We start from the raw sequence: 114,631 nt of genomic DNA on the forward strand, positions 1-114,631 counted from the left end.
GAAGTCGCGCGCGAGCAAATGGCCGCGGCCTGCCTTCTTGACCATGCCGCTTCATCGAGTCGTCGCCACGGATTAGAATCGCATCGGCTGGGCTCTTGTGGGCCTGCGTGCCTTCTGCGGGCGGTGCTCACAGCGCGGGAACTTCACAGCGGGATAGCGCATGCCGCGTCAGCTTCGACGCAGACTATGGTGGTTGGCGACGGGCGCGGCCGGCGCACTCGCCGCGCTCCTGTTGATTACGTCGTTCGCGCCGCTCTCGTTCGATTGGGGCGGCGAGCGCCTCATACTCCGCGACGGCGGCGCCGGACTAACCTATTGGGGCATCGGCTGCGAATGGGCCGATCTGGCCCATTGGCCGCGTGTCGAAATGCGGTTCAAGAGCCCATGGGACGGGGCCGATGGTCCGCTGCATTGGTACTGGCGGCCAGTCAAGGGCGGCTTCACATTCAGCTCCAACCAGCGAATCGCGTATTTTCCGCTGTACATGCTGCTGCCGCCGCTGGTCCTGGCGGCCTGGTTTCTGCGCGTCCCCAAGTATGCATTCTCTGCCTGCCAGCGCTGCGGCTATAACCTCACCGGCAACGTCAGCGGGCGGTGCCCGGAGTGCGGCAAACGGGTAACGTGTAAATGTGAGCGCGGAGTAGTAGAATGACGCAGTCGCGGCGATTGCGGCCTGTGGCGAAGTGGGGCGCAACCACCGGGTTCGCGCTCAGCGTCGTCATGACCGTGTTCAACGCGCTGACGTCGGTCAGCTGGGGGAGTCCCGAGGGCCATGTCTGCGTGTACCTCCAGAACGGCGATTTTCACTGTTGTTGGACCTGGCCCCAATACGTGCGGGCGGGGGAGCCCGGGTGGTCATGGGGCAGTCATGATTTGTTCTTTCCGCTTGCGCCACCCGGCAGAATATCACGGGTGCTCGGAACGTCTGCCAATTTTGTAGGGTTGACCGGCCGCGATTGCTCAGCGGCGGAATACCGCGTAGGACGGGCGGGGTACATGCTGTCCCTTCCTCTCTGGTTGCTCGTAGGCGTGACGTTCGCTGCATCTCTCGCTCTTTGGCGGCTCGACATTTCTCGGCGTATCTCGACAAGCCGCTGCCAAAGCTGCGGCTACGACCTCACCGGCAACGTCAGCGGCCGGTGCCCGGAATGTGGGCACGCGATGGATGGAGGTGGCGGGCATGCAATCAGCAATTAGGTCCGCATTAGCGAATTCGCCTGCGATAGCGCTCATGCTGCTGGTCGGTAACGCCGCGTGCTGGGCAACCGGACCGCTGTACCAGACGGATTACCAGATCTCTCAGCACCCCATCGTCGTCGTTGCCACCTGGGACCGGGCCGCCGTCAGGGAACACCACCTGATAGCCGGCAACGTCTGCAAAGAGCCGGAGGCATTCACGGAGTTGAACGTGCTCCGCGTCCTGTGCGGCGACCTGCAACCTGGAAAGCACCAGCTCATGTTCGGCTGGGGGGTCGCGTGGAACGCGGACGGCAGCGGGCTGGCAACCTGGACGTCAACGGATATCCCCGGGGATGTGGATGACATCACCCAGCCCAGCCTCTGGTTCCTCGACCGCAAGCGCAGTTGGGACGCCGCCGACCCGCTGGAATACTTGCACATCCCGTACTATCGCGCAGTCCAGCCCCTCGCGCTCGAGCCGTACTTTCAGGCGCTGCTGACGCCGGATCGTGACCGCGCCGTGATCGCGCTGCTGCAGGCGGGCGACCCGCTGATCGTCCGCCGAGCGCTCCGCTACGCGTGCGGCGAGATCTGGCCCTGGCCGTTCGGGCCGCGCGAAGGCGACGAACTGGCATACGATCGCCCGCACGAGCGCGAGCGTCTGCTCGCCGAGGCCGCCCCCGCCGTCGGCCGCATCATCGACAGCACACTCGAGGAGCTGCGCCCACTGGCGGTCGCGGTCTACGCCGAACTGGTGAAAACCGAGCGCCAGCCGCGCCTGCGGGCGTTGCTGGCGGATCGCAACCCGACCGTGCGCGGCGTCGCCATCGGCCTGCTCACGCGGGACAAGGACGCGGCCAGCCTGACCGCCATGGCGACAGCAGTCGCGGGCGTGGACGATGCCTCGGTCGCCTGCAGGATCATTGACGCCGTCACCGCCTGGGATGAGCCGCGGGCAGTGCCGCTCCTGATTCCCTTTCTGGAGAACGATCGCAGCGCATACCGCTACGGCGATGACTGGGGAATTCCGGCGCTCAAGGCCCGCGCGGCGTTGCACGCGCTGACCGGGTGCTGGTTTCCGTATCGCGTGTCCGCAGCGGCAGACGCGTGGTCCCAGGTCGCAGACCTCGCGGACCGCCCACAACAGAAGCGCCGCCTCGCGGAGCTGCTGCCCGACCCGGAGTTCCCAGTGACGGCGGAGCTGGTCGGCACGGCGCGCCCGGCTTCGAGCCAGCCCGCGCCGACGACCGAGCCGACGCGCGTGCAGTCAGCCCTGCGCGCGGGGATGTATTTACCGGCGGACGACGCGCTCGTCACCGTGCGGTTGCGGAATGTCATCGGCCACCCGATCACGATCCGGCGCTTCCCGTCGGCCGTGAACCTGCAGTGGCCCGGCGGCCTGCACGACTATGCTGCCGGCCCGCAGCCCAGTGAAGAGACGAACGCCGACTTTACGGACCTGACGCCCGGCGAGGTGATCGAGTTCGAGATCGCGCTCTACAGTAGCTTCCTGCGCGCGGAGCCGGACCGCCGCATGTTGCGGCTCGAGTACGCGCGGTTTCCACCCACGTGCGAAGAGCACTGTTGGATCGGCATGCTCTCCGTTGAGTTTGGGGCGCTCTGGAAGGAGGAACGGAAGTTCGCGTGGGTCGAGGAGTGCTGGCCCAACGGAAACCTGCGGGCGAGAGGCCAGACCCTTAACGGAGACCGGTTCGGCGAGTGGCATTTCTTCAACGAGGCTGGCGACCGAATCAGGATTGTCGATTACTCCGGCGGCCACGCCGAGACGGTGTGCAACCCGGCGCACTCGGACAACAAGAGAGCTGGACGGCGACCGGCGACTGCCACGCAGACGACGGGACCGTAGCCGAGTGCACGCTGCTTCAACGACGCTCCGCGCCCGCCGGCTGAGCGCGAACGCGGGTGCGACAATAGCCAAGGTCCGATAGCCTCCCGCCGCGTCCACCCGAGCAGGCCACGCCGGCGGAGTGCTTTCCGCCAATTCGCCCTCAGGGTCCCGTCGCCGCAGGTGTACAATGGCCGCGGGGAGAAAGGCGGTGCGCGGATGCGGTTGGCAGGTCAACCGGGGGCTCAGGCGGTCGCTCGACGGCGGGGTTGGCGCGGGGTCATCGCGGTCGTCGTCTGTGCCGCCGTCGTCATTGATGCGGGTGCCCAGACGCCGGAGTTCCGCGCCATGTGGGCCTCGCGGTTCGACTGGCCCGCCCCCAACGAGGCCGCCTGCAAGGCGAACCTTGACGCGCTCATGCAGGACCTGGACGACGCGAACTTCAATGCCGTTTTTCTGCAGGTTCGCGGCCAGGCGGACGTGCTGTATCCCTCGCCGTACGAGGTCTGGTCACCCCTCCTCGGGGGTGGCGACCCGGGCTGGGACCCGCTGGCCTACGCGCTCGCGGCGGCCCACGCCCGCGGCATCGAGCTGCACGCCTACATCAACATCCACACGTGCTGGCAGAGCTCGGCCCACACGCCGCCGGCCGAGCCCAACCACCTGTTCTACGCGCACTGCAACGCGTCCGATCCGGCCCACCGCGACTGGCTGCACCACGACAACCCCACCAACCCCGTGCAGTTCAGCGAGAGCGACTACGTGTGGATCGCGCCGGGCGTACCGGCGTTCCAGGCGTACATCCGGCAGCAGGTCCTGTACGTCGTCCAGACCTACGACGTCGACGGCGTACACTACGACCGCATCCGCACGCCGTGGTCCAACCAGCCCTCGTACGATCCGATCAGCCTGGCGCGGTTCAACGACCCGCAGAGCAACCCGGACGACCTGGATTTCACCGCGTGGACGGCCGACCAGATCACGCGCACCGTCCGCGACATCTACGCCGCCATCATGGCTGTGCGGCCCGAGGTCGCGGTCAGTGCCGCGGTTTACTCCAACCCGAGCACCGCGCCGGCCGCGCAGCACCAGGACGCGCCCGCGTGGGCCCAGACCGGCGGCCTCGACATCCTGGTGCCGATGATGTACTTCACCGGCGGGGCCGGCTCGACCTGGGACCTGCGGCTTCAGCAATGGCTTGCGCTCGACGGCGGGCGCCACGTCGTCGCCGGGCAGATCACGTCACAGGGCGTCACTTCACTCCTGGGACAGATCATCCTGACGCGTCAGCGCGGCGCACAGGGCAACAGCGTGTTCTCGTGGGGCTCGTTCACCTTCGGCGACGACTACCTCGCCAACGTGTACCAGACACCGGTCGCGACCCCGACCATGGACTGGAAAACCGCGCCCACCACCGGGATCATCGTCGGCACGGTGACCGGCAACGGCGTACCCGTCGTCGATGCGCAGCTTCACCGCGACGGCTCCACGTACACCGCCCTCGCCAGCGGCGACGGGTTCTACTCGTTCCTGCTCGTTCCGCCGGGAACGTACACGCTGACGGCCGCGCATCCGGCGTATTCCACAACGGTGGCCACCGGCGTGACGGTGGCCGCGGGGCAAGTCGTGCAGCGTGATATCGACCTGGGTCTGCCGTTGCCGCCGATCATCGCTGAAGTGACGCCCGATCCCGATGTCGTGGAGGCAGGCACGGCGTACACGCGTCAGTTGGCGCTGACACAGGGCATCGCGGATTCGTGGACGCTAATTGATGGGCCGTCGGGCGCCAGTGTGGGCGCGCAAGGCTTCGTGAGCGGCTGGACACCCGGCGAAAGCGAGATCGGCCAGATGTTCCTCTTCACGGTGCGGGCCACGAACGCCAGCGGCTCCGACGATGAGAGCTGGTACGTCGCCGTCGCGGGTCCGCCGCCCTGCCAAGTTCACCTGTTCACGGATTTCGACGCGTACGCGGCGGGTGAGCGGGTGTTGTTCAACCGGCCGCGCTACAGCGGCTCGACCTCGACCGACCTGCTGGCGGCGCCGGACGTGGCCGAGGTTACGACCGCGGTCACGCCATTCAGCCCGCCGAACTGCTACCTCGTGCAGTGGCAGTTCGTCGACACGGACCCGCAGCGCTGGCTGCGGCTGACCACGCACAACGCCCCGTATGTACCGAACCCGACGGTTGAGCTCGATCGCCCGATTCGGGTCCGGCTGCGACTGGATAGCGGCCGGCTACGGCTGGCGGTGGGCATACGCGAGACGGGCACGACTGCCGCGGTTGGCGAGGACGGCGGCACGACGGGCACGATTGAATGGGTCGGCGCTGCGACGGACCTCAATGGCGCGCCGCAGGGCGTGCTGGTCGAGCCGCAGCCGGGAGTCTGGCAGACTTTCGTCTTCGATCCGCTGACCGACCCGATTCTCGGGCTGAACGGCGACGGCGTGCTGTGGACCGGCACGAACAAGGGCACGTTCGAGCACCTGGCGTTCTCGATTGTCGATGGCGCCGGGCCGTTCACGGTTTACATCGACGACATCGATCTGCGATGTGGGCTGCCCGCGTGGGGCGATTTCGATGGCGACGCGGACGCGGACAGCGATGACTTCGCGCTGCTGGCCAACTGCCTGCAGGGGCCGGACAACGACCGGCCGCCGATGTGCGCCGCCGCCGACTTCGAGGGCGACCAGGACGTGGACCTGGGCGACTTCATGGTGTTTCAACAGGAGTTCACGGGGGAGTGACAGTACACGGCGGCGTCGCAGGGATGCCGACAACCGCGGCTGGGCTGCGCCAAATCGTGCCACCCGTTGCGCGCCAAGCCGCCGTGGCGCGTGTGACGTTCGCTCGCTCCCGTTGCCGGTTCGGACTGGGTCGCGTCGCGGGCGCGCTCACTCGTGGCGCAGGGCTTCGATCGGGTCAAGGTTCGCGGCGTGCCGGGCGGGATAGAGCCCGAAGATCAGACCGACTGTCACGCTGATGCCCACCGCCAGGGCCAGGCTGTACCCTGTCACGACCGTCGGCATGCCAACGATCCGCGTGATCAGCCACGGAATCGCCAAACCGATCGCCACGCCGAAGAACCCGCCGGTCGTCGACAGCACCATCGTCTCGATCAGGAATTGCACGATGATCTGGGCCCGCTTGGCGCCGATCGCCCGGCGAATACCGATCTCGCGCGTGCGCTCGGTCACCGAGGCGAGCATGATGTTCATGATGCCGATGCCGCCGACCAGCAGGCTGATACCCGCGATCGACCCCAGCACGACATTGAACGTGCGCTTGGTGGCTTCGGCCTGCCGCAGCAGCGCCAGCGGCACGCTGAAACGGTAGTCCACTTTGGGGTGAAACTGCTTCAACATGCGTTCCAGACCGGCGGCGGTGGCCTCGACGTTCTGGATCGCGTCCACCTCCACGATGAGCTGGTGCAGTTCCACCATCTCGCGCAGCATCGAGCCCGACGTGATGATCACCGTCATGTCGCCGTAACGCTCGCGCGCGACTTCGATCGGGATGTACGCGTCGATTTCCTGGTCCGGCGTCTGGATGGCGCCGCCCTGTCCGGACTCGCTGCGCACGATGCCAATGACCTCGTAGTACTCGCCGCCGATCCGCAGTGTCTCACCCAGCGAGCGCGCGGTCGCCAGCAGCCGGCGGGCACCGTACTCCGTCAGTACGACCACGCCCGCGTGCCGCTGGGCGTCGCGCGGGGAGATCACGCGGCCCGCGATCACGTCGCGTTGCACGAGGTCAAACCAGTCGGGCGTCGTGCCGACGATTCGCATGTCGAGCTTGCGCTCGCCGAGGCGCCCCTCCTTGCGCACCAGCTTCACCGGGACGGTGCGCTTGATGGAGCGCAGCGCCTGCGCGGCGCGCTGCTCGTCCGCGTACAGGAGGCCGTAGACGCTCATGCTGAAGGGCGAGACGGTACCGCGGGACTCCTCCTCGACCGGCTTCATCGACGTGATGATGATGTTCGTGGAGCCGAGCTTGCGGATCTGATCGAGCGCTTCGCGGCTGGCCCCCTCGCCCACGGCCAGCATGGCCACCACGCTCGCCACGCCGAAGACCACGCCCAGCATGGTGAGGAACGAGCGCAGTTTGTGCAACGTCAGCGTCTTGATGCCGAGGCGAATGTTGCGATAGAGCTTCATCGCTCTCATTCGGGATCCTCGTCAATCCGGTCGACCAGCCCGTCGCGCATGTGCAGGCGGTACCGTGCGTAATTCGCCAGGTTGGGCTCGTGCGTGACCATGATGATCGTCTTGCCCTGCTGGTTCAGCTCCTTGAGCAGTTGCATGATCTGTTCGCCGGTGGCGCTATCGAGGTTACCAGTCGGCTCGTCGGCCAGCAGGATCGCGGGGTTGGCCGCCAGCGCGCGGGCAAACGCGACGCGCTGCTGCTGGCCGCCCGAGAGCTCCGACGGGCGGTGGTTCAGCCGGTCCGCCAGGCCGACGCGCTCGGCCATCTCCTCCGCGCGCTGCGCGCTCGCGCCCGCCTCCCAGTCCAGGTAATACAGCGGCAACTCGATGTTCTCGCGGACCGTCAGTTGCGGGATCAGGTTGAAGCTCTGGAAGATGAACCCGAGGTGCCGCAGGCGCAATTCGCTCAGGGCGTTGTCGTCCAACTCGGCCACGTCGTGGCCCTCGAGCACGTAGCGCCCGGACGTCGGCCGGTCGAGACAGCCCAGCAGGTTCAGCAGGGTACTCTTGCCGGAGCCGCTCGGGCCCATGATGGCCCAGAAGCTCCCGGCCTCGAACGCGAGCGTGACGCCGGCCAGGGCGCGCACCTCCGTCGTGCCGACCTGGTAGATCTTGGTCACGTTCTCCACTCGGACCAGCCCCGTCTCGGCGCCCGTGCCCGTGGTCATCCCTGCGCTGCGCGCGGTCATGAGCGTTGCTCGGAACCACCGGGCGGCTCACCCGGTGGACCACCCGGCCGGCCGGCCGGTTGGTCACCAGCGGGCTCGCTCGGCGGAGCACCACCTTCCTCGCCGGTTTGCCGGCCGGAGCGCCGTTCGCGCATCCGCTGCATGAACTCTTCCCGCTCCTCGGGCGTCATGTTCTCCATGCGGCGCCGCAGCTCGGCCGACCGCTCCCCCGACGGCTGATCGCCGCCGCGGCGCCCGCGCCCGCGGGGCTGGCCCTCGGCGGCAGGCACCTCTCCCGACGGGTCCGCTGTCGGCGCGAAGCCGGGCTGCGAGCCGGGCACGCCCGTCAGCGCTCCAGATTGTCCGTTCGCGCCGTTGGCCGGCGGCAACGCGGCCGCTGGCAGCGCGGCCGCAAACGGCGCAGCGCTCGCGCCCAGAGGCGGCGCCAGGCTCACCACCTCACCCGCAGTGAGCCCGGACGCGATGTGGATCATGCTGCTGTTGTCCAGGCCGGCGTCGACTTCGCGGGGGACAAATTGGTTGCCGCTGCGCACATAGACCGTCGGCTTTCCCGCCTCGCGGATGACCGCCTGCACCGGGATGTAGAAAGCGTCTTCGAATGTCTGGACGATGATCTCCGCCCGACAACTCATGCCCGTGCGCAGCTCGGGGTTCGCCCCCAGCAGGTCCACCCGCGTGGCGTAGACCTTGCGGTCGGCGTTCATGAACATGCTCTGAGCATCCGGCAGCGGCGCGATGGAACGGACGCGCCCGGCGAAGCTCTTGCCGGCCAGCGCGTCGACGGTCACCTGCACCGGCTGGCCGGGCTGGACCTTGCCGAGGCTCGATTCGTGGATCATCAGCTCGGCCATCATGGCGTCGGTGGAGGGCAGGTAGATCAGCTCCTGCCGCTCGCGCACCGTCTGGCCCTCTTCCAGCGGCTGGGTCATGCCCGGGCGCGACTGCCGCGACGACGTCGCGTACACCACCAGCCCCGCGCGTGGCGCGATGATCTTGCTCTTCTCGATCAACTCGTCGATCTTGGCCAGCTTGACCTGCTGCTGCCGGAACTCGGCTTCCTTCGCCTTGAGCTGGGCCTCCGCCTGCACGATATCCGCGTTGCCCTTCAGCCGCGTGCGATCGAGCGCCAATTTGGTCTGTTCCACATCGCTTTCGAGCTGCCGCCGCTGGCGCTCGTGCGTGTACTGCTCCAGCAGGTCCTTGGCGGCCAGCGCGAGCTCGTAGTCCAGCCTGGCGCGCTCGTAGGTCAGCCGGTCGGCTTCGTACTCCGTCCCGGAGAGATATTTCTCGTCGCAGAGGCGCTTCGACCAATCCATCTTGTCCTTGGCGCGGTTCAGTTCCTCGTTCGCGATCGTGATTTTCGAGGTCGCCTCGCGATGCTGCTGCTGGTACTCGCCCTCCATGTACTTCTTCAGGTCCTGCACGGCGAATTCGGCCGCCAGTTCCGCCTTGGAGATATCCCCGGCGGTCTGGTTTTTCACGATCGACAGGTTTTCGCTCGCCTGAATGTACGCCGCCTGGGCGTTGTCAACCTGAATCTGCCGCTCGACCCGGTCATCGCGGAGCTTGCTGGCGTCAAGCTCGGCCAGCAACTCACCCTCCTGCACGCGCGTCCCCTCGGGGATCAGGAAAATCAGCGTGGTCTGACCCTCGACCTCGCTCTTCAGCACCACCTGGTCCTGCGACTTGATCGTGCCCGACTCGACGACGCTGATGGTCAGCGGCCCGCGCTGCACCGTGAAGGTCGGCACCGTCGTGGCCGTGCCCGCCAGGCTGGCCGCCCGTGACAGCACCATCGTGCCGGCGACCGCCAGCACGGCGACGCCGCCGAGAATCACCGGCAGCCATCGCCGCCAGCGTGTACCGTTAGTTTTCGGGAGACTCATCTTCCTTGGCCTCATTCTGCGGCAGGTATTCCTGCCAGAGCCCCCGCTCGTTCACCGCGAGCACGCCCAGATCGCGCTGCAGCGCGAGCTCACCGAGGCGGTAGCTGACCAGCGCAGCGGTCAGGGCGTTCTGGGCCGAGATCAGCGCGTCCTGCGCCTCCAGCACGTCGCGAATCTCGGCGCGCCCGGCCTCCAGGAACAGGTTCGTGCTCTCGACGCGCCGGCGGGCCACGGCCACCGCGTCCGTCTGGATGCGCAGTGACTCGCGCGCCTCCAGCAACTGGCTCAGACGGTTGCGGACGTCGAGCTTAACCTGGTCCTCGAACTGCTGCGCCGCGCGCACCGCCTGCTCCAATCCGATCAGGCTCGCACGGTACGTGTTCCGCTCGGCCGTGCGCTCCAGCGGCAGATCCACCGTCAGCAGCGCCGAGTAGGTGCCCTCGTCGGGCCGCAGGATCGCGTCATCCGAGCTCACGCTCGCCAGGGTGCGGCTCGCTCCGGCCGACCCGCGCCCCAGCAGCGTCACGTCGGCCCGCAACTGGTCCGCGGCCACGGCCACGGTGCGCTGCGCATCGTCGATCTGCCCCAGGGCCACGCGCAGGTCGAGCCGGTGGGCGAGCGCGATGGCGACGGCCTCGGCCGGATCGAACTCGTACGGCCCCGCCGCGCCGGTCCCGGGCGGTGTCAACTCGATCGGCGCATCGGCCGCCGGTGCGGTCGCCGCCCCGGCAACCCCCGCTTCGGGCGGGAACGCCTGCTCGGCGCGGGCTGCCAGGCGTTCCAGTTCGCCGTAATCGAGGGTCACATCCGCGTCGGCCGGCAGGCCCAGCGTCACCTTGAACGCATCCAGGCGCCGCTGGTACTGCTCGGTCGCCGCGACCCAGCGCTGCCGGGCACGCAGCTCGTCCTGCCGCGACTGGTCCACCTGGATTTCGGGCAGCCGCCCCGCGTCGGCCAGGCGCCGCGCCCGGCGGGTCGAGGCAATCAGGCTGCGGTAGTTGTCCTCGGCATTGCGCACCTGGTCCCACTGCTGCAGCACGTCGAAATAGTCGGTGGCGACGTCGACGGCGAACGTGTGCTTGAACCGCTCGAACGTGTAGATCGCGTAGACGACATTGCGCTCGGCCTGCGTCAGCGGCTCGGTCACGACGAATTCGCCCGCGCCGCGCAGCAGCGGCAGCGAGATGCTGACATCCGCATAAAGCCCGCGCGAGTACAGCCGGTCCTGGGTCATCAGCGAGACCAGGTCCACGCCGAGTGCCCCGGTAAAACTCAAGCCGTTTTTCAACCGTTGCGAGAACTCCAGCACGCCGTCGTTCTCGAACCCCGACACCGTCTGCAGGTCGGTGTGCCCCTTGTCATCGAGGGCCACCGTCCGTTCCAGGTTGGACTGGAACAGGCTCGTCAGGACGCCCGACCACGTCTGGCGAAATGCGTCGCGCTCCAGGTCGAGCTGCAGTGCCGTGCGGAACACGGTTTCCTTCTGGCTCTGGTACTCGCGGCTCTCATGGGCGGCGATCTGCAGGACGTCGGTCAGCTTCAGTTTCAGCGGCGCGTTTGACGGCAGCGACGCGATGAACTCGTCCGTGGTGCCCTGCGGCTGCAGGTAGGCCTTGTCCGGCCACTGCGGAATCGGCGCGATGTCCTGCGCGCCAAGTGAGGCGGTTGTGGCACGCGGCAGTTGCTGATCGAGCAGCAGCCGGCGTCGCAGCGCCTCGACCGGGCGCTCGACCGTGAAAGGCTCGGTGCGTCCCAGCGCCTGGGCCTGCGTCTGCGCGATGGCCCGGTACGCGACCCGATCCGCGTCGCGGCGATGGAACTCGGCCGTGCAGCCGCAGGCCCACAACGCGGCGCTGCCGAGGCAGATCAGCCGCGCCAGGCGGGTGCCGGGCGGTCGCGCGGCGACGGTGGAACAGCGCGGGCTTGCAGGGTGTAGTCGTTTCATCACGCTTGTAGGCAACCAGGGGTGGGGCGCGCTTCGGGCGGTGATCATCAGTTCCCGGCCAGGTACTGCGCCAGGGCCTCCACCAGCGAGTCGACCGCGGCCTGCAGCGCGGCCCGCGTCGTCTCGGTCACGACGAGATCTTGGTCGATCGGGCACCCCCCGCTCGCCAACCACAAGGTCCCGGCCAGCATCCAAACGGCCCAGCGCCGGCACGACCGTCCAGCCATCCGAAAGTTCACATTCAGACTCCCACATGCTTGCCGCCGTACTGTGCGGCCGGCGCGCGGACTTGCGCTCCACTGTGGCTGTCCACCGACACGCTGGCGGCACCCCTATTGTGGCCGCATGGACGGCAAGCGCTCAAGAGCGCCGGCGGGAGCGTTGCCACTTCGGAGCCCAGATTTACACATTCTTACGCGCAGCACACCACGCTGCTTCGCGTGCTGGTAACGGGCTGTCTGTACCGGGCGCGCCGCCGTCGCCGCGACCAGATCGGTTCGCAGACTGTCGTGCACTCCGGTCGTGTCCCGTTGTCCCCCTCCGAAAAGCATGCGGGCACGGCGAACCGTGCCCGCGCGTTCACGCCAGTTCTATCGGCGGTCTTTCAGTCGGCGGCACGCACGCGAATCAGCGCATGCCCGCGTAACGGCGGCTCACCCGCCGCTTCAAGCCGCACCAGCCGAGGATGGACAGCGGGAGCCAGCCCAGGGTCCCTGCGCCACAGGCGCCGGCACCACAGCCGCACGCGCTCGGGATGAAATCATCGCCGCCGTCGTTGGGGTCATTGGGGTCATCGATGTCGTTGGGGTCTTCGATGTCGTTCGGATCTCCGATGTCATTCGGATCTCCGATGTCATTCGGGTCTTCAATGTCGTTGGGGTCTTCGACGTCGTTCGGGTCTTCGATGTTATTCGGATCCTCGATGTCATTCGGATCTTCAATGTCGTTGGGATCCTCGACATCGTTGGGGTCCGATGGCTCCAGCGCCGCCAGGAAATTCCGCGGGCCGATGTTCTCCGTAACGGCTTCGAAAGTCGTGCTTGCGGGCGTGAACGTGTAGCCGGACTTGCTGGGCGTCACGGTCCCGGACCAGTCGCGCAGCACGTAAGTCTGGTAGTAGCCGTCCGCATCCGTGCTGATGTCCAGCGGAAAACCGCTCAATTCCACATCGGCAATGCCCACGCCGTCCGCGTCGCGGACGAAACCGAAGACCGAGAACACGGCCTGCAGCGCCTCATAGTTCTGATTGGTTTGATCCACGAACAACAGGGCGTATTCACGACTCTCCGGCTCGAACACGAAGTTGACATCGGTCGGGGTCACTGTGCCGGTGAACCCCGCCGGCACCGTGACTGAGTAGTACCCTTGGTTGTTCGTCAGCGTGTTGTCCGGCAAGCCCGTCACCTTCATCAGGATGGCGGCGGCGGGTGTCCCGTCTTCCAACAGCACCCGGCCTGAGATGACTACGGCCAAGGCCGGGGACGCCGTGACGGCGAGTAGCACTACGGACAAGATTCCACACATCAGTTGCGTTTGCGTTCTCTGATTCATTCCGGGACTCGCTTGGACCGTGATCGGGGGTTCAGCCCTCTCCGGCCCTCATGTTGGATTTCCAGTCACCCTTGCCCGACCCGACCGTCGGGCCGTACGAACTCGCCAACTTTGCCTACAGCCCCGTGCAGACCCCTTCGCCGGGGTTGGTCCCCGACGTTGGGCGCCGGTCCGGGCTGCGGATCCTCGAATCGCCTCAAATGCGTCCGCCCATTCTACCCCGGGAGGTCAACCAGTCCAAGTGGCCCCGAACCGGCCCGCAGCACTGACTCGTCCGCCGCGTCGCGCGCTATCCGTCACCGCTTCCGTACCGCGGACCGCGGCACACCCCGCGAGCCTGAACGCGGCCCCGCCCCGCACCCGAAAGCTCACCGCGTGACGAAAAAAAAGGCGCGGCGAACGCCTTACGGCGCCCGCCGCACCCAAAACTCATGTTGCAGTCGCGTGCCGGTCTACGCCGGGAACTACGCCTCGCGACGACGCAGGCTGATCAGCAGCCCGCCGGCAACCAGGAGCACCATCGACGCGGGCTCAGGGATGGCCGACGAGGTGAACGACGCGGTCCACGTGGCCAGATCGCCCACTTGGGCGTCGTTGGCGAAGCTGAACGCGAAGCGATCCTGGCCGAACGGCTGCGTCGGCTGCGCGGGATCGTAGAAAACCACGTTCTGCAGGGCCAGATCACTCGCCCCGAACCCGATGTCCGGCGCCAGCGAGGCCGACTGGAACGTGATCCGGAAGACCAGGACGCTGGACGCGTCGAAGAACTCAATCGTCCCGCCGCTCAGCGAGTAGTAACCAGGCACGATCTGCGTCGCCGAGAGCGTGGTCATCGTAAAAGTGGCATCCGGGATGTCGCCCGTCAGCGGCAGGCCCGGCGTCAGCAAGTCCAGATTAAGGCCGGTCCAGCCACCCTGGAACTGGGCGCCGTCGAAGGTGAACAGCGGCGTCGAGGCGTCATCCGCGGGATCGGCGAACGTCACCATCGTCAACGTCTGGGCCATGGCGGCCGGCAGAATAAGCGCGATGAGACCCACGAGTACAGCGCGGCGTGTCGACTGCATGAGTGTGTGCTCCTTTCGTTATGAGCCATACCCGGAGGTGAAGTTGCACCCCAGGGCGCGGACTCTCCACTGCTCCAAGCCCCGGTGTTTCGACACCCGACTTGGCGCGTCTTGCCCTGCTCCCTCAATGTCTGCAATGGAACAGTGCTCTACCCTACGTTTAGGCCCCCCACTTTCAGGAGGTCAAGTTACGGCGCCTGCGAGGGCCGGATTTGCACTAAACGTCCGAAAATAACATGTTCTTGGCGCTCCAAGTTGAACTCATGCGCCGTGCGCGCCTCATTTTCTCAACGGTGGCAACCAGCGGGCGCTGCCGCGCATAGCCATCCGGGTGCGCTTCCATCCGCCACTGCGGGCAGCCGTGAATCCCCCGCGCCGGACCAGAAGGAAGTAACCCGGGCCGCCTCCAGTCAAACCTGAACCCCCGCCTTCCGATCATCGCTTGCCGCGGCACGGAAGCGGGACCGGTCAACCCCCACCCCCCATCAGCCGATGGCCCAGACCCGCAGCGCGTCCAGCAACGGTCGACGCTTCGCACGCTCAAAGTCGAAGCCGTACGCGCGCATCTCTTCCAGCGCCTGCTCCAGCGCCCAGCCGCACGCGCGGATCCGATAAGCGGCGCACAGAATCCCCGTGCGATGAAAACCCTGCTCGCAATGCACCAGCACCGGCCGCCGGGTCGGCTCCGCCACCAGCGTCAGAAACCGCTCGAACACATCCGCCGGCGGCGTCGCCGCGTCCGAGAACGGCATGTGCTCCAAGTGAATCCCCGCGGCCGCACAGTATACCTGCTCCTTGCGAAACCAGCGCCCGCGCAGCGGATGTCGCGTCCCGCCCCGCGCACACACCACGGTTCGCAGGCCATGCTCAACGCGGATCTGCTCCAGCTCGCGCACCCGCGGCTGCCCACAGCGCATCAGCACCCCCGGCTCCACCACCGCGAAATGGCACAACCCGTCGTACCGGCTGCCGATCAGCCCGGCCAGCCATAGACGCCACTGGTGCGGGTCAGACAGCCCGGAGCGCGTGCGCGGCGGCGGGCCGGCCATCAGTCTGCATCCATCCGCGTGCCCAGTGGCTCGCCGAGCACGACCCGCCGCAGCGTCCCATGCTTGTACAGATTGAACACGACGACGGGCAGGTTGTACTGCTGGCACATCTCGGTTGCACTGATGTCCATGACCCGCAACCGACCGTCGATGACCTGGTCGTATGAAACGTGCGTATACAGCGTTGCGTTCGGGTTGCGGGCCGGATCATCGTCGTACACGCCATCCACTTTCGTCGCCTTCAGCAGCACGTCGGCTTTCAGCTCGATCGCCCGCATGGCCGCGCATGAATCCGTTGTCACGTGCGGGTTGCCGGTGCCCGCCGCGAGAATCACGATCCGCCCGTCCTCGAAATGCCGCAGGCAGTGGTGCCGGTCGTACGGCTCACCGACGCGGCTGATCGTCAGAGCGCTCTGGATGCGGGCCGAGAAGCCCAGCCGCTCGAACGCGTCGTGCAGCGCCAGGGCGTTCAACACCGTGCCCAGCATGCCCATGTAGTCGGCGGTCGCCCGGTCGATGCCAAGCTCGTCGGCAAAGCGCGAGCCGCGCAGAAAGTTGCCGCCCCCGCAGACCACCCCAACCTGCACCCCCAGCGCCGCGACCTCGCCGATCTCTGCCGCGATCCGGTCCAGCGGGGCCCGGTGCACACCAAACCCGCCCGGCGGGCAAAAGCCCTCGCCGCTGATCTTCAGAATCACACGCCGGTAGCAGGGGTTTTGCGCGGTCATGGCTGGCAACATCCTCCGTCCGGGATCGCTGTGCGGGCGATGATACGGCGGCGGCGCGCGTTCGGCCAGTCGCCGTAGGCAGGGCCGGGCCGCTGACAAGCCGGCCGATTTCGGGTAAGACGGGCACCGTGAAACCCAGCACCGCCGACCCCGCGCCGCACCTGACCTATGCCGCCGCCGGTGTCGATCTCGACGCCGCCGACCGCATGGAAGACCTCATCGGCCCGCTCGTCCGCCGGACGTACGGCCCGCGCGTGCTGCCCAGCCACGGCGCCTTTGGCGGCCTGTTCCGGCTGGACTACGACGAGCGCCTGTTCGCGCGCAAGTTTCGCGACCCGGTGCTGGTCGGCTGCACCGACGGCGTGGGCAGCAAGCTGCTCGTGGCCATCCAGGCCCGCCGGTATAACACGGTCGGCATCGATCTGGTCGCGATGAACGTCAACGACCTGCTGTGCTGCGGGGCGGAGCCGCTCTTCTTCCTCGATTACGTCGCCGTCCACAAGCTCAAGCCCGAGTTCGTGGCGGAGATCGTCGCCGGCGTGGTCGCCGGCTGCGAGCTGGCGGGCTGCGCGCTGCTCGGCGGCGAGACCGCCGAGATGCCCGACCTGTACCGCAAGCGCCATTTCGACCTCGCCGGTTTCGCGGTCGGCGTCGTCGAGCGCAGCCGCATGTTGGTGCGCGAAAACGTCCGGCCGGGCGACCATCTCGTCGGCCTGCTTTCGAGTGGCCTGCATTCCAATGGCTACGCCCTGGCGCGCAAGCTGCTCTTGCACGATGCGCGGCTGCCGCTCATGCAGCCGGCCCGCGCCCTCGGCGAGCCCCTGGTCGACGCCCTGCTGCGGCCGACGCGCATCTACGTCCGTCCCGTGCTCGACGCCTTGCGGCACTATCAGCAGCGCCCGCTCATCACCGGCATGGCCCACATCACCGGCGGCGGGCTCCCCGGCAACGTGCCGCGCATGCTGTCCGACGACTGCGACGCCATCATCCGCCGCGGATCGTGGCCCGTCCCACCGGTCTTCGGTCTGCTCGAACACCTCGGCGTGGCCGAGGAGGAAATGTACCGCGTCTTCAACATGGGGATCGGCTACGTGCTGGCGGTCCGGCCCAAGTCGGTGGAGGCCGTCGTCCGGCGGCTTACCAAGTCGGGCGAGCAGGCTGCCGTGATCGGTCGCGTGCGAAAGGGCACGGGCCGGGTGGAGATCGTCTGAATGCGGCGCAGCGGGCTTCTCATCAGCAGCATCGTCCTCGCACTGAGCGGATGCGTCGCGACCAAGCCGCGCCCGCCCGTCGAATTTCAGAGCGAGCCGTGGACGTTCGCGCAAGTCCCGGGCTTCAAGCTGACCTCGGCGCACTATGTTGTTCACACGACGCTGCGCGATCCGGTGCTGCGAGAGGCGCTGCCCGGTTTCGTCGAGGCGGCCTACGAGAACTACACGCGCCTCGTGCCGCCGGCCCGCACGCCGCCGGAGCGCATGCAGGTCTTCCTGTTCGCCGGCCGCCACCAGTGGGAGGCATTCACGCGCCGCTTCACCGGCCCGCGTGCCAGCACGTTCCTCCAGGTCCGCAACGGCGGCTACTCCGAGCGCGGCGTATCCGTCATCCAGTACGTGTCGCACGAGGTGACGTTCCCGCTGTTCGCGCACGAGGGCTTTCATCAATATCTATACAAATGTGTGCCGACGCCGGTGCCGCCCTGGGTACACGAGGGCCTGGCCGTCTGCTGTGAAGGGCAGCGCTGGGATGATCACGGCATCCGGGAATTCGATCCCTGGTACAACCCGTCGCGCCGCAACGAACTGGCCGCGGCCCTGATCGGCGACTACCTGCACCCGCTGCGCCGCCTGTTGGAGACCGACGCCGGGCACATCATCTCCGGCAGCAACCGGTCCGTGGGCGCCTACTACGGGCAGGTCTGGGCGCTGGTGCTGTTTCTGCGCGAGGGTGAGGGCGGCAAGTATGCCGCCGGGTTCCAGCGCCTGTTGGCCAGCCTGTCCGCAGCCGACACGGAACAAAGCGCCCGTGCGGCGCACATCTGGTCGGACCAGCGCGATTTCAACTACGGGCGCGATCTGTTCTGCAACTTCATCAGCGCCGACCTGGAGACGGTCGAGCGCGAGTACGTCGCCTTCATGCGCGCGCGCTTTCTCGGCCCGGGTTGACGGGCCGGCTCAGGAGAGCTTCCGATGTCCGAGACTCCCGCCATCATTCAGTTCGACGACTTCCTCAAGCTGGACCTGCGCGTTGCCACGGTGCTCCAGGCGGAGCCCCATCCGGCGGCCGACAAGCTGCTGGTCCTCCAGGTGGACTTGGGTACCGAGCAGCGCCAGATCATCGCTGGCATCCGCGGCTATTACGAGCCCGCCGCGCTGGTTGGCAAGCAGATCATCGTCGTGGCGAACCTGGCGCCGCGCAAGATGCGCGGCCTGGACAGCAACGGCATGCTGCTCGCCGCGACCAGCCCCGACCACACGCAGGTCATCCTGCTGACCACCGAACGGCCAATCGCCGCCGGCGCGCGCGTGTCCTGACCAATGCGGCTCAGTTGCTCTGCGGCTCGACCGTGTAGCTGGTCTCCAGCGAGCTGCCGGCCGGGTTGAACGTGAACCGCACGATGTCGCCGCAGCGCACGTTCAGGTCCTCCTGCAGCACGATCTGCTGGCCCTCGCCCAGCGGCGCGTTCAGGTCATCCCCATACAGCCCGCCGGCCGTCGCGATGTAGACTCCCGCGCCGCAGTTCACGCTCAGTGTGGCCTCTTTGCCGGCCTCGACCAGCCCCAGCCCGGCGAACCCGAAGTCGGTCCGCTTGTTAGCCGACGTGAAGAGCTGGCCGAGCCCGCCACTGATCGCGCCGACATAGATCTCCGGGTCCAGCGGCTTGGTCGTCCCGTTGTAGAGCTTGATCGTGATCGTCGACGGCTGCGGCGGGGGATTATCGTCGGGCCCGAACTGAATGGTGCAGCCGGCCGCGGCCAGCGCCAGCACCACCCCCACCAACCGAACAGCACCCATGGTCTGTCTGACGCACATCCGGGGCTCCTTTGCTCGATTTCAACCCACGCGGCATGGTAGCATGTGTCGTCGGGCCACGAAAGGAACGCGAGCATGAGCGCGGAACGCCGCGAGTCCACATCGTTACTGATCACCCGCATCGGCACCCTGGCCGTTGTGCCGCCGGGACCGCTGCCCGGCCCGCGCATGGGCCAGATCACCATGATCCCCAACGCCGCCCTCCTGGTGCGCGATGGACGCATCGCCTGGTTCGGACCCGCCCGCGACGCCCCGCTCGACGAAGGCGCCATGCAGCTTTCCGCCGGCGGCGGCTGCGTCATCCCCGGCCTGATCGATCCCCACACGCACATCCCGTTCGTCGGTGACCGCAGCGGCGAGTTCGTCCGGCGCTTGGCCGGCGAATCCTACCTGTCCATCATGGAGTCCGGCGGCGGCATCCGCAGCACGTGCCGCGCCGTCCGCAACGCCAGCCTGGATGAGCTCGTCTCCGCCAATCTGCCGCGCCTGCACCGCATGCTCGAGAACGGCGTGACGCGCATCGAATGTAAGAGCGGCTACGGCCTGTCGCCTGAGCACGAGCTGAAGCAGCTCGAAGCCATCCGGGAGCTTGGCCGCCAGCAGCCAATCGAGCTCGAAGCCACCTACCTCGGGGCCCACGCGCTCCCGGATGACTTCGACGGTCGGCCCGATGAGTTCATCGAGACCATCGCCAGCCCGCAACTGTTCGCCGAGATCGCGCGCCGCGGCCTCGCGCGCTTCTGCGACGTCTTCTGCGATCGCGGGGCCTTCGACGCGGCGCAGGCCCGCCGGGTGCTGGAGCGCGCCGCGGCGGCCGGTCTGCGGCCGAAGCTGCATGCCGACGAGCTGGCCCAGATCGGCGCCACGCGCCTGGCCGGCGAGCTGCGTGCGGTCTCGGCTGACCATCTGGAGCACATCGATGACGCCGGCATCGCGGCGCTGTTGGCCACGGGGGCCGTCGCGGTCGTCCTGCCCGGCACGTCGTTCTACCTCGGTATCCCGCATTGCGACGCCCGCCGGCTGATCGCGGCCGGGTTACCCGTCGCGCTGGCGACCGACTTCAATCCCGGCTCCTGCATGATCGAGTCGTTGCCCTGGATCATGAACATCGCCTGCTGCCAGTTGCGGATGACGCCCAACGAAGTGCTGACCGCCTGCACGGCGAACGCGGCCACGGCACTCGACGTCCACCGCCATGCGGGCGCTATTGAAATCGGCTTCGTGGCTGACCTGACGATCCTGGACGTTCCCTCGCTGGAAGCGTGGTTCTACACGCCCGGCCGCCCGCGCGTGCGTGGCGTGGTCAAGTCCGGGCACATCGTCTATCGCCGCCCTGAGCACTACCTGTAATCACGGTCCGCCGGGCGTGGGAGTTCCACGGAAGTCGCGCCCACCAGTGCCAGCCAATTCATCCGCCGCACCAGCCAGTTCTCGCCGCTGCCCGGCACCGGCCGGAGCAGGCGCCGGCGCAGCGCGCCGTGCAGGCAATGCAGGATGCGCGGCTCCGGATGAAACCGGCACCGCGCCGTGACGCAGTGCGACTCGAAGACCAGCTCGAACACGGACGCCATCGTCACCTCGAAGCGGTCCCCGCTGGAGACTTCCAGAACGTCCGGCTGCCCGCTGCGGTGCCAGCCCACGTGCGGCAGGTACAACGCGGAGCGCAGAATGGCCAGCAGCGGCGAGGCGTGGCTCACGACGACTGCCGCGATCTCCGGGCCACGTAGCCATCGCACCAGCCAGCGCGTCAGGCGGCTGGCAACATCGTACAGGCGCTCCGTGCGATGCCACTCCCGCAGGTCGCCGGCCAGTCGCACTGGCACATGCAGCGTCCCGCCGATGCACTCGGCCGTCTGCCGCGTGCGGGCCAGCGGCGACGCGTAGATCGCCTCGGCCGCGGAATCCGCGAGCACGGCGGCGGCCTGCGCGGCCTGCTCCCACCCGGTTGGCGACAACGGCGGTCCGGGCAGCTCGTCGCCCGGCTGCCGGCAGCGATAGTCCGGCAGTCCATGCCGGACCAGCCACAACCGTCGCACAGTGCTCACGGGCCGGATCCCTCCGCGCCGGGGGCTGAGCCGGGCGCGCGGGCCCTGGACAGCAGCCCGACACCGCGGCGCAATCGTGCCTTCACTTTTTCCATGAGCACGAGCGGATTGCTCCGAATCTCATCGGCCGATGGCCGGCCGCCTTCGAGTTCCTTGAGCACCAGCCCCAGCCCCTGGGCCAGATCGCGAAACGCGGCCGGGAGTTGCGCGGAGTAGCCGGGGCCGGGGTCCAGCCGCCAGGTGCCGTCCACCCGCACCAGCCGTGCCCGCCGCGCCGGCAACCGCCCTTCCAGCATGTAGGCGACGTCAGCGACATCGCCGTCCACGGCTTCATCCAGCAGCTCGACACGCCGACTGAACACCCCCAGCCCATCGCCGACATAGAGCGCGAGATCATCCGCGACGTACGCCTGGTCAACCGTCTGCGCTACGCCCAAGCCAACGCGCTCACGCAGCCAATGACACAGCTGCTCGTTGGTGCCCAGGAAATCGTCCACCGCCAGCAGCAGCTCGACCACGTCCGCCCCGTGCGGCGGCGCGATCTGCGCCACCAGCGCGCGATATTGCCGGTCCGCGCGCCGCTTCATCAGGTCCTGTAGCGTCTCGCGCGGCCCGGCGGTGCTCACCGGCACCGCTGCGGCCTCGCGGGTCGGCGGACGCGCGCACCCGTCGCCAAACGGCGCCGCGCACGCCAGCGCAATCCACACGCCGCACCTGCACATGTTTCGGCGCGGATGAGCTCGCATGACACCTGCTGCTAGTGCGGCTTCGCCAGCGGAGCCAGGCGCTCCGGGTGCGAGGCCCGTGCCCGGATCAGATACGCCTCCAGCCAGCCGCGCGTCTTGTCCGGGTGCATCTGGGCGTACAGGATCGCCTCGTGGTCCATTTCGTTGATCCGGTCGTTGGCCGCCCGCAGGGCATCCATGCTGATCTGCAGCGCCGTTTCGACCGGCATGCGCTCCGGGTTGATGTCGATCCCGAAGTACCCCTGGTACCCGTACATCTTCAATGTATAGAGGAACGCCTCCAACTGCTCCGGGCCGATCACGCCCACGTTCAGGTCCTGATCGTAGTTGCCCAGCGGCTGGCTATTGCAGTGCGTGTGCGCCAGGCGCCCTTCCGACAGCGGCCAACTGTACGAGTACGCGAGGTCCTCGTAACCCATGAGCACGTGCCCGATCTCCGGGTTCAGGCAGCACAGCGCATGCCCCTGCTCCAGCAGCTTGCGATTCTCCGCGTGCTTCAGACGCGCCTCGACCATGTGGCCGAGCATGAGCCCCTCCGGCGTCGTGCCGAACAGAATGTGGCCCCGCGGCTCGTACGGCTTCGGCTCGAATGCGATCCGCACGCCCGGCACCGTGTCCAGCGCCTCGGCCAGACCATCCGCAAAACGCGCCCGCATGCTCACGAAATCGACGCCGAACGGATTCTCGTAGCCATCAATGCCCGGCCAGACGATGGCGAAATCGGTGTCCAACCGTTTGTTGAGCGCAAAGGCCCGCTTCGTCCGTTCGATCGCCATCTTGCGCGGCTTCTCCAGCGGGCTCGACAGCGAGCCCCACTCGAAATGATCATCCCAGAACAGCAACGGGATCACGGTAAGCAGCCGGATCCGCGAATCGGCGCAGAACTTCTGCCAAAGGTCGACGTTCTCCTCGTTGATCTCGTTCGGGTAGTGCGCCTCCAGCCCCTGCAACCCGTGGGACGCCAGCGACGCCGCACGCTCGAGACGTTGCTCGATCGACTGCTCATCGCCGTACTTGTCGTGAAAGCGGCTGTTCGGCGGTGAGAAGAACCAGATGCCCGCTGAGAACTTCATCTCAAGTTGAAACGACTGCAGATGCTTGAGCAGTTCCTCGGGGTTTCGGCGAGTGGCTTGCGGACGCAGATCGGCGAGTGCCATCACGGGCCTCCTCAGGGCTGGCAGGATCGCGAGGCCGCGCAGCGCCTCAAGCGCCGCGCGCCGCACGACCTCACACGGGGATTCGCCGTAGCTTCACCCCCACTGCCATTGTGTGTCAAGGAAAAGCCTGCGGCACACCCTGGCTGCGGACGCCGCGGGGTCAACGAACGATCGGCTGGATATTGGCCGATGCGCGAATCCACGCACGGCAGACGGCATCCGAGCCACCGCAGGGGCGGCGCCAAAATCAACACAAATGTTTATAAAGAAATGACTTACGATCAATTCGGCGACCGGCGCGGAGTCCGCTCGGGAACAGGGTCCGAAAAAAATGCGATAGACCGATAAAAAGCGGTTGACACCGGCATACCCGGAAATATACTTCCGGCGCTTCTTTCCCCTCCGGAGAGCACCGGGCCTGCCGCATGGCACTCGGTGCCCTCTTTTTATGCGGACAGAGAATCGGCCTTCCTGACGCCACGAGGGCGTTTCGGCAGTCTGCGAGACTGTATAATTCCTAACTCGATGAGCTCCTGCGGATCCCTTGCGATGTTTATCTGACGCATCATTCGAGCCAATGGGGACTGGATCGATGGCCACACCGATTCCTGAACTCCGCTGTGCCCTCTGCGGGGAACCGATCGACGCCTTGGGCGCATTCTTCCGAACTTCGGGCGACTTTCTGCCGCCCAAGGATCCCCTGGTGCCTTTCTGCAACGCGCCGCTGCACTGGAATTGCTACGCCGACTGGTCCGAACGGCCGCGTTTCGCGCGCCTGTACGTCGAGGCCTGGGCCGCCGCCAATCGCAAGAACCCGTTCTGGTGGCGGATCTTGCACGACGCGGGGGTCTACGTCTCCGCCAACCCGGAGCGCCCGGTCGAGGAGGCGTCGGTGCGCTGCTGGGCCGTCGGCAGTGAGATCCGCGTGCCGCTGCCCAAGTGGACCGCCTGGCTCGCGAATCCGGACGCCGTCACGCCCGGCCTGCAACCGCTCGAGCGCGAAACGCTGGCAGCCGTGCTGCCCACGCTCCGCGCGCGCTTCCCCGATGACCACGCCGTGGTGGACGCGATCGACCCCGCCGAAAAGCGCGGCGGTTCGTCCCAGGCTCGTTCGGCACCCAAGCCTTGAGGCGTCCCATCAGGAAGTCCGGATCACAACGGGTGTCGAACGCTCGCCACCGTGGCGACGTCCAGCCATAAAATAGCTGGGTCGAAAACCGAGCGGCGAGCTCGGCCGCGCCAAGGAGCTAATGATGCTGCGAACTCAGAACGCGGTTGTGCTGTGTTCCCTGATCATCCTGCACCAGGTAGCCGTGACGCGCGCTCAGAGTCCGCCGACGCCGACGGCCAGTGCCCCCGCGCCAGTCAGCACCGAGCGACCCGCACCGCCCGCGTCGCCGCACCCCGGTTGGGAAAAACTCAAACAACTGGCCGGTGAGTGGATCGCCGCCGTCGATGCCGCCGCTGAGAAGGATACATCGGCCGATGCGGTGCTGCCCCTGTGCATCTACCGCGTGACGTCTGCAGGCTCAGTCGTACAGGAGACGCTTTTCCCCGGCACACCCCACGAGATGGTCACGATGTACCACCTCGACGGTCCGGACCTCGTTCTCACACATTACTGCGCACTCGGCAATCAGCCGCGCATGAGGGCTGAGCCGCCGGGCGCGCCGAACAAGCTCGTCTTCAAGTTCGCCGGGGGGACGAACATCGATCCGGCGAAGGATGGGCACATGCACGATCTGACGCTGACGTTCATCGACGCCGACCACGTGCGGGCGGAGTGGGCTTCCTATGCCAAGGGCAGACAGAGTGGCGTGAAGACGTTTGAGATGAAGCGCAAGAAGTAGCCGCGCCGCGCGGGGCCCGCATGTCGGCTGACCCGATGCATCCCGACGACGACGATGACCGGCCGCTCGAGGCCCGGTTGCCGCCGCCGGTGGTCGCGACGCCCAGCGACCTGCGGGGAGAGCCCGCCCAGCCGCTCGTGTGGTGGACGCCAGGTTGGCAGGATCTCGTGCGGCACGTGGGCTATCGGTGGGTCTACCTGCTGCCGGCGGCGGGGCTGCTTTTGCTGCTGGGCGGTGCGGTCATCTTTCCGCCCCTGGCCGGGGTGATGGCGTTACTCGGTGTGAAGCTGCTGATTGTGGTCGGCGCACTGGCCATCACGTTGACAGGGTACGTGATCCGGCGGGCGGTGCGGGCGCGGCGCGAGCCATTCTGCATTCACTGCGGGTACAACCTGTCGGGCTTGCCGGACAACTATCGCTGCCCCGAATGCGGCCGGCCGTATACATGGCGGCTCATCGCGGAATACCGCCGCGACCCGCGCTGGTTCATCGAGCGCTACAAGGCCCGCCAGAAGCTGCCGCCGGCCGGCCCGACGTTACCGGCCGGTCCCAGCGCGAAGCCTCGCCGCCGCGACGGCACGTGACGTGACCCTTACGCAGTCTCCGGCTCAATCACGACCGCTGTGCCGTAGCAGAGCACCTCGGTCGCGCTCGCGCGGCTGGCGATCTCGGACGCATCGTAGCGCAGACCGACAACGGCGTTTGCGCCGAGTGCGACGGCGTGATCGATCAGCAGGTCGTAGGCCTGCTGCCGCGCCTGCTCGCACATCTCCGTGTAAGCCCCGATGCGACCGCCGACAATGGACTTGAGCCCGCCCAGGATGCCCTGCGGGATCGTCGGGGCCCGGACGATGATGCCGCGCACGACGCCCAGGTAGCTCTTGATGCGGTAGCCTTCGATGACGAAGGTCGTCGTAACGGGAATCGACATTGCACGTCCTCCGCGCCACGCCACCCGCGGCTCGTGTGCCAAGCGCAACTATAGCGACGCGTGACCGTGCGTGCGAGTGCCACCGTGCGCAGCGCTGCGCTCGGCCGGCACGAAGCGAAACACGCAATCGAACAGCTTGCCGCCAACGCGCGCCGCCACAGCCTCGTCCTTGAGCACCGCCGACCACAGCGTGTCACACGTGAAGCGGGCGTGGAAGTTGCTCTCGATCGCCCGGCCCATGCCGTGCAGAATGAGCAGGTCGGCATCCGCGCTGGCCGCCACGAACTCCTCCGACAGCGCCGCCAGGTCGATCAACGGCACCGCACTGCCCGTCGCGACCACGCCCAGCCGGCCGCCGGTCAGGGCCGCCTGCAGCGCGCCGTCCAGTGCCGCGCAGCGTTCCAGCAGCGGCACCAGCTCCGCGGCGGTGACGTCGTTCAGCGCCGGCGCGCTGTTCGCCGCCAGCGTCACCCGTGCTCCGGCCTGCACCAGCCACCGCGCCAGCGGCACACAGCCCAGCACGATGTCACTGCCGGCGTTGTCCACGAAGAACACGACGTGCCTGTACGCCGGCGCAGCGCTCCAGCGCCGCCACCACGCCGCCACGTCATCGATTAGCCACGGCCGCGCGGGCTGCGACGCGCGCGCGTGTCCAAACGCCGTCGTGCCAGCACGGTGCCGCTGAATCGTCGCGGCGGATCCCAGGTCAAAGATGTTTCCCGCCATCAGGCCCTGCACCAGCAGTTCCTGGCGCTGGGCCGGCGCGGCCCCGTCCAACTCGGCCAGCACATCCGGCAGCAGCCGCAGCGCCGTGTCATTCTCCCGCTGCTTGACGCCCGCGAACGGATCGTCGAAGCCATAACGACACAGCGCGGCCCGGCGCAGTTCCGTGAAGACCACGATGTCGAGCGGCCCGCCGGGTTGCGTGGTCCCATCCAGCGCCGCATACGCCGCCAGGTAGTCGCGCCGCACGGCCGCCAGGCGCTCCGCCGGCGGCGCATACTCCTCCTGAATCAGTGGAATCAGCACGTCGTCCAGGTGCCAGCGGAAGAGCGCCTGCCATCGCGCGCGGCCCGCCGCATCCGTCGCCAGGTCCCAGTCACAGCGGCGATACCCCGCCGGGTCCGCCAGTTGTCGCAGGTCGGCCATTCGTCCTCCGGGCGGCTGTCATCGCCGTGTCGGGCGCATACAATCTGCCGCATCATGATCGCTCCGGAAGCATATCACAACGTGCGCACCTGGCTGGCAGGCTGCCGGCAGCCATTGCTCTTGACGCATCGGCGGCCCGACGGCGACGCGCTCGGTGCCATGGCGGCCATGACCTATGCGCTGCGCGCCCTCGACCTCAACCCGCGGCCGGCGCTGTACGAGCCGCTCCCGTCACGCTATGCGCTGCTCGCCCGAGACATCTGCTGGCAACTCTGGGCGTCCGAGCGGGCGCGCCTGGTCGCTGAGTGTGACGCCGTGGTGGTCCTCGACACCTGCGCCTGGTCGCAGCTCGAGCCGGTCGCGGACTATCTCCGGACGGCGCCGCGGACGCTGGTAATCGATCACCATCCCACCCGCGACGTGCTCGGGCAGCGCGCCGGCGACCTGCTGTTGTGCGACGAATCCGCCGGCGCCGTGTGCCTCCTGGTCGCTGAGTGGATGGAGACGGTCGGCCTGCCGATCGAACCGCCGACGGCCCGCGCGCTGCTGACGGGGCTGGCGACCGATTGCGGCTGGTTCCGTTTCGCCAATACCGATGCACGCCTGTTGAACATGGCGGCCCGACTCGCCGTCGCCGTTCCTTCGATTAACGACATCTATCGCGCCATCTACGAGCAAGACTCCCCCGGCAAGCTGCGCCTGATCGGGCGGATGCTGCTGTCGCTCGAGCTACTGGCAAACGACAAGCTCGCCGTGCTCAAGCTCCGTCAGGCCGATTTCGCCGCCGCCGGCGCCGACGGCACCATGACGGAGGACATCGTGAACGAAGCCGGGCGCCTGAACGGCATCGAGGCCACCGTGCTGTTCACCGAGGAGCCCGACGGCAGCGTGCGCGTCAACTTCCGCAGCAAGCAGACGCTGGACGTTGCCGCGCTTGCCGCCCAGTTCGGCGGCGGCGGTCACCAGCGCGCCGCGGGCGCCCGCCCGCACGGGTCCTGGGACGAGGTTGTCGCGCGCGTCACCGCCGCGACCGCGGCCGCGCTCCGCACCTAGCCGCCCGGACGGCGCGCGGGCTACAGGTTCTCCAGGATAAAGTTGAGCTGCAGCGTGTCCCAGTGCGCCCCGCCCACGCCGTGCCCGTCGGAGGGGTAGATCATCAGGTCAAACTGCCGGTTCGGCCCCCGCGCCGCCTCGATGAACTGCCAGACGTTCGTCAGGTGCACGTTGTCGTCCACCGCGCCGTGCACCAGCAGCAGCCGCCCGTGCAGCGTCCCCGCCGCCGTCACCGCCGACGACGCCAGATAGCCCTCGATGTTGTGCTCGGGCATGCGCATGAGCCGCTCGGCGTAGACCGAATCGTAGTTGCGCCAATCCAGCAGGGCCGAGCCCGCGATCCCCATCTTGAACATCTGGCTGTGCGTCAGCGCGAACGCCGCCATGAAGCCGCCGTAGCTGTGCCCGACGATCCCGACGCGCGTCAGGTCCGCGCATTCATGCGCGGCCAGCCAGCGCAGGCTCTCTTCCAGGTCGGCCAGCTCCACCACGCCCAGCTTCTGCCACGCGTGCCACGCGCTCACCGCGCCTTCGCCGCCCGCTGAATGGGGATCCACCGCCCAGATGATGTAGCCCTGCTGCGCCAGCCACTGATGAAATGCGTAGTCCCCCGCCTCCCAGCGATTCTCGACCATCGGCATGTGCGGCCCGCCGTACACCAGCGTCAGCACCGGATACTTGCGGCTGCGATTGAAATCCGGCGGCCGCAGGATACACGCGTGCAGATTGTGGCCCGCCGGCGTCGGCACCGTGACCATCTCCGGCGTGCTCAGGCGATACTCGCGCAAGGCCGGCACCTCATTGGCGCTGATGACCCGCTCCAGCTCGCCGTTGGCACGCCGTAGGTGCACCTGCGTCGGCGCCGTGATGCTGCTGAACGTATCGAAGAAGTACCGGAATTGCGGGTCGAAGTTTACGCCATGGCTGAAGCCCGGCGTGGTTAGCCGTTCCAGCCCACTGCCGTTTAGCCGGACACGATACGCGTGCGACTCGACGTGGCTATCGCGCGTGCCGGAAAAATAGACCCAGCCGTTTACTTCATCGACGCCATGCAGCGCGCGGACCTCCCACGCGCCGGACGTCACGCGTCCGAGGAGCGTTCCATCCGCTGCGTAGTGATAGAGATGCGCCCACCCGTCCTGCGTGTTGCGCCAGACAAACGTGCCGTCCTTCAGCCAATGCGGCGGTCCGTAGTACTCCACCCACGCGGGCGAGTTCTCGACCACGAGGGTCTGCGTCGTCCCGGGCTCCACGCCGGCGGCATCCAGGTGCAACCAGCGCTGCTCCCGGTCCTGCACCGCGAACACCACCCGCCCGTCCGGCGACCACGACACGCCGGAGATGAGGATGTCGGTGCCTTCGTACGCCGCGAGATCGACCCAGGTCGTCGCGCCGCCGGTGGTGGGCACGATTCCCAGGCGCACGCGCGGATTCGGGTCCCCCGCCTTCGGATAGCGCAGCTCCTGGACTTTCGGCCGGATGGGCACATAGTCCACCAGCGGGTAGACCGGCACCTCGCTCTCATCGAGCTGCAGGTACGCCAGGTGGCCGCCGTCCTCGGACCACCAGTACGCCCGCCAGTTGCCGCGGCCATACAGCTCTTCCTGGTACACCCAGTCCAGTACGCCGTTGAGCAGCGTGGGGCTGCCATCCTGCGTGAGCTGCTTCTGCTCCGCGGTCGTCGTGTCGATCGTGTACAGGTTGTTGTCACGGACGAAGGCCACGTGCATGTTGTCGGGACTGATCGTCAGCTCGGGGCACTCGCCGGGCTGCTCGGTCAGACGGACCAGCTGGCCGTGGGCGAAGTGATAGGCATACCAGCGCTGGGCGTGCTCCAGCAGCGCCAGGCCGCGGTCAGCGCTGAACTGCGCCGGGTGCCGCGCGCCGCGCGCCGCCGCCCCCGCGTCGAAATCGCCCTGCGCCAGCAATGCCCTCTCCAGCGCGCCAGAGTCGTACGCCGGCTGCGCGGCGTCGCTGACCGCGTCCACCTGCTGCAGCACGTCGTCGCGCCACTCGAGGTAATGCCGCCCGTCGTCGAGCCACGTCAGCCCCCACGCGTGACTCACGTTGAAATCGACCGGGTTCGGCCCGTAGACCGATTCCAGCGTCAGGCGCTTCAGACCGCCGCGCGGCGCTACGCAACCGCTCAGACCGGCGCTCGCCGCCAGGGCCAATACCGCAACGCAGCGCCCCCAGGCTGCCCGTCGAACCGCACTGCTGGCCACGCGCATCTCCTCACACGCCCGCCACCACCCGCCCGGGCGTGCGACGTATCCTACCCGGCGTGCACGCGAACGAAAGCCCGCCCTGCCTGCCGTTGCGTTCCGGCGCCGCTTTTGCTTTCATGCTGGCGCCGCGCGTGGAGCCCTGGATGGACTTCGCCAACACGACTGACCTGGACAGCGCCCGACTCGAGCGGCTCTACACCCGCCACACTTGGCCCTATCGGCACGACCGGCTCACCGTCCGGGTGCGCTGCAGCCGCGGGGCGGCCTTCTCCGGCACGTGCTACTACACCGACGGGCGCATCTTCGTAAACCTCGGCCGGCGAAACACCTATCCGTACGTGCTGAGTACGCAGATCGCCCGCTCGCAGTCGAACCGGACGCACTGGTGGCGCGAGACGTATCGCCTGGTGCTGCCGGACGCGTACCAGCTCGCCCTCTTCGTCTACCTCCACGAGCTGTACCACTTCCTGGTCAAGGCCGCCGGCCACAATCCGCGCCGCAAGGAGGCGATGTGCGACCGCTTCGCCGCGCGGGCGCTCGTGGACGCGTGTGGGGCGCGCGTGCACGACGCGCGCGGCCGGCCGGTCGCCAGGTCCAGTTGGGACTTCCAGGATCTGCACGGCTTCGTGGCGGCGGCGCCCAAGGTGCCCGTGCAGGGCACACTCTTCGGCGGCATCGAGCCGCGCATCATCCCGGTGACCATCTACGGCGTCCGCACCGGCACGCGCCGGCCCGAGCGGCGCCCCTAGCCGCGCTGCCCGCCGCGTTGCGCGCTGTACATCCCGCCGATCGAGGGCCAGAATGCCCAGGTTTGTAAGGCCGGGTGCGCCGCGGAGACGGCGCCGCATGTTCGCTCAAGTGGAGGATCCTGAGATGCTTCGCACGTCATTCGCACTTGTCGTCGGCGCTGCTCTGTGCCTGTCGCTCGCCGGCTGTCAGCAGCCGCGTCTGGATGAGATGATGGTGCAGCCGCCGCGGCCGACTGAGCTCGACCGCCTCAACGCTTTCGTCGGCACGTGGGAAGGCACGTCGGAGATGAAGCTGCTGGGCAGCGGCGAGACCCTGCAGAGCACGGGCACAAGCACTGTCACCTGGGAGGCCAACCAGTGGCTGCTCGTCGAACGTTTCGAAGACACCATGGGGACCGCAGAGACGAAGTACGCCGGCCTCTGCATCTGGTCCTGGGACGCGAGCACCGGCAAGTACCGCCTGGACTTTTTCGACAATTTCGGCGGCGGCGGGTCCGGCACGGCGACGTACGACGAGGCGCAGCAGACCTGGCACATGACCGTCAAGACCAACTATGGCGGCCAGACCGGCTGGAGCGTGGGCACGGCGACGTTCACCGACCCCGACACGATGGAGTGGGAGCACACGCAGTGGGACAGCCTGAAGCTCACGAAGTGCGCGGAGATGAAGGGCACGAGCCGCCGCAAGTAAGCGCGCCGGGGCGCCGCCGCAATCCAGCCGCGCCCGGGACACGCGCGCGGGTCGTGCGGATGTGTGCTATTCCTTCCCGACGTAGGTGCGGGTGCGCGTGTCGACGCGGATCGTGTCGCCCATCTTGATGAACAGCGGCACGCGCACCACCAGGTGGTTCTCGAGCGTCGCTTCCTTCAGGACGCTGCCGGCATTGCCGACCGAATGCGACGGCGCCGCGGTTTCGGCCACGGCCAGGCGGATGATCTCGGGCATTTCCAGCGCGAGCGGGCGGTCGTCGACGAACATGACGCGATACTCTTCGCCCTCCTTCAGGAACGGTTCACAGCCGTGCAACTGCACGCCGCTCAGCGCGTGCTCCTCGAACGTCGCGCTGTCCATGAAGACGTAGGCCCCGCCCTTCGCGTAGAGGTATTGCATCGCGCGCATGGCGTGCGAGACCTCTTCGATCGGCTCCAGGTCCGCCAGCGTGCGGTCCACCGGGTGGCCGTCGCGCACGTCGCGCAGCGACACGTGCACCGTAGGCCGCTGCTTGCCCGTGTGCCGCTCCTGGAAATCGGTCACCGAGTAGACATGGTTCTGATGACGGATCAACATGCCACGCTTGAGAGGGATGTTCATGACGTGCTCTCCGACATGCGAGTGGCTGCGCCTATTATACCGTATCCCGGGGTCGGAGGGACCCCCCAGCCGCGAACGCGGGGCGGCCGGATCGACCCCACCGGCAGCCCGCTGCCGGGTTGCCACGCGGCCCCTGCACGGGCCGATGCGGGGAGGTTTGACGCCCGCGGTCCCGGCCCCTAGTTTGAGCCACACAGCGCCCCAGCAGAGGTAACGTGCGATGATCGATCGTGGAGTCTATGCCAAGGTGCCGGCCGGGACGCACTTGCCGTCCGCGGTGAATGTCATCGTGGAAATTCCCAAAGGCCGGCGGAGCAAGTTCGAGGTCGATCAGGCGACGGGGCTGATCCGGCTGGACCGCTACCTGTACTCGTCGAGCCACTACCCCGGCGACTACGGGTTCATCCCGCAGACGCTGGCCGAGGACGGCGACAACCTGGACGTGCTGGTGATGGTGAACGAGCCAACGTTCAGCGGCTGCCTGATCCAGGCCCGCGTCGTGGGACTGTTCCGGATGATCGACCGCGGGCAGCACGACTACAAGGTGCTCGCGGTGCCGAGCTCCGATCCGCTGTTCGCGGAGATCAGGGATCTCCCCGACGTGCCGAAGCACTACCTGCGCGAAGTCGAGCACTTCTTTGCCAGCTACAAGCTGCTCGAGGGCGTGACGATCATCACCGAGGGCTGGGACAACGCCACCGCGGCCAGCACGGAGGTGCACGCGTCGGTGGACCGGTTCATGGCGGAGCTGGCCCGCCGGGCGAAGAGCCAGTTGGGCTGACGAGGAGTTGACATGGTCACCGTGCTGCTCACGTGCGGGCTGATCGTGCTGGCGCGCATCGCCGACGTCTCGATCGGGACGATCCGGACGATCAACGTCGTGCAGGGCCGCCGATCACTGGCGCTGGTGCTCGGGTTCTTCGAGGTGCTGATCTGGGTGTTCGTCGTCTCGCGCGTGATCAGCGAAATCCGCCAGCCGGCCTATGCCCTGGCCTACGCGCTGGGCTTCGCGCTGGGGAACTGGGTGGGGATGACGATCGAGGCGCGCCTGGCGATGGGTCGGCAGGTGGTGCGGATTTTCAGCCGACAGGGACCGGAGCTCGCGGTGGCGCTGCGCGAAGCGGGGCTGCGCGTGACGCAGTTCGACGGTTACGGGCGTGACGGTCCGGTGCAGCAGCTGTTCATCGAGGTGGAACGCCGGTCGGCCAGCAACGTGATCACGCAGGCGCGGGGGCTGGACCCGGCGTGCTACTACATGGTGGACGACGTGCGGTTCGCGTCGTCGCAGATGGTGCAGGCGAGCCAGCCCACCGGCTGGCGGGCGGTGTTCAAGAAGAAGTAACTGGCGGACACGGCGGCAGCAGCGGCGCGCGGGCCGTCACTGCACGTGCTCCGGCGCGGGTGGCACGGTTTGGCGCAACCAAGCCGTGGCCGCGTGCCGGACCTACCGGCGTCGAGTCCGCTTCTGCACATGCTCCGCGGTGATGACCGAGCGCAGGCCGCCGCGGGGGTTCCAGTCCGTCTCGATGCGCATCCAGCGCGGGTGCAAGACGGCGACCAGCTCGTCGAGAATCCGGTTCGTGACCGCCTCGTAGAAGATGCCCTCCTCGCGGAAGCCCTGCAGGTAAAGCTTCAGGCTCTTGAGTTCCACGCACAACCGGTCGGGAACATACTCGATCACGACCGTGCCGAAATCCGGCTGCCCCGTGACGGGGCAGCGGCTCGTGAACTCCGGCGCCACATGCCGGATCGTGTAATCGCGCCGGGGACTGGGGTTGGCAAACGTCTCCAGACCGTAGTTCTTGCGCTGCGCCATGGCCTCACTCCGCATCCGCTGGGGCACCGGTCACCGGCCACCGCCGCCTGTCTGATAAGCCGGATCGCCGCCGGTCGCAAGCGGGTCACGGCCGAAACCGCCGGTGGCCTGGAAATCTGCATCGCGTCCGCCCGAATTCTCCATGCGGCGCAGTTGGCCCGCGGCGTGTGGCCCGGGCGCGTTCCGGAAACGGTGCGTTTTTCTAATTCCACTACCCGTTGTATGGATTACACTTACACCTGATGGAAACGATCGGCGGCGGTGGCGGCGGCCTGCTCGGGCGGCTGGGCGAAAGGGTGCTCGGGTACATTGCACTCGGGCTCATCGTCCTCGCCGGCGTGGCCTTGTGGCGCATGGGACCGGAGGGCCGCGGCGCGATCTGGAGCGGCATCTGGCGCACGGCGGTGTGGATCATCATCGCCGTCGGCCTGCCGTGGGGCGCGCGGCTGTTCATCAAGCGGATCCTGGAGGTCGGCTCGAATTGGGCCGGCGTGATCCTGCTGGTCGCGTTGGGCGTGGTGGACCTGGTGGCCGGGCTGATCCTGATGGGCGGCTGGCCCACGGGCGGCTGGGGCTGGGCGGCGGCGCTCGCAGCGCTGGCGCTGGCCGTGTCGTATAATTACCTGGTGACGGAGTATCTGTCGGAGCAAGCCGGCGGATGAGGGGTTGGCGAAGGGACCGATGAACACGAAGTACCAACCGGGCGCGCGAGTCAGCGAGTACGTACTCGAGGAGTGCGTGGGAGCCGGTGCGTTCGGCGAGGTCTGGCGCGCCCGGCACCACATCTGGGAGAACGAGCGCGTCGCGGTGAAGGTGCCGACCGAGCCGGAGTACGTCCGCTACCTGCAGCGCGAGGGCGTTGTCGTCCACGGCCTGCGGCACCCGAACATTGTGCGCGTACTGGGCCTGGATCCCTACGCTGAAATCCCCTACCTGGTCATGGAACTGGTCAGCGGCCCGTCGCTGCGCGACGTGCTGAACGAGCATCCGCAGGGCCTGCCGCTGCCGACGGTCAGCGTCATTCTCCGCGGTGTGCTGCGCGCCATGACGGCGGCCCACGAGGCCCACATCATTCACCGCGACCTGAAGCCGGGTAATGTGCTGCTGGATCTCGACGAACGGCCGCTGGCGGCGTTGGGCGTCGACGACGTGAAGGTCGGCGATTTCGGACTCGGCTTCGGCAATGCCGACGCGCTGCGCTCCATGGTCGTGCAGTCCGCGTCGATCGCGCGCACCGACGAGAGCGCCGTACTGGCCGGCACGCTGGCGTACATGGCACCGGAAGTTCGCGACGAGGGCCGCACGCCCGACCCGCGGGCCGACCTGTTCGCGATCGGCGTAATCCTGTTCGAGCTGCTGACGGGCAAACGGCCGGCGGGCGCGGAAGTGCCGAGCACACTGCGGGGCGACACGCCGGCGGCGCTGGACGAAGTGTTTCGCCGGCTCTACGCGCGTTATGACAACCGCTACGAGAGTGCGAATGCCGTGCTGCGCGACCTGGACGCACGGCTGGAGCCCGGTCGCACCGCGCGGACGCCGGGCGTGCCGCCACCACCGCCGCCGCCGACCGCGGGAGGCACGTATCTGCTCTGCCCGGCGTGCAATCGGCCGGTGGAGCGTGAGGACCAGTTCTGCACGCACTGTGGATTGCAACTGTCGAAATCGGTGCGGCGCTGCCTGAGCTGCGGCGGCTACCCGGGGCCGCATGACAATTACTGCATCTTCTGTGGGACGGCACTGGCGTCGTCCCGGGAGTAACGCGCCATGTGCCTGGCCGACGCGGGAATCACGTTCGTCTGGGTCGGCGGGATCCTGCTCGTCGGGTTCGTCGGCTTCTTCGTGATGATCGCGGCCGCGGTCGGCCGCGTGCTGCGGTTCATTGTCCGGTCGGTACTGGGACGCGGCGCGCGGTCGGCGCTTCCGACGCTGGCCGGGACGGCGGAGCGGGTCTGCGGGCACCCGCGCTGCGGGCACCTGAACCCGCGCGATGCCCGCTATTGTGCCCGGTGCGGCAGCGCGCTCGGGGCAACTGGGAATGTAGACGACTATGGATGAGCGCAGCCGGCATCGCCAGTTCGAAGACCAGTTCCTCCGGCAGTTGCGCGCCCGGGCGCAGGCCCTGCTGCGCCGCACGCTGCCGGCGGACCAGTTTCAACTCGAGACATTGCCGGATGGCATCGACACCGTGCGGGCGACGCTGACGCGACTGGAGCGTTTCGACCGCGCCCTCATCGAGCAATTGCCGGGGACACGGGCGGTGCAGATGCGCTTTCAGCAGCGCGTCTTCGGGCCGTTTTACTCGACGGTGGCGCGGCTGCGCGCGCAGACACTCGCCCCGCTGGAGGCCCTGGTCGCCAACGAGCCGGCCGGTCCGGTCGGACGCGAGCAGGTGCTGGACGCGCTCGCGCGCTACGAGCTGCTGCCACGCCGCGAGCGGCCCAAGCTGGCGGCGTTCGCGAGCGCGACCGGGTTCACGCCGGAGGCAAAGGCCCTCGTGCATTCCGGCAATACGCCGACGCTGGTCCTGCTGGGCGGGCGGCCCGACGGCGGCTGGGATGTCGAGCTGCCGGCTGCGCTGCGGCGCGGGGCGTGGGGCAAGTTGTTCGAGCTGGAGTCGCAGGACGAGCGGCTGAAGCGGCTGCTGTCGCACCTGGAGAAGAGCCGCGGGCAGCTCGAATCACGCGGCATCTCGGTGCCGGAGCTGGCGGAGCAGCTCGGGTTGGAGCGGGAGGCGACGGAAGCGCTGGTGCGGCAGGCGTGCCGGCATGATTCGCGCTTGCTAACCGTCGTGCATGAAGGCACGATTCACGTGTGTCGCAGCCCCCTGGGAGAAGAGAGCAACACGATGAGCCTGCGAAGCTGGATCCGGAAATTGCTGCGGCTGAAGCCGACGGTGGGCGAGCAGGTGCGGGCCCTCACGGCGCAGCGCGTGCAGCTCGAACAGCAGCGGCATGAGGTCGACCAGCGCATGACCGGGCTGGAGACCGAGGAACGCGAGTGCGTCGAGAAGGGCGCCGCCGCCAAGACCGACGTCGAACGCAAGCAGCTCGCGGGCAAGCTGATGCGCGTCCGGCGTGACCTTCGGCGGGTGCGGGCGCAGGCCAACGTCTATACGCAGCAGATCGACATCCTGGGCACGCATATCCACCATCTCACGCTCGCCGAGCAGGGCAAGCGGATTGAGCTGCCGAAGGCCGAGGAGCTGACGCGCGAGGCCGCCGAGGCCGAAGGCATGATGGCCGAACTGGCGGCGAACGCGGACCTGGCGAACAGCATCGAGGTCGGCGCGCAAACGCCGCTGATGGCGGAAGAAGAAGCCGCCATCCTGGAAGAATTCAAACAGGCAGCGGGCCAGCAGGCCGCGGCGCCGGAAGCGGCCAGCGGCGTCAAGGCGCCTGCGGAGCGTGCCAGCGGCCGTGAGGCGGCGTCCACTCCGCCGGTGCCAACGGACAAGAGCAAGGCCCGGCCGGAGATGACCTGAACGCGTGGGCGCGTGGGCACGTGGGAAGGTGAGAACGTGGGAACGGGCCGCGCAGCGCGATCTGGCTGAATGCTGAACGCTGAAAGCTGAGAGCTTCTTCATGAACTTCTTCGAGTGGCTCACGACGCGGCGGAAGACGCTGGCGACCATGAACGCGGCCGAGTTGCGGGCGCAGGAGATGCTCCTCGACAACGAGCGCAACCGCATGCAGGCCAAGATTCGGCAGCTCGCCGGCGAGAAGCAGAAGATCATCGAGCAGGGTGCGAAGGAGAAGACGCCGGAGATGCGGCGGACGTTCGCCCAGCAGTTCGACCTGTTGCACACCGAGCAGATGATGGTCGCGCGGCAGCTCAACATCCGCAGCAAGGAGATCATCACCGTCTCGCGGCTGCGCATGCTGCGCGAGCATGCCCCGACGGCCGCGCTGGCCGGCGGACGCGTGACGATCCGCGACGCGGACCTGGCGCTGATCGCCCGGCTGATCGAGAACGACCAGATCACGAGCGAGATGTACAACGAGCGGCTGAATGAGATCCTCGCGCTGGGCCAGGCCGCGGACGAGGCCGCGACGGGCCTCTCGCCGGCGAGCCAGGAGCTGATGAAGGTCTGGAACGACATGGACGCGGGCCTGATCAAGACGACGGGTGAAGCGTTCGACGAAGCGGAGAAACGCGTGCGCGAGCGCGGAGCGGAAGCGTAAGCGGTGATAAGGTGATAACGTGATAAGGTGATAAGGGAGGTCGCGCGTGGGGGCGAAGCGATTCGAAGATCTCAAGGTGTGGCAAGCCGCGCGTGAGTTGACGCGCGGCGTATATCGTGCGGCGGACACGCAGCAGCTCGGGAAGGATTGGGCCTTGGCGAATCAGATGAAACGCGCGGCGGTCAGCATTGGCAGCAACATCGCCGAGGGCTTCGAGCGCGGCACGCGGAAGCAGCAGATCGAAGCCTGCTACACGGCCAAGGGTTCAGCCGGCGAGCTGCGCAGTCAGGTGATCACTGCGTCAGACGTCGGTCTCATCGACAAGCGGGCATACGAGTGGTTGCTCGAGCGCTGTGAGTCGTGTTCCCGTCAGCTCCAGGCGTACATAGCCCACTTGCGACGGACGCGCGACGGCTGTCCCGGCCCCAAGTACCTCGAGCCGAGCGGGGACGGCACAAAAGGAGCCGGCGATGAATGGGCATGAAAGGCGCCCAGCGCACCTTATCACGTTATCACCTTATCACTTTATCACCCTCGCGCAAGTCGGGAGCTGACTATGGGTTTGTTCAAGTCGAAGGACGAACGCCGCATCGAGCGGGACATCAAGATTCGGCAGGGCATCCGGCGCATCGAAAAGTCCATCGCCGAGCAAAACAAGTTCACCGACGAGTTCGTCAAGAACGCCCGCCAGGCCAAGCAAATCGGCGACATGGCGAGCTACCAGTTCATCCGCAACTCACTCAAGAAGACGGCGACCATCAAGAAGCTGCTCGAACGGCAGCTTCTGGCGGTGAAAAACGCCCTGCTGATCAAGCGGCAGGCCGAGGCGGCCGCGGACTTCGCCGGTGCAATGAAAACCATGGCCGCCGAGGTGAGCCGGCTGTACGGCGACACGGACCTGGCGAAGACGCAGCTGGACTGGGAGAAGGCCATGGCCCAGTCGCAGTCGATGGAAGAGCGCATGGCGATGTTCCTCGACGGCATGGAAGAGGGCGCGGCGGCGGACGTCTCGCGCGCCCCGGCGGAGGCGATCAGCGACGAGGAGATCGACCGGATGATCGCGGCCGAGGAGCAGGTCGACCAGGCCCGCGAGGCGCAGCAGATGAGCGCGCTGCGGGCGGAGCTGAACGCCCTGAAGGACCCGGGGCAGAAGGAGACGAAGTAGGCTATGTCGCTCCCGTGGATCGAGCTGCATGGTCAACGTTCGCCGCGTGAGCGGATGTGGCGTGGGCGTCCGCTTTCGCCGGTAACGGAGGTACGCATGTTCTTCAATGATCAGGGACCGGTGCCGGAGACTTTTCGCAAGCTGCGCGAGCGGTTGGCGCAGGCTGGGTTGCCGCACATTTTCATGGGTGCCGTGGCGTTGAATGCCCATGACTACCGGCGGGCGTCCGAAGACGTTGATTTGTGCATGCGGGCGGAGACGCTGGAGGCGTTTCGCAAGCTGTTCGTCGGCACGGTGTATCAGCAGGTGGCTGGCCGACCGCGGAAGTTCTTCGATCCGCAGACGCAAGTGACCTTCGACATCCTCGTCGCGGGCGAGATCGCCGGCAATACGCGCAAGCAGCGCCAGGTGCGCTTTCCGGACCCCTCCGAAGCGGAAACGCACCGCGACACGCCGGTCCCGAGCCTGGCGCGCCTGATCGAGCTAAAGCTGGTCACTTGGCGCTACAAGGACTGGGGCGATGTGGTCGAGCTGATTCGCATCCACGACCTGGGCGAGTCCTTTGCGGATCAGCTCAACCCGATTGTCCGTTCCGCCTACGTGCAGTGCTACGACCAGAAAGTCGAAGAGGACCGCTACAACCCGGAGATCCGCGATCCGCCGCCGGCCGATTAGGCGGGCCAGATGCAAGCACTAGACGAACGGACGGCGCTCCGGGCGGAGTTGAACGCCTAAAAATACGCAGGGCAGAAAGAGACGAAGCGGCGGGCTTGAACGCCAGAAAGCGCGCGATGGTAGGACCTTGCGGATGAGTTGCCGAGCCGTATGGCCACTTGGGACCGTCCTCGCGCTCGCGGCCGTATCCCTCGGCGTCGCGTGCCAGCGGAGTTCGGATCGTGCGCCGGCGCGTGAGCTGCCGCCCCGTCCGTTGCGCGTGCTGACGTGGAATGTCCAGAAGGGCGAACACGGACTCGATGCTCTTATTGCTGAGCTGCGCCAGGCTGACGCCGACATCATCTGCCTGCAGGAAGTGACGGAGCCGCGTGGCAAAGCCGCAGTTCCCAACCAGTCTGAACAGCTGGGCAAAGCGCTGGGCATGTATGTCTACTCGCACGGCGACCGCTTGGACGACGAGCGCAACCAGGCGCTTGCGATCCTGAGCCGCGTGCCGCTGCTGGAGACGAAAGCGCTGTGCGCGCCGGACACGACGCGCAACTACGCAGTCACCGCGGTCGCGCCCTGGCGCGACCTGCGCCTGCGCATCGCGTGCGTCCATCTGGCCGGCACATGGAAAGCACAGTGGGAGCACGTTCAGGAAACGAGCGCGGCGCGCCTCCGTGACTGGACCGCTCTACGCGCGGCGGCGAACCAGTGGACCGGACCGACGATCATTGCCGGCGACTTCAACACGCTGCCCGGTGCATCGCAATTTGCCGAGCTCGGCGATCGGCTACGCATCGTCAGCGGCACGGAGCCGACGTTCCCCAGCGCAACACCGGCAATGTGCCTCGACTATGTGCTGTCGAGCACGGAGTTGTCCTGCACCAAGGTCACGCGCGTCGCGACCGCCGCGTCTGACCACCAGCCGGTGCTGGTAGAATTCGACCTGACCGACGCCGCCACAACGAAGCCAACCACGCAACCGAGGCAGGCTGAACGTGAGCCCTGAGTACGAAACCTGTATTGCGCCGCGTGCGCTCGAACCGCCCCGCGGCGGTGATCTCAAACCGATGAACCGCAATTGAGCAGTGGAGCTATGCCGGCCACCTTCGCCACCTTCCAGCGTCTGAAAGACAAAGGCCTCGCGGCCCTGCGGCAGGGCGACTATGTCGCCGCCAAGCCGTATCTCATCCAAGCCGCCGAGTGCATGATTGACATCTCCGAGGAGAACAAAGACCCCCGCCAACGCGCCGAGCAGGAGGCCTACGCCAAGGAGCTGCTCGAACTCGCCAAGGACTGCGACCGGCGGGCGACGCGCGGCGGCGGCCCGCGCGGCGAACGCGTCCGCGAGGACGGCGACTCCGGCGCGAAAGCCGACGACTGGATCGTCCGCGAAAAGCCGAACGTGCGCTTCACCGACATCGCCGGCCTCGACGACGTCAAGGACGAGATCGCCCTGAAGATGCTGTATCCGTTCCAGCACCCGGAGCTGGCCCAGCGCTACGGCATCAGCGTCGGCGGCGGCATGCTGCTCTTCGGCCCCCCGGGCACCGGCAAGACCATGTTCGCCAGGGCCATCGCCTGCGAGCTCGACGCGACCATGTTCGTCATCAGCCCGGCCCAGCTCATGAGCAAATGGGTCGGCGAGGCGGAGCAGAACGTCAAGAAACTCTTCGACGCCGCCAAGAGCGAGCAGAAATCCGTCATCTTCATGGACGAGGTCGAGGCCCTGGTGCCCCGCCGGCGGGAGAGCCAGTCCACGGTCATGACGCGCGTCGTGCCGCAGATCCTGCAGGAGATCGAGGGCTTCGACCGCAAGTCCGACCGGGCCCTGATGTTCCTCGGCGCGACCAACGAGCCCTGGAGCCTCGACCCGGCCATGCTGCGCCCGGGCCGCCTGGACGCGAAGATCTACGTCCCGTTGCCCGATGCGGAGGCGCGCTTCAAGCTGTTCGAGATCTACCTCGGCAAGCGCCCGCTGGACGACGACGTGGATTTCGCCAAGCTCGTCGAGGCCACCGACGGCTACAGCGGGGCCGACATCAAGGCCATCGCCGAGCGTTCCGCAAGTCGTCCGTTTTTAGAATCGGTGGCGGGGGCTCAGCCGCGTAACATAATGATGGCGGACGTGTTGGACGTGATCGCGCGCACGCCGGCATCGGTCAGCCGCAAGGACCTGGCGAAGTTCGACCAGTGGGCCGCGGAACAGGGTTAAGGCGCGCCCGGCGAAGTCGGGTGTGCCGCTGACGGAGGACTGAACATGCGATCGGTTGGGTGGGCGTACGCGTTGTGGGCGCTGTGCCTGGTCGCGGTGGCCGGTGTGCACCGCTTCTACCTCGGCAGGTACATCACGGGCACGATCTGGTTCTTTACGTGGGGCGTGTTCGGGATCGGGTCGTTCATCGACCTGTTCCTGATCCCGGGCATGGTGGAGCAGAAGAACCGGCAACTGGTGGGCGCCGGAAGCTGGCAGATGCCGTAGCTCGCCGCAGTCACGGAGCATGGGCATGAGCCGCGACGTGTTAAAACGGCTGACCGATCCGCTGGTGGTCGCCCTGCGCTGCACGGGCGCGGACTGGCCACGCGGGCTGCTCGCGGAAACGCGCCTCCCGCCGGCGTGGCTCGCACTCGTCGTGCGCGCGGATGGCCGCCGCCGTCTCGTCCCGGCCGGCGAAGACCCGCGCCCGGAGCGCGACGACACCGTCGTCCTCGTACGTCAGCATGCGCTCGCCATCCCCCTCACCGCGAACAATGTGCCCTCCGCGGATGGGCACCCCGTCAGCGTGGCCGGCGAGCTGATCGTGCAATGCGCCGCGCGCGACGACGAGCTGGCGGCGCTGCACAAGACGTTGCTGGCCGCCGATGAGCTGCACGTCGCGGACGTGGCCAGCGCCCTGCGTGACGCCGGCGCCCGCACGGCGATGCAGCAATTCATTCAAACGCAGCCGGCCGAGCGATTGGTGCATGCGGACCTCCGCGCGGAGCTGCTTGCCGCCCTGCGCACGGCCTTGCAGCGCTTCCTGTTCTCCGCCGGCCTGGTCGTCGAGCGCATCGGCAAACTCGAATTCACGAGCGCGAGCTTCACCCGGCACACCGCCCTGGAGCGCGACACGGCCCGTCGCATCAAGGAAATCGAAGCCCGGGGCGTTGTGGAGCGCGCCGCCCTCGCGGCCACGCAGCGCCGCCTGGGCGAACTCGGCGATATCCTGGCCAAACTCAAGGCCACCGCCGCCGCCGATGAGGGCCGGCAGTGGCGCGAATTGCTGCCAAGCCTCACGCCCAGCGAGCGCGGCCGACTGCTCGAAAGCCTGTGGCGACTCACGCCGGACCGCACCACCGCGGAGGCCCTGGTGGCCGTCGCCGGGCTGGAGTGCGTCTGGCTCGACCCCGCCGAGCCAGAGCGGATCGTCCGGCGGGTGACGCTCTCGGAGGAACTCGGCGGCCTGCGTTCGGTCGTGCATGATCCGAGCGGCGCCCTTTGGGTGGGTGCCGCGCGGGGTGTGTGGCGGCTGCGCGCCGGCGACGGTGCCGTGCTCGGCCACTACGCCATTCCCGGCGACGATACGCCGCGCACGGGGATCAACGCGGCGGTGGCGCACGGCGGGCGCCTGTTCGCGACGCACTCGCAGCTCGGTGTGTGGTCGTGGAGCATCGATGATGCAGCGGATGTGGCCCCGCTATTGACGCCGGCGGGCGGCGTACCCAAGACCATCCGGGCCGTGACAGTGACGGAGCACGGCTGGATCGTGCTGGCTGCGGACGAGTTCGTGCACGCATTCACCGCCGCCGGCGAGCGACTGTGGCAGAGCGGTCGCGCGGACGGGTCGATTCATTGTCTCGCACCGCTGGAAGGCCGGCTCTACGCCGGCACGGCGCGCGGGGCGTTGCAGCGCTGCGAGCTGGAACTGCCCGGCACGTGGCTGACGCTACACCGGGCACGCGCGGCCATTGAGACCGTGCAGGCCCGGCGGTGGGACGACCTGGTCGAACTGGTGATTCCGGCGGGCGCGGAGGGCGTGCATGGCGTCTACGCCGAGGAGGGCATGGTCTCGCGCTTGCTCGAGGCGCCAGTGCCAGTGCGGCGCGTGTGGGCATGTGACGATGTGCTCGTGGCGCTCGCGGACCAGCGCGACCGGCTGATTGTGCTGAACGGGTCAATGCCGGCGCGGACGGGGCGGGAGGTACCGATCGCGCGGCTGCTAGGCCGGTCGGTGCACGATGCGTGTCTGGTTGTCCGGCACGCAGACAGCGACGCAGCCAGACCCCCGAGCGGCGAGTGGGCCCGCGCAGCGGCGAGAAGTTGCCCAGCGACAGAGCCACGCACCCACGAAGGGAAGGACGCATGAACGCAGTGCCGAATACCCGGGCCGAATTGGCGCGCGTGATCGATCACACGTTGCTCAAGGCCGAGACCACGCGGGCACAGGTCGAGAAGCTGTGCGACGAATGCCTGGAATACGGGTTTTTCGCCGCGTGCGTGAACCCCGTGTGGGTACCGCTGTGTGCCGATCGGCTCGCGCACGGCGACACCGTCGTCGCGAGTGTCGTGGGTTTTCCGCTCGGCGCGAACACGAGTGACATCAAGGCGTATGAGGCCCTGACCGCGCTGGAGAACGGCGCCCGCGAGGTTGATCTGGTGGTCAACCTCGGCGCGCTCATCGCCGGCGATCGGACCGCCGTCACGCGCGACATCGCCGCCGTCGTCGAGTCGGTCAAGCGCGCCGACCCCGCAGCGCTGGTGAAGGTCATCCTCGAAACTCGGGCGCTCACCGATGAGCAGATCATCGCTGGCTGCCGCTGCGCTGCGGAGGCCCAGGCCGATTTCGTCAAGACGTCGACCGGCTTTCATCCCGCCGGCGGCGCCACCGTCGAGCATGTGGCCCTCATGCGCAAGCACGCCGCCCCGCTGAAAGTGAAAGCCTCGGGCGGCATCCGCGACCTGGCAACGGCACGGGCCATGCTGGCGGCCGGCGCCGACCGGCTGGGCGTCTCCGCCGGTGTGGCGATCGTGCGTGAGCTGGAGGGCTGAGCCCATGAACGGCGAGCGGCGGGCGCTGTCGTGCCCTCAATGCGGGTGGCAGATCACGCCACGCGGGCGCAGCGTGCCGCGTTTCTGCGCCGTGTGCGGGCAACCGCTGGCAGCAACGCTGCCGAATTTCGCCGCGAGTTCGCCGATGCCGCGGCCTACGCCGCCGGGCGCCTCGGCGGCCTTCATTCTCGGCTTGTGTGGGATTGTGCCGGTCGTGGGGCTTGCGCTCGGGATAGTGGCGATGGTGCTGGGGGGCCGCGCGCTGCGGACCATCCGGACTTCCGGCGGTCAGCTCGGGGGCGAGGGTCTGGCCCGGGCCGGCATGATCATCGGCGGCTTCTGCGCGCTGCTCTGGATGATCGCGCTTTTCCGCTGAATTACTGAAAACGGTGGGGGTAGCACGGACCACCGTGGCACGACCGTGTATGAAGGTCGGCGGGGTTTTATAATCGTGTGTGACTGCGTCAAGGAGACACCCATGACGACCGGCCAGACCGGCGCCCGCACCGTCCGTGCCCCCCGCGGCGCCCAGCTTTCCTGCCAGGGCTGGCAGCAGGAAGCCGCCCTGCGCATGCTCATGAACAACCTCGACCCTGACGTCGCCGAAAACCCCGACCAGCTCATCGTCTACGGCGGCTCCGGCCGCGCTGCACGCAGTTGGGCGGATTTCGACCGCATCGTCGCGGCCCTGAAGCGCCTGCAGAACGACGAGACGTTGCTCGTCCAGTCCGGCCGCGCCGTCGGCGTCATCAAGACCCACCCCGACGCCCCGCGCGTCCTCATCAGCAACGCCATGCTCGTGCCCAAGTGGGCCACCTGGGACGAGTTCCGCCACCTCGAGGGCCTCGGCCTCACCATGTACGGGCAAATGACGGCCGGAAGCTGGATCTACATCGGCACGCAGGGGATTCTGCAAGGCACCTACGAGACCTTCGCCGCCGCCGCCCGCAAGCACTTCGGCGGATCGCTGAAGGGCCGGCTGCTCGTCACCGGCGGGCTCGGCGGCATGGGCGGCGCGCAGCCGCTCGCGGCCACGTTCAACGGGGCGGCAGCGCTCTGCGTGGAAGTGGATCGCAGTCGCATCGAGCGGCGCCTCAAGACGCGCTATTGCGACAAGCTCGCAACCGGTGTGGACGAGGCGCTGGACCTGGTGCTCAAGGCCAAGGCCGCCGGCCAACCACTGTCGGTCGGCCTGCTCGGTAACATCGCCGACGTGCTGCAGGATCTAATCGATCGGAACATCACGCCGGATGTGCTGACCGACCAGACGTCAGCCCACGATCCGCTCAACGGCTACGTGCCCAACGGCATGACGTACGAAGCCGCCCTGGCCCTCCGCAAGAGCCACCCGAGCCAGTACACCAAGGCCGCCTTCCGCACGATGGCCGATCACATGCGCTGCATGTTGGAGCTGCAGCGGCGCGGCGCGGTCACATTCGACTACGGCAACAATCTCCGCGGCCACGCGCAGCAGGCCGGCGTCGAGAACGCCTTCGACGTCCCCGGCTTCGTGCCCGAGTACATCCGCCCGCTGTTCTGCGAGGGCTCGGGCCCGTTCCGCTGGGCGGCCCTCAGCGGCGATCCGGCGGACATTCACGCGACGGACGACGCCGTGCTCGCCACGTTCCCGCAGGAAGAGCATCTCTGCCGCTGGATCCGCCTGGCGCGCGAGAAGGTTGCGTTCCAGGGTCTGCCCGCCCGCATCTGCTGGTTGAAGTACGGCCAGCGGGCCATGATGGGGCACGTGTTCAACGAGCTGGTGCGCACGAAGAAGGTCTCAGCGCCGATCGTGATCGGCCGCGACCACCTCGACTGCGGCTCAGTCGCCAGCCCCAACCGCGAGACCGAGGGGATGAAGGACGGCTCCGACGCGATTGCCGATTGGCCAATGCTCAACGCCCTGACGAACACCGCGTGCGGCGCGACGTGGGTCTCGCTGCACCACGGCGGCGGCGTGGGGATCGGCTACTCGCTGCACGCCGGCATGGTCATCGTCGCCGATGGCACGCCGGAGGCCGATCGCCGCCTGCAGCGCGTGCTGACGGCCGACCCGGCAACGGGCGTCATGCGGCACGCCGATGCGGGCTACACCGAAGCCCTCGCCGTGGCGCGCACACAGGGCGTGGACATCCCCGGCCTGAAATAGCAGTGCAGAAATTCTCGGGCTCGTACTCAGGTACGTACGCACGCAGCGGCGTGCCCGCTCGATCCCTCTCCTCCAAAGGACCGGGCCCGCGTTCGTTGCCGAACGCAGGCCCGTGGTGGTCGCTTCAATCATGTCGCCGGCACGGTCGCCGGTCGGGGGTTACTAATCGCCGCGGCCGTAGAGGATGTACACCTCACCGGCGTCGGCACGGCTCTCCGGATCGGCCAGCATGGCGCTGATCGCAAAGTCGCGGAAGCCGTCGCCGTCGAGATCACCCAGCGCGGTCACGCCGCGGGAAAACGCCGTGAAGCTCTTCCCGGAGCTGGTGGTATAGTCGTAGGACTTAGCTCCGCCGCCGAGCTCGTCGCCCACCTTGCGGCCCAGGAACCGCGCACCAGGCAGATCCACCGTCCCGATCGTGTCCGCGACGACGATGTCGCCGGTCAGGTCGGGCGAGCCGTAGATCAGGTACGCCACGCCACGCCCGCCATCGGCGCCGGGGGCGGCGATCAACACGTCGGCGTAGCCGTCGCCGTCCACGTCACCGAGGCCGGCCACGTTCGCGCCCAACTGCTCGCCGTTCGTGCCGACGAAGCGGATGGCACGCTGTTCCGCCACGATCGCGGGGACCGTCCAGCCGCCCGCCGGGCTTTCCAGGGACTCGTTGCCGAGAATGATGATGACCTCGCCGTCGCCGGCCGGGCCCGCCTCGGCACCGACAATCACGTCATCGATGCCGTCGCCATTGAAGTCGCCGGCGTCGTCGAACACACGGGCCAGCGGCGCGACCACGTTGGAGCCCTTGAGCATGACGCCGGCCAGGCGGCCCGCGTCACCGGGGGCCCGGTGCAGATCTTCGAGCAGCACGTGACCCTCAAAGCCGATCGGCCGGCCGTACACGATGTAAATGGCACCCACCGCCTCGCCGGTGACCGGGTCCTCGATGTTCGGCGAGCCGACGCCGAAGTCGCGCACGCCGTCAGCGTTCAGGTCGCCCAGGGCCCGCACGTAGGACAAGTGGGCCGGCGTGTTCTGCTCGGGCCCGATGATCTCGGGCGTGCGGTCCACGTTGTACCCGGCCGTGCCGGTGGGATACGGCGAATAGTCAGCGTCATACCACGCGGACACGGTGGCTTCCGCTTCCACGCAATCGTCCTCGATGACGTGCGTGCTAAACCCGTAGTTCATGCGCCACGAGCCCACCGTCTCGATGATGTACTGATGCGGGGTCGGCAACGTGTAGTCGGAGCGCTCGGTCTGCTCCACGTCGGGGTTGGGCCAGCGCTGTCCCGGCTCGACCCAGAGCTGGGCCGTGTTCACGCCGTCGGAGCCGCGCTGATCGGCGCGCACCATGTACACAGTACCCGCGCCGACACGCTCCGCCGTCAACGCCGGTACATCGTCCGGCCGGGCCGTGTGCTCCGGCGCGCTGATGTACAGCCACGTGCCGTCGCAGGCCACGGCGGTGCCGAAGCGATCGTCCAGGTCCTGCCCGAGCACGCGGGCCCCAATCGAGGTCGGCGGGATAAACATGCCGGCCCGGACGTATGCCAGCGGGACGCCGCCGCCGTCCAGGTTACCGTAGTATCCGGTCCACGCGGAGATCCCGGAGCCCGCCACGTCCCAGGCCGGGTTTTTCACCAGGCTCGTGCGTGCGATCGAGAGCCACGTCACCCAGACATTCGTAAGCTTGCAGCCGTCGGGGCAGCCGTCCGTGTCCAGCGGCAACGTGAGGCCGAATGACGTGGGATTGCTCAACGGCGGATCGGCCGGCGGCACGGTCCACGGCATGTGGAAGCCGCCCGCGCCTTGTGGGGTCCACCAACCGTTCCACGTGTCCCAGACCACGGTGATATCCCGGTACTCGGTCTCGTTCGGGTTGTCTTCGATTCCGCCGCAATCGCCGCAGCCATCCGTGCAGTCGCAGGGGCAGGCCGGGTTCGTGGGGTCTGCCGGGTCGCAGTACGTCGGCGGATCACCGCTGTCCGGGCACTCGGTCTCCGGATCATAGATATCCGGGAGGCAGTTCACGCACGGCGTCTCCGGCACGCTTTCGATAATCCGATAGATGTAAGCATCCAACCCGACGCGTCCCATCCCCGTGAACAACTGCCCAACCTCATGCAGGTCGAGGACGCGGTCGAACTTGCGCGTGATCATGTCCCGGTTGCTGAGCACGTCGTTATGACTCGAGACGATGACGATGCCGCCCCGGGTGAACTGCGCCAGGTCGAAATTCCATGCACCCATCGAGACAGCATCCAGCTCGAACTCGCCCATGTTGGACAGGTCCGGTTCAAGCAGCGGGTGCTGGAAGGGCCGGGACTGGGTGAGGCTCACGGACTCGACCCGCGGGAAGCTGAACGCGATCTCCGCAAGTCCGTCGCCGTCCATATCAGGGATGACCGAGATGTCGGACAGACCTTCGGTCCAGTTGGTGTTTTGCGGCGCGCGAATCCCGCGGAACACCACGCCCGGGATGGTCGTGCCCGTCGCGTTCAGGTACTTGGTGCCGCGCAGCCGCGTGCTGCCGCCGTAGATCATATAGGCTTCGCCCCAGCCCTGACCCTGGAAAGACGCCAGGTTGGGCTTGCCGAAACGCGCCCCGACCAGCAGCTCGTCCTTGCCGTCCCCATCCAGGTCCGGCACGCTCGTCAGCGTGCTGCCGGCCAGGTCGTTGAAGTTGTGGCCGCGGAGGATCGCGCCTTGCGCGCTGTCGGCCAGGTCATTCAGGTCGAAATCGCCGATCAGCCGATTCGTGATCGACAGCTTCGCGAACTTGCCGATGTGCGTCAGGTTTGGCGCGTAGAAAGCCGTGGGCGGCTCGACGCCGTCGGATACCACCACGTAGTAATAGTACGTGCCCGCCGACACCGCGAGCGTCGGTGCGAAGTCCCGCTGAACGTTCGTGCCCGGGCCAAACGTCGTATCGCTGACCAGGAAGCCGGCGTAGCCGTTGGCCGGATTCGTGTCATCGTCCAGCAGGATGCGGACCGTGTGGCTGGAGTTGTCGCTCGTGGTGATCGCGATCGGCCACGTCTTGGGGCTGACGAGGAAATCGTCCGTCGGGCTCACCCAAGTCGCCGTGGGCGGCACCGCATCCACCGTGATCGTGCCGGGGGCGTAAGCGGTCTTGACTTCGCCGAAGCTCGAGGTCACGCGCAGACCCAGGACGAAGTGCCCCAGGCCGTTGCTCAGCAGGCCGGCGGTCGCGTTTGTGTCGTACGTGATCGTCCCCGAACCCGTGGTCAGTGTGACGACTTGGGCGGTGACGGGGGCACCGTCCGCGACCCCATTCTGGTCGCTATCGCGGGCCACCAGGAACTCGGACTTGGTCACCACGCGCTCCCGGTCGGTTAGCCGGTACGCCACGTCGACCATGGTGCCGGGACGCAGGGCCTGCCCCGTCAACGGGGCACTGATGCGCAGCGTGAAGGTGCCGGTGTCGCCCCCGTCGCCGCCGCCATCATCGCCGCCGTCGTCCCCGCCGTCATCCGGCGTGTTCGCGTCGTTTGAGTCGATGATGACCGGTGGGATGGGCCGATCCTGCCCCCCCTGATTGGTATCGTCCGGCGGGGTGGTATTCGGCTCGTTGCTGTCCGGGGTGTTGGAGTCGGGGACCTGCTGCTGTGGACAACCGCCCAGCGACATGATACCCATAGCAACCGCGGCAGCGAGCACCAACGCGACTGGCACGCTGGCAGTGGATCGTGACAACATGAACCGGTACCTCCGCAGTACGGGGAACGTATGTAACCGGGATGCGACCGCGCGGCGGGAAACCCCGCGTGGATACGCAGTCACTCATTAAAGCTATCGACTCACAAGTGCCCAGTCAACGATAACAGGCTGCCGCAAATTGGCGCGGCTCGCCTGGCCGGTGCCCGCGTTAGGTCTGTCATGACTGAGAGTTACGACACGCGACGTCGCGCCCATCGTCCGGAGAACGGCTCCGTCCGATACGGCTCGCGGCAACGTCCGAGAACCGCCCAGGAAACCAACCATGAGTACGATTCGTCCCCTTCCCGGAGTACGCTACGCGACAACCCGGTCGCGCGATATCTCCGCCCTGCTTTCGCCGCCGTACGACATTATAGATGACCGCGGCAAGGCCGAGCTGCAGGCGCGCCACCCGCGAAACTTCGTGACCGTCGATCTGCCGCACATGCCGCCCAAGTCCGCCGGCCCGGCCCACGTCTACGCCGCCTGCAAGACCACGCTCGACCAGTGGCTCGCCGACGGGACACTTGTGCGTGACGCTGTTCCTGCCCTGTACGTCTACCACCAGCTCTACCGCCACGCCGGAACCGCGTACGTTCGCAAGATGTTCTTCGCCCGCCTCCGCCTCGAACCCTTCGGCGAAGGCAGCATCTTCCCGCATGAGCGGACATTTGGTGGCCCCAAGGAGGACCGCCTGGCCCTGACCAAGGCCACCCAGGCCAACCTCAGCCCCATCTTCGGCCTCTACGAGGACGCCCGGAACGAGATCGCCGGCCGGCTGGAACAGCAACTCAGCCGCGAGCCTCTCGCCATCGGCACCGCCGAGGGCGTCGAAAACCGCCTCTGGGCCGTCACCGACGCCGCCACCATCGCCGACGTCACCCGCCTCATCGCCCCCAAACCGACCTACATCGCCGACGGCCACCACCGCTGCGGCACCGGCATGCTCTATCGCGACTGGCTGATCAGCGAGCGCGGGCCCCTGCCGCCGGAACACCCCGCTAACTACGTGCTCTGCGTGTTCTGTGCCATGGAAGACCCCGGCCTGCTCATCCTGCCGACCCACCGCATTCTGCCCGGCGTGAAGGTCACGCCTGAGACCTTCGCCGGCGACAAGCAGGTAGAGGTTAAGCCGCTGAAAGCCGCCGGCCCCAGCGCCGCGATTGCGGCGCTGCGCGACTTCGGCCCGCAGGCTGTCGCCCTCTACTGCGCCGCCACGCAGACCTACAGCGTCGTGCGGCCCATGCGCCCGGACATCCTGGACACTTTGGAACCCGAGCGCACGCCCGCCTGGCGCCGCCTCGGTCTGGCGTTCCTCCACGCGTACCTGCTCGACCGCGTCGTGACACCGAAGCTCTGCGGCGGAACGGCCAGCGAGATCCGCTACATCAAGGCCGACGATGATGCCATCACCGTCACGAACCAGACCGGCGGCACCGGCTTCCTGATGCAGCCGACGACCATGGAAGAACTCCGCGCGGTCTGCAAGGCCGGCGACCTGATGCCGCAGAAGAGCACGTACTTCTATCCGAAGCTCGCCAGCGGCCTCGTGATCAACCCGCTGACGGAGTAACTGCGCCGCGAACGGTCCGGGCTCGGGTGGTATGGGCATCTTGCCCGTCCGACTGTGAAACGGGCGGGACGCCCGCACCACCCGGATCGAATAGAATCGCACCGGAGGCACCGCATGCCGCGCATCACTCGCGTCTACACTCGTACCGGCGACGACGGCACCACCGCCCTCGGCTCCGGCCAGCGCGTCCCCAAGAGCGCCCGCCGCATCGCGGCCTACGGCACCGTCGATGAGCTGAACGCCCAGCTCGGCGTCGTCCTCGCCAGCGGTGTGGCCGCCGAGCTCGTCGCGCCGCTCCGGCGAATTCAAAACGACCTCTTCCACGCCGGCGCGGAGCTGTGCATCCCCGAGGCGGAGCGCGCCGCGCACCCGGGTCCGCGGATCGAGGCGCGCCATGTCGCGGCGCTGGAAGAGCTCATGGACCAGCTCGGCGCGCAGCTTCCAGCGCTGCAGAACTTCGTCCTGCCCGGCGGTGCGGCGGCCGCGGCTCACCTGCACGTCGCGCGCACCGTCTGCCGCCGCGCCGAGCGCGAGGTTGTCGCGCTCGCCGCGGAAGAGCCGATCGGCCCGCACGTGCTCGTCTACCTGAACCGGCTCTCCGACGCGCTCTTCGTGCTGGGCCGCTATCAGAACAAGCTCGCCGGCGTCCCCGAGCCCATCTGGGACAGCCACGCGTAGGGAGGTGCAAGTGGGCTTCAACTACGTGATCCTCGGTGCCGGGCGGCAAGGCGTCGCGCTGGCGTATGACCTCGCCCGCCGTGGCGACGCCGCCCGCATCACGCTCGCCGATCTCGACCATCGCACGGGACAGAGCGCCGTCTCGCGACTGGCTGCCTTGCTGCCGGACTCGTCCTGCCGCATTACGGCCGCCGCGTGCGATGTGTCGCAGCCGGCCGAAGTCGCCCCCGTGCTCAGCGGCGCCGACGTCGTGCTCTCCGCCGTGCCGTATCGCTTCAATCTCGCGCTCACCGACGTCGCGCTCGCCGCCGGCGCATCGTTCTGCGACCTCGGCGGCAACACGGCCGTCGTGAAGCAGCAGCTCGCGCGGCACAAGCGCGCCGCCGCCGCCGGCGTCAGCATCGTGCCCGACTGCGGCCTCGCGCCCGGCCTCGGCAACCTGCTCGCCGCCCACGGTATGGCCCTGCTTGACGAGCCGGAGCACGCCCACATCCGTTGCGGCGGCCTGCCGCAGACGCCGGTCGGCCCGCTCGGCTACAAGCTCGTGTTCAATTTCGACGGACTGATCAATGAATACAGCGGCTGTGGCGAGTTTCTGCGCGACGGCCAGCGCGTCGAAGTGCCGGCGCTGACGGAGCTGGAGGAGATCGAGTTTCCGCCGCCGCTGGGCAAGTGCGAGGCGGCGGTAACGTCCGGCGGAACGAGCGTATGCGCGGAGACATTCGCCGGGCGGCTGAAGACGTTCGACTACAAGACCGTGCGGTACCCGGGGCATTTCGCGATCATCCGGGCGCTGTTCGCGCTGGGGTGCCTGGAGGACGAGGTCACGTTGCCGGATGGCAGCCGGGCGCGCCCGCGGGCGCTCTTGCGGCATTTGATGGAGCAGCGGCTCACGTATCCCGACGTGCGCGACCTGGTCGTGCTGCGCTGCACGGTGAGCGGTCGCCACCAGGGCCGGCCCTGCACGCGGCAATACGACCTGCTCGACCGGCAGGACGAGCGCACCGGCTTCACGGCGATGGAGCGCACCACGGCGTTTCCGGCGGCGCTGGTCGCATACATGCAAGCCCGGAAGCTGGTCGAGCCCGGCGCGCGGCCATTAGAGGTCGCAATTCCGGTGCGGCAGTACTTCGACGAACTGGCCGCGCACGAGATCGACGTTCGCGTCCACGTGGGCTGAGGGGGGAGTTCTAAGTCGTCAGTTGTCAGTTCTCAGTCGTCAGTCATCAGTACTCAGTTCTCAGTCGTCGGTTGTCAGTTCTCAGTCGTCGGCCTTCAGCCGGGGGCCGGCGCGCCAGCCTCCGCTCCGCGCCCGCAGCGCAATCCGAGCCCGCCGCGCAAGCAAGGGCCTGCTGAAGCGCGCGCAAGGGCCCATTGAGCGCGAGCGCAGGCTCTCATCAGAACCCGGAGCGGTAGCGACGGGCTCCAATTGGCGCCGTCGCTGGCGCTGCGGGGTGCGCCAGCGCGCTGCATCCACGGCCTGGCTGCGCCAGACCGTGCCACGCGCCGACCTCTGGCTGAAAGCTGAAGGCTTCTCTACCGTCCCCGCCGCACCGGCTCGAACGCCTGCACGCCACCCTGAGGCACGATGAAGATCTCCACCCGTCGATTCTTCGCTGCGTCGTCGCCCAGCGGGCGCTTGTCCGCGTACCCCATCACGCCCAGCCGCGCCGCCGGCACACCGCCCTTTGCCAGCACGTCCTTCACCGCGATCGCGCGGTGCACTGACAAGTGCCAGTTCGTCGGGTGCTTCTCCAGCGTCTCGGCCTTCGTGATCGGAGCGGCGTCCGTGTGGCCGACCACGATCATCTCGTACTCTGCGAGTTCCCCCGCCGCCAGCACCTGCGCCAGCTCGTGCAGGGCGGCCTGCGCGTCGGCCCGCACCGCGTCGCTGCCAGATTCGAACAGCCGGTCGTTCGCGAAGCTGATCGCGCCGCGGCCGCGCTCGTACCAGACGCGATCGCCGTACTTGCCGGCCAACGCCTGCAGGGCCGCATCGGTGTTCGCCGGCAACGGCGACGCCGGCAGCTCCGGCCGCTTCAGGGAGCCCGACTTCGTCTGCTCGATGATGGCCTGCAACTCCTGGTTGTGCTGCGCCACCTTGGCCGCGTGGTCGTTCACCGCGGCGATCTGCGCGCGCGCGGTGCGTGCTTCTTCCTCGGCCCTGTTGGCCCGCTGCTGCAGACTCGTGACCTGCGCGCGCTCGCTGGCGAGTTGCTGGCGCAGGCTGTCGCGCTCCTGCTCGCACGTGCGCTGCGCGTCCGCGCCGGGCTGCGCGCCAGCCGTGGGGCTGGGACTGGAGCTGGGGCTCGTGCATCCGCAGATGCCAGTTACAAAAAGAGCAGCCGCGACGATCGTCCGGTACATGTCTACCTCCCTGTCATGGTCCACCCCGCGCCACCGGGCGGACGTCGTGTCCGGCTAGCGCCGGCGCGGGACGAAAGCCTTGCCGAGGAACCAGCCGACCACGAGTGCGATCACGGGCACCAGCACCGCCCCGCCGAGGAAGAAGTAAAAGGTCTTGCCATCGCCGAGGAACTTGCCGTAGTCAGGCAGGTAGCCCTGTACGACGCCCGCCACAACGGTCGCCGCCAGCGCCATCAGCACAAGCGCGCCGACCAGCAGGCCGGAGAACATCCCTTCGGTCGTGTCGCCCACGACGGCCGGCAGCGGCAGCGGCACTTCCGCGGGGGCCGCCTCCTCCAGCGGGGCTTCTTCCACCGCGGCGGGTTCGACGGCCGCCGGCGCGGCCTCCTGCACCGGTGCAGCTTCCTGCTTGGGCTCCGCCGCGGCCTCTTCCTCCCCGGGATAGATTTCGTCCAGCAGGTCGGCGCCCAGAGCCGTGTCGTCGGCCTCGCGCGCCAGGTCCAACAACCCGGACCCGCTGCCCGCGCCTTCGAGCGACACCTGGTCGTCCGTGGCGCCAGTGGTGATCTGCGTCTTCGCCATGGGGTCGGCGTCGACCTCGATTTCGTCCTCGTCAAATACGCCGATGCCCTTGGCGGTGATGACCGTGTCCTCTTTCTTCTCTTCCTCCTCGGGCAGCGGTTCGAGCCCGATGATGCTCGTACCCCCCGAGGAATCCGCCAGACTGGCCAGTTCATCGCGTCCGGCCGGGGGCTCCGGCGACGTTTCGCCGGCAGGTTCGAGCAGGATCTCGCCGGTGTCCGATGCTTCCGACGCGCTGCTGGTGACGAGTTTCTCGATGTCGTCCGCCTTGAAGAAGACCTTGCCCGCGTCGCGGAACTCGCGCAGGACGCCGCCGCGCACGAGGGCTTTCACCTCGTCGGCGGTCTTGCCGAGCTTCGCACAGACTTCTTCCAACGAGTAAAACGGCTTGCTGGCCATGCGGTACTCCTGTCGCCTGCGAGGGCTCAGTCCTTGGGCGGCGGCACGTCGGTCGGCCGCACGGGCTCGTCCGCGCCGGGCTCGGGCGGCGTCGCGCCGGCTTGCGCCCGCTGCTGGGCTACCAGCTTCTGCACCATGCGGAAATCCGGGGCCGCACAGTTGAAGTCCTGCAGGTAGCGATCATAAATCCAAGTGCGGGCGGCGACCAGCCGCAGCTTGCTGGTTCCGCCAACCGTTTCAAACGCATAGCACCAGATCGTCCCCTGATCGACATCGAGCATGAAAAGGCCGTACTGGTCGCGCTGGAGCGGGCCGGTAAAAGCGAAGATGCCGCGGGCGCCGGCGAGCGGCGGCTGGCCTTGGGCGAAGGCCGCCGGCGCGCTGAGGCCGATCGGACGCGCCCACAGCGCCCCGGCAATGACGCCCAGCAAAACCGCCAGCACCCAGAGCACGGTCTGGCTGCCAGGTCTGCGCGGGGTAGCCGGCACGTGGTTGTCGGGCGAAATCGGGGTCACGGGACACTCCACGAGGATGGCGTTACTGCCCCATGGGATGCTAGTGCTCGCCGGGTGACGACGCAAGGCCCGGGCGGCTTGGGGGAGCGCTCCCGGTCGAGGCAGCGGAAACGCAAACAACATAGTCTGGCCCCTAGCAATCCAGACGGCGGGTGATATAATCTTGAGCGACGGATTTAGGTACTTAGGGTGACGATGGTTGCGCGCCTTTCCCAGGCTTCGGCTGAGGTGCCGGGCTTGGTTAAGCGGCGAAGGCTCGATCACGGAGTGCGAAGCGATAAAGAGCGGCGCCGCCCGCGTGCGGCGCAATCACATGTGCGAGACGCGATGCCCAGGATCCAGTTTTCATAAACCCCTCATTCACGATTCATTCACGGATCCTGCAAATCGCGAGCGCGGTGTGAAGTCTTACCGCTGATCTCTCCCGGGAACTGCGGGTGCCGTAAAGCGGCGTCGGGTCAGGTCCCGCCGGAGCGTTGCCTGCCATCGCGCCCATGGACCCGGGGCGCGTGAGTAGCTGCCCCGCCTTTGATCATGCTCAAAAGGCGGATGAAAACATGTTCTCCCAACAACTCGTGCTCGCCATGCCGGATTCGGCCATGGCGTGGGCTGCGGCCCTGCTCGGTTCCGCCGTGGTCGGGGGCGCCGCGGTGCTGGCGTTTTTCCACTTTCTCGGTCACAGGGAACGTGCTGCCCGGCAGGCCGAAGCGCAGCGACTGATCGCGGATGCCCAGGAGCGCAGTGCGGCCGTGCTGCGCGCGGCGGAGATCGAGGCGCAGAAGAAAGCGCTCGAGGCCATGGAGCGCTTCGAGCAGGAGACGGCTGAAACCCGTAACGAGCTGCGCGCGGCGGAGCGACGCCTCGACAAGCGCGAGGACACGCTGGTCAAGAAAGAGGACGTGCTCACGACCAAGGAGCGCAAACTCGAGGGCGATCAGGCCAAGCTGGCGGAGCAGTCCCGGATCCTCGCCGAAAAGACCACCCAGGTAGACAGCCTGCTGGCCCAGCAGCGGACCGAGCTCCTCCGCATCGCCCGTTTAAGCCCCGACCAGGCCCGTTCTCTGTGCCTCAAACAAGTTGAACGCGAGGTCGAGAAGGAGGCCGGCCAGCTCGTCGAGCGGATCATCAACAACGCCGAGGAGAACGCGCGCGAGAAAGCCCGCTACATCATTGTGTCGGCCATCCAGCGCTACGCCGCCGAGCACACCTGCGAGACGGTTGTCGCGACGGTGGACGTGCCATCCGACGAGATGAAGGGCCGCATCATCGGGCGCGAGGGCCGGAATATCCGCGCGTTCGAGAAGACCACCGGCGTGACCGTCATCGTCGACGACACGCCCGGCATCGTGCAGGTGTCATGCTTCGACCCGGTGCGCAAGGAAATCGCGCGCCAGTCGCTGGACCAGTTGATCCGCGACGGGCGCATCCATCCCACGCGCATCGAGGAAGTCGTCGCCGAGGTCACGAAGGAGGTCGAGGAACGCGTGGTCGTCGCGGGCCGCGAGGCCGCCGCGACGGCGAACGTGTCCGGCGTGAACAAGAAGATCCTCGACGTGCTTGGCCGGCTGCAGTTCCGCACGAGCTACGGGCAGAACGTGCTCAAACACTGTGTCGAGGTGGCCTACCTGAGCGGGCTGATGGCCGATGAGCTGGGACTGGACGGGGCGCTCGCCCGCCGGTGCGGCCTGCTGCACGACCTCGGCAAGGCCCTGGACCACGAGGCGGAAGGCAGCCACACGAAGGTCGGGTACGAATTCGCCCGCCGGTTCAACGAGCCGCCGGCGGTGCTGAACGCGATTCAGGGGCACCACGGCGACGTGGCGGCGACGCATCCATACACGCCGCTGGTGTCCGCGGCGGATGCGATCAGTGCGGCGCGGCCGGGCAGTCGCCGCGAGTCGATCGAGCGTTACATCAAGCGTCTGCAGGAATTGGAGGCGATTGCGACGTCGTTTCCCGGCGTGCGGCAGGCGTATGCGATCGAGGCGGGGCGCGAAGTGCGCGTGATCGTGGACGCGGAGCGCGTGGACGACCGCTCGTCGCTGAAGCTGGCGCGGGACGTGGCGCACAAGATCGAGGAGGACGTGGCGACGTTCCCCGGCGAGATCAAGGTCACGGTCCTGCGCGAGGTGCGCGCCACGGAATACGCCATCAGCGGCCGGCATCGCGGCAACGGCGATCGCGCCGCCGAGCATCGATTCATTGAGTCTGAGCCGGAGCCGGACGAGCCAGCCGATGCGGCGAGCGAGCCGCCGGCGGAGGCGTGACGCCGGCCGCCAGACGCGCACGCATCGATGCTCGTCGATCGGCGGCTGGCCGGCGCTGGTTGCTTGGCCTGATTTTCGGTTCGCTCCGCGGCATCTGGCTGGCGGGATCCCCGGCCAAAAGGTCATCACGGGCTTTCGGGGTCTTCAATCGCGGGCTATAATCAAAACGCTCGAGTGGTGCGCGGCTCGTACGGGTTTACCCCCCGGCCTGTCGGCCCCGCCACTCGGGCATTTTTGTGCGCGGACCGCGCCGCGCGCGGGGGCTCTCCACGCTGCGACTGACGCACGGCAGTGTCCGAGAGTGCAAAGAAGGTACGGGCAGTTCCTCAGGTTCCCTGTCCCCGCCCGGCGGCGCGCCGTCATCGATGTACAACCGCGTGAGTTGGACCTACCGCAGTTGAGATTCGATCGTCGCCGCAGGTATGATGGCCTTCGGACCACAACTCATCAGCGGGTGTAGCGATATGGCACGCGGCGAGCAAATCCTGCGGCAGTGGAATCTCTTGCGGACCCTCCAGACCCGCGGGCAGGGACTGCCGCTGCGCGAGCTGGCCGCCGAGAGCGGCGTCACCGAGCGCACCGTGCAGCGTGACTTCGAAGTCCTCCAGGAGCTGGGCTTCCCGATCGACTACCAGGAAGACGAGTACGGCAAGCGCTTCTGGCGCCTGCCGCATGACTTCTTCAGGACCGGGCCGCTCGTGCTCAGCCTGACGGAGGCCCTGTCGCTGCACCTCGCCGAGCACCTGTTCGCACCGCTCGCCGGCACGCTCTTCGCCGAAGGGATCGCTTCAGTCCGCGACAAGCTCCGCAGCCTCATGCCGGCGCAGGCCCTGGAGTACTTCCGCGACCTGGATGAGACGGTCTACGTCCGCCGCACGGGCGTAACCGACTATTCCGCCCACGCCGACACCATCCGGACGCTGACCGAGGCCGCCCAGCGCGGGCAGGTCGTCGAGATCGCGTATCGGGGGCTCTGGCGGCCGGCGGAATACACGACGGCGGTCGATCCATACGGGCTGGTGCTCTACGAGGGCGACCTGTACCTGGTCGGCCGCTCGCACCGGGCCAATGCCGTCCGCATTTTCAAGGTCACGCGGATCGAGACGGTGACGCCGCAGGTCTTCAGCCGGCCGCCGGGCTTCGCGCTCGAACAGCACTTTCGCAACACGTTCGGCATCGTCCGCACCGGCGGACCGCCGACCGAGGTGGTGGTGCGTTTCACCGGGCCGGCGGCGGCGCTGGTCGAGGAGCGCATGTGGCACGAGAGCCAGCACGTGGAGTGGCTGGCGACTGAGCACACGCTGTTCGAGGAGTGCAGCGGCGACCATCCGACGCTGCAGGCGACGTTTCGCCTGGCGGACGTGGTCGAGTTCAAGCGCTGGATCAAGGGATTCGGCGCCGACGCCGAGGTGCTCCGACCGGAGTCGCTGCGCCGCGAGCTGCGTGACGAGTTGCGCGCCACGCTGGACCGGTATGAGCGCAGCGCGGGTGAAGCCTGAAGGACGGCCTGCTTCCGGCGCCACGCTATGATCGTGACTCGAGTTGGCGCACGCGGTTTTTCAGGTCCTCAACCGCGCGCTGCAGGGTGTCCAGCCTGCCCTTGAGATCGGCGGAGACCGAGCTGGGAGCGGGGATGCTCCGGCCGGACACATCCCGCTCCAATTGCTGCACGCGGCGATTGAGGCTTTCGGTTTCGCGCTGGGCGAGTTCGGCGGTCTTGCGGACTTCGCGATAGTCGTCCAGCGTGGCGGCCGGTGCGGCCCGCCCGCGCTCCGTGGATGTGGCTTCGAGGCGCGCGACCCGTTGCGTGAGCTCGTCGTATTGCCGCCTGGAGTCCTTGATCGACTCCTGCAAGTGGCGCACGTTGTCGCTGGGGTATGGCCCGCTGGGCTGCCCGCTGGCCCGGGTCAGACCGCGCAGCCCCTCTTCGAGGATTCTGAGACGCTGTTCGATGGCCGGGCGCGTCGGGTTGCGCTCGGGCAGCGCGAGCGTCTGCTCGATCGCCTGCACCCGCCGCACAAGGTCCGCCCAACCCGGAGGCTCGGTTGGGTCGTCCGGCCGCGCCTGGACTGAGCTGGTCCAGACCAGGGGGAGCGCTATCGCAACGGCACCAACCAGCACCGCGCCGCCACGCAGCAAAGCCGTGTTCATGGTCGCAACCTCCTCGCGGAAGAAATGACGTTCTTTCCGGCGATCGGATTGTACCATACATGCGCGGGCGGAAGTCGCCGTGCATTGCGGGGACGGGGGAGCTCGACTCGAGTGGTTGAGGTGCGTTGCAGGAGAATTCTGCTTGCCGGGTACTCGCCGCGGCTTGCGCCGCAACGCGGCGACCACCGCCAGCGGTTGGGGGGCGACGCCGCCTGTCGGACCCTGCCTTCCGTTAGGACCGACCTCCCCTGTCGCTGGTCTGAATGAGACTTCTGGATGACGGCCCGGGGTCCGTTAGCCCACCGGCGTGGCGGTTCGGATTTCATCCCGCCGCCCGCCGGGGGCGCGGCACTTCCGAGCAGGCCCAACTTCGTCCAGATCCGCGCGGCCCGGAATGAGGGGGCCGGGCCGCGCGGAGTTCTCTGCGCTGTGTTGCAGCGCGCGGCCGCCGTTCAACCACGCCGCGCGCGGCGCGGATTGGGGCCCCACATCGCGTGCGGATCACGCCATTGCCACACCCAGGTCCGAGAATGCGTGCCGCTCCCGCGCCAACGCGAACAGGCGGTCGGGCATGCGGTCGCCGCTCGCCGCGCGTACGGTGGCGACACGCCTCTTGTTCGCGGCGGAACAGCCGATATAACCAGTGCAGATACCCGAAGGAGCATTTCGATGACACGCGTGATCACCCTCACACTGGTATTGCTTCTGGTCCTGGCCTTTCTCGCACTGCCCGGCGGTTGCCCGAATTCGACCGGCAACGACACCGGAACCACCGAGGACGATGGTTCGGGCGACTCGCACGACAGCACGAGCGGCGACACGACAGACGACGCCGCGGATGATGATCAGGACGACGGGGACGGCTCGACGGCGTGCGGGACCCGGACGGTGGACGTGCTCCCGCCTGCCGGGTACCTCAAGTACACGGTGGCGGCGGAGTTGGAGGCCGACCCGGCTGATTCAACGCTTGCGAGGGTCATTTTCCAGGCGGCGTTATGCCCGCAACAGCAGGGCGCGACGACAGCGCCGCTGTACCAGATCGATGCGGGCGGTTCCGTGGTGGCCATTTGGTCGCTGATCGACAGTGGGGATACGAAGGTCACTTACAGCACGGCGGTGACGGGGCAGCGATTTGTGATCGAGGATGGGTGCCTGCAAGCCGACTTCGAGCCGCCCGCGACCGAGGACGACCCGAACGATGTCGTCAATCCGCCGGAGAACGCCTGCGGACTGGGGACGATGCCGGTCTCGCGCGCGGGCATCGAGTGGGAGCCAACCGGGGAGTACATCTGCGTCGAAGTACACGCCACGTCCGCGTGCCGCGATTGCTGGGTGGCGGATGGCGTGTGGTACGAGACGATCGTGACTTCGGGATATTACGTGTCTCTGGGCACGCTGGACGGCATCACGCTATACGGTTGGGCCGCGGTGTGCGACCCGGATCACGAGGACGCCACCGGTACGATTACCACCGGCGACCGCGTCGACTTCACGTGGACCTACACGACTACGTACGAGGTCTCGGCCAGCCCGGCGGAATTGGGCTACACCGAGATCCAGTACGCGCCCTGAGCGGAGCCGAAGGAGGCGGCCGACACAGCGCCGCGCATCGCATCAAGGGAGAATGCGCCATGCGGGGGGAAAGGTGGCGATGGGATTCGAACCCATGAAAAACGGATTTGCAATCCGCTCCCTTAGTCCACTCGGGCACGCCACCTAACTGTGGCTGGACGCGGCCGCCAGGCGGGATCGCCCGGTCGATGCCCGTCCAGAACCCGTATTCTAAGCGGCGCCCCGCCGGTGGGGCAAGCGGAAGCGCTTATGGCTGCCCGACTTTCAGCGCCCGCTTGAGAATCTTCCCTGTCGGTCCGCGCGGCAACTCGGTCGCGATCGTGATCTGACGCGGCACCTTGTAGGCCGCCAGCCGCTCGCGGCAGAAGCCGCGCAACTCCGACTCGACCAGCGGCGCCGCGTCCGGCCGCGGAATCACGAACGCCACCGGCACCTCCCCGCGAATATCGTCCTGCAGGCCGACCACCGCCGCCTCCGCGACGCCGGGATGGTCGACGAGCACGCTTTCAATCTCGAACGGGAACACGTTTTCACCGCCGACGATCATCATTTCCTTCGCGCGGCCCGTGATGGACACATAGCCGTCCGCGTCGACGTGCCCGACGTCCCCGGTCCGCAGCGCACCGTCGCGGACGGTGGCCGCCGTGAGGTCAGGCTTGTTCAGGTAGCCCTGCATGACGCAGTGACCGCGCACGATGAGCTCACCCTCTTCCCCCGGCGGCAATGTTGCTCCGTGCGCATCCACCGCTACGACGGAAATGCCCGGCAGCGGCCGGCCGACCGTGCCCGCCCGGTACGCGCGTGGCGTGTTCAGCGTGATCACCGGCGAGGCCTCGGTCATGCCATAGCCCTCGTAGATGCGCTTGCCGTAGCGCTGCTCGAAGACCTGGGCGACGCGGGCCGGCAGCGGTTCGCCGCCACTCACCGGATGGGTCAGCGACGCGAACTGCTCTGCCCGGGCCTCCTTCATCGCCGCCAGGGCGCCGAACATGCTCGCGATCGTGATGAACACGGAGACGCCGCGCTCGGCGATCGTGTTGGCGACCGCGACGGGGCTGAAGCGCGGCAAATAGTGCACGGCCGCGCCCATGACCAGCGGGACGATCGTGGTCGCGGTCAACCCAAAGGCGTGAAACTGCGGGAGCAGGCCGAGGAAAACCTGGTCGGCGGACAGCTCGGCGGCGGCGATGCAGGCGCGGGCGTTTTGCGCCAAGTTGTCGAAGCTGAGGCAAACGCCCTTGGGATCGCCCGAGGTGCCCGACGTGTAGATCAACGCGCCGACGTCGGCTGGCGCCGCCGCCGGCGCCTGGCCCTCGCCCGGCACCAGCGTCTGCGCGCTCAGCGGCAGCAGCTTGAGTCCGGCCGCTGTCACCGTGGGCGCGAAGCGGTCGATGCTGACGATGAGGTCCAGGCCGGCGTCGCGGATGATTTTGCTCAACTCGGTTGGCGACAGCATGAAGTTCAGCGGGACGGGAACGCGGTTGGCGTACCAGCACGCGAAGACCGCGGCCGCGCACGCCGCCGAAGTTGGAGCGAGGATGCCGACGTGCGGCTGCGCGGTTTGCGCGGCGATCTGCGCGCCCAGGCCGCAAGCGACGGCGCGCAGGCTCTGGTAGTCGAGAGCGAGGGTTGGATCAGACGCCGCCGGCCGGGTGGCCCGGTTGGCGCAGTTACGTTCGAAGTCGTCGAGCAGCGGGTGCATAGGCGGCCCTTTCGTCCGAGTCGTGAGCAGCACGCTGTTGACTAGTCTACGGCGCAGGCGCGCTGTGGTGGCGGCATTCTGGCGGAAGTCATGGAGCGGAGCGAGCGGGCCGCGCTGGCAGAACCGCAAGCTTCCCGAACGGCGGGCGACCGGTGGCGGCACGGGGATGTGTGGCGAGCCGGGGTGGATGGATGCGATCGCGACCGTGTCCGCGCGTCCGCAATGTTCGGCCCGCCGATGGAGCCGGTGCGAACAACGTCTGTAAGATCATAAAAATTCTATACTTACGATCGCGCCATGGTGCCGGCGAGCGAATATTAACAATCTGGATTGTCTAATCTATTCTGCCGCCTACAGTCAATCAGCGCAGGTGACGAGCATGACGACCTCAGACGCACATCGCACGGTGCTCGGGTCATCCGCCCAGCGGGTGATCGACCTGCTCGTGCGCCGCGGGCCACACACGATGGCGCAGCTTGTCGCTGAGCTCGGCGTAACGACCACGGCGGTCCGACAGCAGGTCAATCGTCTGTTGGCGAACGGGTGGGTCACGCGGACACAGCGACGCCGCGGCCCCGGGCGACCCGCGGACGTGTTCGCAATCTCGGAGGAGGCACGCCGGCGGTTCGGCACCAACGCCGGCGAGCTGTCGCGTCTCTTGATCGAGGAAATCGTCGATGCCGAGGGACCCATGCGCGCGCGGATGCTGTTGCGGCGCGTCGGGCAGCGCATGGCGGAGAGTCAGCGGAGCGTCGTTGGCGAAGGGCCGCCGTTGGACCGTCTGCAGCGCCTGGCCGAGCTGCTGAGCCGTAATGGCATGACGGTCGCGGTCGAGCAGAGCGGTGAGGGCCTGAGGTTGATGGTGTTCACCTGTCCATTCGGTGGCCTGGCGACCGAGCATCCCGAAGTCTGCGACATGGAGCGCGAGGCGTTCAGCGCGCTACTCGGCGGGCCGGTGCAACTGCGACGGTGCGTGCAGAGCGGGTATGCACGTTGTGAATTTGGTGTGTCGGCGGAGCCGCCCGCGCCTGAACCACAGGCTTGAGCCGCGCACGGCGCGGATGGCTGAAGGAGCCATAGCGATGTCAACGACGGACGCGCTCGCCGCGTGGGAAAGATCGTCCTACAAGTACGGCTTCGTCACGGAGATCGAGGCCGACAGCGTCCCGCCGGGCTTGAGCGAGGACGTGATTCGGCTGATCTCCGCGAAGAAGCATGAGCCGGAGTGGCTGACCGAGTGGCGGCTGAAGGCCTATCGGCACTGGCTGACGATGACGGAGCCGCGCTGGCCGAACGTGCACTACCCGCCGATCGACTACCAGGCGATCAGCTACTACTCCGCGCCGCGGCAGCGAAAAGCACCACAGAGCCTGGCGGACGTGGACTCCAAGCTGTTGGAGACGTACGGCAAGCTCGGCATTCCGCTGGAAGAACAGAAGCTGCTCGCGGGCGTCGCGGTCGATGCGGTCTTCGACAGCGTGTCGGTGGCCACGACGTTCAAGGAGAAGCTTGCCGAGCTGGGCATCATCTTCTGCTCGTTCTCCGAGGCCGTGCAGAACCACCCTGAGCTGGTGCGCAAGTACCTCGGCTCGGTCGTGCCGTACTCGGACAACTTCTTCGCGACGCTGAATTCGGCGGTCTTCACGGACGGGTCGTTCGCGTACATCCCGCGGGGGGTGCGTTGTCCCATGGAGTTGTCCACGTATTTCCGCATCAACGCCGCCGCGACGGGGCAATTCGAGCGCACGCTGATCATCGCCGATGAGGGCAGCACGGTCAGCTATCTCGAAGGCTGCACGGCGCCGATGCGCGATGAGCACCAGTTGCACGCCGCGGTGGTCGAGCTGGTCGCGCTCGATGATGCGACGATCAAGTATTCGACGGTGCAGAACTGGTATCCGGGGGACGAGCAAGGTCGTGGCGGGATCTACAACTTTGTCACCAAGCGCGGCAAGTGCCTGGGGCGTAATTCGCGCATCGCGTGGACGCAGGTCGAGACGGGATCGGCGATCACGTGGAAGTATCCGAGCTGCATCCTGCTGGGCGACAACTCGGTGGGCGAGTTCTATTCCGTGGCCCTGACCAACCATCGGCAGCAGGCCGACACCGGCACAAAGATGATCCACATCGGCAAGAACACGCGCAGCTACATCGTGTCGAAGGGCATCTCGGCCGGGCGCGGGCAGAACACGTACCGCGGGCTGGTGAAGATCAACAAGGGCGCCGCGCACGCCCGCAATTTCACGCAATGCGACTCGATGCTGATCGGCGACCAGTGCGGCGCGCACACGTTCCCCTACATCGAGGTGCGCAACCACACGGCGCACATGGAGCATGAAGCGACAACGTCGAAGATCGGCGACGACCAGCTCTTCTACTGCAACCAGCGGGGGATTGCGACGGAGGACGCGGTCTCGCTGATCGTGAACGGGTTCTGCAAGGAGGTTTTTCGCGAGCTGCCGATGGAGTTCGCCGTGGAGGCCCAGAAGTTACTGGCCGTGAGCCTGGAAGGCAGTGTCGGCTAGCGGAGTATCAGACAACGGCGGTTGACGACCGCACCGAAACCAAGCGCCACGGTGTGTGTGGCGCCGGACTCGATTGAGAGCGCAAGCATGTTGGAAATCCGTAATCTGCACGTGTCCGTGGAGGGCCACGAAATCCTCAAGGGCATCGACCTGACGGTGCGCGCCGGGGAGGTGCACTCGATCATGGGGCCGAACGGCTCGGGCAAGAGCACCTTGGCGCAGGTGCTGGCGGGGCGTGACACCTACGAGGTCACCGCCGGCGAGATTCGTTATGACGGCCAGGACCTGCTCGGGCTGGCGCCGGAAGAGCGGGCCTGCGCGGGGCTCTTTCTGGCGTTCCAATACCCCGTGGAAATCCCCGGCGTGAGTACGAGCTACTTTCTGAAGTCCGCGCTCAACGCACAGCGCAAGCAGCGCGGCCAGCCGGAAGTCGACGCGCTCGAGTTCCTGACGCTGGTGAAGGACAAGCTGAAGCTGCTCGACATGGACGAGCGCCTGCTCAACCGCGCGCTGAACGAGGGGTTCTCCGGCGGCGAGAAGAAGCGCAACGAGACGCTGCAGATGGCGGTGCTGGAGCCGCGGCTGGCGATCCTGGACGAGACGGACTCGGGGCTGGACATCGACGCGCTGAAGATTGTCGCCGAGGGCGTCAACCGGCTGCGCAGCCCGGAGCGGGCCATCGTGGTCGTGACGCACTACCAGCGCCTGCTGAACTACATCGTGCCGGACTACGTCCACGTGCTGGTCGACGGACGCATCGTGCGCTCGGGCGACCGGCGCCTGGCGCTGGAGTTGGAAGAGAAGGGTTATGGCTGGCTCGCGCCCGAAGCCGAGCCGGCGACCGTGACTGGCTAGAGCAGGGAGCTGACAGGTGCCCCAGACCATGCGCGTTGGCGCGGAAAACTCGAGCCCGTTCGTGGCGGCCTGCGCGGCGCTGGAGCGCGACGTGGCGCGGGGGCCGGCGTGGTTGACGCCGGTCCGCAATGCGGCCATGGCGCGTTTCATGGAGCGCGGCCTGCCAACCGTGCTGGACGAAGACTGGCGTTACACGAACCTGGCGCCGCTGGCGCGCACCGCGTTCGGACGGGCCGAAGCGGACACCAACGACGTGGCCCCGGCGCAGCTCGCACCGTTCCTGCTCGAAGAGGCTGCCGCCGTGCTGGTGTTCGTGAACGGCCGGTATGCGCCGCGGCTTTCGCGCAGGACGCCGACTCCGGGCGTGCAAGTCGCGAGTCTGGCCACGTTGTTGCGCGAGACGCCTGACGTCCTGGAGCCGCAGTTGGCGCGTCACGCGGACCACCACGCCCAGGCGCTGGTGGCGCTGAATACGGCGCTGTTTGCCGACGGCGCGTATGTGGCGATCGCGCCGCAGAGCGTCATCATGCAGCCGATTCACTTGCTGTACGTCAAACAGCCGGGCGCGCAGCCCGCCGCGAGCCATCCGCGCAGCCTGGTCGTCGCCGGGGCGCACAGCCAGGCCACGATCGTGGAGAGCTACGTCGGACTGGGGACAGGCGTCTCGCTCACCAACGCAGTCACGGAGATCGTGGCGGACGAAAGCGCCGTGGTGGACCACTACAAGGTGCAGCGCGAGCTGGAGACGGCCTATCACCTCGGCACGCTGCAGATTCACCAGCAGCGCGCCACGCAGGTCGCATCGCACTGTCTGTCGTTCGGCGGGGCACTGGTGCGGCACGACATCCGGACCGTGCTGGCCGGCCAAGGCGGCGACTGCACGCTGAACGGGCTGTTCAGCGTCCACGCGGACCAGCACGTCGACAACGCCCTGCGAGTCGAGCACGCCGCGCCGCACTGCAATAGCCGTGAGTTCTTCCGCGGCATCCTCGACGGTCGCGGGCGCGGCGCGTTCACCGGGCGGATCGTCGTGCGGCCCGCCGCGCAGCGCACCGACGCCAAGCAGACCAATATGAACCTGCTGCTGTCGGGCGAAGCGCAGATCGACACGAAGCCGCAACTCGAAATTCTCGCCAACGACGTCAAGTGCACGCACGGGGCCACCATCGGCCAGCTTGACGCGGACGCACTGTTCTACCTGCAGACGCGCGGCATCGCGGCACCGGCGGCGCGCAGCCTGCTGACGTATGCGTTCGCGGCCGAAAGCCTGGCGCAGATCAAGATCGAATCGCTGCGCCGGCAACTGCACGCGGTGCTCGTGGCGCGGTTGCCGGGCGGAGACGCTTTCCGGGAACTCGCATGACCACGGCGGCCACACGTGCGCCGGGGGCCTGCTCGCCGCCCGGCAGTTTTGATCCCGAGCGCGCGCGGGCCGATTTCCCCGCGCTCGCGCAGCTCATGCACGGCCGGCCGCTTGTATACCTCGATAACGCCGCGACGACGCAGAAGCCGCGGGCCGTGATCGACGCACTGCGGCACTACTACGAAGCCGACAACGCGAACATCCATCGTGGCGTCCACGCGCTCAGCGTCCGCGCGACGCAGGCGCACGAGCGGGCGCGGGCGGCGGTGCAGGGCTTCATCGGCGCCGCGCGCCCCGAGGAGATCATCTTTGTCCACGGCACGACCGAGGCGATCAACCTGGTCGCGCAGACCTACGGCCGGATGCAGCTCGGGCTCGGCGACGAGATTCTCATCACCGGGATGGAGCACCATTCGAACATCGTGCCGTGGCAGATGCTCGCCGCGCAGACCGGCGCACGGCTGCGGGTCGTGCCGCTGAACGAGCGCGGCGCGCTCGAGCTGGACGCGTATGCCCGGCTGCTTGGCCCGGCCACGCGGCTCGTGGCCCTCGCGCACGTTTCGAACGCGCTGGGGACGATCAATCCGGTCGCGGAGATGATCGCGCTGGCACATGCCCGGGAGATCCCGGTGCTCGTGGACGGCGCGCAGGCCGTGCCGCACATGCGCGTGGACGTCCGCCAGCTCGACGCCGACTTCTACGCCTTCTCCGGCCACAAGCTGTTCGGGCCGACCGGCATCGGCGTGCTCTACGGCAAGCGCGACCTGCTCGAAACGCTGCCGCCGTACCAGGGCGGCGGCGACATGATCCGCTCGGTCACATTCGAGCACACCACGTACAATGATCTGCCGTATCGGTTCGAGGCGGGGACGCCGAACATTGCAGGCGCGATCGGCCTGGGTGCGGCGATCGACTATCTCAGCGCGCTCGACCTCGACGCCGTGCAGCGCCACGAGGTCGACCTGTTGGCGTACGCGACCGAAGCCCTGACCGCCCTGCCGCAGGTGCGGCTGATCGGCACGGCCGACCATAAGACGGCGGTGCTGTCGTTCGTCATCGAGGGCGTGCATCCCCATGATGCGGGGACGATCCTCGACCAGGTGGGTGTCGCGCTCCGCACCGGGCACCACTGTGCCCAGCCGGTCATGGCACATTTCGGCGTGCCGGCGACGTGCCGCGCGTCGCTGGCGCTCTACAACACGCGCGCGGACATTGATGCGCTGGTCGCCGGCGTGCGGCACGTGTGCGAGGTGTTCAAAGCATGACCGAGCTGTCGGACCTCTACCAGGAGATGATCCTCGACCACTATCGGCGACCCCGGAACCACCACGCGCTCGCGGGCGCGGACCACATGGCCGAGGGGCACAATCCGCTGTGCGGCGATCACGTTACGATCTTCCTGAAGCTCAGGGACAACATCGTCGAAGAGGTCACGTTCGAGGGCGGCGGCTGCGCGATTTCCACGGCGTCGGCGTCGCTCATGACGGAAATGCTCAAGGGGAAAACGCTGGAGGCGGCGAAGGCGCTGTTCACGCGTTTTCACCAGTTGGTGACCGGCGAGGTGCGCGAAGCGACGGACGCAGCCGGCCTTGGTAAGCTCGAAGTGTTCTCCGGCCTGTGCCAGTATCCGGCCCGCGTGAAGTGCGCGACGCTGGCCTGGCACACGTTTGCGGCCGCGCTGGAGAACGCGGGCGGCGTGGTATCCACCGAATGAGGACGAGCGCATGAGCGCAGCAGAACCAGCGGAACTGCACCGGCAGGTGGTCGCCACGCTGCGCACCCTGCATGACCCCGAGCTGCCGGTGAACATCTACGACCTGGGGCTCATCTACCAGCTCGATGTGTCGCCCGCTGGCGCCGTGGCCGTGCGTATGACGCTGACGACGCCGGCGTGCCCGGTAGCGCGCGTGCTACCCGGGCAGGTGGAGACGAAGTTGAAGGCGCTACCGGGCGTCACCGATGTCAAGGTCGAGTTGGTGTGGGATCCGCCGTGGTCGCGCGAGCGCCTGTCGCCGGAGGCGCGTCTGCAGCTCGGGCTGGATGACCCGGGGCGGCACCGCCGGCGGTTCGTTTCCGGTGCTTCTTTGTTGCGGCGTAAAGACGGCGCGGGAGATTGATGGCATGCCCGAGTATCTCACGGTCGCGCGGGCCAAGGACGTTCCACCCGGCAAGGCCCTGACAGTCGATGTCGAGGGCCTGCGGATCGCGGTCTTCAACATCAACGGCACGTACTACGCGATTGCCGACACCTGTCCGCATGCAGGCGCATCGCTCGCGGAAGGTGACGTGGACGGCTGCACGGTGGAATGCCCGCTGCACAGCGCGCGGTTTGACCTGGAGAGCGGCGCCGTGCTCAGTCCGCCGGCCGAGCGGAACGTGGCTGCGTACCAGGTGCGCGTGGCGGGGGATGAGCTGCAGATTCAGGTTGGTTGACGTGCCGCGATCTGCTCAGGTTTCAAGCAGGCCGAAGATGCGCTGTGCCCACGCGGGGGTCTGCTCCGCCGCGGCGCGCAGATGCCGCCGGCGCGTGAAGTAGTAGACGGACATGCCGCCCTGGACGGCAATGCTCAGCGTCATCACCAGGCCATAGAACGCATACGTGACGGTCGGAGCCCAGCGCTCGATCTCCCGCTCGACGTCCGCCTGCAGCTCGGGCAGTTGTGCGAGCTGGGTCTGCACGTCGCTGGACTTCCATTGCGCGCTAAGCTCCGTCTTGGAGAACGTGAGCATCTGCACGCTGCAATACCCGACGATCAGCAGCAGGAAGGCGAGCTGGTTGCAGCCGAGGAAGCGCGCGGCCGAGAGGTCCGCGCGGCGCATGCGGCGCGCGCCCATGTATTCGAGCACGCCGAGTATGCCGATCCCCGTGACCACGCCCGCACCGAGCCAGCTTGGATACAGCACGACCAGGGGCACGCTGGCTGCGGCGATCACCAGCATGCTCATCGCCGAGCCGCGCGCCGTCCGCGCTGCCCGCTGCACCGGTCGTCGCGCCGCCACCGCCGCGCGCAGCGCGTGAAAGTGCGCTTCGCTGAGCGGCGAGACCGGCTCGGCCGGCGTCAATGGCCGGGCGGTTGGCGCGACGCGCCCGACAGGTACACCACGCGGCGGCGGATTCATAGTGCTCCAATCCGCTGGGCAGCAGCGCCCAGTCCTACGTGCTGGCGACCTCCGCCAGGCACGCGCCCAGACAATCCACCAGGAAATCCACGTCCGCCTTGGTGACGCACATCGGCGGCGCCAGGCGGATTGTATTCCAATAGCAGCCGGACTTCGCAACCAGCAGGCCGCGCTGCCGGGCCAGCTCGACCACGCGCTTCGTCTCCGCCGTCGCGGGCTCACGCGTTTGCCGATCCTTGACCAGCTCGACCGCCAGCAGCAACCCCAGGCCGCGGACCTCGCCGATCAGGGCGTGCCGCTCCTGCAGGGCGAGCAACTCGTTCTTGAAGTATGCACCCACGTCGCGGGCCCGATCCTGAATGCGCTCTTCGTCGATCACCTCCAGCGTCGCCAGGCCGCTCGTCACCGAGATCGGATTGCCGCCGAACGTGTTGAAGTGCAGCTTCTGCTTCATGCTGGCGGCGATTTCCGGGCGCGTCGTGACGGCGGAGAGCGGGGCGCCGTTGCCGATGCCCTTCGCCATCGTGACCATGTCCGGCACAACACCGAAGTTCTCGAAGCCCCAGAAGTGCGCGCCCGTGCGGCCCCAGCCGGCCTGGACCTCGTCCGCGATGCAGATGCCGCCGTGTCGCCGGACGATGTCGTAGGCGATCTGGAAATACTCCGGCGGCGGCACGATGACGCCGCCAACACCCTGGATCGGCTCGGCGATGAAGCACGCCACCTTGCCGGCGGTCTCATAGCGAATCACGTCCTCGATGGCCCGGGCACATTTCACGTTGCAGGCCGGATAGCTCTGCCCGTACGGGCAGCGGTAGCAGTAGCCCGGCTCGCAGTATTTCACGTTCAGGCCGGCGTCGGCGGGGTATTTCCAGTCGCTGATGGCGGTCAGGCGCATCGTCGCGCAGGTCCCGCCGTGATAGCCGTTTCGCAGGCAGAGGATTTCATCGTGCTGCGTGAACAGGCGGGCCATGAGGATGGCGTACTCGTTGGCCTCGCTGCCGGAGTTGCCGAAGTAGGTCTGGGTGAGGCCGGAGCCGGGGGGCATGTGGCGGGCCAGCTCGCGGGCGTAAAGCGCGATCGTCGGGTGCAGGTAGATCGTCGTTGTGTGCACGAGCCGGCCGACCTGTTCGCGCACGCGGGCGGTGACTTTCGGGTGGCAGTGCCCCACGGAGATGCTGACGATCCCGCCGGCGGCGTCGAGGTATTGCCGGCCCTGCTCGTCCCACACGTATTGCATGTGCCCTTCGACGATGCACAGCGGCTCGTCGTAGTACAGCACCAGGCCGGGGTTCAGGTATTCGCGGCGCAGCGCGAGGATTTCCTCGCGCGTGGGGCCACTGTAGGGCATGGGCCGCTGCGGGCTTTCCGGCAGGGGCACGGGCGTAGCACCCGGTCGCTCGACAAACGACATCGGCTCTCCTCCAGATCGGGCAGCCTGTGCATCCTGGGCCGCCGCATGGCGTACATACTAAGGCCTGCGGGCCGGCGTTGCTCGCGCTGCGCCCGCGGCGTAGAGTGCCGGGGGCGGGCTGGCTTGGCCGGCCGGATGGAAAGGAACCGCGATGCGGGCGGACGTGATGGGAAACGACGGGTGGCGGCCGACCACGCTGGATCCGGAGCGGCAACGCCGCCGGTGCGTGCTGACGGGGGTTGGCCTGCTGGCGCTCGGCGGCGCGCTGGTGCTGCTCGGTGGCTGCGCCGCCCATCCGAAGGGGCCGCACGGTCCAGCGTGCTCACTTATCGAGGACGCGTCGCACATCATCGAGTATCCCAGCCAGCGGCACAGGATTCTGAAGCGCGTCGCGGACATGCCGGAGTTGACGACGCACGAGCAGATCTATCTCGTCAACGCGGCCTTCGCGGTCGGCTACAGCTCGGACAAGGCCGAGACGTTGACCCGGCTGATCAAGAACCCGTGCTGCACGGAGGAGACCCGGCAGCACATCCGCAAGATGCTGAAGCTCTCCCGGATGAAGGGTCGCGACCAGCGCCGGGTGGTCGAGGCGCTGGACAATTTCCCCGAGCCGGGCGAGTCCAAACGCGCCAAGCCCGAGCGGGCACCGTAGAGTGGCGCCTCAGAGCCAATCCCACACAGGTGGTACAGGCCAATGTATGGCATAGGCCAACGGATGGTATGGGCATCTTGCCCGTTCCTCCGACGGGCGGGACGCCCGTACCACCCACGCGGCCGAGCTGGAGCTTCGACATCCCGTTGGATTCCAGCCCCTTGCGGACCCTGGTCCGGTCGTCTCATATAAACGCCCGCGGACCGTGCGCGGGACGCGCCCGGCGGGCTTGGCGCCCGCCAGCGCAGGAGAATCCGCCCGAGCCGACTATACTCCCTCGTATGTTTGCGTCCGATCCGCCGGCGGCGGCGAAAAAACTCCCCGGCCGAAATCAACCGCCTGCCCATTTGCGCCGTAAGCATGACATGGGGCTGTAGCGCCCGGACGGAATCCGAAAGAAGCACCTTGGCCGATAAGTAAGCAGAACATGAAACAGACCAAGACTGTCATCCACGTACATACGAACTACTCCTTCGACTCCAACACCTCGCCCGAGGACCTCATCGCGACGGCCCGCGCGGCCGGCGTCGGCTGCGTCGCGGTCACCGATCACGACGAGATCGCCGGGGCCGTGGCGGCCCGCGCGCTGGGCGGCGGCGTCCGCATCATCGTGGGCGAGGAAATCACCACCACCGAGGGCCACGTGATCGGCCTCTTTCTCGACGAGCGCATCCCGCCGGGATTGACGCCCGAGGAAACCGCGCAACGCATCCGCGCGCAGGGCGGGCTCGTGCTGGCGGCACACCCCTTCGCGACGCTTTGTCAACACAGCCTGAACCACGCCGCCATGGACCGCCTGCTGCCCTGGCTGGATGCCGTCGAGGTGTGCAACGCGCAAAACCTGCTCTGGTGGGAGAGCGGCTGGGCCCGGCGGTACGCGGCCAAGCACGGGTTGACGCCGTTCGTCGGTGACGACGCCCACATTCGCGGGCACCTGGCGGCGTGCCACCAGCTCATGCCGGCGTTCGACGGGCCGGCAGATTTCCTGAGCGCGCTGCGGCAGGCGGAACTGCACACGGGCTGGTTTGCGCCGGATTACTACCTGGCGATGGGCCTGCAACACACCTGGATCAACCTGCTCGGCATGTCGCTGGCTGGGTTTGGCGTAAACGCTCCCGGCGGCCAAGCGGCACGCGCTGACGAGCAGCCCACAACCAAGCCGGCCTTTGCGCTGGCAACCGGCTCGGAATCCACGCCCGGCGGCGAAAAGCGTGCCTGACGCCTGCTTGTCGCGCGCCGCATAGGTTTGTACTTTTACGCGGTCTGAATCCGGACTTCGGGTCGGTCCAGGAACACGGTCGCCACTCCGATCCGAATCCGGCGTTCACCAACCCGAGGACAGCAGCCATGCGAGAGAACCGGGGACTGCCACCGGCATCGGAGACATTTGGTTCGTTGACCTTCGCCGGCGAGGTGATGCGCAAGCACCTGCCGGAAGACGTGTACCGCAATCTGCGCCTCACGATGGAGCGCGGCCTGCCGCTCGATCCGGCGATCGCGAATGCGGTCGCGGCGGCGATGCAGAAATGGGCGCTGGAGCACGGCGCGACGCACTACACGCACTGGTTCCAACCGCTGACCGGCTCGACCGCGGAGAAGCACGACGCGTTCTTGAGCCCGAACGGCATGGGCAGCGCGATCGAGCGTTTCTCGGGCGATCAGCTCACGCAGGGTGAGCCGGACGCCAGTTCATTCCCGTCGGGTGGCATCCGCGAGACGTTTGAAGCCCGCGGCTACACCGCGTGGGACCCGACGAGCCCGGCGTTCATCTTCAAGACGGGCGACTCGCCGACACTGTGCATTCCGACGGCGTTCGTGGCGTGGACGGGCGAGGCGCTGGACAAGAAGACGCCGCTGCTGCGGTCGATCCAGGCCGTCAGCGAACAGGCGCTGCGGATCCTGCGTATCTTCGGCACCGATGCCGGGGTCTCGCAGGTCATCACGACCATCGGTTGCGAGCAGGAATATTTCCTGGTGGACCGCTCGTTCTACGAGCGGCGCGAGGACCTGCGGCTGTGCGGGCGGACGCTCATCGGAGCGCCCGCCGCGAAGGGCCACCAGCTCGACGATCACTATTTCGGTGCGATCCCCGAACGCGTGATGGCCTTCATGAACGAGGTCGAGCGCCGGCTGTACGAGCTGGGCGTGCCGGTGAAGACGCGCCATAACGAGGTTGCGCCGAACCAGTACGAGTTTGCGCCGGTGTTCGAGAACGCCAACGTCGCCGGCGATCACCAGATGCTGACCATGCAGATGCTGCGGACGGTGGCCGAGCGGCACGGGTTCGTCTGCCTGCTGCACGAGAAGCCCTTCGCCGGCGTCAACGGCTCGGGCAAGCACAACAACTGGTCGCTGGCGACCGACACGGGCGTGAATCTGCTCGACCCGCACGACGAGACGCACACGAACATGCAGTTCCTGGTGTTCCTGACGGCGGTGATCCGGGCCGTCGATCTGCACGCCGACCTGCTGCGGGCCTCGATTGCCAGCGCGGCGAACGACCACCGGCTAGGCGCCAATGAGGCGCCGCCAGCGATCATCTCGATCTACCTCGGCGACATGTTGAGCGACATCCTGGACCAGCTCGAGCGCGGGGAGACGCGCGGCACGAAGAAGGGCGGCCGGCTGAACCTTGGCGCCCGCACGCTGCCGCAGATTCCGCGGCACAGCGGCGACCGCAACCGCACCAGCCCGTTCGCGTTCACCGGCAACAAGTTCGAGTTCCGCGCGGTCGGGTCCGGGGCGGCGATCGCCTGGCCCAACACGGTGCTCAACACGATCGTGGCCGAGTCGCTCGATTTCATGGCCACCGACCTTGAGAAGCGCATCGGCCGCAACCGCAGCGCTGCGAAGCTGGAGTCTGCGGTCAAGACGCTGCTTAAGGACGTCGTGAAGAAACACCGCCGCATCGTGTTTGACGGCGACAACTACAGCGCCGAGTGGCATCGCGAGGCGGCGCGGCGCGGCCTGCCGAACCTGCCCACCACGCCCGATGCCTTCCCGGCGCTCGCCACGCGCAAGGCCCAGACGCTGTTCTCTCGCTACGGCGTACTCAGCAAGCGTGAGCTGCAGGCGCGCGTGGACGTGAACTTCGAGAAGTACAACCGCGTCGTCGGAATCGAGGCCCGCACGCTTGTATCCATGCTGAAGCGCGAGGTGCTGCCGGCCGCGCTGCGTTTCCAGGGTGAGCTCGGCCAGGCAGCGTCCGCCACCGCCGCGGCGGGCGTGGCGTGCTCGGACACCAAGGCGCAGCTCAAGGCCGTTGTCGACCTCGTCGCCCAGTTGCGCGCAGCCATCGCGGCCGTCGAGAAGGCGGAAACCCAGAACTTCGAGTCCAGTGAGAAACACGCCCGGCATATTCGCGACAAGCTGCTGCCCGCGATGGTCGAGGCCCGGCGCGTGTCCGATACGCTGGAGGAACTCATCCCCGACGACGTATGGCCGCTGCCACGCTACGCGGAAATGCTGTTCGTCAGGTAAAACGCCTGCCGGTAAGCAAGGTGGGCCGCGTACACTGCCCCCGGGCGGCAATCTGGTACGGCGGTGTGCGCGTCATGAATTCGCACTCTAAGCATCGGACAAGCGATATTCGGCTCGCGATCTCGCGCGATGCTGCCCGGGGCACTCGGCGCAATCCAAGTCGCAACTCTTTCAATCGCAAAGCGAAACATATCGTCTGGGCACCCAGCGCGTTCGAGGAGATTTCGGTTGACCCAGGTAACGGGGGGCGCTAGAATAATGATAGATGCTTTGGCCACGAAGCATTTGACACCCCCTCATCCATCCGAAGGAGGTGCCGTGATGGCCGATCTGACACTGCCGCAAGCCACGTCTGCGGCCAAGACTCCACGGGGCGTGAAGTACATCCGCTCGCTCGACCACGTGCCCAACATACTGCCCGCGGAGCGCGCCAAGTTGCGCCAAGTGGCCGAACGCTACGCTTTCCGGGCCAACGACTATTACCTCCGCCTGATCGACTGGGACGACCCCGCCGACCCCATCCGACAGCTCATCATTCCGCGGAGCGAGGAACTCGACGACTGGGGCAAGCTTGACGCCAGCAACGAGGCCGCGGTGACCGTTTCGCGCGGCGTGCAACACAAGTACCCACACACGGTCCTGCTGTTGTGCAACGAGGTCTGCGGCGCGTATTGCCGCTACTGCTTCCGCAAGCGCCTGTTTATGGACGGGAACGCGGAGACGACCAACGACGTCTCGGCGGGGATTCGCTATGTCGCCGAGCATCCGGAAGTCACGAACGTGCTACTCACCGGCGGCGACCCGCTGCTGATGAGCACGCGCCGCCTCCGCGAGATCATCACGGCCCTGCGGGCGATCCCCCACCTGCGCATTATCCGCATCGGGTCGAAGATGCCGGCGTTCGATCCGTGGCGACTGCTGCGCGACCCCGACCTGCAGGACTTGCTGCGCACGCACTCCACGCCCCAGAGGCGCATCTACCTCATGGCCCACTTTGACCATCCCCGCGAGCTCACGGACGCGGCGGTTGACGGCTTGGACTGCTTTATCCGCTGCGGCGTGATTTGCGTGAACCAATGCCCGCTGATCAAGGGCATCAACGACGACCCGATCGTGCTGTCCAACCTGTTTCGCAAGCTCTCCTGGGTGGGCTGCCCCCCCTACTACCTGTTCCAGGGCCGGCCGACCGCGGGCAACGCGCCGTACGAAGTGCCGATCGTCCGGGGCTGGCACATCTTCCGGGAGGCCCTGCGCCACGGTTCCGGGCTCGCCCGCCGGGCGCGCTACGTGATGTCGCACGAAAGCGGAAAGATCGAAATCCTGGCGGTGGATGAACGATACGTTTACCTGCGGTATCATCGGGCGAAGGACGCCGCCAACCGCGGTCAGTTCATGATCTACCAGCGCAACGACCAGGCGTACTGGTTTGATCAACTGGAGCCGGCTGCCGGCACGGATGCGCCGCGCGTTCCGGCCGAAGTGCTGGGCGCGGTGTGGGACGGGCCGGAGTAGGCGGTAGCGCACGGTGCGTCGCCGCCAGTCACGTGGCGCATGTTCGCGATCCGACACATCCTGCTGCCCACGGATTTCTCGCCACTGGCGCGGCGCGCGGCAACCGTGGCGCGCGTCCTGGCAGAGACCCACCAGGCGACGCTGCACGTGGTGCACGTGCTGGAACCGGCGGCGCGCGAGCCCGTGCTCGTCCCGGAAGGCGGGGTGGTCTTGCCCCAGGAGAACCCCAGCGAGACCGCGCAACCGGCGTTGGAGACGTTCGTGCGCGAGGGCCTCGCGGACCTGCGCACGCCCCTGGTCGCCAAGCTGCTGCTGGGCGCCGCGGACCTGGAGATCACGCGCTACGCCGGCGAGATTCCGGTGGACCTGATCGTCATCGGCACGCACGGGCGTGGTATCATGCGGCGCATTCTGCTCGGATCCATCAGCAAGAATGTCCTCGAGCACGCGACGTGCCCGGTGCTGATGGTCCCGCCGGCGGCGGAGACGTAAGCCCGGCGGCCCCGGGCGAGGTCCACCCTTGCGCGGGAAACGGCTAGGCGCGGCGGCATGAACACCACGAAACACGTCAGTCTCAATCTCAATGTACGCGGTCTGGGCCTGTCGGCGACGCTGGCCATCCAGGCCAAGTGCCGTGAACTCCGGCGCGCGAATCGACGCATTTACGATTTCGGGCTGGGCCAGTCACCCTTCCCGGTGCCCCAGCCGGTGGTGGAGGCGCTGCGGCTGGCGGCGCCGCAAAAGGACTACCTGCCAGTGCGCGGACTGCCGGCCCTGCGCGAAGCGGTGGCCGAATTCCACCGGCGGAAGGACCAGTTGGACACACACCCCGACCGCGTCCTGGTCGGTCCCGGCTCGAAGGAGCTGATGTTCCTCGTGCAACTGGTCTACTATGGTGAAATCCTGCTGACGCCGCCATGCTGGGTCACGTACTGGCCGCAGGCGCGCATCCTGGGGCGGCGCATCAGCCGGATCCACACGAGCTTCGAAGCCGGCTGGAAGATCAGCGCCGAGCAGTTGCTCCGTTCGCTCGAGCTGATCCACGACGATCGCCGCCCGCGGCTGCTGGTGCTGAACTACCCGAGCAATCCGACGGGCGGCACCTACACGGCCGATGAGCTGCGGGAGCTTGCCGAGATCGCGCGGCGCTTCGAGCTGATCGTGCTCTCGGACGAGATTTACGGGCAACTGCACTTCAGCGGCGAGCACGTGTCGATCGCACGCTTCTACCCGGAGGGCACGATCGTCAGCTCGGGGCTCTCGAAGTGGTGCGGGGCCGGCGGCTGGCGGCTGGGGACGTTCACGTTTCCCGCGGAGCTCGACTGGCTGGCCGACGCGATGGCGAGCGTCGCGAGCGAGACGTACACGTCCGTGTGTGCTCCCGTGCAGTTCGCCGCGGTGGAAGCGTTTCGCGGCGGGACCGAGATCGAGCGCTACCTGTTCCACGCGCGGCGCATTCTGGCGGCACTGGGGATGCGCTGCGCGGCCACGCTGACCGCCGCCGGCCTGCGCGTCCACCCGCCGGCGGGTGCGTTTTACCTGTTTCCGGATTTCAGCCCGCTGGCGGAGAGGCTGGCCGCGCGCGGCGTAACCGACGGCAAGACCCTCTGCGATCGTCTGCTGGACGAGGCCGGGGTCGCGGCCCTGCCGGGCGTCGCTTTCGGCCGGTCACGCGGCGAGTTGACCGCCCGCCTGGCCTACGTCGATTTTGATGGGGCCGCAGCGCTGGCGCTGGCCGAGGGGTATCCGCCGGACCAACCGCTGCCCGAAAGCCTTATTCAGCAAGTGGGCGAGAACGTGCTGGCGGGGGTGGAGTGTCTGGCCGCGTGGGTCGGGCAGGCGCGCTGACGACCGGTGCGGTCAACCCTGGTGATTGGTGCAGTTGGCGATCACGGTGCCGGCGAGGCGGGACTTGGCGTATTCGGCGACTTCCTGGCAAGTCTGCTCCAGACGGGCACGGGCCGTTTCCTTGCTCGCGGCGACGTTGCGCAACAGCAGGTCGCCGTTGATCGGCCCTTCGATCGCCTCGACGATCTCGAGCAGTGAGATCTCCTGGGGCGGCTTGCGGAGCACAAAACCGCCGGCCGGCCCGCGTTCGCTGCTGAGAATCTGCGCCCGCACGAGCTGCTGCAGAATCTTCAGCAGGTGTCCCGGCGGGATCCCGCACGCCTCGGCGATATCCCGCCCCTGAATGGGCGCCCCCGTGGCGTTCTCCGCCAAGTGCGTGGTAGCAAACACCGCGTAAGCTGCTGCCCGGCCAAGTCGCATAGTTCACCTCGTCGGCGCACCCGGAACCAATCGGGACCGGGACTCTCGGGCTCGCGAAACGCGGGAGCCGGCCGGCTGCCTGTCCGAGCCATGCTCACCCACCTCCCGAGCGCGCCCGGCCCGTGCGCGTCATTGAGCCGCACCAGGCCGGGCGCCATCTGACCATGAAGGACGCCGCCGGCCCAGTCGGGGGCGTGAGCGTCCGTGAACGGGGCGAGGCCCGAATTCCTCTGACTCCAACTGGAAGTATAGCGCCCGGAACTTCTTCGGCCAGTTTTCGCGCCGCAGCCCTGGCGGGGACGCCTCGGGCCCCGCGGCGGACACCGCAGCGGGCACGCATGCGAATGGAGCGGGTGGCGACCGCGACCTGAGACCAGCGTGCCGACCCCATCGCCGGGCGCGGGCTCAGTGCAGTTCGGGAATAAAGGCGCGCTCCGCTGTAAGCAGCTCCTCGGCCATCCGCTGGATCTCGGCCGGCGCGCAGACCGCCGCGGTAAGCGGGTCGAGCAGCAACGCGTGAATCGCCGCTGCCTTGCTGCCCTCGACGACCGCGGTCGCCGCGAGATCAAACATCGCCATGTTCGCCCGGCAGAGGGCGGCCAGTTGTGGTGGCAGCGGACCGAAGCGCGTCGGGTGGATTCCGGTACGATCGACGACGCAGGCAACCTCGACGCAGCCGTCCGCGGGCAGATTCGCGATGAGGCCGCGGTTCAGGACGTTCCCGTGGATGACGAACGGCACGTGCGTCTCGCGCGCGGCGATGATGTACGACGCGTACTCCAGGCTGCGCTCGGTCTTCAGTTCCTCCTCGCCGGCGAGGAGCCGCTGCCGGGCGGCATCGCACTCCTGCCGCCAGCGGGGCCAGTTGTCGGCGTAGAAGCTCTCCTGCCCCAGATAGCCCGACCGGCAGTACTGGCCGATGAGGTCGCGCCGCTTGCGATAGTACGGCACGTACTCGGAGAAGTGGCCGCTGGACTCGGTGACGAACGCGCCGAAGTGCAGCATCGTGTCAAATCGCACCGGGTCGCGCTCCCAGAGCTGTGGATCATCCTGCACGCGGCGGCACAGCGCCGGATAGAGGTCCACGCCGCGATGCCGCAGTGTCGTGAACCACGACATGTGGTTGATCCCACCGCACGCCCATTCCAACTCGTCGTACGGGACCTGCACATAGTCAGCGAGCTGCCGGCTGCTGCCCTGCACTGAGTGACACAGCCCGACCACGCGCTGCGCGGAGGCCCGCGCCGCAACCAGACACATGATGCTCATCGGGTTCGTGTAGTTGAGCACCCACGCGGTGGGGCAGAGTTCGCTGCAATCACGCAGCACGTTCAGCCAGACCGGCCCGGTCCGCAGCGCCTTCATCAATCCCCCGGGGCCGATCGTGTCGCCGATGCACTGCGACACGCCGTACTTCAGCGGGATGTCGTTGTCCCAGCGCACCGTCTCGACGCCGGACACCTCGATGCAGTTGATCACGTAGTCCGCGCCGCCCAAGGCGCTGCGGCGGTCGGTCGTGGCGGAGACGTGCCAGCGCCCGCCGCCGACGCGCTCCGCGATGCGCTGCACGAGCCGGAAGGCCGGGTCCAGCCGGGCGGCGTCGATATCGACCAGCCGGAACTCACCGCCGTCGATCCCGGGCGCGAGCATGACATCGGTGCATAACGGGCGGGTGAACCCGCTGCCGGCCCCCAGGAAACAGATGTTCGGCATGCTTTGCTCCAGCACAGCTTGAACGCAGGTAGCAGTCTACGGCACTCGTCCCAGTGAAGCGAGCTGGGGCCGCGAGCGCCATTTCCGAGGCGCTTCGGCCGACCGCGGCGGTACAATTCGCGGCATGGCGGGTGACGAGTCTGCGCACGCCCCGAGGGTGGCCTGCGATGCCATGTGCGGCGGGCTGGCGCGCTGGCTGCGCGTACTCGGCGTCGACAGCAGCTACACGCCGGGGATCGATGACGGCGACCTCGTCGCCCACGCCCTGGCCGAGCACCGCATCGTGCTGTCCTCCGACGGGAAGCTCTTTGAGCGGCGGGTGTTTGCGACCGGCGCGCTGCGCGGGGTTCGCCTGCCGGTCGGGCTCAAGCTGCTCGACCAGGTGCGGTTTGTCGTCCGTGAGTTGCAGATCCAGCCTGAATTCCCCCGCTGCACGCTGTGCAATGGCGAGCTGGACGCCATCGGTCGAGAGGAGGTGGCGGACGTCGTCCCGGCCCGGAGCCTGATCTGGACAACGGAGTTCTACCGCTGCCGCGCCTGCCGACACGTGTTCTGGGAAGGCACGCATTGGCGCCGCATCCGGGCCGTGCGGGACCGGATCGCTGGCGACGGAAGGAGCTTGACGTCCGAGGCCGCCTCCAGCGACAATAGCCTATAGCACAACAGGAAGGGTCTATGTATGAATCTGGATACCATATATTGTGGTGACTCAATCAAGCTGCTCAACGGTTGGCCGGAGGGCAGCGTGGATCTCGTCTTCGCCGACCCGCCGTTCAACATTGGCTACGTTTACGACAATTACACGGACGACATGCCCAACGCGGAGTACGTGGAGTGGTCGCGGCAGTGGATGGCGGCGTGCCAGCGCATTCTGAAGGCAGACGGATCGGTTTATATTGCGATCGGCGACGACTTCGCGGCCGAGATTCGTGTGCTGGGCCGGCAACTCGGGCTGCACCTGCGCAACTGGATCATCTGGCACTACACGTTCGGCCAGAATGCCCGGACGAAGTTCAGCCGGGCGCACACACACATCTTCTACTTCACGAAGGACGCCAAGCAGTTCACGTTTAACGACCGTCTGCTGCGCTTCCCCAGCGCCCGGCACACGGAGTACCAGGATTTGCGGGCCGATCCGCTAGGTCGGCTGCCCGACGATGTCTGGGACGAGTTCCCGCGCGTCTGCGGCACGTTCAAGGAACGCGCCGGGTTCCACGGCTGCCAGATGCCCGAGGCCCTGCTCATGCGGATCGTGATGGCCAGCAGCCGGCCCGGCGAGATCGTCCTCGACCCCTTCAACGGTAGCGGCACGACCGCCGCGGCCGCGAAACGCCTGGGCCGGCGGTACGTCGGCATCGACCTCTCGCCCGAGTATGTGAAGCATTCGCAGGCGCGACTGGCCGCCGTGATTGACGAGAGCGTCGCGCGGCCGCACGACGGGCAGTGGCCGCCGCTGCATACCGAGTTCCTGCTCCAGCTTTACCGCGAGACCAAAGTCAGCCTGGCCAACCTGCTGCCCAACGAGGTGGCCCTGCGCGTGATCGCCGCCGGCTTGAGCGAGCGCGCGGGCGTGCAGTACGCGGTCGCGGATGTGCGGGCGGAGTTCGAGCGGCTGGCCGGTACAAAGGTCATGCCCAAGCTGCCGAACGACACCCCATTCGTGGCCCGCAACCACGTGACCACGGAGGGGAAGCGCTACGACCGCAAGATCGGCCGCGTCCGGAACCGCCGGAAGTCTACAAGAACCGACAACGGTCAATTCCTGCTGGCGATGTAGCGTTGGCGGCCTCCAGCCGGAATAATGGTGCGCCAACGGAGGTCGGCTCATGGCAGACTACGACGACTATGATGCGAACGGCTTGAACGGGGGCCGGTTGGCGGCGGCGGCGATGGCCGTCGGCGGCGGCCTGTGCGCCGTCATCACGACGCTCTGGTCGCTGGCGCGCTTCTGGGAACTGAGCCGCCAGGCACAACCGCTCCCCGCGCTGTCCGAGTTCCTGGGCACGGCGGCCCTGTTGCTGGTGGGTTGGGCGCTGGGGCTGCTCTTGTGGGGCGGCGCCGAGTTGCTCCGGCGGCTGGAGGCGCTCCGCGAGGCGTTGCGCACGACAACCCGCGGCAGCGCGAATGCGGGCCTCGCGGACAGTCTGCTGCGGGGCCGGGCGGCCGACGCGCACAGCGAGCAGCAGGCCCACATGCTCGAGGAGCTTGTGCACCTGACGCGCGAGCTGCGCGACATCGAGCTGCTGAGCGAGTCCGAGCGCGCCGCGCGCCTGGCGCATGAGTCCGCGGAGCTCGTCCGGCAACTGGAACACGACGTGCCCGTGCTGCTGCGCGAGCACAATCTCCACGAGGCGCAGCAGCGCCTGCAACGTGCTCGCCGCCGTTTCCCGTCGCTGCCCAACTGGGACGCGCTGGAGAAGCAGATCGAGCAGGCGCGGGCCAAGTTCGAATCGCACGACCTCAACGTGGCGACGCGCGAGGTCGAGGACCTGGCGGCGCTGGGGGCCTGGGACCGCGCCGTCGAAATCGTCCGCACGTTGCGCCAGCGACACCCCACGTCGGAAAAGGTGGCCGAATTGACGAAACGCATCGCCATCGCCCGCGACAAGGCCACCGCGGAGGAGCGGGCCCGCCTCATGTCGCAGGCCCAGGCCGCGAGCAGCCGCCGCGACTGGTCGGAGGCGCTGCGCCTGGTGGAGGCGCTGCTGGCGCGGTTCCCCGGCTCGGCCGAAGCGCAGGAACTCCGCACCCAGCTCCCGACGCTGAAAACCAACGCCGAGATTCAGAAGCGGCAGGAGATGGAGAACGCGATTCGCGACCTGGTGCGGCAACAGCACTTCACCGAGGCCCTGCGGATCGCCCACGAGCTGGTGAACAGCTATCCGGACTCGCCGCAGGCCCACGCCTTGCGTGAACAAATTCCCCGCCTGGAGCAACGCGCTGCCGAACTTGCGCGCCCATAGCGCCCGCGCCGCGCGGCCGCTAGCACGTGTTGGTATCGCGGATGACGATGGCCGTACTCGCCAGCCTGGCCGACATACTCCGGTCGTGCGGCCAATACCTGGCCGAGCCCGTTCTGCGCACCCCCTGGACGGACTGGCGCGGCTTCTGGCTTGAGAAAATCCTCGACGACCGCTTCGTCGTGGTTTACTTCCTGCCGCTCGTGCCGCTGCTCCTGCTGCTGCCCCGGCAGCGCCTGCGGCTCGGCATCGTTCTGACCGGACTGGTCTTCGCGGTCTATCTCTTTGGCGCGCTGTACGCCGCCCTGTGGCTGCTGACCTGCATCGCGTTCTACTGGCTCGCCGAGCGTTTCGCGATTGAGTGCCGGCGTACGGACGTGCTGCCGATCGGCCCGCCGCTGGCCGCCATCACGATCGTGGGCGGCTGGTACATCGTGACGATGGTCCTGCACAAGCTCAGCCTGCCGACACCGCTGAACGACTGGCTGTTCGCGCACGCCCGGTGGATCTTCCCGCTAGGGACGCGCGGACTGCCGTGGGAGCCGTTCCTGCTGCGCCTGCACGAATCCACCGCCAGCGGCCAGCCGGCCCAGCTCGTGTACGCCATGTTCTGGAACGCCCACAACATCGGGACGGCGTATCTCGCGGCGCGCCTGCTGCACTATTTCTCCGACCTCAGGCACGAGCGCATCCCCGCGGCGCGGCGGACACTGCTCAACTTCCTGGCGTACGTCTGCTACGCGCCGACGTGGATCCAGGGGCCGATCGAGCGCTATGGCGTGTTCCAGGATGAGCTCGACACCTGTCATGCCCGCCGCACGTGGCGCAACGTCCCCCCCGCCCTGACCCGCATCGGCTGGGGCGTGCTCAAGAGCCTGATTGTCACCTGGTATTTCCACCCGCTGTTCTGGCACGTGTATGGCCTGGGCCACGTCAACACGTACTACCAGCATCCGGAGCAGATCGCGAGTTTCGCGCTCCTGTACTTTGGCGTGTTCCTGCAGATCTTCGGGCTGTATCTCGAGTTCAGCGGGTACTGCGACGTTTCCGCCGGCGTGGCCCGCCTGCTCGGCTATCGCCAGATCGAGAACTTCAACTGGCCCTGGTTCGCGACCAGCATGCGCGACTTCTGGCGGCGCTGGCACATCAGCCTGTCCGCGCTGCTGCGCGACTACCTCTACATCCCGTTCGGCGGCAATCGCCGGCACACTACGCTGAACCTGTGCCTGACCTTCTTCATCATCGGGCTGTGGCACAAGCTGGTGCCGCAGGTCGGGATCTGGGGGATTGTGATGGGACTGATGGTCGCGGCCAGTCAGCACTGGGCACGCTGGACGAAGCGGCTCGAAGCGGAGCCCGCGCGACCGCTGGCGCGCCTCCGGCGCGGCTGGCTGAAGCTCCAGCCGCTGCCGTGGTTGACCGACTGGCTGATTACGCAGCACCTGTTCGTGTTTTCGCTGCTGATCTTCTTCGGCGGCGCGGGGGCCCTCAACGTCGTGCGCGAGATCTTGCGGCGCGTCTGGCAGTGGCTGGTGTAAGCCGGCCGCGCGACGTGCGAGCCGCGCGGGCGCGGGCTCAATCCTGCGACGTCAGCAGGTTGACGAACGGGTTGATGTCGCCGAAGTCCGCGAAGCCGTTGCCGTCGATGTCGCCGTTGAGCGGTGGACAGCCGGGGAAGCTGGTCTGCCACAGTTCCGGATAGGTCAGGCGCAACACGAACGGGTTGATGTCGCCGAAGTTCACGACGCCGTCACAATTGAGATCGCCCGGCAACAGCGGGGACAGGTCCACGGTGTACAGCCCGCGCCCGTGCGTGGCGGCCAGCAGCTTTGTGGAGTTGTGCATGAACAGCAGTTCGTCCACGCTGACGTTGGCCGGCCCGCGGTTGGTCGTGGACCAGCTCAGGCCGCCGTCCACGCTCTCGAAGATGCCCACCTCCGTGCCGACGTACAGCCAGTCGGACCGGTCAGGGTGGCGCGCGACACCGCGAATCGGGGCCGCCGGCAAGCCGGTCGCGCCCGTGCCGGTGACATCGTACCAGTTCGCGCCGCCGTCCAGCGTCTGCCAGAGGTTGTTCTCCGCGAAGCCGCCCAGCGCCACGTAGACCACCTGCACGTTGTCCGGATCAACCAGGATCCGCGTGATATAGCGGTCGGGCAGCGGGTTCGCGCCGGTGTTGTTGTCCACCGCGACCCAGCTCGGGCTCGCGTTCGTGCCGTTGGTCGTCCGGTGCAGTTCGCCGTTGTTCTGCCCGACCCAGATGATGTCGGAATTGCCCGGCGCTACCGCGATCGCGCTGATCCGGTCGGAACCCGGGGCGCGGATCGCCTGCCACGTGGGACTGATCGCCTTGACGTTCTCGGAGCGCCACAGGCTGGCGCCGCCCGCGAGCATGCGCTTCGAGTTGTTGGGGTCGAGAATGAACGGGGCGATGAAGTTCGCATTCGTGCCGGCATCGGCGATGCCGTTGTAGATGTAGTTGGCGCTGGCGCCGCCGTTCGTGGAGCGATGAATCTGCAGCGTGATGTACTCGCCATAGCAGTAATTCGGGGCCGTGGGATCGATGGCGCAGAAGCCGCCATCGCCACCGAAGGCGAGATTGGCCTGGCTATTGGCAGCGCTCAGGCAGAGCGTGCCGTTGTCCTGCGTGCCGCCGTACAGCCGGCCGGTGGGGCCGTCGCCGGCGGCGCCGTAGAACTGCGTGGTGGCGTAGGTCTGGTCGCGCTTCATCCAGCCGCTGCCGGTCGAAGCGGTGTAGATGTTGTCGGTCCGCCAGACGCCACCGTCGGTCCCGACGTATAAGCGCCGATTGGTGACGCCGTCGAAGCCGGCCTCGCAGGTGAACGTGTGAATATCCACGTGCGGCTGGACGGTCATGATGTAACCGTCGCTGATCTGCGTAAGGGTCGTGCCGCCGTTCACGCTCTTGAGGATGTTGTACCCGCCGGTGACGAGAAACTCGGGGTTCGTGGGATCGACCCACAGCGGGTTGGCATACCAGCTCACGCCGGACGTGCCGCTGGTCGTGCGCCGCGTGTACGAGTGGCCACCATCGGTGGAGCGGTAGATGACGCCGCCGTCGATCGCAACCGAGGCGTAGACGATGGCCGGATTGCTCGGGGCGTACGCGAGTTCGATGCGCGCCCCGAAGCCTGGCACGTTGCTCAGCCCGCTCGCGACGGTCCAGTTCGCACCGCCGTTGGTGCTGTACAGCGCGGCGTGGAACCAGTCGCTCGTGTTCCAGTCATAGTCGATGATCTGGGCGACAGCCTTGTTGCCGTTCGTGGGGTCAAAGGCCACATAGAACGAGCCCTGGGCCCACTTGGGGTTCGTCCAGCTCGCCCCGCCGTTCGTGCTGCGCTGAATCCCGCCGTAGCGCTTGGCTGCCAGGATCAGGTTGCTGTTGGTCGGGCTGACGGCGATGCGGCAGACGTTGTCCCAGCCGGCGGTGGACGGGAGCAGCGTCCATGAGTCGCCGTTGTCGGTGGACTTGTAGATGCCCGTGCCGCCGATCGCATCGGCGTTGAAGAAGCCTTCGCCGGTGCCGGCGTAGAGCACGTGCGGGTTGGATGGATCGCGGGTCAGGCAGCAGATGGCGAGATTGGGCAAGGCGTCGTCGACCGGGGCCCACGTCGCGCCGGCGTCGAGGCTGAGCCAGATACCCCCGCTGACGGCACCGGCGAGAATACGATTCGGGTCGGCCGGATCCACGAGGATGGCGCGGGTGCGGCCGCCGACGTTATCGGGTCCATGCGCGGTCCAATGGGCCGCATCGAGCAGGCCGGCCCGCGCGCTGGCGCGCTCGGTCCAGTAAGCGAGATTGGCGTCGCGTTGCGCCCGGGCGCGCAGCAGAGCGTCCGGGGCCACCTGGCCGTGTTCGTCCAGCCAGCTCAAGCGACGCCAGCGCATCGCCTCGTCCGGGTTCGTGGCGCGCGCGAGCTTGATGTAGGCGCTTGGCGCACGCCTGTCGGAATCGTCTGATCGCGATGCCGCTCGGGTACCGTTTCGGCACGGGCAGCGGCTGGAGCAACCCGCCAAGACAACACAAACCAGTAAACCGACGGCAACGCGCATGCCGAGCACCTCTTTCGTCACAGGGCGCAACCCTGGCCGGTCTGCAAACCGGTCGTGCCCCGCCCGTGTATCTGTACTGTATCTATCGGTCGTTCCGCGGCCAAGCGCCGTTTGGAGCCGGCGCGACCCCATCCGGACGGCGCGCCGCGTCTATTTGCATGTTTTTGCCGGCGAGCAGCCCGTATAATGAAACCAGCATGATGGGGATCGTTGACGTTCCTGACACCGAAGTCGCGGCGGCGGCGGCGGGCGCTAAAGACGCGCGCACACGCGTCCTCGGACTCCTTGCGCCGCGTGTGCGGCTGATGGTGCTTGCGCGTCTGAACCCCACGATCCTGCAGGGCGCGGCGGTCGACGACGTCGCGGAGGATGTGTTGCTCGCGGTGCTGGCCGGCTTGCCGCGCCTGGAGGTGCGGACACTGGCGGGCCTGCGCGCGTTTGTCTCGGGAGTCGTGACGCGCAAGGTGGCGGATTTCATTCGCGGCCGCGGAAACGGCCACCGGCCCGAGCGCAAAGTGCGCTCGCTCGATTCGACCATCGCCGACTTGTCGCACGCGGGCCCGGTGTGGGAGTTCCTCTCGGCCTCGGGCGCCTCGCCGCACAGCGCGGTCGACCAGGCGGAACGCATCGCACGGCTGATGTCCGAACTCGCCCGGCTCAAGGACTCGTACCGCCAGGTGATCACCCTGGCATTCTTCGACCAGTTGCCACTGAGTGAGATCGCGGAACAGATGGGATTGTCGCGGCCCGCCGCGTCCATGCTGTTAATCCGGGCCGTGCAGGCCCTGCGACAACAAGTGGCCGATCTGAACACGTCCGGCAACCACAATGGCAACCAGCGCGCCGACTGAACACGACGGGGATCCGGCGCTGCCGGATCGCCTCGACGCGGCGCTGGCCGACTTCTGGCGCGGCGATGCGGCAGCGCTCGAGGGTCTGGTCGCGGGCGCGCCAGGCTCCGGCCCGCCTGTGGAAGCGCTGTTTGGCGATTTGCACGCGGCGCCCCGGGTGCCGGTGGTCGGCCTGAGCGATCCCTCGCAGGTCAGCGGCTACCGCATCGTGCGCGAACTGGGCCGCGGCGGCATGGGTGTCGTGTACGAGGCGGAGCAGGAGCATCCGCGCCGCCGGGTGGCACTCAAAGTCCTCGGCGGCCTCGTCCCCGACACACGACACGTCCGGCTGTTCCAGCGCGAGATTCACACGCTTGCGCGGCTGGCGCACCCGGCGCTGGTGACCGTGTACGAGGCCGGGCAGACCGGCGACGGCCGGCCGTTCTTCACGATGGAGCTGGTGCAGGGCGTGCCGCTGGACGTGTACGCGCGCGAGCACGAGCTAACCGTGGGGGCGCGGCTGGAGCTGTTTGCGCAGATCTGCGCGGCGGTGGTCCATGCGCACGCCCACGGGGTCATTCATCGGGACCTCAAGCCCGCCAACATCCTGATCGACCCGGAGGGCCGGCCGCGCATTCTCGACTTCGGACTGGCGCGCGTCACCGACATGGATGTCACGGTGAGCATCGCGGCCACGGACTCCGGCCAGATTGCCGGCACCCTGGCCTACATGAGCCCGGAGCAGGCCCGCGGGCAGCCGGGGGACATCGACGAGCGCAGCGACGTGTACGCGCTGGGCGTCATTCTATACCAGTTGCTCACCGGGCAACTGCCCTACGAACTCCGTCAGGTTCTGCCGCACGAACGGCTGCGCATCATCTGCGAGGAGCCACCCCAGCGGCCCAGCGTCGTGCTGCGCGCGCTGCGCGGCGACCTCGAGACGATCGTGCTCAAAGCCCTGGAAAAGGACCCGGCGCACCGCTACGCAACGGCCGCGGAACTGGGGGCCGACATCCGCCGTTACCAGGCGGGCGAGCCGATCCAGGCTCGGCCGACGAGCGGCCTGTACGTGCTGCGTATGCGCCTGCTGCGGAATCGGCGTACGCTGACCATCGCGGCCGTTGTGGCGCTGCTGGCCCTGGGCGGCTGGGGGGTCGCTCAGGGTTGGCAGACCCACCAGGAGCACCTGCAACGTGCGCGGGAACTGGTGGCGGGCCGCAAGGCGCTGTTATCCCTGCAATCCCGACTGGAAAGCGGTGTGTTGGCGGACGCGCTCGGCCAGGCCGAGCTTGTACCGGGCATGTACCCGGAGTTGCCGGAGGCATGCCTGGTGCGGGCGCTGGCGCATTTCCGCCGGCCCGCCGGCGAGTCACGCCATAACGCCATCAGCACGCTGGAGGTGGCGCTCCGCGGCAACGCGCAGCGTTGGGAGTGTGCTGCCCTGCTCTCGGAGCTGTACCGGCAGGGCGGCAACGTGGAGCGCGCCAACGATCTGGCTGCGCAGGTGAAGTCCGCGGCGCCGGACACGGCCGAGGGCTGGTACCTGCGCTCGCTGGCGACGCTGGACGTCCGGTGGGCGCAGCAGTGCGCCGCGTTGGCCGTGCAGCGCGATCCAACGTACGTGCCGGCCTGGATGCGGCACACGCATCTCTGCGTGACCGCGCAGGACTGGACCGGCGCCCTGGCCGGCGCCGAAACGCTGATGCGCCTCGATGCCGCCGACTACCGGTGGGCCACGCTCCGTGGTGACCTGCTGGCGCGCACTGGGGCGCTGTCGGCGGCAATCGCCCAGTATTCGCAGCTCATCACGGTGGATGGGCACGAATACAACGCCTACCTGCAGCGCGCGATGGCATATCGCCTGCTCGGTGACTTGGACCGCGCCATCGCGGACTACACCACCTGCCTCAAGTTCCCGGTGGCCCCGGCAACCACGGTCTGGCCCCGCTTTCATCGCGCGACGGTGCTCTGGATGACCGGCCAGCGGGACGCCGCCCTGGAAGACTATGCCTGGATGCGCGCCCGCCTCGGGCGCGCCTTCTACGGCGATGCTCGGTCATACCTGATCCTGCGGGAACTCGGCCGCGACGACGACGCGGACACCGTGGTATGCCACGCGCTCGGCAGCGTCGCGGATGATCCGTGGCTCCTCAAGGTCCTGGAGTGTCTGCTGGCGCGCGCGCCGGAGGACCTGTTGGCCGCGGCCGTGCAAATGCCCAGCCCCACGCACGAGTGTGAGGCGGGTTATTACGCGGGCGAGCTGTACCGGCTGGCCGGCGACGCAGTTGCCGCGCGCCCGTGCTTCGAGCGTGCCGTGCGGACGGGCCTGGCCTTCGCGCACGACATTCCGCTGGTGCCGATGAACGAGTACGACCTGGCCGTGTGGCGCTTGGGGCAGTTGTCGCCGTGACCTGACGACGCTTCCCGCCTACCAGGGCTGGTGCGACGTTTCCACGTGACACGTCGGGAGGCTGGTGAGGAACCGACGCCCGTACGGCTTGCGCACGATGCGCGGATCGAGGATCACCACGATGCCGCGGTCGCTCTTGCTGCGAATGAGCCGACCGAAGCCCTGGCGGAACTTCAGCACCGCCTCCGGCAACTGGAAATCGTTGAACGGATTGCCGCCGCGCTGGCGAATCAGGTCGATCCGCGCCTCGACGGTCGGCCGGTCGGGGACGGCGAACGGCAGCTTCACGATGGTGACGTTGGACAGCGCCTCGCCGACCACATCGACGCCCTGCCAGAAGCTGTCGGTGCCGAAGATCACGGCGCGCGGCGTGACGCGAAACTTCTCCAGCATCTTCGAGCGGGGCAGCGACTCGCCCTGCAGGAGCAGCGTGTAGCCCTCGACGGCCAGCTCGTCGCGCACCAGCCGCGCCAGGTCGTTCAGCATCTTGTAGCTGGTGAACAGGACGAACGCCCGGCCCTCCGTCTGCCGCAGATAGTGAATCGCGGCCCGCGCCGCGGCCGCGACGAATTCATCACCGGCGCTTGGGTCCGGCAGGCCCGCCTCGATGTGGATGGTCACCTGGCGCTCAAAGTCGAACGGCGAACCGAGCCGCAGCGTGTCCGCCTCCGCAACGCCCAGGCGGCCCAGGAGATAGCTGAAGCCGTCATCATCCGCCGTCGCCAGCGTGGCGCTGGTCAGGATCGTGCTGGCGATGCGGCTGAACAGCAGCTCGTGCAGGATGGGGGCGACATCGAGCGGGGCAGCGCACAACGCGACCCGTGCGCCGCGACCAACCTCCGTGTCGATCCAGTACACATGCTCGTCATAGGCGCGCGCCAGCAGTCCGTCGACGCCGGCGGCCAGCTCGGCGGCCCGGTCGAGATAGCCACCGAGTTCGTAGCGGTCTTCCTCGCGCGGCAGCTCTTTCTTCAGCACTTCCAGCGCCGTCACCATGCTGCCGAGCGCCGGCGTCAACACGTTGTCCACGGTGGGCGCGGTTACCAGCCGCCCGTTCGAGCGTCCACGCGTCCGTTGCCAGTCGAGCAGTTCGTTGAAGAACTGCGTCGTCGCCGATTGCGCGGCGATGACCTTCTGCCGGTGCTCATCCGTGCCCACGGCGGCGAGATAGCCCTTGCCCGTGCGCTCATTGAAAAGGCCCGACAGGATGTGTTGCACCTGTCCATGGGCAACACGCACGCCGAAGTGATCGCTGGCCACGCCCTCCAGCGTGTGTGCCTCGTCGATGATCGCCAGGTCGTAGTCGGGCAGGACGCTCGCGCCCGCGCGGCGCAGCAGCAGATCGCTGACCAGTAGCGCGTGGTTCACGATCAGCAGGTCGGCGGACGCGGCGCGCCGGCGGGCGCGCTGGTAGAAGCAGTCGGTGTACGTCGGGCAGCGCCGGCCGAGGCAGTTGTTGTGCTCGCTGCGGACCTTCTCCCAGACCTCAAACGGCGGCGCCTCGGGCAGATCGCCGAGCGAGCCGTCCTCCGTCTCATACGCCCAGTCTTCGATGGCGTGCAGCGCGCGGCGCAGGTACATGTTCTCGAACAGCGCCTTCTGCCGCGTGCTGGCCCCTTTCAAGCGGCGCAGGCTCAGGTAGTTGTTGCGGCCCTTGACCAGCTCGGCCTTGAACGACAGGCCCAGGGCCGCCTGGAGGAATGGCACGTCCTTCTGGATCAGTTGTTCCTGGAGCGCGATCGTGTGTGTGCTGACGATGACGCGGCGTTTGTTCCTAACAATTTGCTCGATCGCGGGCAGCAGGTACGCGAAGGTCTTGCCGACGCCGGTGCCGGCTTCGACCGCCAGGTGCCGCGGACCCGCGAACGCAGCCGCGACCGCGGCGGCCATCTCGGACTGCTGCGGGCGGGCCTCGAAGCCCGGGAGATGTTGCGCCACGCGGCCGTCCGGGGCGAGCCATTCCGCGACCAGCACGCCCTGCCTCCTACCCGCCGCCGAGCGCTTCGACGAAGTCCCACGTGAAGATCGCGGTGTAGCTGAGGGCCACGAGGATGACGATCGTGCCAAACGCGACCACGAAGGTCTGGCCGCTGATCCACCCGCCGCGCATGGTCGCCAAGATGTGCGGCCGCGCCAGCACCAGCATGCTGATGATCATCGCGCCGGAGGTCAGCGGCACGGAGATCGAGTGCAGGTAGCTGTAGATCCACGTGCCGCGGCCCACTTCGCGCTCGCGCCCGTCGAGCGAACGGATGAAATGCCCGCGCACGAAGTACGCCGGCGTACGCGTGCCGTCCTCGGCCTCGATCCACGTGCGATATCCGTTGTGCGCATCGCCGCCGAGCGCGTGATAGCTCAGCGTGTATACCAGGAAGTTCAGCAGCCCCAGCACGATCACGCCGATGCAGATCTGGTTGCGCCGCCGACGTGGCAGGCGGTCCACCGGGCAGAGCGGCGCCGGCTCGGCCTCGCACACCACGTCCAGTGAGGCCAGCAGCACGTCGTCGGCCGGCGATTCCGGCGCAGGATCAGCGGGCGGCAACGGGGGCAATGCGTCCCTCCATGGGCGACGACGCCGTGGCATAGAGCTTGCGCGGGATGCGCCCGGCGCGGAACGCCAGGTAGCCAGCCTCGACCGCGTGGCGCATGGCGTGCGCCATCGCGACCGGGTCGCGCGCCCCGGCGATACCCGTGTTCAGCAGGACGCCGTCGGCGCCGAGCTCCATCGCGATCGTGACGTCGGACGCCGTCCCGACGCCCGCGTCGACGATCACCGGGTAGTCCGGGTCATTGCCTTTGAGCTGTTCCAGGATGATGCGGATGTTGTTGGGGTTCAGGACACCCTGGCCGCTGCCGATCGGCGAACCGAGCGGCATAACACTGGCGCAGCCGGCCGCCTTCAGCCGCTGGCAGAGGATCGGGTCGTCGTTGGCGTAGGCCAGGACGATGAAGTCCTCCTTCAGCAGCGTCTCGGCGGCGCGCAGGGTTTCCATCGGGTCCGGTAGCAGCGTCTGCTTGTCACCGAGGACTTCGAGCTTCACCCAGCGGGCGCCGGGATTCTTCAGCCCTTCGAGCAGCTCGCGCCCCAGGCGCGCCGCGCGAATCGCATCGTCGGCGCTGAAGCAGCCGGCCGTGTTTGGCAAGATCGTGTAGCGCTGCAGGTCCAAGAAGTCGAGCAGGCTGCGGCCCTGTTTGTCGTAGAGCCGCTCGCGGCGAACGGCAACGGTGACGACCTCGCACCCGGAGGCGTCCAGCGCCGCGCGCATCAGCTCGTAATCCGGCGCGCCGTCGCGCAAGTATTTGCCCGTCCCCACGAACAGCCGGGCGCGAATGTTGAAGTCCGCGATCTTCAGCGGGGGCATCTCCATCAGCCACCTCCAACCAGCGTGACGATCTCCACGCGATCCCCTTCACGCAGGGCCGTCTCGCGATACGTCGCCCGCCGGACCAGCCGCTCGTTGACCTCGACGGCGACGCGTTCCGGCGTAAGGTCGAATTGCGCAACGAGATCAGCGACGCTGGCCCCGTCGGGCATTTCGCGGGATTCACCGTTCACAGTCACCTGCATCTCGCGTGCTCCGCCCGCAGATTATAGCGGCACCAGCGGACGCGCGAAACGCGCACCGTAACCCCCGAGGAAGTGCAGCTACGCCTTGTGATTGTCCGCGAAAACCCGCATTTGCCGCGGCCGTACGAAGACCCGCCGGCCGCGCCCGACGCCCAGTGCGCGGTAGCGCTCCTGGGTCATTTCGACGTGAATCGACTCCCCCAGCACTGTCACCAGCTCGATCTTCACCTGCGGGCCGGCGGCGTTGATGTGGGCGATCGTCCCCTCCACGAGCGTGTCTTCCGCCGGTTGCGTGTCGAGCTCCAGGTCGTGCGGCCGCACGAACCCGCGCACCTCCAGCGAGCCCGTCAGCGGCGCATCGGGATAGTCCAGCTCGACCCCGCCGAAGAAGGCCTTGCTGCCCTCGGCCCGCCCGTGGAACACGTTCACGTGCCCCAGGAAGTTCATCACGAACTCGCTCGCCGGATGGTGGAAGACTTCCTCCGGCGTGCCCATCTGCTCGATCCGGCCGGCGTTCATGACGACGACGCGGTCGGCCACCTCCAGCGCTTCCTCCTGGTCGTGCGTGACCAGCACGCCGGTGACGTTGATCTCGCCGTGCAGACGGCGCAGCCAGCGACGCAGCTCCTGGCGCACCTTTGCATCCAGCGCCCCGAACGGCTCGTCCAGCAACAGTACCTTCGGCTCGACGGCCAGGGCCCGCGCGAGGGCCACGCGCTGCCGCTGCCCGCCCGAGAGCTGCGACGGATAGCGGCCGGCCAGCCAGTCGAGCTGCACCAGCGCCAGCAGCCGCTGCACACGCGCGCGAATCTCGCCCGCAGCCGGACGCACCCGCCGCGGCTGGACGCGCAGCCCGAAGGCGACGTTCTCGAACACGGTCATGTGGCGGAAGAGAGCGTAGTGCTGAAAGACGAAGCCGACCCGCCGCTCCTGCACCCGCCGCGCCGTCGCGTCCTCGCCGTGGAACAGGATCGTCCCGGAGTCGGGCACTTCCAATCCGGCGATGATCCGCAGCAGCGTCGTCTTGCCCGAGCCCGACGGGCCGAGCAGTGCGATCAGCTCGCCGGTTTGCACTTCGAGGCTCACATCGCGCAGCGCCGTGAACGTGCCGAACGTCTTCGTGATCTGTCGGACTTCGATGCTCATGCTGCGCTCACTCGTCGGCCACGGTCGCGGGGGCGGTCACCACCACGGCCTCCGGCTCCGATTCGTCATTGCCCGTGTCCGTAGATCGCCGCCGCGTCTGCCACTCGACCAGGGTCTTGGCTCCCAGGGTGACCAGGGCGAGCAGCGTCAGTAGCGATGCGACGGCGAACGCGCCGACGAAATTGTATTCGTTGTAGAGAATTTCGACGTGCAGTGTCATCGTGTTCGTGAGGCCGCGGATGTGGCCGGACACGACCGACACCGCGCCGAACTCGCCCATGGCGCGGGCGTTGCACAGGATCACGCCGTACAGCACGCCCCACTTGATGTTGGGCAGCGTGACGCGGAAGAAGGTCTGCCAGCCATGCGCGCCCAGCACCACCGCGGCCTCCTCCTCTTCTGTCCCCTGGGCCTGCATGAGCGGGATTAGCTCGCGGGCCACCAGCGGGCACGTCACGAACAGCGTCGCCAGCACAATCCCGGGCACCGCGAAGATGATCTTGATGTCATGCGCGTCCAGCCACGGCCCCAGCCAGCCGCGCAGCCCGAACAGCAGCACGTAGATCAAACCGGAAATCACCGGCGAGACCGCAAACGGCAGATCGATCAGCGTAATGAGCACGCTCTTGCCGCGAAACTCGAACTTCGCGATTGCCCACGCCGCGGCGATGCCAAAGACGAGGTTCAGCGGCACGACAATCGCCGCCGTGAGCAGCGTCAGGCGAATCGCGGCCTGCGCATCCGGGTCGCGGAATGACGCCAGGTACGCCGATACGCCGCGCTCAAACGCCTGGGCGAACACGGCCGCCAGTGGCAGAAATAGAAACAGTCCGAGGAACGCCAGGGCAAACCCGATCAGCAACCAGCGCACGACCCACGGCTCCGCAGTCGCCCGCGGGACCTGGTGTGCCACCGGGATGTGAATACTGGCCGTCGCCATGCTCCTCAATCGCCGTGGACCGGCCGCAGCCGGCTCGCCCAGCGCTGCAGCAGGTTGATCAGCAGCAGCAGCGCAAATGACGCAACCAGCATCACGACCGCCAGGGCCGTCGCGCCGGCGTAGTCAAATTGCTCCAGCTTGATGACAATCAGCAGGGGCGTGATTTCTGTCTTCATGGGCATGTTGCCCGCGATGAACACGACCGACCCGAACTCGCCCAGCGCCCGCGCGAACGCGAGCGCGAACCCGGTTGCCAGCGCCGGCCAGAGTTCCGGGAGAATGACGCGTGTCACGGTCTGCCAGCGCCGCGCCCCCAGGCTGGCCGCGGCCTCCTCGATCTCCGCGTCCAAGTCCTCCAGCACCGGCTGCACCGTTCGCACGACGAACGGCAGGCCGATGAAGGTCAGGGCCACGATGACCCCGAGCGGCGTGAACGCCACCTTGATGCTGGCTGGCTCCAGGAGGCGGCCAATCCAGCCGTTCGTGGCGTAGATGCTGGTGAGCGCGATGCCGGCCACCGCGGTCGGCAGCGCGAACGGCAGGTCGACCATCGCGTCGATCAGCTTGCGGAGCGGAAAGCGATAGCGCACCAGCACCCAGGCCACGATCGAGCCGAACACTGCGTTGATGAGTGCGCCAACGAATGACGCCCCGAACGTCAGCTTGTATGAGGCCAGTACACGCGGCGCGGTGACCGCGCTCCAGAAATCGCCCCAGCTCATCCCCGTCGTCTTCAGCACCAGCGCGCCGAGCGGGATCAGCACGATCAGGCAGAAATAGGTGAGCGTGAACCCCATCGCCAGCCCGAACCCGGGCAGGATGCGGCGTGTGCGGCTCTGCGCGGCGCCCGACATGCGATGCTCACTTCAGAGGACTAGCCCGGCTGATAGATCTTGTCGAACGTGCCGCCGTCAGCGAAATGCTCTTTCTGAGCCTTCTCCCAGCCGCCGAACTCCTCGTCGATCGTGAACAGCTTCACCTGCGGGAAGCGGTCGCGGTACTTCTCGGCGACCTCCTTGAGCCGCGGGCGATAGTAGTGCTTCGCAGCGATCTCCTGGCCCTCCGGCGTGTACAGGTACTCCAGGTAGGCCGTCGCCACCGCGCGTGTGCCATGCTTGTCCACGTACTTGTCCACGACGGCAACGCTCGGCTCCGCCAGGATGCTGAGCGAGGGCACGACGATCTCCACCTTGTCCTTGCCCAGCTCGTTCAGCGCCAGCAGCGCCTCGTTCTCCCACGCCAGCAGCACGTCGCCGATCTCACGCTGCACGAACGTCGTGGTCGCGCCGCGCGCCCCGGAATCCAGCACCGGCACGTTCTTGTAGAGCTGCATGATGAACTCGCGCGCTTTCTGGTCGTTGCCGTCCTGCTGATGCCGCGCAAACGCCCAGGCCGCCAGGTAATTCCAACGCGCCACGCCGGAGGTTTTCGGATTGGGTGTGATTACGCTGACGCCGGGCTTGATCAGGTCATCCCAGTCCTTGATGCCCTTGGGATTGCCCTTGCGGACGAGGAAGAGGATGGTGGAGGTATACGGGGCGCTGTTGTCCGGTAGCTGCTTCTGCCAGTCTTTCGGCAACAGCTTCCCATGCTGGGCGATGGCATCCACATCGTAAGCGAGGGCCAGCGTGACGACGTCGGCTTCCAGCCCGTCAATCACCGCGCGGGCCTGCTTGCCCGAGCCGCCGTGCGACTGGCGCACCGTCACCGTGCCGCCGTGCTTGTCCTTCCAGTATTTCGCGAACGCGGCGTTGAATTCCTGGTACAGCTCCCGCGTCGGGTCGTACGACACGTTCAGCAGCGTGACGTCCTGCGCCGGCTGCGCCGACGCGGCGGTCGGCCACGACGCACCCGTCGCCATCACGAGAACCACAGGTACGATCAATGTCTTCATCTGCAAGCCCTTCTTCAGAAGTCGATTCAGAACCTGCGGGCAGCGCGGGCGTCCGGGCCCCGCGCAGCCGTGGCGACTACTCGATGTACCCGAGCGCCCGCAGTCGCCGCCGCACGGCGTCGATTTCGTTCTCGGTCAGCCCCGGCGGCTTGCGGTCTAGTTTTCCGCCGGCGGCGACGTCGCGCAGCACGTATGTGGCGAACTCGGTTACACTTCTAAACCCAGTGTTCTTAATGAGTTCCGATAACTTATCGTACAACTCCCCGGGAATCTTGAGCGTGACCATCCGGTGTTTGCCGCCACCCTCGCCGGCCATACGCGCATCCTCAATCGGCTGTCCAGAAACCCATGACGCTTCATTAAGAGTGTACTTACACTCCATCAAGAGTCAAGACAGATTGCACCAAGTCGCGGCTTATTCTTCCGCGACCGGGAGCGATTGCGGACCCTGTCAGTGATTGTGCAGCAGCGACAGGACCTCGCCCCGGGTCGCCTGATTGGTGTGCATGATGCCCCGCAGCGCGGACGTGACCATGACGCTGCCCGGCTTCTTCACGCCGCGACAGGTCATGCACGTGTGGACGGCCTCCAGGACGACCGCGCAGCCCTTCACATTCAGGCGCTGGGCGAGCACGTCGGCGATTTGCGAAGTCAGCCGCTCCTGCACCTGGGGGCGGTGGGCGAAAACGTCTACAAGCCGCGCCAGCTTCGAAAGTCCCAGCACCTTGCCGCCGGGGATGTAGGCGACGTGCGCCCGGCCCTCGAACGGCATCAAGTGATGCTCGCAGGTGCTGTTAAACGGGATGTCCCGCAGCACCACCATCTCGTGGTGGTCCTCGTCGAACATCGCCTGCAGATGCACGTCGGGCTCCTGGTGCAGTCCGGCGAACAGCTCCGTGTACATCCGCGCCACGCGCTCGGGCGTCTTGCGCAGTCCCTCGCGGTCGGGGTCTTCCCCGATGGCCAGGAGGATTTCGCGCACCGCGCGTTCGATGCGGGCCGTGTCGATCGGCGAATCGGTCTTGGCTGGTTTCATGGCACTTTCCGCGATTGTAGGTCGCAGCTTGATCGTCGTCGAGCCCGCGACCGGGGGGGCCCCGCGCGGAATAACACGACGTCGCGCCCGAATACCCTCGGGAACGCGGTGCCACTGAACTGCACCGCGCCGGGAGTGCAGCCATGCGGATCGCGTACGGCGTGTTCGGATACGGGCGCGGGCATGCGACGCGCGCGGCGGCCGTTCTGCCACACTTGATGCGGCGGCATGAAATTCGCCTCTTCGCCGGCGGGGACGCGTACGAGCAGTTGTCGCCGGGCTACCGCGTCGAGCGCATTCCGACGCTCAGCTACGCGTACGACGGAGACGGAAAAGTCTCGTCATGGCTCACCGGGCAGCGCAACGCGTGGTCCGTATCCGACCTGCTGCTGGGCGGCCCGCAATTCCGTGCCGTGCGTGACGCGGTCGCCGATTTCGATCCGGACGTGATCATCTCCGACGCCGAGCCGTGGCTGCACCGCGTGGCGCGGCACCTGGGCGTGCCGCGCATCGGCTTCGATCACTACGGCGTGCTGGTCTACTGCCGGCCGCCGATCGCGCTGGCGGATCGCCTGCGCAGTCGCCGCGACGTACTGACGTACCGGTTCCTGATGGGCCGGCCCGAGCGGATCATTGTGTCGAGCTTCTATGATGCGCCGCCGCGCTGGCCGTCGGTGCGCGTGATCGGCCCGCTCTTGCGGCCCGAGGTTCTGCGGGCGAATGCGACCCGCGGCAAACACCTGCTCGTGTACTTCAACAAGGGACAACACCAACTCACGCCGCATATCGAGCGTGCCCTGCGCGAAGCGGGCTGCCCGGCGATCATCTATGGCACGCCGCAGCGGGGCCGTGACGGCAATCTGGACTTTCGTCCGCCGAGCAACGTGCCGTTCGTGGAGGATCTGGCGCGCTGCCGGGCGGTGATCAGCACGGCGGGCAATCAACTCGTCGGCGAGGCGCTGCACCTGGGCAAGCCCTTGCTGGTAATGCCGGAGCACTCGGTCGAGCAGCGCCTGAACGCGGCGGAGGTCGAGCGGCTGGGGATCGGGCGGCAAGTCGCGCAGGCAGAATTCAACGCGGACGTGCTGCGGAGCTTCCTGGCCGCTGAAGCGACGTATGGCGCGCGAATCCGGCGGACAGCGCGGGACGGTTGCCAGGAAGCAGTGGCGGCCATTGAGCAGTGCGTCCGCGAGTTGGCAGGCACATGCACTCAACCTCGGCGTGTGGACTCCTATTCCCGGCACGAAGCGCTGATCAGCTCGTCGAGCGCGCCACGTCGGGTGCCGGCGGCCGGGCCGCGCTCGTAACCGTGCCCGGTGTGAACCCGGCGCGCGGCACGAAGTCTACTGCGTGATCTTCCGCTGCTTGTCGCGAATCTGACTGACGGGGTAGTTCACGACCCATCCTGGCGATGTCGCTTGCGGCCCGGGGGACATCGCCTGCCAGAGCGCGGGCCGCCAGAGGAACGCGCCATGCGAGCCACCCTCATCACCTGCGCCACGGTCTGCATCAGCCTGTCACTCGGGCAGGCGGGCACTGCCCGGGCTGCAGCCATTTACTACATGCCCGCCACGGGCGGGAACTGGAGTGTCGCGGTCAACTGGAACCTGAATCGCTGCCCACAGCCGGGCGATCTCGTGTGCATTGAAGCGGGCAGTAACGACCACAAGTCGGTCACCTACGACTGGACCGGCGCAACCAGCCTGCTGAAGCTGACCGTGGACGGCAACGCGAGCGGCACCTATGCCACCGTGTTGCAGTTTGACCACACCCTGATCACCGAGGAGTTGTGGCTGGGCTGGAATGGCCCCGGCTGGTACTGGATGGAGGGCCCAGCGTTTCTCCAAGTCAACGGCAACATGTACGTTGGGGCTTACGATCCCGGCACGGGGCACTTCAACCTGGATGTGGACGGCGCGGGCAGCGGGCTGTATGTCGGCGGACACTGCGCCCTGGGCTACTATGGCGCCGGGGTATTCGATCACCTCAACGGCACCGTGGAGATGGATCAGCTCGGGGTCGGCGAGATGGCCCCGGGCACCTACTGGCTGCGCGCGGGCAGCGGCGCGCCCAACACCCTGCTCCTGCATGGCCACCTGCTGGTTGGCCACGCGGACGAGGGACTGTTCGAGCAGACCGGCGGCACCGCGACCGTCGAATCCGGCGTGCTGCTGGGCACGAACACGCCCGCCACCGGCACGTATCTGATGAAGGGTGGCACGCTCAACGCCGGGTTTATCTTGATTGGGCTCAATGGCAACGGCTACTTCACGCAGACCGGCGGGACGGTCACCGCGACGAATGGCCTCCATGTCGGTAGCGAAGGCACGCACACGGATTACGCCACGTACAAGGTGAATTCCACCGACAATCCGGCCACGGTCAACGTCGGGGGGGACCTGTTCGTCGGTCCACTGTCGTTGGCCAAGTACGAGCAGACGGGGGCGACGGTCCACGTCGCCGGCAATCTGGAGATCTGGGACGGCGCTGACGACCCGTACGACTACAGCTACGTGTACCTGGGCACGAGCGCCGGCCTGCTGGACGTCGAGGGCAGCGTCACCAACCACACAGGCTACTACGACCAGGATGGCGGCGTGATGACCACGGGCAGTTTCACGAACGACTCGCCAATCGGCGTGAACCTCGACAACAACGCGGACTTCCGCGCGACGGTCTTGAATCACACACAGGGCACGTTGTGGATGTGGCGCAATGCCACCGTGCGCGGAGAGCTGTTCATGCCGCCCAACACGTACACCATGTGCAACTTCACCAACAACGCCACGTTCCAGATGGGCAGTGCCACTTTCGACGGCGGGACCTTCGTTGGCCATCTGACCAACAACGGGACGTTCACGTACAACCAGGGCGACTTCAGCAGCAGTACGCTCACGAATTACGGTACGTTCAACAACAACGCCGCCTTCGCCTGCAACCGCCTTGTCAACCATGACTGCATTACGGTCACAAGTGCGCAGCCCATCACGGCCAGCGGCAACGGCTATGCGAGCGCGTTCGAGAACCACGGCGAGCTCGTTCTGCAAGGCGGCGGCCAGGTTTACCTGGGAGCCGGCAAGCCGCTGGTGAACAATGGCTGCATCTTCGGCGGCGGCACCGTCGCGCAGAACACGTCCGTCAATGGCAACCTGATCAACAACAACTACCTGTGTTGCACGCCGACCGACGCGCGGGGCATGCTGCGGGTCGCGGGTGACTTCACGGCCAATGGCGACGCCGAGCTGCGCATCTGCGTCGGCGGCGTGCACTGGGTCACCGATTACGATCAGTTGCGCGTGACCGGGACGGCCCACCTGGGCGGCGAGCTGGACGTGCGGCTCGTCAATGGCTTCGTCCCCGCCGTGGGCCACAACTTCTCGGTCGTGACGCACGCCGGCTACACTGGGGTGTTCGATACGGTCAATCTGCCGACGCTGCCGGCGGGGCGCTACTGGTGGCTGCACTACCTGCCCACTAGCGTGAGGCTCGAAGTCACGGATGTGCCCCACATCACCGGCGACGTCAACTGCGACGGGCAAGTCGGCTTCGGCGACATCAACCCCTTCGTGCTGTACTTGTCCAACAATACCGCCTGGCAGGCTGCGTATCCGGATTGCCCGGCGGAAAACGGCGATATCAACGGGGATGGCGTGTATCCGTCGTTCCTGGACATCAATCCGTTTGTGCAGTTGCTGTCCTGGGATTAGCCGGGGACGGTGGCACAACTGGGGAGCGCAGGTGGCCTGCGTGCGGGAGAGGTTCCCGCACTCAGGTCACGCTTTGTAGCGGGTCAGCCGGCGCCGACCCCTCGTTTCACCCGGCCGATTTTGCGGCTGAGTGTGGCCTTCAGGCGATCCAGCGCCACGGCCAGCGACGCCTCGATCTCAGGTCCCAATTCGTCGATGGTCAACGTGGCACCGTGACGCAGGTGCACGTCGATACGGCAGCGCTTGTCGATGGAGTGCTTCTCGGGTCCGGTAACGTCCTCCAGCAGCACCAGCACGTCCTGAACGCGCTCGGCAAAGCGGCTCAGCGTGGCGGTCACGCGCGCGGCGGCGTGGTCGCGCAACTCGGCCGTGTCGTGAACCCCTCTGGTGGTGACTCTGAGATCCATCTGATCCTCCTTGGGGATGGCGCGGGTAAGCCGGTCCGGCCAAACGGCAAGCGGTTCCGGCAGCGCGCGGTGCATCTCTCCACCCACTTATACGTTCTGGGAGGATGCAGGTTCACGATTGTGCCGGCTTGTCGGACGACAAGCCGAAGCCAAGAGCGGCGAACCTACGGATAAAACCGCCCCATCATCCGGGCGTACGGGATCGTCTCGCGAATGTGCTTCAGGCCGCAGATCCAGGCCACCGTGCGCTCCACGCCCAGGCCGAAGCCGCCGTGCGGGACCGTGCCATAGCGGCGCAGATCGAGGTACCACTCGTAGTCCGCCTCGTTGAGCCCTTCCTCGCGCATCCGCTCCAGCAGGACGTCGAGCTCATCCTCGCGCTGGCTGCCGCCGATGATCTCGCCGTAGCCCTCCGGCGCGAGCAGGTCCAGGTTGTTCACCACGCGCGGATCGTCCGCGTTGCGCTTCATGTAGAACGCCTTGCACGCCCGCGGATAGTGCGTCACGAACACCGGCCGCTCATGCAGCCGCGCGATGATCGTCTCGTCCGAGCCGCCCAGGTCGCCGCCCCACGCGAAGTTCGCCGCCAGCTCCATGTGATGCGGAATGTTGCGGACGGCGTCTTCCTGATCGGCCAGCTCCTCACGCGCGTCGAGCAGCTCGTGGGCCAGCTTGTCCGCCTTCCACTCTTTCGTCCCTGGCGCCGTCCGCTCGGCTTCCTTCTCGGCGATCGACTTCTTCAGCTCCTCGACGCGGGCCTTGGCGCGTTCGAGATCGTCGAGCAGCATCCGCCGGACGTTGTCGCCGTGCAGCAGCTCGGCCGCCTGCGAGTACGTGATCCGGTTGAACGGCTTCTGGATCGCTTCCAGCTTCGTGAGGTCGCGGCCGAGCAGCTCCAGCTCCATCCGCCGCTCGCGCAGCACGCGCTGCACCAGCTCGTAGACGAAATCCTCCGCCAGCGCGCAGACGTCATCGATGTCGGCGTACGCGATTTCCGGCTCGACCATCCAGAACTCGGTCAGGTGCCGGCGCGTCTTGCTCTTTTCGGCGCGGAACGTCGGGCCGAAGCAGTACACCTTGCGGTGCGCCATCATGGCCGACTCGACGTAGAGCTGCCCGGTCTGCGCGAGGTACACCGGCTCGCCGAAATAGTCCACCGCGAACAGCGTCTGGCTGCCCTCGCCCGCCGCCGGCGCGAAGATCGGCGTATCGATCAGGATGAAGCCGTGGTCGTTGAAATAGCGCCGGATGCCGTCCACGATTGTGTGCCGGACGCGGAGAATCGCCCACTGCCGCTGCGAGCGGAACCACAGGTGGCGGTTCTTCATCAGGAACTCGATGCCGTGGGCCTTCGGGGTGATCGGGTAGCCGGCGCTGTTCTGGACGATGCGGACGGCGCTGACCGCCAGCTCGTGGCCGCCGACGCTGCGTTCGTCGGCCCGCACGACGCCATCGACGTGCAGGGACGACTCCTGCCCCAACCGCCGGGCGGCCTCGAAGTCCTCCGGACTGACGGCGGTCTTCTCGAGCACGCACTGGCACAGGCCGGTGCCGTCGCGGAGCATCAGAAAGAGCAGCTTGCCGCTCGACCGGCTGTTGTAGAGCCAGCCGCTGAGTGTTACCGTTTGGCCGACATGACTGCCCAATTCCGCTATCGTCGTCGCGTGCGCCATGACACCGCTTCCTTTCCGCAGGACCGCAAACGGGGCGTTAGTTTACGGTCCGCTGCCGGGCGCGTAAAACGCGGCGCGGGGGTCGCGCTGGCGGCCTGCGCCGCACTGCTCGTGGTCGGTTGCGCCCAGCCGGGGTCGCCGTCCGTGCGGGTCGCGCTCGCGGGCGCCCAGATCCCGGTCGAGCTGGTGGAATCGTGGCTGCACGAGTCGCGCGCGACGGTGTTCAGCACGAGCCAGGTCGCGCCGGTCTACATGTCGCAGCACGGGTTCGAGAACCTGGCGCACGGCGAATGCGACCTCGCCTGTACGGATCGGCTGATTACCCCGCGCGAACTGGAGCAGTTCGGCGACCAGCGCATCTCCGGCCGGCGGGTGGCGTTCTACGGCTACGCCCTTTACGTGAACCCGAGCAACCCGCTCGATGCGATCTTCTCGCGGCATGTGCGCCTGGTCTTTCAGCGGCGAATCACGGACTGGTCCTCGCTGGCCGGCGAAGAAATCCCCCACCTGCAGGGGCCCATCAATCTCTATGGCCCGGCGAAGAGCACGCGCGCGGGGATGGTCTTGGGCCCGATCGCGAACATCTGGTTCGCCGACGCGACCTGGCAGGTGCTGGATTCCGACGCCGCGATCGTGGCCAAAGTCGCCGCGGATCCGCTGGGGTTGGGGTTCGCGATGATCGGCTATGAAGACGGCGTGCGCTACCTGGGGCTGCGCATGGAGCGCAACGCCACGCCGGCGTTTCCGTCCCTGGAGGAGATCGAGTCGGAACGCTACGGACTGGCGAAGCTGATCTACGTGTACTACGTCGACCCGCCCAGCCCGGCGGTGCAGGCGGTCCTCAACTTTCTCGCGAGCGCCGCGGGCCGGGAGGCGATCGAGGGCACCGATCTGTGGGCCGTACCGCCGGAGCGGGCCACGCTGCCCCCCACGCCATGAACGCACCGCTGCACGTCCGCCAGCTCCGCATTCACCGCCTGGCCATTCCCATGCGCGTGCGCTTTGAGCACGCCGCCGCCACCCGCGCCGTCGCCGATCCGCTCATTGTCGAGCTCGATGCCGGGGCGCCCTACGCGCAGTACGTCGGTTACGGCGAGACACTGGCTCGCGCGTATGTCACGGGCGAAACACCGGATTCGGTGGTTGAGGACATCGCGAACCTGTACGCGCCGCGGCTGGCGAACTTCCGCCCGGCGTCGTTTGTCGAGGCGCTCGAGTTCATCGAGGCCTTGCCGCTGCAGGTCAGCGGACGGGTCATCACGGCCGCCCGGACGGCCGTGGAGTTGGCCCTGCTGGACCTGACGTGCCGGGTGTTTCGGCGACAGCCCGCCGACGTCGCCGGCTGGATGGGATTGCCGGGGTTCGGCCCGCCGGGCTGCCGCGCCACCGCGCGCTACTCGGGCGTGGTCGTGGGGCGCAGCGAACGGCGGCTCAAGGGCCTGCTGTGGCTGCAGTACCTGTACGGCCTGCGCGATTTCAAGCTCAAGGTGGCGGTGCCGGATTGGGAGCAGCACCTGGGCTGGGCAGCCGCGGTATTGGCGCGGCCCATCGCGCAACAGCGCGCCACGCTGCGCGTGGACGCCAACGCCGGCTGGACGCTGCACGAAGCCCACGACGCGGTCGCGGCCCTGGAGCGTCACGGCGTGTGTGCACTCGAGCAGCCGCTCTCGGACGCCGATGACGCCGACCTGCCGTATCTCGCCGAGCAGACGCGCTGCGACCTGGTCGCCGACGAATCGCTGCTGACCATCGAGGATGCGCAGCGCCTCATCGCCGGCGGCGGCGTACGCGTACTGAACGTCCGCATCGCCAAGAACGGTGGTCTGCTGCCGGCCCTGCGCATCGCGCGTCTGGCCCTGGCCGGCGGGCTGGATGTGCAACTGGGGTGCCTGGTGGGCGAGACGAGTATTCTCAGCGCGGCGGGGCTCGCGTTCCTGGACGCCTGCCCGCGGGTGCGCTTTGTCGAGGGGGCGTTCGGCACGCTCTTGCTGCGGAGTGATGTGACGCGCCGCCCGATCCGGTTCGGCTACGGCGGGCGCGTCGCACGTCGGAAGGCAGGTGGCCTGGGGGTCGTCGTTGAGCCGGAGGCTCTGGCACGACTGTCGGCGGCCACTCCGCGGGCCATCCCACTGTGACGCGGCGCGCGGCGGCTCAGGATCGCGCGTGACCGGCGCCGTTCGGCGAGCGGATCGGCGCCAGCGTGAACTCGGCCCGGCAGCCGGGGTGCGTACAGCGCACCGAGAGCGTGGGGACCGCGGCGAACTCACCGGGCTCGGTGTTCAGCATCGCCAGCAGGGTGGGCAACAGGGCATGGGCGGCGTGGATGCATAAACCAGCCGGTAGCGTGTGGCCGACGGTGAATGCGGTCTCGTCGAGTCCCCCGGCTGGACACATGTCCGCCTGAGGGGGCCGCGTGACGCTGACGCGCACGGCGTGGCGCGCCGCCGCCGCGGAACCCGGCTCGACAGCGGGTACGGGCGGGTTCGGTGCAAGGGCCGGCGTGTCCGCGCTGGCCGGCGCGGACTGCCCGTTCACGTCAAACACCAGCACGTCGCGCCGCCGGTCCATGGCGAGGTTCGCCAGCTCGTCCGCCCGCTGGTTCTGCTCGCGGCGGACGTGGCGGATGGACCAGCGGTTGATTTTCAGGAGCAGCATCTGGACCTGGCGATGCAGCGGGGCGAGTTTCGCGCTCTTCACCTGGTAGTCGCCGGTGATCTGCCGCACGAGCAGCTCGCTGTCGGAGTGGATCATCAGGGGCTGGGGCGCGGCCCGGCCGGCGCGCTCCAGCGCCCGGATGAGCGCGTGATATTCGGCGGCGTTGTTGGTCTGGCGGCCGAGAAAGAACCCGGCCTCGTACACGAGCTGGCCGGCGTCGTCCTGGATGACGACGCCCGCGCCGGCGGGGCCGGGATTGCCGCGCGACCCGCCGTCGACGTGAATGACCAGGCCCACGCGCTGCTCCCCGGTCAGGTTTCCCTGGCGATATGCAGGATGCGCCCGCAGTTGTCGCAGGTAATCACATCGTCGCGCGACTGCAGCGCATTGGCCCGTTCGGCGGCGAGGGACATGTTGCAGCCCTCGCACAGGAACTCCTGCCGTCGCGGATGGACCTGGATGACGCGCGCCATGACCTCGCCTTCGTAGCGCTCGGAGATGCGGTTGAACAGCTCCAGCGTCTTCTGATCCAGGCGCTCCCCGGCGGCATCGCGCCGCCGTTCGAGCTCCGCGAGCCGCTCGGCAAACGAGCCCTGGGCCTGGGCCAGTTGGGCTTCGAGCGTCTGCAGTCGCCGAACCTCCTGCTGCACGGCCTCTTCGCGCTCGGCGAGGGCCTGCTTGCGGGCCTCGACGGCGGCCATCAGCTCGTAGGCGCGGCTTTCGAGGCGGGTGACGTCGGCTTTTTCGTTGTTGAGCTGCGACAGGACGGCCGCGTACTCCTTGTTGGTCTTGACGGTATTGAGGTTCTCCCGCAGCTTGCTGACGTGGGCGTTGCGGGACTTCAGGTCCACGTCGACCTCATCCATCTGGACCTGGGTACGCTTCAATTCCTCGCGTTCGGCGGCCAGTGCGTCCTCCGCGGCGCGGAGCTTGGCCGCCTGTCGCTTGACACCCCGCTCCTTGGCCGCCAACTGGCGGCGGATATCCACAACTTGCAGCTCGACGTCCTGAAGTGCCAGCAAGGATTCGAGCACGGCTCCCATTCACACTCTCCGCTGAGAGTCCTGCACCACTCAGATGTCAGAAGCCGCGTATTATCGTCGATGTCCCGCGCCGGGGCAAGTGCCGCCAAGTGCCCCGCCCCGGCGGATTTTATGACGGCCGCCGCTACAATTCCGGGTCTCGGAAGGCGGATTTCGCGGATCCGGCAGAAGGAGCCCCCTATGCGTACCTGCGCTCGGCTTGGTTTGGGCAGCCTGGTATTGGTCCTGTTTGCGACGGTGGCCGTCGCCGACGATTCGCCACGGGACCGGCGCCGCACACCCATCGTCGATGTTATCGAACGGTGCCGTGACTCCGTCGTGAACATCAGTACGACGCGTCTCGTCCGCATGCGTTCCCTGGCGTTCGGTTCGCCGCTGGACGAGATCTTCGATTTCGGCGGGCCACGCGAGCGCAACCGCCGCGTGCAAAGCGTCGGGTCCGGCGCGGTCGTCCACGAGAGCGGCTACATCGTGACCAATGCGCACGTGGTCTCGCAGGCCTCGGACGTGCAGGTGACATTTGCCGACAAGAGTACGCTGCCCGCGGAAGTCGTGGCCGTCGACCCGGAGCACGACTTGGCGGTGCTGAAGGTCACGCCGGCGCAGCCCCTGCACGCCCAGCCGCTGGGCCGCAGCGACGACATCATGATCGGCGAAACCGTGATCGCGATCGGCAATCCGCTCGGGCTCCAGCACACCGTCACGACCGGCATCATCAGCGCCCTCGATCGCGATCTGCAGTTCAGCAACGACGTGGTGTACCGCGGCCTGATCCAGACCGACGCCCCGATCAACCCGGGCAATTCGGGCGGCCCGCTGATTAACCTGAACGGCGAGCTGATCGGCATCAACAGCGCGATCCGCGGCGATGCGCAGAGCATCGGCTTCGCGATTCCCGTCGATCGGCTGTGGGAACTGCTGCCGGCGCTGCTCGACGTGGAGCGGCGCGAGCGCGTCCGCTTTGGCCTGAGCGTCAGCGGCACGGACGCCAAGGTCGTGAGTGTAAAGCCGGACTCCCCCGCCGCCGCGGCCGGTCTGCGCCCGAACGATCGCATCCTGCGGTTCAACGGCGAGGCGCTGCGCACCGGGATCGATTACTACGTGCACTTGCTCGGGCAGGCGCCGGACAGCCAGGTGCGCCTGGCCGTGCAGCGCGGCCCCGAGACATTGGAAGTGACGGTGCCGCTGCAGTCGATTCCGCTGCCGGACGGGAAGGCGCTGGTCCAGAAACTGCTCGGCATCGAACTGATGGAGGTGCCGGAGGAGCTGCGGCGCAAGTACGAGTTGCCGGACTACGCCGGACTGATGGTGGAGCAGGTCGAACGAACGGGGCCAGCGGACCGCGCGCGGATGCGGCCAACGGATTTGATTCTCCGCCTGGATCGCACGCCGGTGAGCACGTTGAAAGACGTCGGGCTGGCACTCGAGCAGGTTCGTCCCGGCGACCGCGTGCTGGTCGAGGGCCTGCGGCTCGACGCGGATCCGCCGTTTTTGTGGAGTGTCACGCTCCAGGCGCGCACCGCACGCTGACGCCCGGACACACACCGGTCGCGCTCAGCGGCGTGCGAGCAGCTCAGCGACTTTTTCGAGCAGCTTCTTCGGCGGGATCGGCTTGTCGAAGTACGCGTCCACGCACATCGCCGCCAGGTCCTCCGGCGTGCGCGGCCGGAAATCGAGGCCGACCTGGCTGGTCACCGCCGTGGCGATGATGATGGGGATGTCGGCGAAGCGCGGATCGCCCTTGATCTGCTTGGAAAGGGAGAAGCCCGAGTCAAGGTTGCTCATCATCAGGTCCGTGATGATCAGGCTGGGCTTCTCGTTGGCGAGACGTTGCCACGCGGCCTGCGGGTCGGCACAGCACGCCACGCGATAGCCGTTCGGCTCGAGAATCTGCCGGTTGATCTCGAGGAAGTCAGAGTCATCGTCGACGAGCAGAATCAGGGGGGCCGCATCCGCCATACGCTCATTGTCCGCGCCCGGGCGATGGCTGCAACTGGGCCGCGGGTTTGGCGGCGGTCCGCAGAAATGCACACGCCGGGAGCGGTTACAGAAAGAAAGTCCTTGAACGCGGCGCGCCGGCGCACTAGCTTGGTTGTGTTCTGGTCGCATACACACCGCGCGGTGCGACAGGGCTGACGCACCGGCACAGGCAGAGGAGGATGGAACATGTATTTGAGGTGGTTCACTGTGGTTGTGCTGTTGACTGCGGCGGGGGTGGCGCAGGCGGAGTTGCTGATCGCGGACAGCGGCGGCGATCGCATCATGCTGTTTGACGATCAGACCGGCGCCGTGATCGACGCGAACTGGCTCACGGACATCGGGGCCGTCGGCTGGTTCTTCACGACGCCGAAGGAAGCGATGCTGGTCGGCAGTGAGATCTGGGTGTCGGACCAGGTCGCCGACGCGATCCATCGTTTCGATCTGGACCGCAATTTCCTCGGCAGCGTCACGGCGCATCCCTTGGGTGGCG

The 114,631-nt window shown here is 67.5% G+C and carries 105 protein-coding genes, 1 tRNA gene and 2 pseudogenes (2 of these 108 only partly in view); 62 read left to right on the plus strand and 46 right to left on the minus strand.

The window, feature by feature from the left end:
• A protein-coding gene (locus KA383_06975; GenBank protein MBP7745861.1) for a hypothetical protein crosses the window boundary here: on the minus strand, positions 1-45 show its 5' portion. Its footprint begins 138 nt before the window's first position; only the first 45 of its 183 coding nucleotides appear in the window; the start codon lies at positions 43-45; the stop codon falls past the left edge of the window.
• Between the two features lie 115 nt (positions 46-160).
• Between KA383_06975 and KA383_06980 the strand changes: the two genes are divergently transcribed.
• The 3 genes from KA383_06980 (at position 161) to KA383_06990 (ending at position 5,770) form a co-directional block, all read left to right on the plus strand.
• Positions 161-652, plus strand: a complete 492-nt coding sequence (locus KA383_06980; protein ID MBP7745862.1) for a hypothetical protein — start codon at positions 161-163, stop codon at positions 650-652.
• A 579-nt stretch (positions 653-1,231) separates the two neighbouring features.
• Positions 1,232-3,046, plus strand: coding sequence for a HEAT repeat domain-containing protein (locus KA383_06985; protein MBP7745863.1), 1,815 nt, complete (start codon positions 1,232-1,234; stop codon positions 3,044-3,046).
• Between the two features lie 198 nt (positions 3,047-3,244).
• Positions 3,245-5,770, plus strand: a complete 2,526-nt coding sequence (locus KA383_06990) for a family 10 glycosylhydrolase (GenBank protein MBP7745864.1) — start codon at positions 3,245-3,247, stop codon at positions 5,768-5,770.
• Between the two features lie 147 nt (positions 5,771-5,917).
• Here the strand turns inward: KA383_06990 and KA383_06995 are convergent, their stop codons facing one another.
• The 9 genes from KA383_06995 to KA383_07035 all read right to left on the minus strand — a co-directional run bounded on the left by KA383_06995 (position 5,918) and on the right by KA383_07035 (position 16,140).
• Positions 5,918-7,108, minus strand: coding sequence for an ABC transporter permease (locus KA383_06995; protein ID MBP7745865.1), 1,191 nt, complete (start codon positions 7,106-7,108; stop codon positions 5,918-5,920).
• A gap of 77 nt (positions 7,109-7,185) precedes the next feature.
• On the minus strand, positions 7,186-7,896 hold the full coding sequence (locus KA383_07000) for an ABC transporter ATP-binding protein (GenBank protein ID MBP7745866.1): 711 nt from the start codon (positions 7,894-7,896) through the stop codon (positions 7,186-7,188).
• Between the two features lie 17 nt (positions 7,897-7,913).
• Positions 7,914-9,803, minus strand: a complete 1,890-nt coding sequence (locus tag KA383_07005; GenBank protein ID MBP7745867.1) for an HlyD family efflux transporter periplasmic adaptor subunit — start codon at positions 9,801-9,803, stop codon at positions 7,914-7,916.
• Positions 9,784-11,748, minus strand: coding sequence for a TolC family protein (locus KA383_07010; GenBank protein MBP7745868.1), 1,965 nt, complete (start codon positions 11,746-11,748; stop codon positions 9,784-9,786). The genes KA383_07005 and KA383_07010 overlap by 20 nt, the downstream gene beginning before the upstream one ends.
• A gap of 47 nt (positions 11,749-11,795) precedes the next feature.
• A complete protein-coding gene (locus KA383_07015) occupies positions 11,796-11,975 on the minus strand; it encodes a hypothetical protein (GenBank protein MBP7745869.1) in 180 nt (59 codons plus the stop codon).
• A gap of 400 nt (positions 11,976-12,375) precedes the next feature.
• A complete protein-coding gene (locus tag KA383_07020) occupies positions 12,376-13,260 on the minus strand; it encodes a hypothetical protein (protein MBP7745870.1) in 885 nt (294 codons plus the stop codon).
• Positions 13,261-13,763: 503 nt separating this feature from the next.
• A complete protein-coding gene (locus KA383_07025) occupies positions 13,764-14,363 on the minus strand; it encodes a PEP-CTERM sorting domain-containing protein (GenBank protein MBP7745871.1) in 600 nt (199 codons plus the stop codon).
• A gap of 485 nt (positions 14,364-14,848) precedes the next feature.
• Positions 14,849-15,412 carry a dual specificity protein phosphatase family protein gene (locus tag KA383_07030; protein ID MBP7745872.1) on the minus strand — a complete coding sequence of 188 codons (564 nt, stop codon included), beginning with the start codon at positions 15,410-15,412 and terminating at the stop codon, positions 14,849-14,851.
• Positions 15,412-16,140, minus strand: coding sequence for a UMP kinase (locus KA383_07035; GenBank protein MBP7745873.1), 729 nt, complete (start codon positions 16,138-16,140; stop codon positions 15,412-15,414). The genes KA383_07030 and KA383_07035 overlap by 1 nt, the downstream gene beginning before the upstream one ends.
• Before the next feature lie 206 nt (positions 16,141-16,346).
• Here KA383_07035 and KA383_07040 point away from each other — a divergent pair, with 206 nt between their 5' ends.
• From KA383_07040 to metG, 3 genes are read left to right on the plus strand one after another with little or no spacing between them, the layout of a single operon-like run.
• On the plus strand, positions 16,347-17,351 hold the full coding sequence (locus KA383_07040; GenBank protein ID MBP7745874.1) for a phosphoribosylformylglycinamidine cyclo-ligase: 1,005 nt from the start codon (positions 16,347-16,349) through the stop codon (positions 17,349-17,351).
• Positions 17,352-18,302 (plus strand): hypothetical protein, encoded by a 951-nt coding sequence (locus KA383_07045; GenBank protein MBP7745875.1) that lies wholly within the window; start codon positions 17,352-17,354, stop codon positions 18,300-18,302.
• 24 nt (positions 18,303-18,326) lie between these two features.
• Positions 18,327-18,671, plus strand: a complete 345-nt coding sequence (gene metG, locus KA383_07050; protein ID MBP7745876.1) for a methionine--tRNA ligase subunit beta — start codon at positions 18,327-18,329, stop codon at positions 18,669-18,671.
• A 10-nt stretch (positions 18,672-18,681) separates the two neighbouring features.
• On the opposite strand, the gene KA383_07055 is transcribed toward metG, so the two are convergent.
• On the minus strand, positions 18,682-19,170 hold the full coding sequence (locus KA383_07055) for a hypothetical protein (protein ID MBP7745877.1): 489 nt from the start codon (positions 19,168-19,170) through the stop codon (positions 18,682-18,684).
• Between the two features lie 75 nt (positions 19,171-19,245).
• Here KA383_07055 and KA383_07060 point away from each other — a divergent pair, with 75 nt between their 5' ends.
• Positions 19,246-20,520 (plus strand): imidazolonepropionase, encoded by a 1,275-nt coding sequence (locus KA383_07060; GenBank protein ID MBP7745878.1) that lies wholly within the window; start codon positions 19,246-19,248, stop codon positions 20,518-20,520.
• Here KA383_07060 and KA383_07065 read toward each other — a convergent pair.
• Genes KA383_07065 through KA383_07075 form a run of 3 tightly spaced genes read right to left on the minus strand, consistent with a single transcriptional unit; the run spans position 20,511 to position 23,118 of the window.
• Entirely contained in the window at positions 20,511-21,224 is a 714-nt protein-coding gene (locus tag KA383_07065; GenBank protein MBP7745879.1) for a histidine phosphatase family protein, read from the minus strand. The genes KA383_07060 and KA383_07065 overlap by 10 nt on opposite strands.
• Positions 21,212-21,922: a hypothetical protein gene (locus KA383_07070; GenBank protein ID MBP7745880.1), complete on the minus strand. Its 711-nt coding sequence runs from the start codon at positions 21,920-21,922 to the stop codon at positions 21,212-21,214. Before KA383_07070 ends, KA383_07065 begins: the two co-directional genes overlap by 13 nt.
• 50 nt (positions 21,923-21,972) lie before the next feature.
• Positions 21,973-23,118, minus strand: a complete 1,146-nt coding sequence (locus tag KA383_07075) for a TIM barrel protein (protein MBP7745881.1) — start codon at positions 23,116-23,118, stop codon at positions 21,973-21,975.
• 703 nt (positions 23,119-23,821) lie between these two features.
• Between KA383_07075 and KA383_07080 the strand changes: the two genes are divergently transcribed.
• From KA383_07080 to KA383_07090, 3 genes are all read left to right on the plus strand, one after another.
• Positions 23,822-24,247: a hypothetical protein gene (locus KA383_07080; protein MBP7745882.1), complete on the plus strand. Its 426-nt coding sequence runs from the start codon at positions 23,822-23,824 to the stop codon at positions 24,245-24,247.
• 124 nt (positions 24,248-24,371) lie between these two features.
• Positions 24,372-24,968 carry a hypothetical protein gene (locus KA383_07085; GenBank protein ID MBP7745883.1) on the plus strand — a complete coding sequence of 199 codons (597 nt, stop codon included), beginning with the start codon at positions 24,372-24,374 and terminating at the stop codon, positions 24,966-24,968.
• A 20-nt stretch (positions 24,969-24,988) separates the two neighbouring features.
• Positions 24,989-25,552 (plus strand): hypothetical protein, encoded by a 564-nt coding sequence (locus KA383_07090; protein MBP7745884.1) that lies wholly within the window; start codon positions 24,989-24,991, stop codon positions 25,550-25,552.
• A gap of 8 nt (positions 25,553-25,560) precedes the next feature.
• Here KA383_07090 and KA383_07095 read toward each other — a convergent pair whose 3' ends face one another.
• Complete coding sequence (locus KA383_07095) at positions 25,561-25,899, minus strand: YbjQ family protein (protein ID MBP7745885.1); 339 nt, start codon at positions 25,897-25,899, stop codon at positions 25,561-25,563.
• A 48-nt stretch (positions 25,900-25,947) separates the two neighbouring features.
• Complete coding sequence (locus KA383_07100; GenBank protein MBP7745886.1) at positions 25,948-27,048, minus strand: DUF89 family protein; 1,101 nt, start codon at positions 27,046-27,048, stop codon at positions 25,948-25,950.
• A 54-nt stretch (positions 27,049-27,102) separates the two neighbouring features.
• On the opposite strand from KA383_07100, the gene KA383_07105 reads away from it, so the two are divergent.
• Positions 27,103-28,101, plus strand: coding sequence for a bifunctional oligoribonuclease/PAP phosphatase NrnA (locus tag KA383_07105; GenBank protein ID MBP7745887.1), 999 nt, complete (start codon positions 27,103-27,105; stop codon positions 28,099-28,101).
• Positions 28,102-28,121: 20 nt separating this feature from the next.
• Here the strand turns inward: KA383_07105 and KA383_07110 are convergent, their stop codons facing one another.
• Positions 28,122-30,326 (minus strand): S9 family peptidase, encoded by a 2,205-nt coding sequence (locus tag KA383_07110; GenBank protein ID MBP7745888.1) that lies wholly within the window; start codon positions 30,324-30,326, stop codon positions 28,122-28,124.
• A gap of 146 nt (positions 30,327-30,472) precedes the next feature.
• Here KA383_07110 and KA383_07115 point away from each other — a divergent pair, with 146 nt between their 5' ends.
• Both KA383_07115 and KA383_07120 read left to right on the plus strand, forming a co-directional pair.
• Positions 30,473-31,078 (plus strand): hypothetical protein, encoded by a 606-nt coding sequence (locus tag KA383_07115; protein MBP7745889.1) that lies wholly within the window; start codon positions 30,473-30,475, stop codon positions 31,076-31,078.
• A 124-nt stretch (positions 31,079-31,202) separates the two neighbouring features.
• A complete protein-coding gene (locus tag KA383_07120) occupies positions 31,203-31,769 on the plus strand; it encodes a hypothetical protein (GenBank protein MBP7745890.1) in 567 nt (188 codons plus the stop codon).
• Between the two features lie 66 nt (positions 31,770-31,835).
• Here KA383_07120 and KA383_07125 read toward each other — a convergent pair whose 3' ends face one another.
• The gene (locus tag KA383_07125; protein ID MBP7745891.1) at positions 31,836-32,390 is read right to left on the minus strand and encodes an elongation factor P; all 555 of its coding nucleotides are present in this window, start codon (positions 32,388-32,390) and stop codon (positions 31,836-31,838) included.
• Between the two features lie 220 nt (positions 32,391-32,610).
• Here KA383_07125 and KA383_07130 point away from each other — a divergent pair, with 220 nt between their 5' ends.
• Together KA383_07130 and KA383_07135 are read left to right on the plus strand one after the other, a co-directional pair.
• The gene (locus KA383_07130; protein MBP7745892.1) at positions 32,611-33,171 is read left to right on the plus strand and encodes an inorganic diphosphatase; all 561 of its coding nucleotides are present in this window, start codon (positions 32,611-32,613) and stop codon (positions 33,169-33,171) included.
• 12 nt (positions 33,172-33,183) lie between these two features.
• The gene (locus KA383_07135) at positions 33,184-33,732 is read left to right on the plus strand and encodes a DUF2179 domain-containing protein (GenBank protein ID MBP7745893.1); all 549 of its coding nucleotides are present in this window, start codon (positions 33,184-33,186) and stop codon (positions 33,730-33,732) included.
• Between the two features lie 102 nt (positions 33,733-33,834).
• Here KA383_07135 and queF read toward each other — a convergent pair whose 3' ends face one another.
• The gene (gene queF, locus KA383_07140) at positions 33,835-34,206 is read right to left on the minus strand and encodes an NADPH-dependent 7-cyano-7-deazaguanine reductase QueF (protein MBP7745894.1); all 372 of its coding nucleotides are present in this window, start codon (positions 34,204-34,206) and stop codon (positions 33,835-33,837) included.
• Positions 34,207-34,448: 242 nt separating this feature from the next.
• Here queF and KA383_07145 point away from each other — a divergent pair, with 242 nt between their 5' ends.
• The 15 genes from KA383_07145 (at position 34,449) to hutU (ending at position 47,387) form a co-directional block, all read left to right on the plus strand.
• Entirely contained in the window at positions 34,449-34,868 is a 420-nt protein-coding gene (locus KA383_07145; protein MBP7745895.1) for a hypothetical protein, read from the plus strand.
• A 19-nt stretch (positions 34,869-34,887) separates the two neighbouring features.
• Positions 34,888-35,964 (plus strand): protein kinase, encoded by a 1,077-nt coding sequence (locus tag KA383_07150; GenBank protein ID MBP7745896.1) that lies wholly within the window; start codon positions 34,888-34,890, stop codon positions 35,962-35,964.
• A gap of 6 nt (positions 35,965-35,970) precedes the next feature.
• A complete protein-coding gene (locus tag KA383_07155; protein ID MBP7745897.1) occupies positions 35,971-36,261 on the plus strand; it encodes a zinc ribbon domain-containing protein in 291 nt (96 codons plus the stop codon).
• Complete coding sequence (locus tag KA383_07160) at positions 36,254-37,687, plus strand: hypothetical protein (protein MBP7745898.1); 1,434 nt, start codon at positions 36,254-36,256, stop codon at positions 37,685-37,687. The genes KA383_07155 and KA383_07160 overlap by 8 nt, the downstream gene beginning before the upstream one ends.
• 100 nt (positions 37,688-37,787) lie before the next feature.
• The gene (locus KA383_07165; protein ID MBP7745899.1) at positions 37,788-38,387 is read left to right on the plus strand and encodes a hypothetical protein; all 600 of its coding nucleotides are present in this window, start codon (positions 37,788-37,790) and stop codon (positions 38,385-38,387) included.
• 46 nt (positions 38,388-38,433) lie between these two features.
• A complete protein-coding gene (locus KA383_07170; GenBank protein MBP7745900.1) occupies positions 38,434-38,871 on the plus strand; it encodes a four helix bundle protein in 438 nt (145 codons plus the stop codon).
• Between the two features lie 72 nt (positions 38,872-38,943).
• Positions 38,944-39,552: a hypothetical protein gene (locus KA383_07175; protein MBP7745901.1), complete on the plus strand. Its 609-nt coding sequence runs from the start codon at positions 38,944-38,946 to the stop codon at positions 39,550-39,552.
• Between the two features lie 96 nt (positions 39,553-39,648).
• Positions 39,649-40,227 carry a hypothetical protein gene (locus KA383_07180; protein MBP7745902.1) on the plus strand — a complete coding sequence of 193 codons (579 nt, stop codon included), beginning with the start codon at positions 39,649-39,651 and terminating at the stop codon, positions 40,225-40,227.
• A gap of 133 nt (positions 40,228-40,360) precedes the next feature.
• Positions 40,361-41,221 carry an endonuclease/exonuclease/phosphatase family protein gene (locus KA383_07185; GenBank protein MBP7745903.1) on the plus strand — a complete coding sequence of 287 codons (861 nt, stop codon included), beginning with the start codon at positions 40,361-40,363 and terminating at the stop codon, positions 41,219-41,221.
• An 87-nt stretch (positions 41,222-41,308) separates the two neighbouring features.
• Complete coding sequence (locus KA383_07190) at positions 41,309-42,427, plus strand: ATP-binding protein (protein ID MBP7745904.1); 1,119 nt, start codon at positions 41,309-41,311, stop codon at positions 42,425-42,427.
• A gap of 45 nt (positions 42,428-42,472) precedes the next feature.
• Entirely contained in the window at positions 42,473-42,694 is a 222-nt protein-coding gene (locus KA383_07195) for an NINE protein (GenBank protein ID MBP7745905.1), read from the plus strand.
• A gap of 25 nt (positions 42,695-42,719) precedes the next feature.
• Positions 42,720-44,558 (plus strand): hypothetical protein, encoded by a 1,839-nt coding sequence (locus KA383_07200; protein ID MBP7745906.1) that lies wholly within the window; start codon positions 42,720-42,722, stop codon positions 44,556-44,558.
• Positions 44,555-45,241: a deoxyribose-phosphate aldolase gene (locus KA383_07205; protein ID MBP7745907.1), complete on the plus strand. Its 687-nt coding sequence runs from the start codon at positions 44,555-44,557 to the stop codon at positions 45,239-45,241. Before KA383_07200 ends, KA383_07205 begins: the two co-directional genes overlap by 4 nt.
• Before the next feature lie 4 nt (positions 45,242-45,245).
• The gene (locus tag KA383_07210; protein ID MBP7745908.1) at positions 45,246-45,617 is read left to right on the plus strand and encodes a DUF4190 domain-containing protein; all 372 of its coding nucleotides are present in this window, start codon (positions 45,246-45,248) and stop codon (positions 45,615-45,617) included.
• A gap of 102 nt (positions 45,618-45,719) precedes the next feature.
• Positions 45,720-47,387, plus strand: a complete 1,668-nt coding sequence (hutU, locus tag KA383_07215) for a urocanate hydratase (protein MBP7745909.1) — start codon at positions 45,720-45,722, stop codon at positions 47,385-47,387.
• A gap of 162 nt (positions 47,388-47,549) precedes the next feature.
• On the opposite strand, the gene KA383_07220 is transcribed toward hutU, so the two are convergent.
• A complete protein-coding gene (locus KA383_07220) occupies positions 47,550-51,107 on the minus strand; it encodes an FG-GAP repeat protein (protein ID MBP7745910.1) in 3,558 nt (1,185 codons plus the stop codon).
• 283 nt (positions 51,108-51,390) lie between these two features.
• On the opposite strand from KA383_07220, the gene KA383_07225 reads away from it, so the two are divergent.
• The 3 genes from KA383_07225 (at position 51,391) to KA383_07235 (ending at position 54,538) form a co-directional block, all read left to right on the plus strand.
• A complete protein-coding gene (locus tag KA383_07225; GenBank protein MBP7745911.1) occupies positions 51,391-52,680 on the plus strand; it encodes a DUF1015 domain-containing protein in 1,290 nt (429 codons plus the stop codon).
• A gap of 114 nt (positions 52,681-52,794) precedes the next feature.
• Entirely contained in the window at positions 52,795-53,358 is a 564-nt protein-coding gene (locus KA383_07230) for a cob(I)yrinic acid a,c-diamide adenosyltransferase (GenBank protein ID MBP7745912.1), read from the plus strand.
• Positions 53,359-53,368: 10 nt separating this feature from the next.
• Positions 53,369-54,538, plus strand: coding sequence for a saccharopine dehydrogenase NADP-binding domain-containing protein (locus tag KA383_07235; GenBank protein ID MBP7745913.1), 1,170 nt, complete (start codon positions 53,369-53,371; stop codon positions 54,536-54,538).
• Positions 54,539-54,894: 356 nt separating this feature from the next.
• Here KA383_07235 and KA383_07240 read toward each other — a convergent pair whose 3' ends face one another.
• From KA383_07240 to KA383_07250, 3 genes are read right to left on the minus strand one after another with little or no spacing between them, the layout of a single operon-like run.
• A complete protein-coding gene (locus KA383_07240) occupies positions 54,895-55,725 on the minus strand; it encodes an OmpA family protein (GenBank protein ID MBP7745914.1) in 831 nt (276 codons plus the stop codon).
• A gap of 54 nt (positions 55,726-55,779) precedes the next feature.
• Positions 55,780-56,706, minus strand: a complete 927-nt coding sequence (locus KA383_07245) for a helix-turn-helix domain-containing protein (protein MBP7745915.1) — start codon at positions 56,704-56,706, stop codon at positions 55,780-55,782.
• Positions 56,707-56,732: 26 nt separating this feature from the next.
• Positions 56,733-57,221, minus strand: coding sequence for a hypothetical protein (locus KA383_07250; GenBank protein MBP7745916.1), 489 nt, complete (start codon positions 57,219-57,221; stop codon positions 56,733-56,735).
• Between the two features lie 584 nt (positions 57,222-57,805).
• Between KA383_07250 and rny the strand changes: the two genes are divergently transcribed.
• Entirely contained in the window at positions 57,806-59,488 is a 1,683-nt protein-coding gene (gene rny, locus KA383_07255; GenBank protein MBP7745917.1) for a ribonuclease Y, read from the plus strand.
• Between the two features lie 464 nt (positions 59,489-59,952).
• Positions 59,953-60,987: a transcriptional regulator gene (locus tag KA383_07260; protein ID MBP7745918.1), complete on the plus strand. Its 1,035-nt coding sequence runs from the start codon at positions 59,953-59,955 to the stop codon at positions 60,985-60,987.
• A gap of 25 nt (positions 60,988-61,012) precedes the next feature.
• Here KA383_07260 and KA383_07265 read toward each other — a convergent pair whose 3' ends face one another.
• The gene (locus KA383_07265) at positions 61,013-61,639 is read right to left on the minus strand and encodes a hypothetical protein (GenBank protein MBP7745919.1); all 627 of its coding nucleotides are present in this window, start codon (positions 61,637-61,639) and stop codon (positions 61,013-61,015) included.
• A gap of 669 nt (positions 61,640-62,308) precedes the next feature.
• Between KA383_07265 and KA383_07270 the strand changes: the two genes are divergently transcribed.
• Complete coding sequence (locus KA383_07270) at positions 62,309-63,211, plus strand: hypothetical protein (GenBank protein MBP7745920.1); 903 nt, start codon at positions 62,309-62,311, stop codon at positions 63,209-63,211.
• Between the two features lie 71 nt (positions 63,212-63,282).
• On the opposite strand, the gene KA383_07275 is transcribed toward KA383_07270, so the two are convergent.
• Positions 63,283-63,356 (minus strand) — tRNA-Cys (locus tag KA383_07275).
• Between the two features lie 102 nt (positions 63,357-63,458).
• Positions 63,459-64,913 carry an AMP-binding protein gene (locus tag KA383_07280; GenBank protein ID MBP7745921.1) on the minus strand — a complete coding sequence of 485 codons (1,455 nt, stop codon included), beginning with the start codon at positions 64,911-64,913 and terminating at the stop codon, positions 63,459-63,461.
• Positions 64,914-65,292: 379 nt separating this feature from the next.
• On the opposite strand from KA383_07280, the gene KA383_07285 reads away from it, so the two are divergent.
• The 8 genes from KA383_07285 to KA383_07320 all read left to right on the plus strand — a co-directional run bounded on the left by KA383_07285 (position 65,293) and on the right by KA383_07320 (position 72,089).
• Positions 65,293-65,958, plus strand: coding sequence for a MarR family transcriptional regulator (locus KA383_07285; GenBank protein MBP7745922.1), 666 nt, complete (start codon positions 65,293-65,295; stop codon positions 65,956-65,958).
• Between the two features lie 37 nt (positions 65,959-65,995).
• Positions 65,996-67,438: a Fe-S cluster assembly protein SufB gene (gene sufB / locus KA383_07290; protein MBP7745923.1), complete on the plus strand. Its 1,443-nt coding sequence runs from the start codon at positions 65,996-65,998 to the stop codon at positions 67,436-67,438.
• 87 nt (positions 67,439-67,525) lie between these two features.
• Positions 67,526-68,293 (plus strand): Fe-S cluster assembly ATPase SufC, encoded by a 768-nt coding sequence (gene sufC / locus KA383_07295; GenBank protein MBP7745924.1) that lies wholly within the window; start codon positions 67,526-67,528, stop codon positions 68,291-68,293.
• 16 nt (positions 68,294-68,309) lie between these two features.
• Positions 68,310-69,656, plus strand: coding sequence for a Fe-S cluster assembly protein SufD (sufD, locus tag KA383_07300; protein MBP7745925.1), 1,347 nt, complete (start codon positions 68,310-68,312; stop codon positions 69,654-69,656).
• On the plus strand, positions 69,653-70,921 hold the full coding sequence (locus KA383_07305) for a cysteine desulfurase (GenBank protein ID MBP7745926.1): 1,269 nt from the start codon (positions 69,653-69,655) through the stop codon (positions 70,919-70,921). Before sufD ends, KA383_07305 begins: the two co-directional genes overlap by 4 nt.
• Positions 70,918-71,370 carry an SUF system NifU family Fe-S cluster assembly protein gene (locus KA383_07310; protein ID MBP7745927.1) on the plus strand — a complete coding sequence of 151 codons (453 nt, stop codon included), beginning with the start codon at positions 70,918-70,920 and terminating at the stop codon, positions 71,368-71,370. Before KA383_07305 ends, KA383_07310 begins: the two co-directional genes overlap by 4 nt.
• A 10-nt stretch (positions 71,371-71,380) precedes the next feature.
• Complete coding sequence (locus KA383_07315; GenBank protein MBP7745928.1) at positions 71,381-71,773, plus strand: DUF59 domain-containing protein; 393 nt, start codon at positions 71,381-71,383, stop codon at positions 71,771-71,773.
• Positions 71,774-71,777: 4 nt separating this feature from the next.
• Entirely contained in the window at positions 71,778-72,089 is a 312-nt protein-coding gene (locus tag KA383_07320) for a non-heme iron oxygenase ferredoxin subunit (GenBank protein ID MBP7745929.1), read from the plus strand.
• Between the two features lie 15 nt (positions 72,090-72,104).
• Here KA383_07320 and KA383_07325 read toward each other — a convergent pair whose 3' ends face one another.
• Both KA383_07325 and KA383_07330 read right to left on the minus strand, forming a co-directional pair.
• Positions 72,105-72,776 (minus strand): hypothetical protein, encoded by a 672-nt coding sequence (locus tag KA383_07325; GenBank protein MBP7745930.1) that lies wholly within the window; start codon positions 72,774-72,776, stop codon positions 72,105-72,107.
• 34 nt (positions 72,777-72,810) lie between these two features.
• Positions 72,811-74,190: an aspartate aminotransferase family protein gene (locus tag KA383_07330; GenBank protein ID MBP7745931.1), complete on the minus strand. Its 1,380-nt coding sequence runs from the start codon at positions 74,188-74,190 to the stop codon at positions 72,811-72,813.
• 151 nt (positions 74,191-74,341) lie between these two features.
• Here KA383_07330 and KA383_07335 point away from each other — a divergent pair, with 151 nt between their 5' ends.
• The 6 genes and pseudogenes from KA383_07335 to KA383_07360 all read left to right on the plus strand — a co-directional run bounded on the left by KA383_07335 (position 74,342) and on the right by KA383_07360 (position 81,685).
• Positions 74,342-74,845: a hypothetical protein gene (locus KA383_07335; protein ID MBP7745932.1), complete on the plus strand. Its 504-nt coding sequence runs from the start codon at positions 74,342-74,344 to the stop codon at positions 74,843-74,845.
• Positions 74,846-75,272: 427 nt separating this feature from the next.
• Positions 75,273-76,064 carry a PHP domain-containing protein gene (locus KA383_07340; GenBank protein MBP7745933.1) on the plus strand — a complete coding sequence of 264 codons (792 nt, stop codon included), beginning with the start codon at positions 75,273-75,275 and terminating at the stop codon, positions 76,062-76,064.
• A gap of 48 nt (positions 76,065-76,112) precedes the next feature.
• Positions 76,113-78,325 (plus strand): annotated as a pseudogene (locus KA383_07345) (glutamine synthetase III).
• A gap of 321 nt (positions 78,326-78,646) precedes the next feature.
• Complete coding sequence (locus KA383_07350) at positions 78,647-79,837, plus strand: 4Fe-4S cluster-binding domain-containing protein (protein ID MBP7745934.1); 1,191 nt, start codon at positions 78,647-78,649, stop codon at positions 79,835-79,837.
• Between the two features lie 39 nt (positions 79,838-79,876).
• A complete protein-coding gene (locus tag KA383_07355; protein MBP7745935.1) occupies positions 79,877-80,329 on the plus strand; it encodes a universal stress protein in 453 nt (150 codons plus the stop codon).
• 57 nt (positions 80,330-80,386) lie between these two features.
• A complete protein-coding gene (locus tag KA383_07360) occupies positions 80,387-81,685 on the plus strand; it encodes an aminotransferase class I/II-fold pyridoxal phosphate-dependent enzyme (GenBank protein MBP7745936.1) in 1,299 nt (432 codons plus the stop codon).
• A 12-nt stretch (positions 81,686-81,697) separates the two neighbouring features.
• Here the strand turns inward: KA383_07360 and KA383_07365 are convergent, their stop codons facing one another.
• A complete protein-coding gene (locus KA383_07365) occupies positions 81,698-82,075 on the minus strand; it encodes an Rrf2 family transcriptional regulator (GenBank protein ID MBP7745937.1) in 378 nt (125 codons plus the stop codon).
• A gap of 435 nt (positions 82,076-82,510) precedes the next feature.
• Positions 82,511-83,818: an alpha-glucosidase/alpha-galactosidase gene (locus KA383_07370; protein ID MBP7745938.1), complete on the minus strand. Its 1,308-nt coding sequence runs from the start codon at positions 83,816-83,818 to the stop codon at positions 82,511-82,513.
• Between the two features lie 124 nt (positions 83,819-83,942).
• On the opposite strand from KA383_07370, the gene KA383_07375 reads away from it, so the two are divergent.
• The 4 genes and pseudogenes from KA383_07375 (at position 83,943) to KA383_07390 (ending at position 88,316) form a co-directional block, all read left to right on the plus strand.
• A complete protein-coding gene (locus KA383_07375) occupies positions 83,943-84,476 on the plus strand; it encodes a Mut7-C RNAse domain-containing protein (protein ID MBP7745939.1) in 534 nt (177 codons plus the stop codon).
• A gap of 21 nt (positions 84,477-84,497) precedes the next feature.
• Positions 84,498-85,217 (plus strand): annotated as a pseudogene (locus KA383_07380) (site-specific DNA-methyltransferase).
• Positions 85,218-85,644: 427 nt separating this feature from the next.
• Positions 85,645-86,781, plus strand: coding sequence for a hypothetical protein (locus KA383_07385; GenBank protein ID MBP7745940.1), 1,137 nt, complete (start codon positions 85,645-85,647; stop codon positions 86,779-86,781).
• Positions 86,782-86,822: 41 nt separating this feature from the next.
• Positions 86,823-88,316 (plus strand): MBOAT family protein, encoded by a 1,494-nt coding sequence (locus KA383_07390; GenBank protein ID MBP7745941.1) that lies wholly within the window; start codon positions 86,823-86,825, stop codon positions 88,314-88,316.
• Between the two features lie 37 nt (positions 88,317-88,353).
• On the opposite strand, the gene KA383_07395 is transcribed toward KA383_07390, so the two are convergent.
• Positions 88,354-90,687: a hypothetical protein gene (locus tag KA383_07395; GenBank protein ID MBP7745942.1), complete on the minus strand. Its 2,334-nt coding sequence runs from the start codon at positions 90,685-90,687 to the stop codon at positions 88,354-88,356.
• A gap of 323 nt (positions 90,688-91,010) precedes the next feature.
• Here KA383_07395 and KA383_07400 point away from each other — a divergent pair, with 323 nt between their 5' ends.
• Together KA383_07400 and KA383_07405 are read left to right on the plus strand one after the other, a co-directional pair.
• On the plus strand, positions 91,011-91,703 hold the full coding sequence (locus KA383_07400; GenBank protein ID MBP7745943.1) for a sigma-70 family RNA polymerase sigma factor: 693 nt from the start codon (positions 91,011-91,013) through the stop codon (positions 91,701-91,703).
• Positions 91,681-94,092, plus strand: coding sequence for a protein kinase (locus KA383_07405; GenBank protein MBP7745944.1), 2,412 nt, complete (start codon positions 91,681-91,683; stop codon positions 94,090-94,092). The genes KA383_07400 and KA383_07405 overlap by 23 nt, the downstream gene beginning before the upstream one ends.
• 18 nt (positions 94,093-94,110) lie before the next feature.
• On the opposite strand, the gene KA383_07410 is transcribed toward KA383_07405, so the two are convergent.
• The 10 genes from KA383_07410 to folE form a co-directional block, all read right to left on the minus strand.
• The gene (locus KA383_07410; protein MBP7745945.1) at positions 94,111-95,982 is read right to left on the minus strand and encodes a DEAD/DEAH box helicase; all 1,872 of its coding nucleotides are present in this window, start codon (positions 95,980-95,982) and stop codon (positions 94,111-94,113) included.
• Positions 95,983-96,076: 94 nt separating this feature from the next.
• Positions 96,077-96,643, minus strand: a complete 567-nt coding sequence (locus KA383_07415; protein ID MBP7745946.1) for a hypothetical protein — start codon at positions 96,641-96,643, stop codon at positions 96,077-96,079.
• Positions 96,621-97,454 (minus strand): thiazole synthase, encoded by an 834-nt coding sequence (locus tag KA383_07420; protein MBP7745947.1) that lies wholly within the window; start codon positions 97,452-97,454, stop codon positions 96,621-96,623. Before KA383_07420 ends, KA383_07415 begins: the two co-directional genes overlap by 23 nt.
• Before the next feature lie 5 nt (positions 97,455-97,459).
• Positions 97,460-97,660, minus strand: coding sequence for a sulfur carrier protein ThiS (thiS, locus tag KA383_07425; protein MBP7745948.1), 201 nt, complete (start codon positions 97,658-97,660; stop codon positions 97,460-97,462).
• Between the two features lie 78 nt (positions 97,661-97,738).
• Positions 97,739-98,806, minus strand: a complete 1,068-nt coding sequence (locus tag KA383_07430; protein MBP7745949.1) for a sulfate ABC transporter ATP-binding protein — start codon at positions 98,804-98,806, stop codon at positions 97,739-97,741.
• Positions 98,807-98,813: 7 nt separating this feature from the next.
• A complete protein-coding gene (cysW, locus tag KA383_07435; protein MBP7745950.1) occupies positions 98,814-99,746 on the minus strand; it encodes a sulfate ABC transporter permease subunit CysW in 933 nt (310 codons plus the stop codon).
• A 5-nt stretch (positions 99,747-99,751) separates the two neighbouring features.
• Positions 99,752-100,600, minus strand: coding sequence for a sulfate ABC transporter permease subunit CysT (gene cysT, locus KA383_07440; protein MBP7745951.1), 849 nt, complete (start codon positions 100,598-100,600; stop codon positions 99,752-99,754).
• 20 nt (positions 100,601-100,620) lie between these two features.
• A complete protein-coding gene (locus KA383_07445) occupies positions 100,621-101,640 on the minus strand; it encodes a sulfate ABC transporter substrate-binding protein (protein MBP7745952.1) in 1,020 nt (339 codons plus the stop codon).
• Between the two features lie 76 nt (positions 101,641-101,716).
• A complete protein-coding gene (locus KA383_07450) occupies positions 101,717-101,926 on the minus strand; it encodes a hypothetical protein (GenBank protein MBP7745953.1) in 210 nt (69 codons plus the stop codon).
• Between the two features lie 165 nt (positions 101,927-102,091).
• The gene (gene folE / locus KA383_07455; protein MBP7745954.1) at positions 102,092-102,676 is read right to left on the minus strand and encodes a GTP cyclohydrolase I FolE; all 585 of its coding nucleotides are present in this window, start codon (positions 102,674-102,676) and stop codon (positions 102,092-102,094) included.
• A 143-nt stretch (positions 102,677-102,819) separates the two neighbouring features.
• Between folE and KA383_07460 the strand changes: the two genes are divergently transcribed.
• Positions 102,820-103,983 (plus strand): hypothetical protein, encoded by a 1,164-nt coding sequence (locus KA383_07460; GenBank protein ID MBP7745955.1) that lies wholly within the window; start codon positions 102,820-102,822, stop codon positions 103,981-103,983.
• Between the two features lie 165 nt (positions 103,984-104,148).
• On the plus strand, positions 104,149-106,383 hold the full coding sequence (locus KA383_07465; GenBank protein MBP7745956.1) for a hypothetical protein: 2,235 nt from the start codon (positions 104,149-104,151) through the stop codon (positions 106,381-106,383).
• Positions 106,384-106,466: 83 nt separating this feature from the next.
• On the opposite strand, the gene KA383_07470 is transcribed toward KA383_07465, so the two are convergent.
• Both KA383_07470 and KA383_07475 read right to left on the minus strand, forming a co-directional pair.
• Positions 106,467-106,790: an HPF/RaiA family ribosome-associated protein gene (locus tag KA383_07470; GenBank protein MBP7745957.1), complete on the minus strand. Its 324-nt coding sequence runs from the start codon at positions 106,788-106,790 to the stop codon at positions 106,467-106,469.
• Positions 106,791-106,954: 164 nt separating this feature from the next.
• Positions 106,955-108,463 (minus strand): asparagine--tRNA ligase, encoded by a 1,509-nt coding sequence (locus KA383_07475; GenBank protein ID MBP7745958.1) that lies wholly within the window; start codon positions 108,461-108,463, stop codon positions 106,955-106,957.
• A 144-nt stretch (positions 108,464-108,607) separates the two neighbouring features.
• Between KA383_07475 and KA383_07480 the strand changes: the two genes are divergently transcribed.
• A complete protein-coding gene (locus KA383_07480; protein ID MBP7745959.1) occupies positions 108,608-109,402 on the plus strand; it encodes a substrate-binding domain-containing protein in 795 nt (264 codons plus the stop codon).
• Complete coding sequence (locus KA383_07485) at positions 109,399-110,598, plus strand: hypothetical protein (protein MBP7745960.1); 1,200 nt, start codon at positions 109,399-109,401, stop codon at positions 110,596-110,598. Before KA383_07480 ends, KA383_07485 begins: the two co-directional genes overlap by 4 nt.
• Positions 110,599-110,614: 16 nt before the next feature.
• Here the strand turns inward: KA383_07485 and KA383_07490 are convergent, their stop codons facing one another.
• Positions 110,615-111,415 carry a ribonuclease HI family protein gene (locus KA383_07490; GenBank protein ID MBP7745961.1) on the minus strand — a complete coding sequence of 267 codons (801 nt, stop codon included), beginning with the start codon at positions 111,413-111,415 and terminating at the stop codon, positions 110,615-110,617.
• A 14-nt stretch (positions 111,416-111,429) separates the two neighbouring features.
• On the minus strand, positions 111,430-112,161 hold the full coding sequence (locus tag KA383_07495) for a hypothetical protein (GenBank protein ID MBP7745962.1): 732 nt from the start codon (positions 112,159-112,161) through the stop codon (positions 111,430-111,432).
• 180 nt (positions 112,162-112,341) lie between these two features.
• Between KA383_07495 and KA383_07500 the strand changes: the two genes are divergently transcribed.
• A complete protein-coding gene (locus KA383_07500) occupies positions 112,342-113,691 on the plus strand; it encodes a trypsin-like peptidase domain-containing protein (GenBank protein ID MBP7745963.1) in 1,350 nt (449 codons plus the stop codon).
• A gap of 24 nt (positions 113,692-113,715) precedes the next feature.
• Here KA383_07500 and KA383_07505 read toward each other — a convergent pair whose 3' ends face one another.
• Positions 113,716-114,120: a response regulator gene (locus KA383_07505; protein MBP7745964.1), complete on the minus strand. Its 405-nt coding sequence runs from the start codon at positions 114,118-114,120 to the stop codon at positions 113,716-113,718.
• A gap of 207 nt (positions 114,121-114,327) precedes the next feature.
• On the opposite strand from KA383_07505, the gene KA383_07510 reads away from it, so the two are divergent.
• On the plus strand, positions 114,328-114,631 hold the beginning of the coding sequence (locus KA383_07510) for a PEP-CTERM sorting domain-containing protein (protein ID MBP7745965.1). 614 nt of this gene lie beyond the right edge of the window; the window shows 304 of its 918 coding nt (coding positions 1-304); the start codon lies at positions 114,328-114,330; its stop codon lies off the right edge, out of view.

The sequence above is a fragment of the Phycisphaerae bacterium genome (assembly GCA_017999985.1).
Classification (GTDB): domain Bacteria; phylum Planctomycetota; class Phycisphaerae; order UBA1845; family Fen-1342; genus JAGNKU01.

Excerpts from the sequence above, each read along its gene's own strand:
- KA383_06980 (MBP7745862.1), top strand. The coding sequence starts at position 161 with ATGCCGCGTCAGCTTCGACGCAGACTATGGTGGTTGGCGACGGGCGCG.
- KA383_06985 (MBP7745863.1), top strand. The coding sequence starts at position 1,232 with ATGCTGCTGGTCGGTAACGCCGCGTGCTGGGCAACCGGACCGCTGTAC.
- KA383_06990 (MBP7745864.1), top strand. The coding sequence starts at position 3,245 with ATGCGGTTGGCAGGTCAACCGGGGGCTCAGGCGGTCGCTCGACGGCGG.
- KA383_06995 (MBP7745865.1), bottom strand. The coding sequence starts at position 7,108 with ATGCTGGGCGTGGTCTTCGGCGTGGCGAGCGTGGTGGCCATGCTGGCC.
- KA383_07000 (MBP7745866.1), bottom strand. The coding sequence starts at position 7,896 with ATGACCACGGGCACGGGCGCCGAGACGGGGCTGGTCCGAGTGGAGAAC.
- KA383_07005 (MBP7745867.1), bottom strand. The coding sequence starts at position 9,803 with ATGAGTCTCCCGAAAACTAACGGTACACGCTGGCGGCGATGGCTGCCG.
- KA383_07010 (MBP7745868.1), bottom strand. The coding sequence starts at position 11,748 with ATGAAACGACTACACCCTGCAAGCCCGCGCTGTTCCACCGTCGCCGCG.
- KA383_07015 (MBP7745869.1), bottom strand. The coding sequence starts at position 11,975 with ATGGCTGGACGGTCGTGCCGGCGCTGGGCCGTTTGGATGCTGGCCGGG.
- KA383_07025 (MBP7745871.1), bottom strand. The coding sequence starts at position 14,363 with ATGCAGTCGACACGCCGCGCTGTACTCGTGGGTCTCATCGCGCTTATT.
- KA383_07030 (MBP7745872.1), bottom strand. The coding sequence starts at position 15,412 with ATGGCCGGCCCGCCGCCGCGCACGCGCTCCGGGCTGTCTGACCCGCAC.
- KA383_07035 (MBP7745873.1), bottom strand. The coding sequence starts at position 16,140 with ATGACCGCGCAAAACCCCTGCTACCGGCGTGTGATTCTGAAGATCAGC.
- KA383_07040 (MBP7745874.1), top strand. The coding sequence starts at position 16,347 with ATGGAAGACCTCATCGGCCCGCTCGTCCGCCGGACGTACGGCCCGCGC.
- KA383_07045 (MBP7745875.1), top strand. The coding sequence starts at position 17,352 with ATGCGGCGCAGCGGGCTTCTCATCAGCAGCATCGTCCTCGCACTGAGC.
- metG (MBP7745876.1), top strand. The coding sequence starts at position 18,327 with ATGTCCGAGACTCCCGCCATCATTCAGTTCGACGACTTCCTCAAGCTG.
- KA383_07055 (MBP7745877.1), bottom strand. The coding sequence starts at position 19,170 with ATGTGCGTCAGACAGACCATGGGTGCTGTTCGGTTGGTGGGGGTGGTG.
- KA383_07060 (MBP7745878.1), top strand. The coding sequence starts at position 19,246 with ATGAGCGCGGAACGCCGCGAGTCCACATCGTTACTGATCACCCGCATC.
- KA383_07075 (MBP7745881.1), bottom strand. The coding sequence starts at position 23,118 with ATGGCACTCGCCGATCTGCGTCCGCAAGCCACTCGCCGAAACCCCGAG.
- KA383_07085 (MBP7745883.1), top strand. The coding sequence starts at position 24,372 with ATGCTGCGAACTCAGAACGCGGTTGTGCTGTGTTCCCTGATCATCCTG.
- KA383_07090 (MBP7745884.1), top strand. The coding sequence starts at position 24,989 with ATGTCGGCTGACCCGATGCATCCCGACGACGACGATGACCGGCCGCTC.
- KA383_07095 (MBP7745885.1), bottom strand. The coding sequence starts at position 25,899 with ATGTCGATTCCCGTTACGACGACCTTCGTCATCGAAGGCTACCGCATC.
- KA383_07100 (MBP7745886.1), bottom strand. The coding sequence starts at position 27,048 with ATGGCCGACCTGCGACAACTGGCGGACCCGGCGGGGTATCGCCGCTGT.
- KA383_07105 (MBP7745887.1), top strand. The coding sequence starts at position 27,103 with ATGATCGCTCCGGAAGCATATCACAACGTGCGCACCTGGCTGGCAGGC.
- KA383_07115 (MBP7745889.1), top strand. The coding sequence starts at position 30,473 with ATGGACTTCGCCAACACGACTGACCTGGACAGCGCCCGACTCGAGCGG.
- KA383_07120 (MBP7745890.1), top strand. The coding sequence starts at position 31,203 with ATGCTTCGCACGTCATTCGCACTTGTCGTCGGCGCTGCTCTGTGCCTG.
- KA383_07125 (MBP7745891.1), bottom strand. The coding sequence starts at position 32,390 with ATGAACATCCCTCTCAAGCGTGGCATGTTGATCCGTCATCAGAACCAT.
- KA383_07130 (MBP7745892.1), top strand. The coding sequence starts at position 32,611 with ATGATCGATCGTGGAGTCTATGCCAAGGTGCCGGCCGGGACGCACTTG.
- KA383_07135 (MBP7745893.1), top strand. The coding sequence starts at position 33,184 with ATGGTCACCGTGCTGCTCACGTGCGGGCTGATCGTGCTGGCGCGCATC.
- queF (MBP7745894.1), bottom strand. The coding sequence starts at position 34,206 with ATGGCGCAGCGCAAGAACTACGGTCTGGAGACGTTTGCCAACCCCAGT.
- KA383_07145 (MBP7745895.1), top strand. The coding sequence starts at position 34,449 with ATGGAAACGATCGGCGGCGGTGGCGGCGGCCTGCTCGGGCGGCTGGGC.
- KA383_07150 (MBP7745896.1), top strand. The coding sequence starts at position 34,888 with ATGAACACGAAGTACCAACCGGGCGCGCGAGTCAGCGAGTACGTACTC.
- KA383_07155 (MBP7745897.1), top strand. The coding sequence starts at position 35,971 with ATGTGCCTGGCCGACGCGGGAATCACGTTCGTCTGGGTCGGCGGGATC.
- KA383_07160 (MBP7745898.1), top strand. The coding sequence starts at position 36,254 with ATGGATGAGCGCAGCCGGCATCGCCAGTTCGAAGACCAGTTCCTCCGG.
- KA383_07165 (MBP7745899.1), top strand. The coding sequence starts at position 37,788 with ATGAACTTCTTCGAGTGGCTCACGACGCGGCGGAAGACGCTGGCGACC.
- KA383_07175 (MBP7745901.1), top strand. The coding sequence starts at position 38,944 with ATGGGTTTGTTCAAGTCGAAGGACGAACGCCGCATCGAGCGGGACATC.
- KA383_07180 (MBP7745902.1), top strand. The coding sequence starts at position 39,649 with ATGTTCTTCAATGATCAGGGACCGGTGCCGGAGACTTTTCGCAAGCTG.
- KA383_07185 (MBP7745903.1), top strand. The coding sequence starts at position 40,361 with ATGAGTTGCCGAGCCGTATGGCCACTTGGGACCGTCCTCGCGCTCGCG.
- KA383_07190 (MBP7745904.1), top strand. The coding sequence starts at position 41,309 with ATGCCGGCCACCTTCGCCACCTTCCAGCGTCTGAAAGACAAAGGCCTC.
- KA383_07195 (MBP7745905.1), top strand. The coding sequence starts at position 42,473 with ATGCGATCGGTTGGGTGGGCGTACGCGTTGTGGGCGCTGTGCCTGGTC.
- KA383_07200 (MBP7745906.1), top strand. The coding sequence starts at position 42,720 with ATGAGCCGCGACGTGTTAAAACGGCTGACCGATCCGCTGGTGGTCGCC.
- KA383_07205 (MBP7745907.1), top strand. The coding sequence starts at position 44,555 with ATGAACGCAGTGCCGAATACCCGGGCCGAATTGGCGCGCGTGATCGAT.
- KA383_07210 (MBP7745908.1), top strand. The coding sequence starts at position 45,246 with ATGAACGGCGAGCGGCGGGCGCTGTCGTGCCCTCAATGCGGGTGGCAG.
- hutU (MBP7745909.1), top strand. The coding sequence starts at position 45,720 with ATGACGACCGGCCAGACCGGCGCCCGCACCGTCCGTGCCCCCCGCGGC.
- KA383_07220 (MBP7745910.1), bottom strand. The coding sequence starts at position 51,107 with ATGTTGTCACGATCCACTGCCAGCGTGCCAGTCGCGTTGGTGCTCGCT.
- KA383_07225 (MBP7745911.1), top strand. The coding sequence starts at position 51,391 with ATGAGTACGATTCGTCCCCTTCCCGGAGTACGCTACGCGACAACCCGG.
- KA383_07230 (MBP7745912.1), top strand. The coding sequence starts at position 52,795 with ATGCCGCGCATCACTCGCGTCTACACTCGTACCGGCGACGACGGCACC.
- KA383_07240 (MBP7745914.1), bottom strand. The coding sequence starts at position 55,725 with ATGTACCGGACGATCGTCGCGGCTGCTCTTTTTGTAACTGGCATCTGC.
- KA383_07245 (MBP7745915.1), bottom strand. The coding sequence starts at position 56,706 with ATGGCCAGCAAGCCGTTTTACTCGTTGGAAGAAGTCTGTGCGAAGCTC.
- rny (MBP7745917.1), top strand. The coding sequence starts at position 57,806 with ATGCCGGATTCGGCCATGGCGTGGGCTGCGGCCCTGCTCGGTTCCGCC.
- KA383_07260 (MBP7745918.1), top strand. The coding sequence starts at position 59,953 with ATGGCACGCGGCGAGCAAATCCTGCGGCAGTGGAATCTCTTGCGGACC.
- KA383_07265 (MBP7745919.1), bottom strand. The coding sequence starts at position 61,639 with ATGAACACGGCTTTGCTGCGTGGCGGCGCGGTGCTGGTTGGTGCCGTT.
- KA383_07270 (MBP7745920.1), top strand. The coding sequence starts at position 62,309 with ATGACACGCGTGATCACCCTCACACTGGTATTGCTTCTGGTCCTGGCC.
- KA383_07280 (MBP7745921.1), bottom strand. The coding sequence starts at position 64,913 with ATGCACCCGCTGCTCGACGACTTCGAACGTAACTGCGCCAACCGGGCC.
- KA383_07285 (MBP7745922.1), top strand. The coding sequence starts at position 65,293 with ATGACGACCTCAGACGCACATCGCACGGTGCTCGGGTCATCCGCCCAG.
- sufB (MBP7745923.1), top strand. The coding sequence starts at position 65,996 with ATGTCAACGACGGACGCGCTCGCCGCGTGGGAAAGATCGTCCTACAAG.
- sufC (MBP7745924.1), top strand. The coding sequence starts at position 67,526 with ATGTTGGAAATCCGTAATCTGCACGTGTCCGTGGAGGGCCACGAAATC.
- KA383_07305 (MBP7745926.1), top strand. The coding sequence starts at position 69,653 with ATGACCACGGCGGCCACACGTGCGCCGGGGGCCTGCTCGCCGCCCGGC.
- KA383_07310 (MBP7745927.1), top strand. The coding sequence starts at position 70,918 with ATGACCGAGCTGTCGGACCTCTACCAGGAGATGATCCTCGACCACTAT.
- KA383_07315 (MBP7745928.1), top strand. The coding sequence starts at position 71,381 with ATGAGCGCAGCAGAACCAGCGGAACTGCACCGGCAGGTGGTCGCCACG.
- KA383_07320 (MBP7745929.1), top strand. The coding sequence starts at position 71,778 with ATGCCCGAGTATCTCACGGTCGCGCGGGCCAAGGACGTTCCACCCGGC.
- KA383_07325 (MBP7745930.1), bottom strand. The coding sequence starts at position 72,776 with ATGAATCCGCCGCCGCGTGGTGTACCTGTCGGGCGCGTCGCGCCAACC.
- KA383_07330 (MBP7745931.1), bottom strand. The coding sequence starts at position 74,190 with ATGTCGTTTGTCGAGCGACCGGGTGCTACGCCCGTGCCCCTGCCGGAA.
- KA383_07335 (MBP7745932.1), top strand. The coding sequence starts at position 74,342 with ATGCGGGCGGACGTGATGGGAAACGACGGGTGGCGGCCGACCACGCTG.
- KA383_07340 (MBP7745933.1), top strand. The coding sequence starts at position 75,273 with ATGAAACAGACCAAGACTGTCATCCACGTACATACGAACTACTCCTTC.
- KA383_07350 (MBP7745934.1), top strand. The coding sequence starts at position 78,647 with ATGGCCGATCTGACACTGCCGCAAGCCACGTCTGCGGCCAAGACTCCA.
- KA383_07355 (MBP7745935.1), top strand. The coding sequence starts at position 79,877 with ATGTTCGCGATCCGACACATCCTGCTGCCCACGGATTTCTCGCCACTG.
- KA383_07360 (MBP7745936.1), top strand. The coding sequence starts at position 80,387 with ATGAACACCACGAAACACGTCAGTCTCAATCTCAATGTACGCGGTCTG.
- KA383_07370 (MBP7745938.1), bottom strand. The coding sequence starts at position 83,818 with ATGCCGAACATCTGTTTCCTGGGGGCCGGCAGCGGGTTCACCCGCCCG.
- KA383_07375 (MBP7745939.1), top strand. The coding sequence starts at position 83,943 with ATGGCGGGTGACGAGTCTGCGCACGCCCCGAGGGTGGCCTGCGATGCC.
- KA383_07385 (MBP7745940.1), top strand. The coding sequence starts at position 85,645 with ATGGCAGACTACGACGACTATGATGCGAACGGCTTGAACGGGGGCCGG.
- KA383_07390 (MBP7745941.1), top strand. The coding sequence starts at position 86,823 with ATGACGATGGCCGTACTCGCCAGCCTGGCCGACATACTCCGGTCGTGC.
- KA383_07395 (MBP7745942.1), bottom strand. The coding sequence starts at position 90,687 with ATGCGCTGGCGTCGCTTGAGCTGGCTGGACGAACACGGCCAGGTGGCC.
- KA383_07400 (MBP7745943.1), top strand. The coding sequence starts at position 91,011 with ATGTTTTTGCCGGCGAGCAGCCCGTATAATGAAACCAGCATGATGGGG.
- KA383_07405 (MBP7745944.1), top strand. The coding sequence starts at position 91,681 with ATGGCAACCAGCGCGCCGACTGAACACGACGGGGATCCGGCGCTGCCG.
- KA383_07410 (MBP7745945.1), bottom strand. The coding sequence starts at position 95,982 with ATGGCCGCCGCGGTCGCGGCTGCGTTCGCGGGTCCGCGGCACCTGGCG.
- KA383_07420 (MBP7745947.1), bottom strand. The coding sequence starts at position 97,454 with ATGCCCCCGCTGAAGATCGCGGACTTCAACATTCGCGCCCGGCTGTTC.
- thiS (MBP7745948.1), bottom strand. The coding sequence starts at position 97,660 with ATGCAGGTGACTGTGAACGGTGAATCCCGCGAAATGCCCGACGGGGCC.
- KA383_07430 (MBP7745949.1), bottom strand. The coding sequence starts at position 98,806 with ATGAGCATCGAAGTCCGACAGATCACGAAGACGTTCGGCACGTTCACG.
- cysW (MBP7745950.1), bottom strand. The coding sequence starts at position 99,746 with ATGGCGACGGCCAGTATTCACATCCCGGTGGCACACCAGGTCCCGCGG.
- cysT (MBP7745951.1), bottom strand. The coding sequence starts at position 100,600 with ATGTCGGGCGCCGCGCAGAGCCGCACACGCCGCATCCTGCCCGGGTTC.
- KA383_07445 (MBP7745952.1), bottom strand. The coding sequence starts at position 101,640 with ATGAAGACATTGATCGTACCTGTGGTTCTCGTGATGGCGACGGGTGCG.
- KA383_07450 (MBP7745953.1), bottom strand. The coding sequence starts at position 101,926 with ATGGTCACGCTCAAGATTCCCGGGGAGTTGTACGATAAGTTATCGGAA.
- folE (MBP7745954.1), bottom strand. The coding sequence starts at position 102,676 with ATGAAACCAGCCAAGACCGATTCGCCGATCGACACGGCCCGCATCGAA.
- KA383_07460 (MBP7745955.1), top strand. The coding sequence starts at position 102,820 with ATGCGGATCGCGTACGGCGTGTTCGGATACGGGCGCGGGCATGCGACG.
- KA383_07465 (MBP7745956.1), top strand. The coding sequence starts at position 104,149 with ATGCGAGCCACCCTCATCACCTGCGCCACGGTCTGCATCAGCCTGTCA.
- KA383_07470 (MBP7745957.1), bottom strand. The coding sequence starts at position 106,790 with ATGGATCTCAGAGTCACCACCAGAGGGGTTCACGACACGGCCGAGTTG.
- KA383_07475 (MBP7745958.1), bottom strand. The coding sequence starts at position 108,463 with ATGGCGCACGCGACGACGATAGCGGAATTGGGCAGTCATGTCGGCCAA.
- KA383_07485 (MBP7745960.1), top strand. The coding sequence starts at position 109,399 with ATGAACGCACCGCTGCACGTCCGCCAGCTCCGCATTCACCGCCTGGCC.
- KA383_07495 (MBP7745962.1), bottom strand. The coding sequence starts at position 112,161 with ATGGGAGCCGTGCTCGAATCCTTGCTGGCACTTCAGGACGTCGAGCTG.
- KA383_07500 (MBP7745963.1), top strand. The coding sequence starts at position 112,342 with ATGCGTACCTGCGCTCGGCTTGGTTTGGGCAGCCTGGTATTGGTCCTG.
- KA383_07505 (MBP7745964.1), bottom strand. The coding sequence starts at position 114,120 with ATGGCGGATGCGGCCCCCCTGATTCTGCTCGTCGACGATGACTCTGAC.